This window comes from Paraburkholderia sp. BR14374, from assembly GCF_040948685.1.
Taxonomy (GTDB): Bacteria; Pseudomonadota; Gammaproteobacteria; order Burkholderiales; family Burkholderiaceae; genus Paraburkholderia; species Paraburkholderia youngii.
In genome coordinates, this window is sequence record NZ_JBFPKF010000008.1 from 55,611 (window position 1) to 167,091 (window position 111,481).

Below are 111,481 nucleotides of genomic sequence, written 5' to 3' on the forward strand. Positions count from 1 at the left end.
TCATGTCGTTCTCCTTCGATGTCGCGCGTCGTCCGTAGACACGCGGCTGTGTGCACGACTCACTAGTAGCAGACTGTGTTCCGGGGCCGCTGCGGGCGCGCACGCCTGCATCCGCCGATGAAACTTGCTACGATGAATTGACCATTCCGACGGAGACGGCCATGTCGAAGTCCTTGAGTCCCGAAGCGGTCGAAGCGTTGCGGCGTCTGAACGACGTCGGCGTCGGACAGACGGCGCCCGAAGTGGCGCAGTCCGTCGCGGCGGAGTTGCTGGCATGCGACCTCGTCGCCGAAGCGGGCAGCGGTGGGGTCGAAATCAACTGCAACGGCCGGCAGTATCTTTCCGGCGACTGCAATTGATCCGCTGATCGGCGGCCGGCCGCGCGGCCGGGGTGAAGGGCGAGGCGGCGCGTCGCGGGTGAGTCGCGCGCGTTCGTTTGCCCGCGATCAGCGAAACCACGGAGACGAACATGGAGCCGAAGGGCGTCGACATGGGCGACTATCAGGCGCGCTATGGCGACTATGACATCGAGGTGGCGGTCGAACAGGTGCTGACCGGCGTCAAGGCGCATTTCCGGGTGCTGCGCGACGATTCAACGGTGGTCGACTGGCAGTTCGTGCATATCGATAGCTTGTGGTCCACCGAGCATGCGGCCGCCGAGGCGGCTTTCAGTGCGGCGCGCGAGTTGATCGACGCGGGGCTGGCAAGCTAATGGCGGATAGCCTCGTCGCGACGCAACGGTGCTGGGCGCACTACAGCCGGCGTAAACGCAACTGGGCGCCGGCATCGATACTGCATGCGCGGCGCCCAGTTTGATCGCTGCCTGCAGAGGCAGCGGATCCGACGGTACTGCTACTGCTGGCGGCTTAGTGGCCGAAGTACACCGATTGCGGGCCCGACTTGGACTCGCCGCGCGAGCCCGATTGGGTCGACACGCTATTCACGCCACCGTACGCATTCGATTGCGCGTTGGCGCTTTCAGCAGCGACGGTCTGCGCGTTCTGGCCTTGTTGCGAAGCCGGCGCGCCAACCGACGGACGATAGTACGGCGCCGGACCATAGCCGCTTGCGAAAGCGGGAGCGGCGATCGAGGCGGAAGCGGCAACCAGCAGGGCGGCGATAAACTTGGTCTTCATGGTAGGACTCCGATAACGTTTCGACTGCATTTCAGGAAGATGTTGCAGGAGCCAGTGAACCAGGTGTCTGCAACGTCGATGGAAGGCAGTGTATACCCCTACTATCGAGAATTTGTGCCGATAATCTGAAATTACTATTCCCGACGAAGAAACAATCGTTCAGACCTAAGCGCGGCAAGGCAGAGCGGTGATCCGGCCCCGCTGGCCAAGCGGTTTTCGAGGATAGAGAGGAGGCGGGAAGGGGTGATGCGGGCCGGAAGACCGCACGTTCATCATGGAAAACGCAGAAGGCTGCCAGCAAAACGAAAACGGCGTTGTGATTGCTCACAACGCCGTTTGCTTGAATTCTCTGGGGTGGCTGATGGGACTCGAACCCACGACGACAGGAATCACAATCCTGGACTCTACCAACTGAGCTACAGCCACCACTAACATCTGCTTGACTTGCTTTAAAAACCTGTCTCGCCGACGAAGAAACGAGATTATAGGGACTAGATCTGGCTTTGCCTAGTCCTTTATTCAAAAATTTCGAGGGGCTCGCGCAGATGCTGTCTCGCTTCGTCGAAGATGGTCAGATCGCGGGCTGCAAGCCGCTTGCTGTCGGACAAAACTCGACGCCAACCGCGCGCGCCAGCTTCGCCGCGATACAGCCCGAGCGCATGGCGTGTGATCGCGCCGAGATAGGTTCCGCGCGCCATTTCGGTCGCGCAATACTCGATCAGTTTCGCTTCGACCTGATCGCGCGTCAGCGGCGCCTGCGTTGCCCCATAGAAGCGCGCGTCGACATCGGCGAGCACGTACGGGTTGTGATACGCCTCGCGCCCGAGCATCACGCCGTCGACGTGCTGAAGATGCGTGTCGACTTCGTCGAGCGTCTTGATACCGCCATTGATGATGATCTCCAACTGCGGAAAATCGCGCTTCAACTGATATGCGTAGTCGTACTTGAGCGGCGGAATTTCGCGGTTTTCCTTCGGGCTCAAGCCCTTCAGGATCGCGTTGCGCGCATGAACGATGAACACGTCGCAGCCGGCTTGCGCGATCGTGCCGACGAAATCGCGGACGAAGCCGTATTCCTGAACCGTATCGACGCCGATGCGGTGCTTGACCGTGACCGGCACCGATACGACGTCGCGCATCGCCTTCACGCAATCGGCGACGAGTTGCGGCTCGTTCATCAGGCATGCGCCGAACGCGCCGCGTTGCACGCGCTCGGACGGGCAGCCGCAATTCAGGTTGATTTCGTCATAGCCCCATTGCTCGCCGAGCTTTGCCGAACGCGCGAGATCGTCGGGCTCGCTGCCGCCGAGTTGCAGCGCGACCGGCGCTTCGTCGGGCGTGAACGCGAGATGACGCGGCACGTCGCCGTGCAGCAGCGCACCGGTCGTCACCATTTCCGTGTAAAGCCACGTATGGCGCGAAATCATTCGATGCAGCGAGCGGCAATGACGATCCGTCCAGTCCATCATCGGGGCGACGGACACGCGGCGGGGGCTGGGAGTGCGGGGTAAAGACATGGAACGGCCGAGCGGGCTTGAATCAAAACGATAATTTTACCGCAAGGCCAGAAAGCGCCGGGCGCGCTGAAGTCGTGTCACTGTCGCGACGGAGGCGGGCACCGGTTCGTCGATGCATCAAGGCCTCAATGCCTGAATGCCTCAGTGTCCATGTCCCCCCATCCCGCCACCACCGGTCCACGCGCTGCCGCCGCCGTGCATGCCGCCGAAGCCGCCGCCGTGCCATCCGCCGGCCCCCCCATGCCATCCGCCGTGCCCGCCGTGCCAACCACCGCCATGCCATCCGCCGCGACCGTGCCAATAGCCATGGCCGTAATAGCAGCACGGCCCGCCAAAACCGCCGTAGAAACCAATCGAGCCGTACACCGGCCCGTAGTAAGGCGGTCCGTACGCGTAGGGATAATAGGGTTGCGCATAGCCGTAGTCCGCTGGCGGCGCGACGGCGCATCCAGTGATGCTCGCTGCCACGGCCGCTAGCAGCGTCATCGATGCAATGAGCCTGGTCACGGTTTTCTCCTTCACGTAAACCTCAGAAAAACCGCGCGCAATGGAGTTCGGCCGCGTTTGTGTCCGAGCGTTACCGGCGTCGGCGGTCCCGCTGTGCGCTTGGGGCTTCGACCATGCGAGCCGTTGCCGCGATGGTCGACCTTTCCGCCAATCTTCCCGCGTCTTACCGAACGGCGCTGCGGTAACACTTCGTTAACCATTCGAAACGCTACTCAAGGGCATCGCTGCTAACTTCCGTCGGACGATTCGTCTTTTGAGTCGCAAGCGATGCGATGCAGACGATCCGCTGCGGATCGACGTCGAGACGTTGAACAAAGCGGGCGCGGCGCAGTGGAGTGCTCTCGGCGCGGACTATCTGTCACCGCGCCTACGATCAGTTGATGGCCCACTAACGGCGCGTTCTTCCCCCGGGACTTGAGGCTCGAGATCGAATTCGAGGAACTGGCCGACGATCTCGAGCCGAACGTGCGTCGCATGCTCGCGCATCGCGGACTCGAGTGGGACGAACGTTGCCTCCTATTTCACGAGACGACGCGGCCTGTGAGCGCCGCGAGTTCGGCGCAGGTGCGCCGGCCGTTGTATCGCACGTCGATGCGGCGCTGGCGGCCGCGACGCGAATTGCTCGAACCGCTATGGGAAGGCTTCGGCCCCGAGCTGGCGGCGGCCGGCGCTCAATGCGCGATCACCGACACGTGATGCAGCCAAGGGTACACGCCGGCAATGAACGCCGCATAGATCGCCGCCATCGTCACGCCGGCAGCCGTGCCCCACACGTCACGCGAGGCCGCACCCTGGCGGAAATGCACGGGTAGTCCGACCACGACGTAGCCGATCACGAAGAACAGGATGACCGCACGCACCGGCGACAGATCGTGACCGATGAAGTCGAGCAACGCGGACAGGTTGAATTGCGACATGGACATACAGGCAGTCACGAAGGCGGGGGATCGCACGGCGCCGGAACACAAGGAAACAGTGGAGTGAACGATGACTGAACCACTTCACTATCGACGTTCCACAGCGCGACGACCTAAGCCGATTAAAGGCCATGCAATCGCGATCCGCAAGGAAAAAACCTGTCTGAATTCGGACTGCCCGACATTGCTTGCGGCCTGCCTGCGCCGCGACTTTCGGCGGGCTTGGCAACGCTTTCACGGAGACGCTCTCAACGCTCGTTGGGCTTCGGTTTGCGCAAGGGATCGAGCAGCGGTTTCAAACCGTTGTGATCGATCTCGTGCATCAACGCGAGCAGCCGGCCGATCTCGCCGGGCGGAAAGCCCTGGCTCGCGAACCAGTTCAAATAGTGGCCGGGCAGGTCGGCGATCACGCGGCCTTTATATTTCCCGTAGGGCATCATGCGCGTGACCAGCAATTCGAGGTGTTCCTGATTCATGGCAACGAAGTCATGATGAAGCGCGCCTCATGAGCGCAAAGCGTGTACTACGCAAATCGCAGGCGGCGCGCAGCAACGCATGGCCCCGCATTCTAGCCTTGCTGCAGGCAATGCGCCGGCGTGGTAACGTCTGCGCTTTCCGTTCACCTCTTCAACAGGACAAGTTAGATGGAATACCGCAGACTCGGCGACTCCGACGTGCAGGTCAGCCTGATTGGTCTCGGCACGATGACGTGGGGCGAGCAGAACACCGAGCAGGAAGCACACGCGCAGATCGACTACGCGCTCGATCACGGCGTGAACCTGATCGACACCGCCGAAATGTATCCGGTGCCGCCGCGCGCCGAAACTCAAGGTTCGACGGAGCGCTACATCGGCACGTGGCTCGCGCAGCACAAGTCCGCGCGCGAGAAGATCGTGCTCGCCACCAAGATCGCGGGTCCCGCGCGTCAGCCGCACAATCCGCGCCATATTCGCGGCGAAGGCAACCAGTTCGACCGCAAGAACCTGACCGAGGCGCTCAACGACAGCCTCAAACGTCTGCAAACGGACTACGTCGATCTGTATCAGCTGCATTGGCCCGATCGCAGCACGATGACCTTCGGCCGTCCGTCATATCCGTGGGTCGACGACGCGTACACGGTGCCGATCGAGGAAACGCTGACTGTGCTCGCCGAATTCGTGAAGGCTGGCAAGGTGCGCCATGTCGGCGTGTCGAACGAAACGCCGTGGGGCGTCGCGCAGTTTCTGCGCGCGGCCGAAAAGCTCGGCTTGCCGCGCATCGTCAGCATCCAGAATCCGTACAGCCTGTTGAACCGCACGTACGAAGCGGGTCTGTCCGAGTACGCGCATCGCGACAACATCGGTCTGCTCGCGTACTCGCCGCTCGCGTTCGGCTGGCTGTCAGGCAAGTACGAAGGCGGCGCAGGTCCGGCCGGCGCACGCATCACGCTGTTCGAGCGCTTCGCGCGCTACAGCAAGCCGCAAGCCGTGCAGGCGACCACCCGTTATGTCGAGCTCGCGAAGCGCCACGGCATGTCGCCCGCGCAATTCGCGCTCGCGTTCGTCAATAGCCGGCCGTTCGTGACCAGCAATCTGATCGGCGCGACGTCGCTCGAGCAGTTGAAGGAAAACATCGCGAGCGCGGACGTCAAGCTGTCGCCGGAATTGCTTGCGGAAATCGACAAGCTGCACGAGCTGCAGCCGAATCCGGCGCCTTGATGTCGGTGCCGAGGTAAGCGCGACGCGCTTGCCTCGGTCGCCCCAGCAGAATGCCGGGGCGGCCGCGGCAGGCACCGCGAATCAATCGGCGCGAGCCGAACTCAAGTCGCGGCCTTTGCCGCATCCACTTCCTCGCGCTTTGCCGCAAGCGGCGAATTCTCGCCGAGATCCCAGAACAGTCCCGCCATCATCTGCAGGCCCTCACGCACCACCGGGCCTAGAAGGTGCTCGTTCGGCGCATGCTGCGAGCAGGCCGGATAAGAATGCGGCACCCAGATCGTCGGCAGACCGAGCGTGTCGGCGAATACCTCGTTCGGCAGCGTGCCGCCGAGATTCGGCAGCAGCGCGGTCTTCTTGCCGGTGGTCGCTTCGAGCGACGCTAGCGCCCATGTGACCCACGGATCGTCGGGATCGAGCCGTGTGGCCGGTGCGCCGCGTTCGACGTCGATTTCGACCAGCTGAAAGCCGTGCGCATCGAGATGCGCGCGCAGATGCTTGCCGAGATTTTCCCAATCCGTGCCGACCACGAAACGCAACTGGCAGACCGCGAACGCCGACGGCGGAATCGCGTTGACCGGGTTCTCCGGATTGCCCGCCTTGAAGGCCAGCACTTCGAAGCTGTTCCAGCCGAACACGCGCTCGGGCGCGGAAAGCCCCGGCTCGCCCCAGTTGTCGTCGACGGTGGGGTCGCCAGGACCGTCGCCCACCGTGATGTCGGCAAGCGCGCGGCGCACGGCCTCCGGGATCGGCGGCGGACGCAGGCCGTCGACTGTGATCACGCCGCGCGCATCGACGAGACTCGCGAGCGCGTTGGCGAGCACCGTCGCCGGATTGCGCAACAGGCCGCCCCAGTTGCCCGAGTGATGCGCGCCGTCGCGCAGGTTCAGCGACAGCTTGAAATTGACCGCGCCGCGCGAGCCGAGAAACACGGTCGGACGACGCGCGGCGAGACGCGGGCCGTCGGAGGCGATCAGCACGTCGGCGGCGAGTTCGTCGCGGTGCGCGCGGCAGACCGCATCGAGCCCCGGCGAGCCGGTTTCCTCGCCCATTTCGATCAGCAGCTTGGTGTTGAAGCCGAGTTTGCCGTCGCGCGCGGCGAGCGTGCACGCGAGCGCGGCGAGGTTGATCGAGTGCTGGCCTTTGTTGTCGGCGGTGCCGCGACCGAACCAGCGCTCGCCTTCGATGGTCACCGCCCACGGCGTCAGCGGCGCGCGCCACTGGCTGTCGTAGCCGCGCACGACGTCGCCGTGGCCGTAGATCAGCACGGTCGGCAGATGATCGCCTTCGTGACGGTTCGCGATCAGGAACGGACCGAAACCGTCGACCGGGTTATCGACGATGCGCGCGCTGAAGCCGAGGCGCTTCGCTTGGGGTTGGATTTCGTTGGTCAGATAAGACCGCAGCAGCGCGCCGCGATCGCTTTCCTGGCTTTCGGTGCGAATACCGACGCGGCGGTTCAGGTCGGCGAGAAAAGCGCCGGATTCGAAGTGCCGGGTGGCAAGCTCGATGGCCTGGTGGCGGCTCATGTCGGTGTCTCCAATGCGGGTGATGGGCGAGGCGGGCAGAGGGCCGCGGCCCGATGGCAGGGCCTTCGGGCGATTTGTCCGCGATCTCATTGCGATCGATTCTAGAAGCGCGTCATTTTTGTCACAATGATCATGTTTCGAAGCTTGCATTGCCGGAAAGGCAAAGCGTCATCGCACCGTTGCAACCGATTCGATCGAGGCGTCCCGGATGGCACGTTCACTGCATGGCATCGCGTTGCGTTATTTCGTCGAAGTCGCGCGCAGCGGTTCGCTGAGCGACGCGTCCGAACGGCTGCATGTCGCGGTATCGGCGCTCAGCCGGCAGATCGCGCGGCTCGAGAGCGAACTCGGCGTCACGCTATTCGAGCGGCGTCCGCGCGGCATGGCGCTGTCCGAGGCGGGCGAGCGGCTGCTCGCGTACGCACAACGCAGCCTGCTGGAAGCCGAGCACGTGATGAAGGAGCTCAGCGGTCTCGCTAGCCTGCACGGCAGCCGGATCAAGATCGCGACCGCCGAGGGCTTCGCGGTCGACTTCCTGCCCGCCGCGATCGCGGAGTTCCGCGCCGAGCATCCCGGCATCGATTTCACGTTGACTGTGATGTCGCCGGCCGACGCGACCCGGCATGTGCGCGACGGTGACGTCGACATCGCGTTGTCGTTCAGCCTCGCGCCGGAGAAGGGCGTCAAGGTCGAGCACACCGAACGCGCGCCGGTGTTCGTGCTGGTGCGCGCCGATCATCCGCTCGCGGCGCGCGCGAAGCTGTCGCTCGCCGAGGTGAGCCGTTATCCGCTGGTGTTGTCGGAGACCGGCACCACGCTTCGCCAGTTGATCGACATCACCTGCGCGCTCGAAGGCATCCTGCTCGAGCCGGATCTGATCTGCAACAACAGTGGCGCGAGTTATCGCTATGCGCAGAAGTCCGGCGCGATCATGTTCACGGGGCTGCTGTCGGTGCGCGACCGCTATGCGGCCGACGGCTTCGTCGTGATTCCGCTGACCGACCCGCAGATGCGCCAGCGCAGTATCCAGGTGCAGACGATGGCGGGGCGCGAGTTGCCGCCGTCGGTGCGGGCGTTTCGCGACCATCTGATCGCACGGATCGCGGATCCGAAGCCGGCCGGGGCTCAGGCCTCGAAGGCGGACCGAGGGCGCGGCAAGCGCACGCCGCGTCGCCGGCGAGCCGATGCATGAAATGCGACACATGCCACGCACTAAGCGGCAAATGTTCGCCCGGAATCCGAATCACGACCTAAACTGTGGTGGACGGCAAGGACGGCCCTGAGAAAACGACCCTGACGGTGCGCGCCACGATCAGGGGAAACGGCAGAACAACGGCAGTCGAAGCGCGGACCGGCCGCTCAGCCCGCGATGCTGCGATGCACACAAACGGCAACAGATGCACCCCAAAAAGAAACGCGGCGCGTCGTCCCGATGGCGCGTTGCCCACAACAGAGCGATAGGACCAACACATCCATGGCGCAACAGAAAACCAATCCGAAACTCGAGCAGGCGCTCACGCGCGGTGATCTCGCGATCCGCCAGGCAAATTCGGCGAGAGCGACCGCGCTGTTGCGTGCGCTCGCCAAGATGATCGTCGATGCGTCGGCGACCATCGGCGTGGAAGCCTTCACATTGATTCACGACGGCGACAAGATTTACGATCCCGCAGATGGTTTATGGCCGCAGGCGCTGCTGATCTCGCTCGACGGTCCGGTCGAGGATGCCGATCCCGACGAATTGCGCACGGTGCGGCTGATCGCGGACGATCCGGCCACCGTGTTCCGGGTCGAATGGCAGCGCGCCGATGGCAAGATCGGGCGTCACGAGGGCGGCCCGTTCGCGACGGTCGCGTTCATCTCCGACGTCGACATTCCGTGGACCGATGACGAGGACTGAGCGCGCGACGATAGCAAACGCGCACAGCGACGACCGGCGCGCTCGGCTTACTTCATCATGCGGTGTCGAAACAGGATCGCCGACACGATAAAGCCGCCGACTGCATAAGCGGCCAGTATGCTCACATGCAGCGCCGCGTGCTCCATCGGCCGGCCGAGCATCGCCGGGCGCATCAGATCGACCGCATTGGCGAGCGGCAGCGCGGCGGTCACCGCTTGAGCGGGGCCGGGCAGCTGCGAGATCGGAAAGAACACGCCGGAGAGCAGCAGCATCGGCGTGAGCACGAGCGTCTGATAGAACATGAAAAAGTCGTACGACGGCGCGAGCGCCGTCACGATCATCGCGAGGCTGGCGAACGCGAGACCGGCCAGCACGATGACCGGCAGCGCGAGCAGCATCGACGGAAAACTCGCATAGCCGAGCGCGCCCGCCACCAGCATGATCGCCACTCCCGACAACACCGATTTGCTGGCGGCCCACACTACCTCGCCGAGCACGATATCGCCGAGCGTGAGCGGCGTATGCATGATCGCCTCCCACGTTCGCTGCACGTGCATGCGCGAAAAGCCCGAATACATCGACTCGAAGCTCGCCGACATCATCACGCTCGACGCCACCGTGCCCGCCGCGAGGAACGAGATATACGACACGCCGTCGACGTGCCCGACCATCAGCCCGAGCCCCAAGCCGAGACCGAACAGATAGATCATCGGATCGGCGAGGTTGCCGAACATCGACGCAATCGCGAGCTTCTTCCACACCAGATAGTTGCGGCGCCACACCGCGATCCAGTTCGTGGCATTGGCGGGGAAGGCGCCGAACGGCTCTTGTGCCGATGGCGTGCCGTCGTGGGTTTCGTAGGTGCGTGCGTCCATCAAGTGTCTCGCTGCGGGTTCAGTCCTGCATTTCGCGGCCGGTGAGCCGTAGAAACACATCTTCGAGATTCGCCGGCCGATGCAGATAGCGCAAATCCGCGCGCTGCTTCAGGCGCATATGCACGGGCTGCGCGTCGTTCACGTAACAGAACAGGGTCTCGCCGCTGATCTCGGTGCGCTCGGCGAGCGGTGCGAGTTCGTCGCGCAATGCAAACGGATCGGGACCATAGATCTCGATCACGTCGCAGCCGATCTCGGACTCGATCAGCTCCCGCGGCGCGCCTTCTGCGATCTTGCGGCCTTCCTCGATCACGCACAGTCGATGACAGAGCCGTTCGGCTTCTTCCATGAAGTGCGTGGTCAGCAGGATGGTCTTGCCGCGCGCGAGCAGCGATCTCAGTCGCTCCCAGATCAGATGGCGCGCTTGCGGGTCGAGACCGGTGGTCGGTTCGTCCATGATCAGCACGTCGGGATCGTTGATCAGCGCGCGCGCCAGCGTAAGGCGCCGCTTCATGCCGCCCGACAGTTCGCTCACGCGTGCGTCCGCCTTGTTCTCGAGGCGGGCGAATTCGAGCAGACCCGGCACCGCCGCGCGACACTGCGCGGCGCTCAGACCGAAGTAGCGGCCGAACACGAGCAGATTTTCACGCACGGTGAAATCGGGATCGAGGTTGTCGAACTGCGGGACGACGCCCACGCGCGAGCGCGCGAGGCGCGCGCGGCCAGGGATCGGTTCGCCGCACAGGCGGATCGCGCCGGCGTCGGGCGCCGCGATGCCGAGCAGCATGCGCAGCGTCGTGGTCTTGCCGGCGCCGTTGGGGCCGAGGAGCCCGAAGCATTCGCCGGTGTTCACATGAAACGACAATCCGTCGACGACCGTTTTTTCGCCGTAGTTTTTCCTGACCTGATGGAATTCGATGGGGGCTGCGGGCATGACTCGAGCGAGGCTCCGGAAGAACACATAACGTACGCGCAAGACACACAACATACCTGCGACCCACGCATTGCGCACAGGCCGCTTATTCTAGGGTATCGGCCACTGACGCGAGCGGGTGTCCGGGAACGAGTAATGCATGGGATGCGATGCGTTCACATACGAACTTTTGCGGTGCCGCAAACGTGTGCGAACACTGCTCCAGGTGGCCCAACGCTTGTGCAGACGGCTTCAGCACGCACCGATTATGCACTTAGCGTTTTCCATCTCTTGCAAGGCGAATTGCGGCGCACCATGATTGATTCAGACCGCGCTTTCCGCGCGAATGGGAGAAGACAGATGGCGAGCTACCGGAAAATCCTGTTGTGCTACGACGGCTCGCGCGAAGGCCGCAAAGCCCTGCGTTGCGGCGCCGATCTGGCGTTGGACCTGAAGGCGGAAACGCATCTGCTGTCGGTAGTAGACATGCGCTCCAGCATCGCGCAAAGCGCGGGCTTATTGACCGATGTGGCCTGCGGAAGCTTCGAAAAAACGGCCCGCGAAATTCTGCAGGAGGGCGTGAACTGGCTGACCGAGCGAGGCGTGAACGCGCAGGGGCATTTCGCATTCGGTCATCCGATCGACGAGATCGCCAACCTTGCCAACGAGTTGCACGTCGACCTCGTGGTGGTCGGACATCGCTGCCGGACCGGTTTGTCGAGGTGGTGGATGGGGGCGGGCAACACGCCGCTGCTCGACCGCGTGTCGTGCAGCATTCTGGTGGCGTGCTCGTCCGCGCAGGAGCAGCAGCAGGCGGCCGCGGCGTAATACGAACAAACCTGACACGCGGCTGGCTCCGATGGCCAGCCCGCGCATCTCCGCAGTTCACGGCTTGAACCTCACTCGTTCAGATTGATCGCCGCGAGCTTCCACGTGACCAGACCTTCGCGACGGAAGATAGCCGAATAGTTCGCGTTGCCTTCGCCGCGGCGGTACGTGACCACAAACTCGTTGAGACTCCGATAGCCGGCCGTGCTTTGACGCCCGGGCGGCGGCGCGCTTGCGTGCGTGGTGGTGTCGCCCGCGGCCGATGCGGCCGGCGCTTCTCCGCCCGCGGCTGGCGGTGCTGACGGTTGCTCGCCCGGTGTGCCGCGCGGCGGCATGCCGTTCAGCAGTGCCGCGACGCCGTCGGGTGTCGCATAGGCATCGACGAGCGGGCCGATCAGTGTCACGCCGATCACCGCGCCGATCGTGGCCATCTTGTTGCCGGCATCCGCTTCGAGGCGGCGCGTCAGCATGGCGCCCACCTGCTGCTTCAGGCTATCGCGCAGCGCGGGGAAGTCGACGTACTGATTGACGGTTTGCACGTCACGCGCGTCAGCCGCGCGTTTGAGATTGTTCACCGCGAGATACGGTGACGCGTAAATAAACCCCAGCGCGGCAATCACGATCACCACGATCAGCGTGATCAGCAGCGGCCGGGTGGCGCTGCCCGGTGTGCGTTTCGGAATGGTCATCGAATGGGACTCCACGTCAGTGATGATCTAACGTCGACCACGGCGAGGTCGAAACGATCCCATCCCGCGCGAATCTCTGAACATCCGAAGTGCTTATTGCATGCGTGCTCAGAATTCGCTCAGGCTTCGAACACCGCGCCGTGCACGTTGGCTTCGTCGGCTATGCAACGATCGATCATACGGCATACGGCGTCCACCGTGCCGACCATGATCAGTCGCGACGGTCCATGATAGACCCGCACCGGAGCGCGGCGCGCGGGCTCCGCGATATTCAGCGCCGAATTCAGCGATACGCGCGCAAACGCCGGCAACGACGACGGCAGACCGCAAGCTTCGGCAGGTACGTCGAACAGCGACGGCGTGCGCGCCGCGGGCGCCTCGATCGGCGCGCAAGGCGTGAGCTTGCGCAGATGGCGCAGACGACCGAACTGGCGAAAAGGCAGCAGGCGGGCAAGGCGTTCCATGAGTCTCTCCAGACGATGCGGCTTGAATGCGCGGCGTAATGCGGGCGCGTAATGCGGGCGTTAATGCGGGCGTTAATGCGGCTTGGTTCGGACAAACCGGCGCGAGCGTTCCGGCAACAAAGATCAGAACTCGCTGGGGCGAATCAGCCCGACCGCGATCCCTTCGAGCGCGAAATCCGCGCTGCCGCTTTCCACGAAGATGTTGTCGTAGTCGGGGTTTTCGGCGATCAGTTCGAGGCCGTTCGGCCGGCGCTTCAGACGCTTGACCGTCACGTCGTCGCCAAGCCGCGCAATGATGATCTGGCCGTCTTTCGCTTCGCTGCGCTTTTGCACCGCGAGCAGGTCGCCGTCGAGAATGCCGGCGTCGCGCATCGACAGGCCGCGCACCTTCAGCAGGTAGTCGGGCTTGCTCGAGAACAGCGCCGGGTCGCACGCGTAGTGCTGCGAGATATGTTCCTGCGCGAGGATCGGGCTACCCGCCGCGACCCGGCCGATCAGCGGCAATGACAACTGCATCAGGCCCGCATGCGGCAGCGTGAACTGGTGCGGCGCATCCTCCTGCCCGGACAGCAGGCGGATGCCGCGCGACGCGCCGGCCGCGAGTTCGATCACGCCCTTGCGCGCCAGCGCGCGCAGATGCTCTTCCGCGGAATTGGCCGAGCTGAAACCGAGTTCGGCGGCAATTTCCGCGCGAGTGGGCGGAAAGCCGGTGCGTTCGATCGCGCGGCGGATCAGATCGAAAACCTGCTGCTGTCGTGCGGTGAGTTTGGTCATGGCCACTGTATGTATGAACAGGTGACTGTATTTTTATACAGTATTCGGCGCATTTCAAGCTTTACTTTAGGTTCGGCGCAAGGGGCGCGCTGGGGCGTCGTTTATCGGCGACATGGTGACGATTTCGACGTCTGAACAGCCGGCGCGTCTGCCGTTACCACTTTTGAGCATTAAAAAATGAAGAAACATTATTTTTAATGATGAAAGCCCTTCGATAGACTGGCTTCCGGGTTAGCGCTCATGTGCACGTGACCGCGACGCAAAACAACACCAGACGCTCAACAGCGGACATCACGCGGAGAAATATTGAAATGGACCATCGGCATACGGGGCTCGCGGCTCGAACCAGAAAACTGATCACGGCGCTTGCCGTCGGCGCGGCGGGTACGCTCGGCATGTTGGGCGCAAGCGGCGTCGCGCACGCCGACACCACGCTGCTGAACGTGTCCTACGATCCGACGCGCGAGCTGTATCAGGACATCAATCAGGCATTCGGCAAAGAATGGAAGGCCAAGACCGGCGAAGCCGTCACCTTCAAGCAGTCGCACGGCGGCTCGGGCGCGCAGGCTCGCTCGGTGGTCGACGGTCTGCAGGCCGACGTCGTGACGCTCGCGCTCGCTTACGACATCGACGCCATCGCGAACAAGGGGCTGGTCGACAAGAACTGGCAGAAGCGTCTGCCGGACAACGCCTCGCCGTACACGTCGACGATCGTGTTTCTGGTGCGCAAGGGCAACCCGAAGCACATCAAGGATTGGGACGATCTGGTGAAGCCGGGCGTGTCGATCGTGACGCCGAATCCGAAGACCTCGGGCGGCGCGCGCTGGAACTACCTGGCCGCGTGGGCGTACGCCGAGCATCAGCCGGGCGGCAACGACCAGAAGGCCAAGGAGTTCGTCAGCAAGCTGTACAAGAACGCCGGCGTGCTCGATTCGGGCGCGCGCGGCGCGACCACCAGCTTCGTGCAGCGCGGTATCGGCGATGTGCTGATCGCGTGGGAAAACGAGGCGTTTCTGTCGGTGAAGGAGTTCGGTCCGGACAAGTTCGAGATCGTGGTGCCGACGGTGAGCATCCTGGCCGAGCCGCCGGTCGCGGTGGTCGACAAGGTCGTCGACAAACACGGCACGCGCAAGCTGGCCGACGCGTATCTGAACTTCCTGTATAGCGAGGAAGGGCAGGAGATCGCCGCGCGCAATTTCTATCGTCCGCGTTCGAACAAGGTGCCGGCCGATCTGACCGCGAAGTTTCCGAAGCTGAAGCTGTACACGATCGACGATTCGTTCGGCGGCTGGACCAACGCGCAGAAGACTCATTTCGCGGACGGCGGCGTATTCGATTCGATTTATCAGCCGCAGTAACAACCATCGCCTGAAGCACGGGCACAGGCAGCAAGGGCGCGCCCAATGGGCGCGCTTTCGGCTAACCGGGAGCCGGTGGCCAGCAGGGCGGTAGTACCGCAACACCGCAACACGAACAACCGCGCGAGCATCAACCATGAACGAGTATCCAGCATGACCACGTTGACCTTCCGCAAGCCGAGCGCATTGCCCGGCTTTGGCCTGACACTCGGCATCACGGTGGCTTATTTGAGCCTCGTGGTGCTGATTCCATTGGCTGCGACCTTTCTGAAAACCGCGACGCTCGACTGGGACCAGTTCGTGCGCGCGGTGACGTCGCCGCGCGTGCTCGCGTCGTATCGGCTGACGTTCTTCTCGGCGCTCGGCGGCGCGCTGATCAACGCGGTGTTCGGCTTTCTCGTCGCGTGGGTGCTGGTGCGCTACACGTTTCCGTTCAAGCGCATCGTCGATGCGGTCGTCGATCTGCCGTTCGCGCTGCCCACCTCGGTCGCGGGCATTTCGCTCGCGGCCGTGTATGCGGGTAACGGCTGGATCGGCCAGTTCCTCGCGCCGCTCGGCATCAAGATCGCGTTCACGCCGGTCGGCGTGCTGGTCGCGCTGACGTTCATCGGCCTGCCGTTCGTCGTGCGCACGGTGCAGCCGGTGCTCGAGGAGTTCGAGCGCGAGCAGGAAGAGGCGGCCGCGTGCCTCGGCGCGTCGCGCTGGCTCACGTTTCGCCGCGTCGTGCTGCCGGCCGTGTTCCCGGCGCTCTTGACCGGTTTCGCGCTCGCCTTCGCGCGCGCGCTCGGCGAATACGGCTCGGTGATCTTCATCGCCGGCAATGTGCCGATGAAGTCGGAGATCACGTCGCTCCTGATCATCACGAAGCTCGAGCAATACGACTATGCGGGCGCGACGGCGCTCGCGGTCGTGATGCTGGTCGTGTCGTTCCTGATGCTGCTGCTGATCAACACGCTGCAGTGGTGGCTGCAGCGGCGCACGAGCCGCGGCAATGCGGGGCCGGCGCCAGTGGCCACGAGCGTCGCGGCAATCGGTGGAGGTGTGCAATGAGCCGCGTTCCGACCAACCCGGCGAGCGTCGCGCGCCGCCCCGATCCGGTCAGCGAACCGCCCGTCGTGCGCTGGCTGCTGATCGGCGTCGCACTGCTGTTTCTCGCGCTGTTTCTGGTCGTGCCGCTCGCCGCGGTGTTCTATCAGGCGCTGAATAAGGGGCTGCGTTTTTACTTCGAAGCGCTCGCCGATCCGGATGCGCTGTCGGCGATCAAGCTCACGTTGCTCACCGCGTCGATCGCTGTGCCGCTGAACCTCGTGTTCGGCCTCGCGGCCTCGTGGTGTATCGCGAAGTTCGACTTCCGCGGCAAGGCACTGCTGACCACGCTGATCGATCTGCCGTTTTCGGTGTCGCCGGTGATCTCCGGTCTGATCTACGTGCTGATGTTCGGCGCGCAGGGCTGGTTCGGCCCGTGGCTTGAAGATCACAACGTGCAGATCATCTTCGCGGTGCCGGGCATCGTGCTCGCGACGATCTTCGTCACGTTCCCGTTCGTCGCGCGCGAACTGATTCCGCTGATGCAGGCGCAGGGCAACGACGAGGAAGAAGCCGCGCACGTGCTCGGCGCATCGGGCTGGCAGACGTTCCGTCGTGTGACGCTGCCGAACGTCAAGTGGGGCCTGCTGTACGGCGTGATTCTGTGCAATGCGCGCGCGATGGGCGAGTTCGGTGCGGTGTCGGTGGTGTCCGGCCATATTCGCGGGCAGACCGACACGATGCCGCTGCACGTCGAAATCCTCTACAACGAGTACAACTTCTCGGCCGCGTTCGCCGTGGCCTCGCTGCTCGCGCTGCTGGCACTGGTCACGTTGGGTCTCAAGCTGCTGGCCGAGCGTCATATGTCGGCGGAACTGTCGGCGGCGCGTGAGCTGCCCGCGCATGCGGGGCCGGCGCCGGCCGGTGCGTCACAGGCCAATAGCGCGCAGTCGGCTTCCCATTCGTTTTTCGTCAACGCCACGCCTGCGTCGCAGCGACATCCGCTCAAGCAAGGAGAGCTGTAAATGGGTATCACCGTTCGTAACCTGCAAAAGCGCTTCGGCGATTTCGTCGCGCTCGACAATGTGTCGCTCGACTTTCCGCCGGGCGAACTCGTCGCGCTGCTCGGGCCGTCGGGTTGCGGCAAGACGACCCTGCTGCGCGTGATCGCCGGCCTCGAATACGCGGACGGCGGCCAGGTCGAGCTGCAAGGTCAGGACGTCGCGGCGGTCGGCGCACGCGAGCGCGAGGTGGGCTTCGTGTTTCAGCATTACGCGCTGTTCCGTCATATGACGGTATTCGAGAACGTCGCGTTCGGCCTGCGTGTGAAGCCTCGCAGGGAACGTCCGTCGGAGAAGGTGATTCGCGAGAAGGTGCATGAACTGCTGAAGCTCGTGCAACTCGATTGGCTCGCGCAACGCTATCCGTCGGAGCTGTCCGGTGGTCAGCGGCAACGCATCGCGCTTGCGCGCGCGTTGGCCGTCGAGCCGAAGGTGCTGCTGCTCGACGAGCCGTTCGGCGCGCTCGACGCGAAGGTGCGCAAGGAACTGCGCAGCTGGCTGCGGCGCCTGCACGACGATCTGCATATCTCGACGATCTTCGTCACGCACGATCAGGAAGAGGCGCTCGAAGTGGCCGATCGCATCGTCGTGCTCAATCGCGGCCATGTCGAGCAGGTGGGCAGCCCGCAGGACGTGTACGACCATCCGCAGACGCCGTTCGTCTACGAGTTTCTCGGCGCGGCGAACCGTCTGCACGGCAATGTCGATGGGCAAGGCTTCGTCGTCGATGGCGCCGCGCTGCCGGTCGCGATCACGGCGGGTTTCAGCGGTCCGGCGTTCGCCTATGTGCGGCCGCATGACCTGCAGCTGTATCCGCAGGCGGCCGGGCATCGCGACGGCATCGTCGTCGACGTGCGGCGCGTGGTGACGCTCGGCGGCTCGGTGCGCGTCGAGCTCGCCGGTCGCGCGGGCAATCTGCTCGAAGCCGAACTCGATCGCGAAACGTGGCGTGATCTGCAACTCGCGGTCGGCGATGGCGTGACCGCGGTGCCGCGCGCGCTGCGGGTGTTTCCGGCGCAGTGAGATGGCAGCGCCGCCGTGCGGCGCTCGAAGCAGGAGAGAAACGTATCGGCCGTACCGAGTGGTTCCATTTGGCATTTGGCGGCTCTAATAACTCAACTCTGGCAGAACCGGAGACATATCGATGAATTTCCAGCAATTGCGCTTCGTGCGCGAGGCCGTGCGGCAGAACATGAATCTGACCGAAGTGGCGAACGTGCTGTACACGTCGCAGTCGGGCGTGTCCAAGCAGATCAAGGATCTCGAGGACGAACTGGGCGTCGACATTTTCATTCGCCGCGGCAAGCGGCTGACGGGCCTCACCGAACCGGGCAAGGCCGTGCATCAGCTGATCGAGCGGATGCTGCTCGATGCGGAGAATCTGCGCCGCGTCGCGCGTCAGTACGCGGATCAGGACAGCGGCCACCTCGTCGTCGCGACCACCCACACGCAGGCCCGCTACGCACTGCCGAAGGTGGTTCGACAGTTCACGTCGGTGTTCCCGAAAGTGCATCTGGCGCTGCGTCAGGGCAGCCCGCAGCAGATCGCGCAGATGATCATCAACGGCGAGGCCGATATCGGCATCTCGACCGAGGCGCTCGACCGCTTCCCCGACATCGTCACGTTCCCGTGCTATTCGTGGCATCACGTGGTGGTGGTGCCGAAGGATCATCCGCTGGTCGGCCGCGAAAACCTGACGCTCGACGAGATCGCCGAATTCCCGATCGTCACGTACGACCAGGACTTCACGGGCCGCTCGCATATCGACCAGGCATTCGCGAAAGCAGGCGCATTGCCCGACGTCGTGCTGACCGCGATCGACGCCGACGTGATCAAGACCTACGTCGAGCTCGGCATGGGCATCGGCGTGGTCGCGGCGATGGCCTACGACCCGAAGCGCGACACCGAACTCGTCGCGCTCGATACGCAGCATCTGTTCGAGGCGAGCACGACGCGCGTCGGCTTGCGCAAGGGCGCGTTCCTGCGCGCGTACGCGTATCGGCTGATCGAGATGTTCGCGCCGCAATTGAGCGAGACCGATATCGCGGCGCAGTTGCGCGAGGCCGCTTAAGCTTCGCGCTTTCACGCATGGCGGCGCGCGGCGCATCGCTTACAATCGCCGCCATGAATACCTCGACTTCCTCTCTCCCGACTCCTCCCAGCACGCCGGGCGCCACTTCCTCGTTGCCATGCATCGCCGTGCTCGCGACCGGCGGCACGATCGCCGGCGCGGCAGCGGATGCCGCCAACACGTCCGGCTATCAAGCGGGCGTCGTCGGCGTCGATCAGTTGCTCGCGGCGGTGCCGGCGCTGTCGACGGTTGCGCGGATCGCGCCGGAGCAGATCGCCAGCGTCGACAGCAAGGACATGGCGCTGCCGCTGTGGACCACGCTTGCGCAACGTATCAACGCGCTGCTCGCGAGCGACGACGTCGACGGCGTGGTCGTCACGCACGGCACCGACACGCTCGAAGAAACCGCCTACCTGCTGCATCTGACCGTCAAGTCGGACAAGCCAGTCGTGCTGACCGCGGCGATGCGGCCGGCGTCGGCGCTATCGGCCGATGGTCCGTTGAATCTGCTGAACGCGGTGACGGTCGCGGCGCAGGCGGCTTCCCGCGGGCAGGGCGTACTGGTCGCATTCAACAACCGCATTCATAGCGCGCGCGACGTCGTGAAGACGAGCACCTATGCGGTCGACGCGTTCCAGTCGCCGGAAATCGGTGCGCTCGGCTGGGTGCAGGATGGCCGCGTCGAGTTTCAGCGCGGCGTGGTGCGCGCGCATACGCTTGCAAGCGAGTTCGCGATCGATACGGCGTGGCCGCACGTGGAGATCGTCGCGAGCTATGCGGGCGTGTCGCGCATTGCCGTCGATGCGCTCGTCGCCGCGGGCGTGCGCGGCATCGTCGTCGCGGGCACGGGCAATGGCTCGATTCATCAGGCGCTGCAGCAGGCGCTCGCCGAGGCGGTGTCGCGCGGTATCGCGGTGGTGCGCTCGTCGCGTGTCGGCTCAGGGCATGTGATGCGCAACGGCGCCGCCGCCGACGACGCGCTCGGCTTCGTCAGCGCGGGTACGCTGAATCCGTACAAGGCGCGCGTGCTGTTGATGCTGGCGCTGGCAGCGGGCCATACAGCGCCGGCTGCGTTGCAGAAGGTATTCGATACATACTGATTGACGAATCCGACAGCCGGACACCCGACGACGACGTCTGACCGACCAAGGCTTCCTCGGCGTCGCCGGGTGCCGCTGCGGACCCCACTTGCCGCTCTCAGCCCAGAGCGGCGCGATTTGCCCGTTCCACCGCGCCAGCAGCCGAAGCCGCCGGGCGACGAACGGGCGCCCCACCTGTGCTCATCATTACCGCGCGGATGCCGAAGCGGCCATCGGCGCAATCGACGACGAGCTCAATCACACAGGAACCGCGAAGGGAGACCTCAGGCCGCCTTCGCCTCCTTGCTATCCGGCGTTTGCGCGACCTCATGATTCGCCATGATCTCGAGCGCGCGCACCATCGCCGAGTGATCCCATGCTTTGCCGCCGTTTGCCGCGCACACGCTGAACAACTGCTGCGCGCTCGCGGTATGCGGCAGCGCGATGCCAAGCTTGCGCGCGCCATCGAGCGCGAGATTCAGGTCCTTCTGATGCAGCTCGATCCGAAAACCCGGATTGAAGGTGCGCTTCGTCATGCGCTCGCCATGCACTTCGAGAATCCGCGATGACGCGAAGCCGCCCATCAACGCGCGGCGCACGCGCTCCGGATCGGCGCCCGAGCGCGACGCGAACAGCAGCGCTTCCGCGACCGCTTCGATGTTCAGCGCGACGATGATCTGGTTCGCGACCTTGCAGGTCTGACCCGCGCCGTTCTCGCCGATCAGCGAGATGTTCCTGCCCATCAGCTCGAACAGCGGCTTGGCTAAAGCAAAGGCTTTCTCGGGACCGCCGACCATGATCGTCAGCGACGCGTCGCGTGCGCCGATTTCGCCGCCGGACACCGGCGCATCGAGATAGTCGACGCCGAGCGCGTTGATCTTCTTCGCGAACGCCTGGGTGTCGAGCGGCGAGATCGAGCTCATGTCGATCACGAGCTTGCCTCTGCTGAGGCCGGCGGCAACGCCGTCGTCGGCGAACAGCACGTTGGCGACGTCAGGCGTGTCCGGCACCATGATGATGACGATGTCGGCGGCCTGCGCGACCGCGGTCGAACTGGCCACCACGCTCGCGCTCTTCGCGACGTCGTCCGGCACTGGATACGCGCCGTTCACGAACAGCGAGTGACCGCCCTTGATGAGGTTGCGCGCCATGTGCGCGCCCATGATGCCGAGCCCGATGAAGCCGATCTTTGCCATGTGTGAATCTCCAGGGTTATAGGGGGCGTGCGTTGAGCGTGACGAGTCTCAAGCCGCCGCATGTGCCGCGCCGCGTGCCTGACCAGCGACGCTTTGCACCCAGCCGAGGCCGGCCTCGGTCGTCGTGCGCGGCTTGTATTCGCAACCCACGTAGCCGTCGTAGCCAAGCGAGTCGAGCAGCGCGAACAGATACGGATAGTTGATCTCGCCGGTGCCCGGTTCATGCCGTCCGGGGTTGTCCGCAAGCTGGATATGCGCGATCTGCGCGAGGTTCTTTTCGATCGTCGCCGCGAGTTCGCCTTCCATCCGTTGCATGTGATAGATGTCGTATTGCAGGAACAGATTGTCCGAGCCGACTTCGCGAATCACGTCGAGTCCATCGCGCGAGCGGTTCAGCGCGAAGCCCGGAATGTCGTACGAGTTGCACGGTTCGACGAGCAGCCGGATGCCGGCCTTCTTCAACTCGCGCGCGGCAAAGCGCAGGTTCTCGACGATCGTCGCGCGGGCGGTGTCGGCGGAGACGTTCGCGCCCGGAATACCGACGAGGCAATTCAGTTGCGGCACCTTCAACGCGGCTGCGTAGTCGATCGCACGGCCGACGCCTTCCTGGAACTCGGCGACCCGATCGGGCAGACACGCGATGCCGCGTTCGCCGGCTTCCCAGTTGCCCGCCGGCAGGTTGTGCAGCACCAGCTTCAGGCGGTTCTGCCGCAGACGTTCGCTCAACTCGGCGATCGAATACGGATACGGAAACAGGAATTCGACCGCGTGAAAGCCGGCATTGGCTGCTGCCGCGAAACGGTCGAGGAACGGCACTTCGTTGAACAGCATCGTCAGGTTCGCTGCGAATTTCGGCATGGTGCTTTTGTCTCTCAGGTCGGTCAGGGAATGGCGCTGGGCGTGATGAGGCGAGGGCGCGGAGCAAGAGCCCGGCCCTCGCGCATCGTGCGCGCTGAATGCTGCGGGTACCGCGAACGCGTGACGCTCAGTCGAGCAGGCTGATCGCGGTCGGCGCGTCCTCGCGCTTTTCAGCGAGTTCCTCGAACTCGTTGATCGCGTCGATCTCGGTGCCCATCGAGATGTTGGTCACGCGTTCGAGAATCACTTCGACGATCACCGGCACGTTGAACTCGGCGAGCATCGACTGCGCTTTTTGCAGCGCCGGCTTCAGCTCTTCCGGCTTGAACACGCGAATCGCCTTGCAGCCGAGACCTTCGGCGACCGCGACGTGATCGACGCCATAGCCGTTGGTCTCCGGCGAGTTGATGTTTTCGAAGCCGAGCTGCACGCAGTAGTCCATTTCGAACGCGCGCTGCGCCTGGCGGATCAGCCCGAGATACGAGTTGTTCACGACGACGTGCACGTACGGCAGCTTGAATTGCGCGCCCGCCGCGAGCTCTTCGATCATGAACTGGAAGTCGTAGTCGCCGGACAGCGCGACGATCGGCCGTTGCGGATCGGCCGCGCGCACGCCGAGCGCCGCCGGAATCGTCCAGCCGAGCGGGCCGGCCTGGCCGCAGTTGATCCAGTTGCGTGCCTTGTACACGTGCAGGAATTGCGCGGCGGCAATCTGCGACAAGCCGATCGTGCTCACGTAGCAGGTGTCGCGGCCGAACACCTGATTCATCTCTTCATAGACGCGCTGCGGCTTCATCGGCACGTTGTCGAAGTGCGTCTTGCGCAGCATCGTGCGCTTGCGTTGCTGGCAATCGGCAACCCACGCGCTGCGATCCTTGAGCTTGCCCGCGGCCTTCCATTCGCCGGCGACTTCGACGAACAGTTCGAGCGCGGCCTTCGCGTCCGACACGATGCCGAGATCCGGGCCGAACACGCGGCCGATCTGCGTCGGTTCGATATCGACGTGCACGAACTTGCGGCCCTTCGTATACACATCGACGCTGCCGGTGTGACGATTGGCCCAGCGGTTGCCGATGCCGAGCACGAAGTCGGATGCGAGCATCGTCGCGTTGCCATAGCGATGCGAGGTCTGCAGACCGACCATGCCGGCCATCAGCGGATGGTCGTCGGGAATCGCGCCCCAGGACATCAGCGTCGGGATCACCGGCACGCCGACCGTTTCGGCGAACTTCACGAGCAGGTCTTCGGCCACCGCGTTCAACACGCCGCCGCCCGATACGATCAACGGCTTGTCGGCATCGTTGAGCAGCGTCAGCGCCGCTTCGATCTGCTTGCGAGTCGCCTTCGGCTTGTAGACCGGCAGCGGTTCGTACGTGTCGATATCGAATTCGATTTGGGCGAGCTGCACGTCGATCGGCAAGTCGACCAGCACCGGGCCCGGGCGGCCCGAGCGCATCAGATGGAACGCCTGCTGGAACACCCGCGGCACCAGCGCGGGCTCGCGCACGGTCACGGCCCACTTGGTCACGGGCTTCGCAATCGCTTCGATATCGACGGCCTGGAAGTCTTCCTTGTACAGACGCGCGCGCGGCGCCTGGCCTGTGATAGCCAGAATAGGAATCGAGTCGGCCTGGGCGGAGTACAAACCGGTGATCATGTCGGTGCCGGCGGGGCCCGACGTGCCGATGCACACGCCGATGTTGCCCGGCTGGGCACGCGTATAGCCCTCGGCCATGTGCGACGCGCCCTCGACGTGACGCGCGAGCACGTGGCTGATGCCGCCGGCTTTGCGCATCGCCGAGTAGAACGGGTTGATCGCGGCGCCCGGCACGCCGAACGCGGTATCGATGCCTTCTTTTTCGAGCACCAGAACGGCGGCGTCGACGGCTCTCATCTTGGCCATGGATGTCTCCTCAATGTCGGTAATTACGTCGGTTGAGGGACACTGTAGGCCTGCGCCAAAGGTTTGATAAGATCAGTCCGGGTCGCTTATTCCGAAACAAAAAGTATGGAATGTCGTGACGCCCGGCGCACGGCCGGCATCAGCCCGGCAAGAGACAGGTGGGAGACGAGCATGGACCGCTTCAAACAGATCGAAACCTTTGTGCGGGTCGCCGATGCGGGCAGTCTCGCGGCGGCGGCGCTGGAGGAGGGCGTGTCGCCGGTGATTCTCGGGCGGCGCATCGACGCGCTGGAGAAGCGCCTCGGCGTGAAGCTGATGTATCGCACGACGCGGCGGCTGGTGGTCAGCGAGGACGGCGCGGCGTTTCTCGAACGCTGCCGCGGGCTCCTCAGCGAGTGGGATCAGGCGGAAAACGAACTGAGCGCGGGGCGCCGCGCGGTGAATGGCCATCTGATCGTGTCGGCGCCGGCCGCGTTCGGCCGCAAGCATGTCGCGCCGCTCGCGCCCGCATTTCTGCGCGACAAACCCGGGTTGCAGATGTCGTTCAATCTGACCGACCGGGTCGTCGATCTGGTGCGCGAGGGGTACGACCTGTCGATTCGCATCGGCGGCACGGTCGATCCGAACTTCGTCGCGGTGAAGCTCGCGTCGAACCGGCGCGTGGTGTGCGGTACGCCCGAGTATTTCCGTCGTCACGGCAAGCCGAAGACGCTCGAGGATCTGCCGGCTCACAACTGCCTGGCGTTCAATCTGCAAGGCGGCCAGAACCGCGGCTGGTATTTTCGCCGCAACGGCAAGCTCGCGACGGTGCGGGTGGGGGGCTCGCTCGACTGCAACGATGGCGAACTGCTGCATCGCTGGGTTTCGGAAGGGCTCGGACTCGGCTGGCGCTCGACATGGGAAATCCAGCAGCAGCTTGCGCGCGGTGAGCTGGAAACCGTGCTCGACGAGTATGCGCTGCCCGATTACGACATCCTCGCGGTCTATCCGCAGCAGCGCTACGTGCCGGCGCGGGTGCGCTATTTCATCGACTATCTGAAAGACGTGTACGCAAGCGACGACTACTGGAACCGGCCGTCGTACTAGCGGGCGTATTAGTTGGCGAGAGGCCCGCGGGCGAGCCCGAACTTTTGGCGATTGCTGGCGGAAGTCGGGAATAAACTGGGTCTATGGCCAGTTCTGCTGTGAAAGACACGTCAGCACACGACGCGGGGCGCGCGACAGCAGCGACCCGCACGACGCAGCCGCCATGCCCTTGGAGGGACCCACGTGGTCCAGACCGACTCAGACGCCGCCCGCGCGCGGGGCGAGCCTAGTGCCCGCCCCGCTGCCGATGCCGATTCCGATGCCGCGAAAAGCCGCCGCTTCCAGCAGCTGGCGTTGCCGCATCTGGACGCCGCGTACAACCTCGCGCGCTGGCTGTGCGGCAATCCGAACGATGCCGAGGACGTCGTGCAGGAAGCGTTCATGCGCGCGTTCCGCTTCTTCGATACGTTTCGGGGCGACTCCGCACGGCCGTGGCTGCTCGCGATCGTGCGCCGGACCTGGTACACGGAATGGCGGCGGCGCGCGCCGGCGCACGACATGCTCGAATTCGACGAAACGATGGACGACGCGACCCTCGACGGCTGGAGCGCAGGCGGTGACGATCCGCAGACACTGCTGATCCGCGACGAGGATGTGCGACTGGTGCACGATGCGCTGGCGCGTTTGCCGGTCGAGTATCGCGAGGTGCTGATCTTGCGTGAGCTCGAAGAGATGGGATATCGGGAGATCGCGGTGGTGGCCGATGTGCCGATCGGTACGGTGATGTCGCGGCTCGCGCGTGGGCGGCGCAAGCTGGCGGAGGTGTTGATGGCGCAGCAGCGAGGCGGTGGGGAGCCGGTAGGCAACGGGCGTAAAGGCGGGCAGGGTGGCCGGCAGGAGGCGCCGTCGGATCGGGACGCGCCGTCCGGGCGACTCGCGAGGTCGGCGGCCACCGCGCCCCCCGCCCCCTGCGCCCAGCCGGCAAAAAGTTCCGGCGACGGTCGCCCGGCATCGTCGGCGGGCATGCCCGCCACCGCAACAGTGACACAGCTCCGGGCGTTTGCCGACGGCCGGCCTCTCAACATTCCCGGCGCTGCCGCCGACCCCGCTCAGGAGACGCCGGATGGACTGTAACGAAGCACGGCCGCTCCTCGATGCGAATGCCGATCACGAATTGCCGGCGCCCGATGCGCGCCGGGTCCAGCAGCATATCGAGAACTGCGACGATTGCCGGCGCGCGAGCGACAACGTGCGCGCGCTGAGCGGCGCGCTGCGCGCGGCGCCGTATCATCGGGCGCCGCAGTCGTTGCGGGCGCGGATCGTGGCGGGCTTGCCCGGCGTCGTCGACGAAGGGGCCGCGACGGCGGCGACGGCGGCGCCCGACGATCTACCGAAGAAGTCCGCCGCCGGGATGACGCAGCCGGTGACGCAGCAACCTGGGCGTCAGCGTCGCGGGGCGTGGTGGCCCGCGTGGCTCGACGGATGGCTCGGGGGCTTCGGCGGCCCGCTCGGCGCGGGCGGTGCAAACCGCGCGGCCGCGCACGGCGGTCTTGCGGCACTGGTGATCGCGTTGTGCGCGGCCGCCGCGGTCCTGACGCTGACGCTGCATCGTCCGGCCGACTTCTCGCCGTTCACCGACGAACTCGTCGAAAGCCATGTGCGCGCGCAGGTCTCCGGCCGCGACATCGACGTGATTTCGACGGACCGTCACACCGTGAAGCCGTGGTTCAACGGCAGGCTCGACTATTCGCCGCCGGTCGAGGACCTCGCGGCGGCCGGCTTCGCGCTTCAGGGCGGCCGGCTCGACTACCTCGCGCATCAGCGGGTCGCGGTGCTCGTGTACCGCTACGGCAAGCACGTGATCGACGTGTACGTGTTTCCGCAGTCCACGGCGGAGGGCGCGGCGCCGGCGGCGCTCGGTCGCGACGGCTATTCGATCGCGCACTGGGACGCGGCGGGCATGACCTGGTGGGCGATCACGGACGCCGCGCCCAATGCGCTCACAGGCTTCGAAGCGGCGCTCAGAGCGCGGTTGCAGAGCGGCAGTCAACGCACGGAAGCGGGTTGAGGGGCTGCCGCGGCCCGATTTCCCCGGTTCTGTAACGCCTAAGCTGTTGAAAATACGTCCAATTCCGCCGTCTAATCGGCGGAATGCCTTGCAACCCGTCCCCATTCGGGTTACACTTTTGGGCTTCTCACTTGCCGCACCGGTTCCGACGCCCGGGCGGCTTTAATCCACAAGGAGTGTGTAATGCGTCATTACGAAATCGTCTTTATCGTGCATCCCGATCAAAGCGAGCAAGTGCCCGCCATGATCGAGCGTTACAAGAGCACGATCACGTCGCACGGTGGTCAGATCCACCGCGTCGAAGACTGGGGCCGTCGCCAACTGGCCTACATGATCGAGAAACTCGCGAAGGCTCACTACGTCTGCATGAACATCGAATGCGACCAGACCACGCTCGACGAGCTGGAACACGCGTTCAAGTTCAACGACGCCGTTCTGCGTCACCTGATCGTCAAGATGAAGAAGGCCGAAACCGGCCCGTCGCCGATGATGAAGGAAGTGCAGCGCGAAGAAGCCAAGAAGTCGGCAGCCGCTCAGCCGACCGAAGCGCAGGCTTAAGACACACTATTTAAGCTACCAGACACGCAGCGTCGCTCCGCTCACGTACACGAAGGCATCTCAAGTACATGAACCGGCTGCAACTCACGGCGAGCGTCGTCGAACGCGAAGCGGTGCGGTACACGCCCGCCGGCGTTCCGATTGCAAGCTGCACGTTGCACCACCGCACGGAAGTCGTCGAGGCGGGCATTGCCCGTCAGGTCGAACTGACCATGCAGGCGGTCGCCGCGGGCGAAGCGAGCGGCAAGCTCGAAAACTGTCAGATGGGCGTCGAAACGCTCTTCACAGGTTTTCTGGCTAAAAAGCACCGAAACGCGCGAACTCTGGTATTTCACATCACAGCATTGCAGGACATTGGAAAGGACTAATCATGCCCCGCCCGACTGGTAAGAAATTCGACAAGCGTCGTCAGCAACAGAACCCGCTCTTCAAGCGCAAGAAGTTCTGCCGTTTCACGGCCGCTGGCGTCGAGTACATCGACTACAAAGACATCGAAACGCTGAAGGACTTCATCGGCGAGAACGGCAAGATCACGCCGGCACGTCTCACGGGTACCAAGGCGCACTATCAACGCCAACTGGACACGGCTATCAAGCGCGCGCGTTTCCTCGCGCTGATGCCGTACACCGACCAGCACAAGGCCTAACCCGACGACGCGATAAGGAGCATCCGAATGCAAATCATTCTTCTGGAAAAAGTCGTCAATCTGGGTAACCTGGGCGACATCGTGAAGGTCAAGGACGGTTACGCACGTAACTTCCTGATCCCGAACAAGCAAGCTCGCCGTGCAACGAAAGAAGCCCTGGCTGAATTCGAAGTGCGCCGCGCAGAACTCGAAAAGGTCGCCGCTGAAAAGCTGGCAGCCGCTCAGGCTCAAGGCGAAAAGCTGGCAGGCCAGACGGTTCAGATCAATCAGAAGGCTGGCGTCGACGGCCGTCTGTTCGGTTCGGTGACGAATGCCGACATCGCTGAAGCACTGGGCAAGCAAGGCTTCGCGGTGGAAAAGGCGCAAGTGCGTCTGCCGGAAGGCCCGCTGAAGATGGTTGGCGAGCACCCGGTTCAAGTTTCGCTGCACACCGACGTTCTCGTCGATGTGACGGTGGCGGTGATCGGCGAGCACGTCTAAGTCGACCGCTGAGCATTACGCAGGATCAGCCAGCACTTCGCTGGTGAAGGGCAGGGGCCGGGTAACCGGCCCCTGCTTTTTTTGTGCCCAACTATCCGTCGAGTATCCCCGAGTTGGCGTTTTTTCCGCTCGCAGCCGTCGTCGGATTGCCCGATAATTCCTCCCCATGAACGCACCGTCCAAAGATCCCCAACTCGAGTCGCTGAAAGTCCCCCCGCATTCGATCGAAGCCGAGCAATCGGTGCTGGGCGGCCTGCTGCTCGACAACGCGGCATGGGACCGCATTGCCGACTTCCTCGCGCAGAGCGACTTCTACCGTTACGACCACCGCATCATCTTCGAGCACATCGGCAAGCTGATCGCGGCCACGCGTCCGGCCGACGTGGTCACCGTCTACGAAGCGCTCGGCACTTCGGGCAAGGCGGAAGAGGTCGGTGGCCTCGCTTACCTGAACGCGCTCGCGCAGAACACGCCGAGCGCGGCCAATATCCGCCGCTACGCGGAAATCGTGCGCGACCGCGCGGTGCTGCGCCGGCTTGTGTCGGTCGCCGATGAAATCTCCGCCGACGCGTTCAACCCTCAAGGCAAGGAAGTCCGGCAATTGCTGGACGAAGCGGAATCGAAGGTGTTTTCGATCGCCGAAGACGGCGCGCGCGGCACCCAGGGCTTTCTCGAGATCGGGCCGCTGCTGACCCAGGTGGTCGAACGGATCGATACGCTCTATCACACCGCCAATCCGAGCGACGTGACCGGCACGCCAACCGGCTTCGTCGATCTGGACCGCATGACCTCGGGCATGCACGGCGGCGAGTTGATCATCGTCGCGGGCCGTCCGTCGATGGGTAAGACGGCGTTTTCGATGAACATCGGCGAGTACGTCGCGGTCGAGTACGGACTGCCCGTCGCGGTGTTCTCGATGGAAATGCCGGGCACGCAGCTCACGATGCGTATGCTCGGCTCGGTCGGCCGGCTCGATCAGCATCGCATGCGTACCGGGCGTCTGACCGACGAGGATTGGCCGAAGCTCACGCACGCGGTGCAGAAAATGAGCGAGGCGCAGATCTTCATCGACGAAACCGGCGGTCTGAACCCGATGGAACTGCGCTCGCGCGCGCGCCGGCTGTCGCGCCAGTGCGGCAAGCTCGGGCTGATCATCATCGACTATCTGCAACTGATGAGCGGCTCGTCGGCGGGCGAAAACCGCGCGACCGAAATCTCGGAAATCTCGCGTTCGCTGAAGGGCCTCGCGAAGGAGCTCGACGTGCCGGTGATCGCATTGTCGCAGCTGAATCGCGGCCTCGAGCAGCGGCCGAACAAACGGCCGATCATGTCGGACCTGCGCGAATCGGGCGCTATCGAACAGGACGCCGACGTGATCCTGTTCATCTACCGCGACGAAGTGTACAACCCGGACAGCCCCGACAAGGGCACCGCGGAGATCATCATCGGCAAGCAACGGAATGGTCCGATCGGCCCGGTTCGCCTCACGTTCCATGGTCAATACACGAAATTCGACAATTTTGCGGGTGCGCAGAACTTCTACGGCGGCGAGTGACACGACGCGCCGGGGGCTGTTGTAACGGCGCTGTAGCGGGTGCGGCAATGATGGCGGAACGGTACAATATGGCGGTTTTATGTCAGCCATTACGTGACCCATTTCCAGGATCCCAATGTTCGGTCGATTCATGCCCACCGAGGGCAAGTTCTTTGAAATCTTCAATTCGCACGCAACGTGCATCATCTCGGCAAGCCGCGAACTCGAGCTCCTGATCGACAATCTGCAGGACGCCGAAATCCACAAGCAAAACGTGCAAAAGGCCGAGAAAGCGGCCGACAAGCTCACGCACGAAGCCATCGACCTGCTGCACAAGACTTTCATCACGCCGCTCGACCGTGACGAGATCCACAAGCTGATCACGACGATGGACGACATCCTCGACCTGATGGAGGACGTCGCCACCGCGATCTCGCTGTACGACGTGCAAGCGGTCACGTCGGAGGCGAGCCAGCTCGCGCATATCTGCACGGCGACCTGCGAGCGCGTGCAGTTCGCGGTCAGCCTGCTGTCGGACATGAAGCAGGCGCGCCAGATCCTGAAGGCCTGCGAGGAAATCGACCGGCTCGAATCGGAAGCCGACCGCGTGCTGCGCGCGGCGATGTCCAAGCTGTTCCGCGAGGAAGACGACGTCAAGGTCCTGATCAAGCTGAAGGCGATCTACGAGCTGCTCGAAACGATCACGGACAAGTGTGAGGATGTGGCGAACATCATCGAAGGCATCGTGCTGGAAAACGCATAATGCAATCGATACAACTCGCTATCTGGGTCGTAACCGGCCTGGTTGCCATTGCGCTGGTGTTCGACTTCATGAACGGCTTTCACGACGCGGCGAATTCGATCGCCACGGTCGTATCGACCGGCGTGCTGAAGCCGCAGCAGGCGGTGGCGTTCGCGGCGGCGTTCAACGTCATCGCGTATTTCGTGTTTCACCTGAAGGTGGCCGCAACCGTCGGCAAGGGCACGATCGATCCGGACATCGTCGATCACTACGTGATCTTCGGCGCGCTGGCCGGCGCGATCGCGTGGAACGTGATCACCTGGGTCTACGGCATTCCGTCGAGTTCGTCGCACGCGCTGATCGGCGGGCTCGTGGGCGCGGCGCTCGCCAAGTCGGGCTGGGGGGCGCTGAACTGGGACGGTCTGATGAAGACCGTCGCGTTCATCTTCGTTTCGCCGCTGCTGGGCTTCGTGCTCGGCTCGTTCTTCATGCTGCTGGTGTCGTGGCTGTACTTCCGCACGCCGCCGAGCAAGGTCGACCGGCGCTTCCGCCGTCTACAACTGCTCTCCGCTGGCCTGTACAGCCTTGGTCACGGTGGCAACGACGCGCAGAAGACCATCGGCATCATCTGGATGCTGCTGATCGCAACCGGCTTTGCGTCGATGAAGGCGAATGCGCCGCCGCTGTGGGTGATTGGCGGCTGCTATCTGTCAATGGGTCTTGGCACGCTGTTCGGCGGCTGGCGAATCGTGCGCACGATGGGGCAGAAAATCACGAAGCTGAAGCCGGTCGGCGGCTTCTGTGCGGAGGCGGGCGGAGCGCTCACGCTGTTCACCGCGTCGGCGCTCGGTATCCCCGTCTCCACCACGCATACGATCACCGGCGCGATCGTCGGGGTCGGCGCGACACAGAAGTTGAGCGCGGTGCGCTGGGGCGTCGCCGGCAACATCGTGTGGGCGTGGATTCTGACCATCCCGGCGTCCGCGCTGCTGTCCGGCGGAGCATGGTGGCTGGGTCACCACTTCCTGTAATCACCTTGCGATGCAGGCCTGCGCTGCTCGATTTGGCTGAGTCTGGCTAAACAGCACGCGCGGGCTTCGGCTTGATGCCGCCCGTTGCATCGCATCGGTTTCCCTACGCAGTTCGATTGAAAGCGCGCTTGCGTCGTCCTGAGGACCGTCGCGTCGCTCGATCCGTTCAGATCAGCGGTGCGTTTGCGCCGTCCATCGGGATGATCGCGCCCGTCACATAGCTTGCACGGCGGCTCGCGAGGAACAGCGCCACGTCGGCGATTTCCTCAGGCTTTGCGTAGCGGCCGAGCGGCATCCGGGCCTGGCCGCGCGCGAGCGCCTCGTCGTTGCCGATGCCTTGCTGCGCCGCCTCCAGCTGGACCGCTTCCTCGACCCGCTCGGTCAGCGTCGCACCCGGATTGATCGCGTTGATGCGGATGCCATAGCGCGCGTAGTAGTGCGCGAGGCCGACGGTTGCGAGCATCAGCGCCGCGTTGGCCGCGCCGCCCGCGATATGGATGTCGCTCGCGACCTTGCCGCCCATGCCGATGATATTGACGATCGTGCCCGGCTCGACGCCGCCGTTGGCCTTCGCGCGCTGGGCCATACGGCGCAGCACCTCCTGCTGCGGATAGATATACGGGAAATACTTCGCTTCCATCGTCGCGCGGAATGCGTCGGCATCGAGTGTCTCGGGGTCGTATCGGCGCGCGGCGCCGGCGCTATTGATCAGCACGTCGATCGGGCCTACCGCGGCGCTGACTTCTTCGACGATATCGGCGGCACTATGCGGTTCGTGCAGGTCGGCACGCGTGCGATGCACGTGGAATCCTTCCTGTTTCAGCTGTTCGTAGGCGCGCGCGAGGTTGGCGGGGTCGCGCGACACGATCGCGACCTTCGCGCCTTCCTGTGCGAAGGCCCGCGCGCATGCGAAACCGATGCCTTTGCTGCCGCCGGTAATGAGCACCACCTTATTTTTGAGTCCGAGTTCCATGGTCGTTACCCGCCGTCGAAAGAATATCGATGACGATAGCAGATCACGGCCTCAGAAGTTGCCGTTCGCGAAACGGGCGATCGGGTCGTCGCTGCTTTGCGTGGGTGCGGGCGCGCCGTGGGAAGCAGTCGACGCGCGCATCAGCTGGACGGCGCCAGCGCCGTCGGTCGGCTGTGCCCGACGGGCCTGGCGTTCCGCGATGGAAGCGGGCGGCGGTGGTTCGAATGCATCGGCGGCGGCGTCGATCGCGTCGGTTGCGGTTGGCGGGAGGACGCGGGCAGTCGTGGCGGTCTGCATCGGTTGAGCGGGTGAAGGAGCACCGCTTTCGTACATGCGTGTCTGAGCCGCCGGGACCAGCGGCGGTGCCACGGCGCCCGCCGAGCGCGCCTGCAGTTGCGCGTCGCTGAGGCCCGACGGCGGCGGCTCGAATTGATCGGTTTGCGCGACGGGCGTGCTGCCACCTGCACCGGTCGCGGGGATCGCGCCGGTAGAGGTCGATGCTGGCCGAATCGCCACCGTCGCCGCGGCGCCCGCGGCAGCGCGCTCCGTTTGCGGCGCCGCCGCCTGATAGCTCGGCGTATCGAATGGCGCGGGCGTCGCGGCCGGTCCCGCCATCCGGCGGATGCCGTCGAAACGCTTCGCCCAGTAGGGATTGGTCAGATAGTCGAGCCGCACCGTGCCGCCAGTCGATGGTGCGTTGACGAAGCGCAGTTTGCCTACGTAGATGCCGACGTGTGAATGCGCGCGTCCCGTCGTATTGAAAAAGATCAGATCGCCGGGCGCGATTTCCTCGGGCTCGACGGATTCGCCGCGCCCGCTCATCTCGGCAGTCGTGCGCGGCAGGTTCACCGACGCCGCGCGCAGCACCACGTAGCGCACGAGCCCGCTGCAGTCGAAGCCGCTGTCGGGCGTGTTGCCGCCCCAGCGGTAGGGCACGCCGACGAGGCTCATCGCCTGAATCGAGATTTCCTCGCGGCCGATGCTGTGATCGACGAAATTGGGGAAGCCGGGCGGCGGCGCGTGATAGGCGCCGTTCGCGACGACGGTGCCGCCAGACCCGCGCGAGCTCTTCTGCGGCGCGCCGGCGCAGGCGGCGAGCAGCAGGACGGGCAGCAGCGATAGGGCGAGTCGGCGCATGAAGACGGCACGGGCGGTAAGCGCCCATTTACTCACTGACGATGTCGGGATGGTAGCCGCCCAACAAGGCTGCCGCAAGAATTGTTGATAAATTACTTGAAGTTTGTGCGCTAAGTGTTGCCTGCGGAGAACGTCGGCGCAATAAAAAAGCCGCGCCCGGAACGAACCGGACGCGGCTTGCGATGAAAAGCCGGAAAGGGACCTCCGAACGCCTAGAGAATCTCCGACGCGTAGTCAGCGAGGCGCGAGCGCTCGCCGCGCGCGAGCGTCACGTGTCCGCTGTGCGCCCAGCCCTTGAAGCGATCGACCACATAGGTCAGGCCGGAACTGCCCTCGGTCAGGTAAGGCGTGTCGATCTGCGCGATGTTGCCGAGGCAGATGATCTTCGTGCCCGGACCCGCGCGCGTGACGAGCGTCTTCATCTGCTTCGGCGTCAGGTTCTGCGCCTCGTCGATGATCAGATACTTGTCGACGAAGGTCCGGCCGCGCATGAAGTTCATGCTCTTGATTTTCAGGCGCGAACGGATCAGCTCCTGGGTCGCGGCGCGGCCCCATTCGCCGGCGGCGTCGTCGGTTTTTTGCAGCACTTCGAGGTTGTCGTCGAACGCGCCCATCCACGGTTGCATCTTTTCCTCTTCAGTGCCCGGCAGGAAGCCGATGTCTTCACCGACCGGCACCGTCGCGCGCGTCACGATGATCTCGTTGTAGCGCTTGTCGTCGAGCACCTGCGCGAGGCCCGCCGCGAGCGCGACCAGCGTCTTGCCGGTGCCGGCCTGGCCGAGCAGCGTGACGAAGTCGATTTCCGGATTCATCAGCAGGTTCAGCGCGAAGTTCTGCTCGCGATTGCGCGCCGTGATGCCCCACACGTTGTTCTTGTGGTGGCCATAGTCACGCAGCGTTTGCAGCAGCGCGGTCTTGCCGTTCAGCTCGCGCACCAGCGCATGAAACGCGGGCTCGCCGTTTTGCGGCTCCAGATAAACGAACTCGTTGACCAGCATCGAAGCGCACAGCGGACCTGTCACACGGTAGTAGGTGGTGCCGGTTTTGGTGTCCTGCCAGCTTTCCATGCCCTTCGCGTGCCGGGTCCAGAAGTCTTGCGGCAGCGCGCGGATGCCCGTGTACAGCAGGTCGCTGTCCTCGAGCACCTGGTCGTTGAAGTAATCTTCGGCGGGCAGGCCGAGCGCATGCGCCTTGATGCGCATGTTGATGTCTTTCGACACCAGCACGACCTGGCGATCCGCGCGATCGCGCTGCAGCGCGCGCACGACGCCGAGGATCTGGTTGTCGGCCTTGCCTTCGGGCAGCCCTTCGACGGGCTCGATCGCGGTCAGCCGGGTCTGGAAGAACAGGCGTCCGGATGCCTCGCGGCTGCCCAGCCGCGCGAGCGAAATGCCGCCGGTGATGTCGCCCGCGTTCGCGACGAGCGCGTCGAGCGTGCGGCTCACCTGACGCGCGTTGCGCGCGACTTCCGACATCCCCTTCTTGTGGTTGTCGAGCTCTTCCAACGTCATCATCGGCAGATAGACGTCGTGCTCCTCGAAACGGAACAGGCAGCTCGGATCGTGCATCAGCACGTTGGTGTCGAGCACGAAAAGCTTCTGCACTTCGACTGGCGCGGCGCTGGTGCCGCGTTTCTTGCGGGTGGCGGCCGGGGTCGCCGCGGCGGGTGCGGCGGCTGTTTCGGCCGTGGGGTGCTTCGCGCGTGCGACGACCGGCTGCGTTGCGGCCTCGTCTTCCCCGAGCTGCGAGCGCCCGGATGGAACCGGCTGCAACAGCGCGGCGGTCTGTTTGGTCTTGCGGCCACGCGCCGGCGCGGGTTGCGCGGCGGGCGGCGATTCGACGGCGGGCACGGGCCACAACGTGGTGGCGGCGTTGGCGGCGTGCGCCATCGGGGTGGCAACATTGGCGCGGCCGTAATCGGCCGACTCTGCGGATTCCCCTTCACGCGCCTGTTTTTTCGCAGTGGAGCGCGCGGGCGCGACGGCTTTGGCCTTGTATTCGTCAGGCGACAAAAGATTGCCGAGCTTGCTGGGGGGAGTAGGCAAAGGCATGGTTTCCCTCGAAATGATCGGGTCGCATATCGTGCGCCGCCCGTCGCATTCTGACGATGTCCTCATGGAACACCCAGTCTGCGCGAGGAGGCGCGCATTCGGTCTAGAGATGCCGGTTCGCCTGGTCTTCGATAGGCTCCTTGACGGAAGCGCGCGAACCAGTGAACGAGCGGTCGCGCGCAATTAAAAAAGCCGCCGCCCCGGCATTCGGGGCTAGCGGCTCGACGATGATGCTCGCATTGCGCCTCACGCTCGGAACGGCACCGGTGGACCCGGTCAAGCGGCCGTCAGAGCTGGCGCAGCGGAGAAAAATATGGGGTGGGCAGGCACTCATTGCGGCCCAATATAACGCGCATCAAAGCGCTTGTACAGCCTCCAGAATTTCGTCGACGTGACCTGGCACCTTGACGCCGCGCCACTCCTGGCGCAGCACGCCAGCGGCGTCGATGAGGAACGTGGAGCGCTCGATTCCCCGTACCTCTTTGCCATACATTTTCTTCATTTTGATGACGGAGAAGAGCGCGCAGACGGTTTCTTCCGGATCGGAAATCAGCGGGAAGGGTAGTTCGAGCTTGGCCTTGAAGTTGTCATGCGAACGCAAGCTGTCGCGCGACACGCCGATCACTTCCGCGCCGGCCTTCTTGAACTTCGGATACAGATCGCGGAACTGCAGACCTTCGGTCGTGCAGCCCGGCGTGTTGTCCTTCGGATAGAAATACAGCACCACCTTCTTGCCCCGCAGCTTTGACAGCGTGATTTCGCCGCCCGTCGCGGCGGCGGTGAAGTCGGGGATGGGTTGGTCGACTGCGATGGACACGAGGTTCTCCGGTGGTTGGGGCCGGCGTCGCTAGGTGCCGCGGCGTCGGCCGGTCTGTCGTCGAGGTTGTTGTTGTTCGGGGATTCGGTCGGCGTGCGGCCATGCGGTTGCCTTGCGCTGCCAGATCGGCAGGCCACGCGGCGAAGGGGCAGGCAGCAAGCGGCGTGCTTACCGACGACGACTTTCGCACCGCGCCGCGGCCCTTCAGGGCTGGACGATCAGTTCGCCGGAGCGCCCCGGAATCTCACCCCACGTAACAGGGTACGATGGCAGCGTGTCGCGGTCTAGCGTGGCGTAGTAATCGCCCATCGTGGCGAACGTGTGGCCCTGCGCGCGCCAGCCTTCCAGCAGTTGTTCGAATACCGGCGCGAGCTTCTGTCCTTCGAGTTCCGCGTGCAGCGTGAACACCTGGTCGTGCGGATTTTTTTCGGTTTGTTTCAGCATCCACGCGGCGACGTTGTGCGTGTCGACACCATCGACACCCAGCACTTCGTCGAGCGTCGGCAGCGTGGTCGGCATCTGCACGTGCTTGAGCGTCTTGCCGTCGACCACCGGCAGATAAGGCGAGTGGCCGCGACCATCAGACGCGTAGTGCATGCCCCACGCGTCGATCTGCTCGAACGCGTGGCCGTTCATCTGCCAGCCCGCCGCGCCGTGCGTGACGGGCGGCGTGCCGAATACCTCGATGAAGCGCGCGTGGCTCTGCTGCATTTGCGCGGCGGTCCACGCGCGATCTTTGGCGCGCACGTTGTCCTGCCAGTACACGTGATCCCAGGTATGGATGCCGCACTCGAAGCCGGCTTCGTGGATCGCGCGCATCTCGGCCGCCGCCTTCGCGCCGATGTCCGGACCGGGCAGCAGCACGCCGTACATCAGCTGTTTGACGCCGTAATGCTCGACCACCGACGTGCGCGACACCTTCTTCAGAAAACCCGGCCGCAGCACGCGGCGCATCGCCCAACCGGTGTGGTCCGGCCCGAGGCTGAACAGGAAGGTGGCGCGCGCCTTGAAACGGTCGAAGATGCGCGCGAGATTCGGCACGCCTTCGCGGGTGCCGCGCAGCGTGTCGACGTCGATCTTCAGGACGATGCGAGCCAAGGATGCGCCCTTATTGCTGTTCGACGAGTGCGCGGGCGTCCGCGACGTGGCCGCGATACGCTTCGAAAATCTTGCGCAGCGCTTCGTCGAAAGTCGACGTGGGTGCCCAGCCGAGTTCCTGCTTCGTGTTGTCGATCTTCGGCACGCGGTTCTGCACGTCCTGATAGCCGTTGCCGTAGTACGCGCCCGACGACGTTTCGACCAGTTGCACTTTCTTGGCCGAGTCCGCGTATTCGGGGAATTCGGCCGCAAGTGCCAGCATCTTGTGCGCGAGCTCGCGCACCGAGAAGTTGTTGGTCGGATTGCCGATGTTGTAGATCTTGCCGGTGGCGACGCCGTTCTTGTTCTCGATGATCTTCATCAGCGCGCTGATGCCGTCGTCGATATCCGTGAAAGCGCGCTTTTGCGCGCCGCCGTCGACGAGGCTGATGTTCTCGCCACGCACGATGTGGCCGAGGAACTGCGTGACCACGCGCGAGCTACCTTCCTTCGGCGTGTAGATCGAGTCGAGGCCCGGGCCGATCCAGTTGAACGGACGGAACAGCGTGAAATTCAGGCCTTCCATGCCGTAACCCCAGATCACGCGGTCCATCAGCTGCTTCGAGCACGCGTAGATCCAGCGCGGCTTGTTGATCGGGCCGTACGACAGCTGCGATTCTTCCGGATCGAACTGCTCGTCCGTGCACATGCCGTAGACCTCGGAGGTCGACGGAAACACGAGGTGCTTGCCGTACTTGACGGCCGAACGCACGATCGGCAGGTTCGCCTCGAAGTCGAGTTCGAACACGCGCAGCGGCTGCTTCACATAGGTTGCGGGCGTGGCGATCGCGACGAGCGGCAGGATCACATCGCACTTCTTGATGTGATATTCGACCCACTCCTTGTTGATCGTGATGTCGCCTTCGAAGAAGTGCATCCGCTCATGATTGACGAGGTCGCCGAGACGTTCGGTCTGCATGTCCATCCCGAAAACTTCCCAGTCGGTCGTTTCGAGAATGCGTTTGGACAGGTGATGGCCGATAAAGCCATTCACACCCAGAATCAGGACTTTTTTCATGAATGAGATTGGATGAGCTGGGCGAATTTCGCCGGACTGACGGCAGTCTCGCCGCCATCGTGCTGGTGCCGCAATTCGCGGATGTTGATTGCGCGGCCGTCGCCGCAAATTGCGAAAACGGCATTATCGCTTACGTGCAGGCCCGGGGGCAAATCCGAGCGGAGCGCGCCGGGCACGGCCAGACGCGCGCGTGCGACGATGAAACGATGGCCGTTCAGATCCGTGAAAGCGCCCGGATACGGCGGTGCGACCGCGCGGATCAGGTTGTAGACCTGCTGCGCGGACCGGCTCCAGTCGATGCGGCCGTCTTCCGGTTTGCGGCCGCCGTAGTAGCTGCCGTGCGCGAGATCGTTCGGCAGATGCGGCGCCTCGCCTGCGAGCAGCGCCGGCAGCACGCGCCAGAGCGTTTGCTCCGCGGCGACCGTGACCTTGTCGAAGACCTGCGCGGCGGTGTCGTCGGGGAGGATCGGCACCGGTGTTTGCGCAATGATCGCGCCGGCGTCGGGTTTCGCGGCCATTTCGTGCAGCGTCGCGCCGGTTTCGCTCTCGCCGTTGAGCACCGCCCAGTTGGTCGGCACGCGGCCGCGATACTTCGGCAGCAGCGAGCCGTGCATGTTGTAAGCGCCCCGCGCGGCGATCGCGAGCAGATCGGGCGGCAGCATGTGGCGGTAGTAGAACGAGAAGATGAAGTCCGGCCGCGCGGCGCTCACCGCGGCGCGCAGTTCCGGGCTCTTCGGATCGGCCGGCGTGACGACGGCAATGCCGTGCTCGGCCGCCACCGATGCCACGCTGCCGAACCAGATGTTCTCGCTCGGGTTGTCTTCGTGCGTGACGACGAGCGCGACGTCGACGCCGCGCGCGAGCAGCACCTGCAGGCAGCGCACGCCGACGTTGTGATACGCGAATACGACGGCGCGCGGCTTCATGGCTGGTGCCCCTGATCGGCGACCGGCACCGGCTGCACGCCTTGCGCGACGGTCTGACGCGGCGTTTCGGCGACGGCGCCGCCGTCGCGTTCTTCGAGAATGGTCTGCACCAGATAACGCGGCCGCGCTCGCACCTGCTGATAGATCCGGCCGATGTATTCACCGAGCAGGCCGAGCGCGAAGATGATCACGCCGAGCAGGAAGAAGGTGATAGCGAACAGCGTGAACACACCTTGAACTTCCGCGCCGATGATGAAGCGCCGAATCAGCAGCAGGACGAACAGCGCCGCGGAGCCTAGCGACAGGATCACGCCGATGAACGACAGCCATTGCAACGGCACCACCGAGAAGCCGGTGACGAGGTCGAAATTCAGACGGATCAGCGAGTACAGCGAGTACTTCGATTCACCGGCGAAGCGTTCTTCGTGCGCGACCTCGACTTCCACTGGATTCTGCGCGAACGTGTACGCGAGCGCGGGGATGAACGTGTTGATTTCGCCGCAGCGGTTGATCGTATCGATGATGTGACGGCTGTACGCGCGCAGCATGCAGCCCTGGTCGGTCATCTTGATGCGCGTGATGCGCTCGCGCAGATGATTCATCGCGCGCGACGCCTTGCGGCGCCACAGGCTGTCCTGACGCTGCCGACGGATCGTGCCCACGTAGTCGAAGCCCTCGCGCATCTTTGCGACGAGCTTGCCGATTTCCTCGGGCGGATTCTGCAGGTCGGCGTCGAGCGTGATCACGATCTCGCCGCGCGACTGCTCGAAGCCCGCGAGAATTGCCATGTGCTGGCCGTAGTTGCCGTTCAGCAGGATCACGCGCGTCGTGTCGGGCCGCGCGCGGAACTGCCCGGCGAGCAGCGCCGCGGATTTGTCGCGGCTGCCGTCGTTGATGAAGATCACTTCATAACCGGTGCCGAGCGCATCGAGCGCCGGATAGAGGCGCGCGAACAGCGCGGCCAGTCCGGCTTCCTCGTTGTACACCGGAATGATGATCGACACTTCCGGTGCGACGGCGCGATGTTCCGAATAAGTCATGTCCGCTTACTTTCCGTAGTGTTCGCAAATTTCGTTGACCGCGCGGCACACGCGCTCGACGTCGCCTTCGTTCATCAGGGTGAAGAGCGGCAGCGTGACGGTGGTGGCGCCGAAGCGTTCGGCGTGCGGGAACATGCCTTCCTTGAAGCCGCGCGCGCGGTACAGGGAAAACAGGTGCAGCGCAGGGTAGTGCACGCCCGAGCCGATGCCGCGCTCCTTCAGTTCGCTCATGAAGCCGGCGCGGTCGATCGACAGCTTTTCGAGCGGCAGCGTGATCTGGAACATGTGCCAGTTGCTGTTTTGGAAGTCCGCGACGGGCAGGCCGACGCCGAGCTTCACGGCCGCGCCGCCTTCGAGCTGCGCGAAGTACGCGCGCACGAGCTTCTTGCGCTGTGCGATGAAGCGCTCCAGATGCGGCAGCTGGCCGAGGCCGACGCGCGCGGCGACGTCGGTCAGGTTGTACTTGCCGCCGAGCACGTCGCAGTCCATGCCGTCGAAGCCGGTGCGCGTGATGCCCTGCAGCCGGTATTTTTGAGCGAGCACCGCTTCTTCCTCGTTGTTCAGCACGAGCGCGCCGCCTTCGACCGAGGTCAGGTTCTTGTTCGCGTGGAAGCTGAACGACACGATGTCGCCGAGCTTGCCGATGCGCTCGCCGTTCCAGGTCGAGCCGAACGCCTGGGCGGCGTCTTCGATCACGCGCAGCTTGTGCTCGCGGGCGATCGCGTACAGACGGTCCATGTCGACCGGCAGGCCGGACAGGAACACCGGCAACAGTGCCTTGGTGCGCGGCGTGATGGCTTTTTCGAGCAGATCCAGATCGATGTTGCGCGTGACCGGGTCGATGTCGGCGAATACCGGCGTCGCGCCGGTTTCGAGGATCACGTTGCAGGTCGACACCCAGGTGGCCGGCGTCGTGATGACTTCGTCGCCGGGACCGACGCCGGCGATGCGCAGGCCGATTTCGAGCGTCGCCGTGCCGGAATTGAACGTGCGCACCGGGCGGCCGCCGCAGAACTCGGACAGCGCGGCCTCGAACTTCTGGTTCTGCGGGCCGGTGGTGATCCAGCCGGAACGCAGCACGTCGGCGACGCCCTGGATCGTTTCCTCGTCGATCTCGGGTTTGACAAACGGCAAAAACGGGACTTGTGACTGGCTCATGAATGCATCGCTCGATTGAAAGGGGCGCGGCCCGACGGGCGCGAAGTAAACCACAAACTACGCGCAAACCCAAGGCCGCGGCGGAAAAAACGCAACCGTGCAGCTTACCGCGCCCTACCTTACGTCAGGCTTAGGCGGCTCGTGTGCCGCGCGGGTTCCTGCGCGAGGCCCGGCGGCTAGCTGCGCGCGAGCACGACCACGCCGACCAGAATGATGCCGATGCCGACCAGCTTCTGCACCGACATCACTTCGCCGAACAGATACCACGCGGCGATCGCGTTGACCACGTAGCCAAGCGACAGCATCGGATACGCGATCGACACGTCCACACGCGAGAGCCCGATGATCCATACCGCCACGCTGATCACGTAGCAGGCGAGCCCGCCGATGATCGGCGGCTGGGTTGCCAGCTTGAAGCCGATGGGCAGGATGTTCGCACGGGTGAATTCGAAGTGTCCAACGGCATTCGTGCCGGCCTTGAGCAGCAGCTGCGCGCCGGCGTTCAGCGTGACGCCGGCGAGGATGCAGAAGAGGGAAATCGGGTTCATCGAACGGTCTGGTTCTCGAGAGGATTAGGGCTTTGTCGCGGGCGTGGTGGCGGGGGCAGCGGCGGCGGGAGCCCCGTCGGCGAGCGGCTTCATCACCACCACGCGACGCGGATCGCGCGCGATCACCTGCATCGGCACGCCTTGCTTGACGAGGCGCTCGTAGGTCGGCGGCGGGATCAGCGCGAGCGCGTAGCGATCGGCCTTCCAGCGTTCGATCCACGCTTGTTCCGTCGGCACCCATTTTTGCGGCTCGACGGACACGCCGAACGCGAGCTCGTCCGGGTGCGCGACCATGATCATCGTGTGGCCGATGTAGAACGGCAGCGTGTGGTCGAGCACGCCGACCGAGTAGAACGGCGTGTCGGGCGGCAGCTGCGCGAGTTTTGCCTTGATCGCGGGAGCGAGCGGCGCGCCGGAGCTCAGGCGTCCGAACACGTCGTGGCCGGTGCCCGCGATCGTGGCGAGCAGCAGCCAGCCCGCGCCGAACGCGGCAAGGCTGCCGAGGCCGACCCGCGCGTTGGCGCCCACACCATCCTCGCCGCGGCGGTTCAGCCACAACGCGACCAGCGTGAGCACGAAAGCCACGCCCAGCCCGGCGAGCACCCACACGCGGAATTCGGCGTACAGCGCGGCCGGATTACGCTGGGAGCCGAGGCGCGGCAGGAACAGCGCGGCAAACGCGGCGACCACGAAAAACAGCGCGTAGCCCGCCAGATGCCGGCGCAGCTGCTCGCGCGTGACGAGCGGCAGGTACATGCCGATCAACATCGCGATCGGCGGCGCGATCGGCAGCGTGTAGGACAGCAGCTTCGAGTGCGACGCGCTGAAGAACAGGAAGATGAAGACGATCCACGTGAGCATCAGCGTGACCGGCGCGAAGCCGTTCGGCTGGCGCGGCTGACGCCACGCGTGGCGCACGCTTTGCACGGTTACCGACAGCCACGGCAGGAAGCCCACCAGCAGCACCGGCACGAAGTAGTAGAACGCGCCGGGGCGATTCTGCTCGGGCGTCAGATAGCGCTTGAACTGCTGGACGACGAAGAAGAAGTTCAGGAATTCCGGATTGCGCTGCTGCACGAGGACGAACCACGGCGCGACGATCGCGAAAAAGACGATCAGGCCGCTCACCAGGTGAAGCCGCTTCCACAGCGCCCAGTCGCGCGCGATCAGCGTGTAGAGCACCAGCACCGCGCCCGGCAGGATCAGCCCGACGAGGCCTTTGGAGAGCACCGCCAGCGCCATCGACGCCCAGCACACCAACATCCAGCCGCGCACGCACGGGAGGCGCAGGTTCGGGCGCTGCGCGAGCAGCAGCGCGCAAAGCGTGAGGGTCATCCAGAACGACAGGCCCATGTCGAGCGTGTTGAAGTGGCCCATCAGGTTCCAGTACGGCGCGCAGGCGAGCACGAGCGCCGCGAACACGCCGGTCGCCGCGTTGAACACGCGCGCGCCGGTGAAGCCGATCAGCAGCACGCCGGCGAAGCCCGTCAGCGCGGTATAGAGGCGCGCCTGCCATTCGCCGATGCCGAACCACGCGAACGTCAGCGCGTTCGCCCAGGTTTGCAGCGGCGGCTTCTCGAAGTACTTGTAGGCGTTGTAGCGCGGCGTGATCCAGTCGCCGGTCAGGAACATTTCGCGCGCCATTTCGGCGTAGCGGCCTTCGTCGCTCGGCAGCAGATGGCGCCAGCCGAGCGGCACGAACCAGATCACGGCGAGAACCAGCACCAGCAACAGGATTGCGGTGCGGTTGAGCGGTAGCCTCGACGGCGTATCGTTCATGAAATATCAACCCTTCTTGTTATCGACGACGCGCGCACGGGCGCGGCGCGGGGGCCAGAACGGGGCCGACGCCGGCGCGGGCTCGCGCGGGATGCGGTGGCGCCGGGCCCGCTCAGGCTTCGATCAGCAACGCGGCCGCGACCTTGCGGCCCTCGGCCATCAGAATGTTGTAGGTGCGGCAGGCGGCCTTGAAGTCCATCGTTTCGACGCCGATGCGTTTCGCGGTGAGCGCGGCGGTCAGCCGCGGGTGCGGAAAGCGCAGCCGCTCGCCGCTGCCGAACACGACCACTTCGGGCGCGGCGTCGACCAGCATCGCGAAATGCTCGGCGCTCAGTTGCTCGAACGACGAGACGGGCCAGGGAATGACCGGCGCGCCCGGCAGCACGAGAATACTGCCCGCGTGACGCACCAGATTGATTTCGACGTAGTCGGCGCCGTAGCCGGTAACGGTATTCAGCGCGCCGCTGGAATCCTGATGTAATTTCAAATTCGTTTTCCGAAGTCGTCGTGAGACGTCATGCGTATTACCGGCCTGGATGCACGTGGCACAGGCCGTGCGGTTCGACGCGTGTGACACACGAGAAGGCCGAAAAGGCTTGCCGTTGCGGGTGGTGCATTGCGGAAGTCGGCCAAAATCCGCTAAATTATAACTTTTTAGCCGCCTTGCGGCGCCCCTCGCTCAAGTGCCGCCACAAGCCGCGCTGGGCGCATCCGCGTGGCCCACCGGCTACCTGTGCTGGCATCGCCCGCTTTCGCTGCGTGTTTTCCCCGCGCCGGAACCCGGAAAGCCGCGGCCGCTCGACAGTTCGACCCCATTTCGCAGTTGACCGCCTTCGGTGGCGCCGCCGCGTCCGAATTCCCGTATCGGTGAATCCGAGCGGCCCGGTGACGTCAGCCGGGCGTCGTTTGCCCAAGGTTTGCCCCAGCCATCAACCAGGATGAAGTGCCCGCCGTGAAACCGATTCTCAAATCCAACAAATTGTTGAATGTCTGCTACGACATTCGCGGGCCCGTCCTCGAACACGCGAAGCGGCTCGAAGAAGAGGGCCACCGCATCATCAAGCTGAACATCGGCAATCTGGCGCCGTTTGGTTTCGAGGCACCCGATGAAATCATTCAGGACATGATTCTGAACCTGCCCAGCTCGTCGGGCTACTCCGATTCGAAGGGCGTGTTCGCCGCGCGCAAGGCGATCATGCACTACACGCAGCAAAAGGGCGTGCACGGCGTCGAGCTCGACGACATCTACATCGGCAACGGCGCGTCCGAGCTTATCGTGATGGCGCTGCAGGGCCTCGTCAACGACGGCGACGAAGTGCTGCTGCCCGCGCCCGACTACCCGCTGTGGACCGCCGGCGTGAGCCTCGCGGGCGGCACGCCGGTGCACTACATCTGCGACGAGTCGAATAGCTGGATGCCCGACCTCGACGACATCCGCGCGAAAATCACGCCGAGCACGCGCGCGCTCGTCGTGATCAACCCGAACAACCCGACCGGCGCGCTGTATTCGGACGAACTGCTGCTCGGCCTGATCGAGATCGCGCGCCAGCACGGCCTCGTGATCTTCGCCGACGAGGTGTACGACAAGATCATCTACGACGGCAAGAAGCACACGTCGATGGCGTCGCTGTCCGAAGACGTGCTGACCGTTACGTTCAACAGCCTGTCGAAGAGCTACCGCTCGTGCGGCTACCGCGCCGGCTGGATGGCCATTTCGGGCCTGACCGGCGAGAACCGCCGGCTCGCGAAAGACTATCTGGAAGGGCTCGGCATCCTCGCATCGATGCGGCTGTGCCCGAACGTGCCCGGCCAGTATGCGATCCAGACCGCGCTCGGCGGCTATCAGAGCATCAACGACCTGATCGTGCCGAGCGGGCGCCTGTACAAGCAGCGCGAGCTCGCGTATGAGATGCTCACGGCGATCCCCGGTGTAAGCTGCGTGAAACCGGAAGCGGCGCTGTACATGTTCCCGCGCCTCGACCCGAAGGTGTATCCGATCCAGAACGACCAGCAGTTCATCCTCGACCTGCTGCTCGAAGAGCGCGTGCTGCTCGTGCAGGGCACCGGCTTCAACTGGAAGACGCCGGATCACTTCCGCGTCGTGTTCCTGCCGAACGTCGACGACCTCGCCGATTCGATCAACCGGATCGCGCGCTTCCTCGATGGCTACCGCAAGCGTCACACAGCCTGAGCCGGCCTCGCGTACGATGTGGCGCGTGACGCGGCGCATCAGGCGCGCCGCTCGTGCCACCCCAGACACCCTTTTCAAACCTCTATTAGAAACACACGCTGCATGGAACCGATCAAAGTTGGACTGCTGGGCTTCGGCACGGTAGGCAGCGGCACCTTCACGGTACTGCGCCGCAATCAGGAAGAAATCAAACGTCGCGCGGGTCGCGGTATCGAGATTGCGCGTATCGCCGTGCGCAACCCGGCCAAGGCGACCGCGGCGGTCGGCGGCGAAGCCGGCAGCGTGGCGCTGACCGATGACTTCAACGCGGTCGTCGACGACCCGTCGATCGCGATCGTCGCGGAAATGATCGGCGGCACCGGCATTGCGCGCGACCTCGTGCTGCGCGCGATCAACAACGGCAAGCACGTGGTCACCGCCAACAAGGCGCTGCTCGCCGTACATGGCACGGAGATTTTCGAGGCGGCGCGCGCGAACGGCGTGATGGTCGCGTTCGAAGCGGCGGTGGCGGGCGGCATTCCGATCATCAAGGCGCTGCGCGAAGGCCTGACGGCGAACCGTATCCAGTACATCGCCGGCATCATCAACGGTACGACGAACTACATCCTGTCGGAGATGCGCGACCGCGGGCTCGATTTCGCCACCGCGCTGAAGGCCGCGCAGAAACTCGGCTACGCGGAAGCGGACCCGACCTTCGACATCGAAGGCGTCGACGCCGCGCACAAGGCGACGATCATGAGCGCGATCGCGTTCGGCGTGCCGGTGCAGTTCGACCGCGCGTACGTCGAGGGCATCAGCAAGCTCGCCGCGATCGACATCAAATACGCCGAGGAACTCGGCTATCGCATCAAGCTGCTCGGCATCACGCGGCGCACCGACAAGGGCATCGAACTGCGCGTGCATCCCACCCTGATTCCGGAAAAGCGCCTGCTCGCGAACGTGGAAGGCGCGATGAACGCGGTCGTCGTGCACGGCGACGCAGTCGGCACGACGCTGTACTACGGCAAGGGCGCAGGCGCAGAGCCGACGGCGTCCGCGGTGGTTGCCGATCTGGTCGACGTGACGCGTCTGCACACGGCCGACCCCGAGCACCGCGTGCCGCATCTGGCGTTCCAGCCGGACAGCCTGTCGAACACGCCGATCCTGCCGATCGAAGAAGTCACGAGCGGCTACTACCTGCGCCTGCGCGTCGCCGACGTGACCGGCGTGCTCGCCGACATCACGCGCATTCTGGCGGACAGCGGCATTTCGATCGACGCACTCTTACAGAAGGAATCGGAGCTCGTCGACGCGAACGGCAAGGGCGAAACCGACATCCTGCTGATCACGCATGAGACGGTCGAAAAGCAGGTCAACGCCGCGATCAAGTCGATCGAGGCGCTGCAGACCGTCGTCTCGCAAGTCACGAAGCTGCGCATGGAAGCGCTGAACTAGGCCGAACTATGAACTACCTCTCCACGCGCGGCGCCGGAGCCGGCGAGCGCCATACCTTCTCCGACATCCTGCTCGGCGGTCTCGCGAAAGACGGCGGCCTGTATCTGCCGGCCGAATATCCGCGCGTCACCGCTGATGAACTCACGCGCTGGCGCACACTGCCGTATGCGGATCTCGCGTTCGAGATCCTGTCGAAGTTCTGCGACGACATCCCCGCCGACGATCTGCGCGGGCTGACCCGCAAGACCTACACGGCCGCGACCTACTGCAACGTGCGCGACGACGAAAGCGCCGCGCAGATCACGCCGCTGAAGACGCTCGGCGTCGAAGACGGCGCGCCGCTGTCGCTGCTCGAACTGTCGAACGGGCCGACGCTCGCGTTCAAGGACATGGCGATGCAGCTGATCGGCAACCTGTTCGAGTACGCGCTCGCGAAGCACGGCGAAACGCTGAACATTCTCGGCGCGACCTCGGGCGATACCGGCAGCGCCGCCGAATACGCGATGCGCGGCAAGCAGGGCATCCGCGTGTTCATGCTGTCGCCGCACAAAAAGATGAGCGCGTTCCAGACCGCGCAGATGTACAGCCTGCAAGACCCGAACATCTTCAACCTCGCGGTGGAAGGCGTGTTCGACGACGCGCAGGACATCGTGAAGGCGGTGTCGAACGATCACGCGTTCAAGGCGAAGTACAAGATCGGGACGGTCAATTCGATCAACTGGGCGCGGGTCGTCGCGCAGGTGGTCTATTACTTCAAGGGCTACTTTGCCGCGACGAAGTCGAATGACGAGCGCGTGTCGTTCACGGTGCCGTCTGGCAACTTCGGCAACGTCTGCGCGGGTCACATCGCGCGCATGATGGGCCTGCCGATCGAAAAGCTCGTCGTCGCGACCAACGAAAACGACGTGCTCGACGAGTTCTTCCGCACCGGTATCTACCGCGTACGCAAGGCAGCCGAGACGTATCACACGAGCAGCCCGAGCATGGACATCTCGAAGGCGTCGAACTTCGAGCGTTTCGTGTACGACCTGCTCGGCCGCGATCCGGCGCGTGTGCTGCAACTGTTCCGCGACGTCGAGGAGAAGGGCGGTTTCGACCTCGCGGCGAGCGGCGACTTCGCGCGCGTGAGGGAGTTCGGTTTCGTGTCCGGCAGCAGCAACCACGACACCCGCGTCGAGACGATCCGCGACGTGTTCCAGCGCTACGACACGATGATCGACACGCACACGGCCGACGGCGTGAAGGTCGCGCGCGAGCATTTGCAAGCGGGCATTCCGATGATCGTGCTCGAGACCGCGCAGCCCATCAAGTTCGGCGAGACGATCCGCGAAGCGCTGCTGCGCGAACCGGAGCGGCCGGCGGCGTTCTCGGGGCTCGAATCGCTGCCGCAGCGCTTCGAGGTCGTGCCGGCGGATGCGCAGCGGGTGAAGGACTTCATCGTCGCGAATACCGGCGAATAAGGGCGACCGGCGAGGGCAAGCGGGCCGTGTGGGCTGTTTCGGCTCACGCGGCATCCCGACGCCCACGCCCGCACTACGAAAAAACGCTGGCCGCACCCCTCGCCGCCACGCAGCGAAAATCACAAAAAACTCTCCATGACGCCCGGCCGCCCAGGCTAACGGCATCGGCCGCTACAATGTTCTTTTAACCTGCGGCTTCGACACTCCAGATGTCCACACCCACGCCCCGCGCTCCGATGCTCGCCACTGCCGATGCGTTGGCGATCCTGCTCGACGCCGCCCGAGCGATCGACGGTATCGAAACGCTGCCGACGCTCGACGCGCTGAATCGCGTGCTCGCCACCGACGTCACGTCGCCGCTCGACGTGCCGCCGATGCACACGAGCGCGATGGACGGCTACGCAGTCCGTATCGCTGATCTCGCGCACGGCAGCCGCCTGCCGGTCTCGCAACGGATTCCGGCCGGCCATGCGCCGGCGCCGCTCGCGCCCAATAGCGCGGCACGCATCTTCACCGGCGCGACGGTGCCCGCTGGCGCGGACGCGGTCGTGATGCAGGAGCAGACCGAGGTGGCCGGCGACGAGGTGACGATCGTGCATCGTCCGCAGGCGGGCGAGTGGATCACCGCGCAGGGCGCCGATATTCGCGCGGGCTCGGTGATCCTGCCGGCCGGCACGCGGCTCACGCCGCAGGCGTTGGGGCTTGCCGCGTCGGTCGGATGCGCGCAGCTCGAGGTGCGCCGGCGCGTGAAGGTCGCCGTGTTTTTCACCGGCGACGAATTGACGATGCCCGGCGAGCCGCTGAAGCCCGGCGCGATCTACAACTCGAATCGCTTCACGCTGCGCGGACTGCTCGAAAAGCTCGGCTGTGACGTGACCGACTACGGCATCGTCGCCGATGAGCTCAACGCGACCCGTGCAACGCTGCGCGAGGCCGCTGAGGCGCACGATCTGATTCTCACCTGCGGCGGCGTGTCGGTCGGCGAGGAGGATCATGTGAAGCCGGCGGTCGAGGCCGAAGGGCGTCTGTCGATGTGGCAGATCGCAATGAAGCCGGGCAAGCCGCTCGCATTCGGCGCGGTGCGCCGTGGCGCGGCGGGCACGGCCGAAACGTTTTTCATCGGCCTGCCGGGCAATCCGGTGTCGAGCTTCGTCACGTTCCTTCTGTTCGTGCGTCCGTTCGTGCTGCGGCTGGCCGGCGTGCAGGCGGTCGCGCCGCGCGCGCTGTCGCTGCGCGCGGACTTCACGCAGGGCAAGGCGGATCGCCGCAACGAATTCCTGCGCGCGCGCGTCAACGCGGCCGGCGGGCTCGAACTGTTTGCCAATCAGAGCTCGGCCGTGTTGACGTCGACCGTGTGGAGCGACGGCCTGATCGACAATCCGCCGAACCATGCGATCAGCGCCGGCGAAACCGTGCGCTTCATTCCGTTTTCCGAACTGCTGAACTGAGGCCGGCTATCCGCGGCATGCGCGGCATGCGCGGCACAAACTGGCGGTATCCCGATGAAGATTGAACTCCGATACTTTGCGAGCGTACGTGAAGCGCTCAATACCTCCGACGAAACCGTCGAGGTGCCCGACGGCATCGCGACCGTCGGCGACGTGCGCGCGTGGCTGCGCGTGCGTGGCGGCATCTGGGCCGAGACGCTCGCCGAAGGCCGCGCGCTGCGCATGGCCTGCAACCACGTGATGACCGACGCGAGCACGCGTATTACCGAGGGCTGCGAGGTCGCGTTCTTTCCGCCCGTCACCGGCGGCTGAGCCGCGCTCGGGCCCATCATCACGTTCACGTCAGCGACAAAAGCCCTCAGGAGTCACCCATGCCCGTTCGCGTCCAGACCGAAGACTTCGACCTCAGCGCCGAGGTGGCCGCGCTGCGCGCTCGCAATCCGAGGATCGGCGCGGTCGCGTGCTTCGTCGGCACCGTGCGCGACCTGAACGAAGGCAGCGCGGTCGAGACGATGGAACTCGAACACTATCCGGGCATGACGGAGAAGTCGCTCGAGGCGATCGTCGAGCGTGCGCGCGAACGCTGGCCGGGCATCGAGGTGCTGATCGTGCATCGTGTCGGCAAGCTGTATCCGCTCGATCAGATCGTGCTCGTGGCGACGACGGCCGCGCATCGCGGTGACGCGTTTGCGTCGTGCGAATTCGTGATGGACTATCTGAAGACCGAAGCGCCGTTCTGGAAGAAAGAGAAAACCGACGCGGGCGAGCGCTGGGTCGACGCGCGCGTGACCGACGATGCCGCGCTCGCGCGCTGGGGCATCGCATCGGGAAACCAGACGGCGGAGTAGCCGAACCGTGGGCCACGGCGCTGCGGTGGCGCACGCGGCGCGTCTGTGTCAGGCGGGTCGGCGCCGACCGACGTTCACTGGTCCCGTGAGCGTCCGATGATCGGCACCGGAAACGGCTCCCCGACCGGCCGCGACGGCTGCTCGCCATCGTCGTCAGCATCGCGGGGCCGACGCTTCGGCGCCACCCGCTCGAGCAGCGCCTGCTGCTCCGCCGGAATCTTGTAATCCCAGCCGTAACGGCTCAGCTGCAGGCTCTGCGCAATCCGTAGCGCCGGCTCCATTAAACGGATCGCCGCGGCCGGTTGATAGCGCGATTCGACCGTATCCAGGAACAGGTACAGCCAGCGGCTGAAGTGCTGCGGCTCGATGCCTTCGAGCGGCTGATGCACCTGCTGCACGTTGCCGCGATACTGCTTCGCGCCGAGCACGAGGCTGTTCCAGAACGTGCACATCTTCGGCAGATGGTCGTCCCAGCGGCCCTCGAGCTTCGCGTCGAAGACCGGACCGAGCAGCGGATCGGCGCGCACACGATCGTAAAAGCCGTAGACGAGTTCGCGGATATTGGCCTCGGTGGGTTCGGCCGCGCGCTCGACCAATGGCGCGGCGGGGAAAGATGGATTCATGCGGATTCCAGAAAAATACGTTTACCGATGGCGGTTGACTGAACTTCGAACCCCCCGTTTTTCTAACAAACGGTTGATGCGGAAAAAGCTACTATTGCTATCCAACACAGTTTTGCAACGCGATTCGAGGAACGACGCCGCCAGCCAATGATGTTAGGGCGCGGCGCAGGTCGACCGCAACCCTTGCGTCGACGCGGTTATCGGGCACGTTCAATGCGCGTGCTCGCAGCTTTTCAAAGCTATATCGGGACTTATGAGACTTACCGACTATACGGATTACGCACTGCGCGTACTGCTGTACCTCGCGGTGCGGGGCGACGGATTATCGACGATCCAGGACATTTCGGAAGCTTACGGCATCTCGAAGAACCATCTGATGAAGGTCGTGCAGCAACTGGGCGAACTGGGCTGGGTCGAAACCGTGCGCGGCCGCAACGGCGGGTTGCGGCTCGCCGCACAATCGCTGTCGCTGACCGTCGGCGACGTGGTGCGGGTCACGGAAAGCGACTTTGCGCTGGTCGGCTGTCTGCCGGACCGGCAAGGCCAACAGCGGCCTTGCGTGATCACGCCGCACTGCCGGCTGCGCGGCGCGCTGCAGGCGGCGAACCTCGCTTTTCTCGCCGAACTCGATCGCTTTACCATCGGCGAAGTCGCAGAACCGAAAGGTGCGCTCGCGGCATTGCTCGGGTTAGGACTCAACGTTCAGAGGGTGCCGCTGCCGATTCCGGTGGCATCGGATGGCACGCGTGGCGGCAGTTCGGCGACGTTGGGCCACAAGAGCTAGCACATCGGGGCGGCTCCAGGGTGCGCAAACCCGTCCGGCCGCCTCACCGGGGAAGGATCGCGGCAGTTCTTGCGCTCAAATGTTAAATAGTTGCGACCGAGGCCAAAAAAGCGCTTGAAACCCTAATAAATCGCCTCATTTTGGTGGTAATCGAAATTGGAGGTCTCTTGATGAGAATCGACAAACTCACCACTAAATTCCAGGAAGCACTCGCTGACGCCCAGAGTCTGGCGGTCGGCCACGACAATCAGTACATCGAACCCGTTCACGTGCTGGCGGCACTCGTCGCGCAGCAGGACGGCTCCGCTCGCTCGCTGCTATCGCGCGCCGGCGTGCATGTACAACCTCTACAGACCGCACTGAACGACGCGATCACGCGGCTGCCCCAGGTGCAAGGCACTGACGGCAACGTGCAGATCGGCCGTGAACTGACCGGTCTGTTGAACCAGGCCGACAAGGAAGCGCAGAAGCTCAACGACACGTTCATCGCGAGCGAAATGTTCCTGCTCGCGGTCGCCGACGACAAGGGCGACGTGGGCCGTCTCGCGCGCGAGCACGGCTTGTCGCGCAAGGCGCTCGAAACCGCGATCGCCGCGGTGCGCGGCGGCTCGCAGGTGCATAGCCAGGACGCCGAAAGCCAGCGCGAAGCGCTGAAGAAATACACGATCGACCTGACCGAGCGCGCCCGCGCCGGCAAGCTCGATCCGGTGATCGGCCGCGACGACGAAATCCGCCGTTCCATCCAGATCCTGCAGCGCCGCACCAAGAACAACCCGGTGCTGATCGGCGAGCCGGGCGTTGGCAAGACCGCGATCGTCGAAGGACTCGCGCAGCGCATCGTCAACGGCGAAGTGCCGGAAACGCTGAAGAATAAGCGCGTGCTGTCGCTCGACATGGCCGCGCTGCTCGCGGGCGCGAAATATCGCGGCGAGTTCGAAGAGCGCCTGAAGGCCGTGCTCAACGACATCGCGAAGGACGAAGGCCAAACCATCGTCTTCATCGACGAGATTCACACGATGGTCGGTGCCGGCAAGGCCGAGGGCGCGATGGACGCGGGCAACATGCTGAAGCCGGCGCTCTCGCGCGGCGAACTGCATTGCGTCGGCGCGACCACGCTCGACGAATACCGCAAGTACATCGAGAAGGATGCCGCGCTCGAGCGCCGTTTCCAGAAGGTGCTGGTGGACGAACCGTCGGTCGAGGCGACCATCGCGATCCTGCGCGGTCTTCAGGAGCGCTATGAGCTGCACCACGGCGTCGACATCACCGACCCGGCGATCGTCGCGGCGGCGGAACTGTCGCATCGCTACATCACGGACCGCTTCCTGCCGGACAAGGCGATCGACCTGATCGACGAAGCCGCGTCGAAGATCAAGATGGAAATCGACTCGAAGCCGGAGGAGATGGACCGGCTCGACCGTCGTCTGATCCAGCTGAAGATCGAACGCGAAGCGGTGAAGAAGGAGAAGGACGAAGCGTCGCAGAAGCGTCTGCAACTGATCGAAGAGGAAATCGAACGCCTGAACCGTGAATATTCGGACCTCGAAGAAATCTGGACCGCCGAAAAAGCAGCGGTGCAGGGCAGCGCGCAGTTGAAGGAAGAGATCGAGAAGACGCGCGCGGAAATCGTGCGTCTGCAGCGCGAGGGCAAGCTCGAGAAGGTCGCCGAACTTCAGTACGGCAAGCTGCCGGGGCTCGAAGCGCAGTTGAAGGAAGTCACGCGCGCCGAAGCCGAGGAGCAGAACAGTCCGAAGCGTCCGCGTCTGTTGCGCACGCAGGTCGGCGCGGAAGAGATCGCCGAAGTGGTGTCGCGGGCCACCGGTATTCCGGTGTCGCGCATGATGCAAGGCGAGCGCGAAAAGCTGCTGCAGATCGAGTCGAAGCTGCACGAGCGCGTGGTCGGCCAGGACGAGGCGATCAGCGCGGTCGCCGATGCGATCCGCCGCTCGCGGGCGGGTCTGGCGGACCCGAACCGGCCGTACGGCTCGTTCCTGTTCCTGGGGCCGACCGGCGTCGGCAAGACCGAGCTTTGCAAGGCGTTGGCGTCGTTCCTGTTCGATTCGGAAGATCACCTGATCCGTATCGACATGAGCGAATTCATGGAGAAGCACAGCGTCGCGCGTCTGATCGGCGCGCCGCCGGGATACGTCGGCTACGAGGAGGGCGGCTATCTGACCGAGGCCGTGCGCCGCAAGCCGTATAGCGTGATCCTGCTCGACGAAATCGAGAAGGCGCATCCGGACGTGTTCAACGTGCTGCTGCAGGTGCTCGACGATGGCCGCATGACCGATGGCCAGGGCCGCACCGTCGACTTCAAGAACACGGTGATCGTGATGACCTCGAACCTCGGCTCGCAGGTGATCCAGGCGATGGTCGGCGAGCCGCAGGAAGCGGTGAAGGACGCGGTGTGGGAAGAGGTGAAGCTGCACTTCCGGCCCGAGTTCCTGAACCGGATCGACGACGTCGTGGTGTTCCATGCGCTCGATCGCTCGAACATCCAGTCGATCGCGCGGATCCAGTTGCAGCGTCTGCACGAGCGGCTCGCGAAGCTCGACATGCAGCTGGTGGTATCGGACGCGGCGCTCGAGCACATCGGCAAGGTCGGCTACGACCCGTTGTTCGGTGCGCGGCCGCTGAAGCGCGCGATCCAGCAGGAGATCGAGAACCCGATCGCGAAGCTGATTCTGGCCGGCAAGTTCGGTCCGAAGGATGTCATTCCGGTCGAAGTGGACGACGGTGAGCTGCGGTTCGAACGCGTCGTGCACTGAGCGCGATGGCCTGATGACGCGACGGGGCGGCGGTAGTCGAGTCGCTTCCACCAACGTTAAGAAACCGGCAACGAAGGCGACTTCGTTGCCGGTTTTTTTGCCCGCCGTTTTCAAACCGGGCGTCGACCTCGACCGGCAGCATAAGCCGCCGTCAGCGCATCGCGCACTGCGTGCTCAAGCGTTGCCCTTGTTGCCGAGCAGCGCCGACAGGCCGCCGAGCGCGCCGAGCACCGTGGTCGCGTTCAGCTTGCCATCGGCCGGCACTTCGCCTTCCGGCGTGGCCGCGTTGACGACGTGCGGCAGGATCTGCGACAGCAGACCCGTCACCTGATCCGGCTGGACGCCGGCCTTGGCGGCGAGGCCGCTCACGGCCTCGGAGCCGAGCACGTTATGCAGCGCGTCGGGCGCGATCGGCTGGTTTTCGCCGTTGCCGACCCAAGACGACACGACCTCGCCGAGGCCCTTTTCCTGGAAGCGCTGGATCAGGCCGTTCAGGCCACCAGGCTGGTTATTGACGAATTCGAGCGCGGCTGCGATCAGCGCTTGCTGGCCGCCGCCTTCTGGCGATTTGCCAAGCAGGGAACCGATGGTGTCGAGTAGGCTCATGACGGTCTCTCTTGAATGCCGGCGCGTGCATGACGGCCGGGCGGGTGACGACGACGCGCGGTTGCGCGTCGCGGTGAAACGCAAGGGCGGCAGCCCCGCCGGCCTCAAGCGCCGGACGCGGCCGCGGCGGATGCCGCCTTGCTCTTCTTCGCTTTCTTCTTCGAAGCGTTGGTGCCGGATGCTTCGGCCGGTGCGCTAGCTGCCGCGGCGGCCGGCGCCGCAGCGGCTGTCGCGTCGGATGCAGCCGCCTTCTTCTTCGACTTCGACGGCTTCGCGGCCGACGCGGGAGCAGCCGCGGCCGGCGCTGCCGTCGTGGCAGCGGGCGCGGCGGCGGTGGTTGCCGCGGGAGCCGCTGGCGTCGTCTTCGTGGCCGACCTGGCCGACGTCTTCGCGCCGGTCGGCGGCGCCGACGAGCCGTTGATCGTCAGTCCGGCCGCTTCGAGGTTTTCGACCGATTTCTGGCCGAGGCCCTTCACGCGCGCGGCGAGATCGTCGGCATTCTTGAACGGACCGTTTTTGGCGCGTTCGTCGAGGATCGCTTTCGCATGCACGGGGCCGATGCCCTTGACCGATTCGAGCGCGGCCTGATCGGCGGTATTCACTTCCACGGCCGCGGCAAATCCGGCCGACAGCGACAAAGCCACAGCGATGCAAAGCATGAAAAGCTTCTTCAGCATGGCAAGCACTCCATTGAGGGCAAAAAGTTAGCCGGGAACGGACGACCTATCCTGTCAGCGGGCGCTGCGTTTAAGCATAGAACAAATCGCAGACCCGATTTGAGATAGCGGTCGATTTATACCGATCGATCGATGACAAGTAAATCCAGCCATACAATCTTTAAAACTTTTAGCCGCATGCAATTCCGGTAAATTTATCGGTCGATACCGGTCGCGATAAAGCGCTTGCGATAAAGAATGGGTAACGCCGGCGGATGACACCGTCCGACGCTTGACTTAGAGTGCACTCGAAGTCCTAACCTGAGTCCGTCATGTCGAAACACTCAACCGCGCTCACCATCGGTCAGGTCGCCGAAACGATCGGCGTATCCACGCACACGCTGCGCTATTACGAGCAGGCCGGCCTGATCCGGCCGGTCGGGCGCACGCAGGCGGGGCACCGGCTGTACTCGCCAGCCGATCTCGACTGGTTACGCTTCGTGATGCGTCTGAAGACGACGGGCATGTCGATTTCCGGCATGCAGCAGATCGCCGCGCTGCGCGCGCAAGGCCATCCGACGATGCGCGAGCGCCGCGACCTGCTGGTCGCGCATCGCACCGCGCTGCTCGCGCGGATCGCCGAACTGCAGAGCAACCTCGGCGCGATCGACGACAAGATCGCGTACTACGAGGCGGCCACGAGCGGCGCGCTTGAGCCCGATCCGGCACGACAGGACGACGAAGCCTCGTCGTCCTCACACGCCAATGAGGACTTGCAATGGACTACGCAGACAACGACCGCTACACGCGCGGATGGGACAAGCTCAGGGAAATCGACGGTTCGGCGGGCGAGCAGGTAATCGCCGCGCTTGCACCGATCGCGCCGGAATTTGGGCGCCTGCTGATCGAATTCGGCTTCGGCGACATCTACAGCCGGCCGCAGCTCGATCTGCGCACGCGTGAGATTGCGACGATCGCGTCGCTCGCAACCCTCGGCTGTGCGCAGCCGCAGTTGAAAGTGCATATCGAGGCGGCGCTGAACGTCGGCTGCACGCGCGAGCAGATCGTCGAGGTGTTCATGCAGATGGCGCTTTATGCGGGTTTTCCGGCCGCGCTCAATGCGTTGTTCGCGGCGCGCGAAATATTCGAGGCCAGGGATCGGCAGGGGGAGGCCGCGTACGCGGCGCGAGAGGGCTGATCTGCACGGGGAGGGGGATGGCGGATGCAGGACAGCTAGAGTCTCACCCCCGGCTTTGGGGTGCAACTAACGGTCCCATCACTTCGATTCGAGGCCTTCCTGAGCCCCCATCGCCTCATACAGCCGAATCAACCCGCACTGCAGCGGTCTTGCGCAAATAGCGCTGGCTCACGATCCGCCAATACACGAGCAAGCCGGCCCCGGCAATCGCGAGACTGGCGGTATTCGCGACCCAGAATCCGCGCGCGCCTGTGAGCCAGGGCGGCGTGAGGCCGGTTGTATCGAAGCCGAGCGCATAGCCGCCGCCGAGCCCGACACCCCACAGCGCGACCGCATAGATGACGGTCGGCACGACCGCGACCTTGTAGGCGCGCAGCACGAACGCGGTCGTGATCTGCAAAGCGTCGAACAGGTGGTAGCAGGCGACGATCAGCACCAGCGGCAACGCCTTCGCCGCGACCTGCACGTTGGTCGTATAGCCGTCGACGATATACGGCCGCAGCACCAGCACGAGCGCGCCATAGCAGCACGCGAGCGCGACCGCCATCGCGATGCCGTGACGTGACAGCGTGCGCGCCGCTTGCGGCCGATGCGCGCCGAGCGCCTGCGCGACCAGCGTCGACGATGCGATGCCGATCGACAGCGGGGTCATATACAGCACCGCGCCGATATTGCCGGCGATCTGATGCCCGGCGAGCGTCGTCGTGCCGAAGCGCGCGATGAAGAGCGCCATGAACGTGTACGACGTGACCTCGATCAGATACGACAACCCCATCGGAATACCGAGCCGCAATTGTGCGGCCTGGCGCTTCCAGACCGGCCAGCAGAACTGCGTGAAGATACCGAGCGCCTTGAAATCGTCGACGCGCGCGAGCAGCAGCATGCCAAGCGCCGCGAGCGCCCAGTTGAGCAGCGTGCTCGCGAGCGCGCAGCCCGGGCCGCCCAGCGCCGGCACGCCGAGGCCGCCGAAAATGAACCAGGTATTGAGCGGAATCTTCAGCAGCAGCGCGGCAATCTGCAGGAACATCACGAGCCGCGGTTTGCCGAGCGCGTTGGCAACCGAACTGTAGACCCGGAACGCGAGGCCGGCGGGCAGCCCGAACGCGAGAATCCGCAGATACGCGAGCGTTCGCTCGTGCAGCGCGTCGGGCACGTGCGACAACGACAACAGCGGCCCGGGGAAGAACAGGATCAGAAAGCCGATCACGGTCAGCGCGGCGGCGAGCCACCATGACTGGCGCACCTCTTCGCCGATCTCGCCGTAGCGGCGCGCGCCGTACAGTTGCGCGGCGATCGGCTGCAGCGCGGTCAGGATGCCGGTCAGGCCGATATAGACCGAGACGTAGATCGACGAGCCGAGACCGAGGGCGGCCAGATCGACGGCCGAGTAGCGCCCGACCATCGCCGTATCGATCACGCCGAACGCGATGATGGCCAGTTGGCCGATCAATACGGGCCACGCGAGCGCGGCGATTTTCCGTACGTCGGCGAACATGGTCAGTCGGGCTTTTTGTGCCAGTTGCGGCGCTTGCCGGGCGGCGGCTTCGGACGGTCGATGCGCACGTACAGGCGGAAGCGCTCGTCGCGGTCGGCCGCGCGGCGGCCTTCCCACACGAGCTTCCAGATGTAGTCGGGCAGCGCGCTCGGGTCGCCGTAGTCCTGTGAGTCCTGACGCAGGATCACGTCGCAGTCCTGGTCGAACGAGAAATGCATGTCGCCGAAATACGCGAACGTCGCGATCTGCGCATTGCCGAGGCGCACCGGCGAGATGCAGGTGTAGTCATCGGGCAAGTGGTTGGCGATCTGCTGCGCGACGTCGCGATACGTCCGGCTGTAGTTGACCACCGGCAGCCACAGCGTCATCAGCAGCACCCACATCAGCGTCGTGCCGGCGCTCGACAGCACCACGCTGCGCCACAACACCTTCGGATGACGCGCGAGACGCCAGCGCACCAGCAGGAACCAGCAGACGGTCACCGCGATCGCGCAGATAAACGACAGAATCTTGAACTGCGGCACGAAGCCGGGCGCGAGCCGCGCGAGATTGCGCGCCAGCGGGTGCGGAAAACCGGTCAGACTCGCCACATACACGGCCCACACGAAGCTGCCGAGGATCGTGAAGCTCAGCAGCGCGAACCAGTCGATCGCGTTGATCGCGCCGCGCTTGAGCGTCGGCAGCGCGAAAGTGGCGAGCACCGCGAGCGGCGGCAGCAGCAGCATGTAGAGTCGATTCGATTGATGGCTTTGCAGCACCACGAGCACGAACAGCGGCCCGATCACCGACAGCGGAATCGCCACATGCGGCGCGCGCCGCAGGCCCTTCCAGCTGAACCACGACCACAGCGCGAGCGGCCAGGCGGGCCATGTGAAGAGCGGCAGGTTTTTCAGCGCATAGGCGGCGACCGAGCCGGGGGGGCCCGCGAACGAACTCAGGCTCACATGCAGCCATTGGTTCAGATACCAGACGGCGTCGTCGGGGAATGCGGCAAGCGCGATGATCGGCCACGATACCGCGAGCACCAGTGCGACGGGCAGACCCGCGAGCAGCAGCCAGCGCGAACGCGTTTCGCGCACGATCAGCGCCATCGCGAGCGTGCCGAGCAGCAGCGCGCCGACCAGCACTGGGCTGCTCGCGAGCGTGACGAGGCCGATCGCGAGGCCCCAGATCAGCGCGCCCTGGATCGGCTTGTCGATCATGCGCACGAGGCCGTAGACGAGCATCGCGATGCAGACGAACTGGACGAGCTGCGGCGTGGTTTCGTGGCCGCGCTCGGCGAGGCCGAAGCACGCGAGCAGGATAAGCAGTGCGCCATCGGCGAGCGTGCGGCCATAGTCGCGCGGTTCGGGCTCGCCGCCAAACGCGTATTTGAACGGCTGCACTTCGGCGCGCCGGCCGAGCAGATACGCCGCGTACCAGACGAACGCGCAGCCCGCGCAGAACAGCAGGCCGGTGAACACGCGCGACGCGTTGCTCGAGTCGACCCACGGTGCGAGGACGCGGATCGCGCTCGCTCCGAGCCAGTAGCCGAGCGGGCCGTCCTCGGTCAGATATTTGCCGACGAGATTCGGCAGCAGCCAGTCGTGCGCGCCGCCATTCGCCATCGTCCACATGACGCCGAAGCCAGCCGCGTCCTCGTTCTTCCACGGATCGCGGCCGAACAAGCCGAACGAGGCGTAGAGGATACAGATGGCCAGCAGCAGCCAGCGCGGCAACGCACTGGTCGCAGAGGCGGTGAGGCGGACGACAGGTCTCATGCGGTGTGTGGAGTCTGGATAAACGATGCAGCCGGAGCGGTCCGGCAAGTCAGGGCGGGAGGGCCCGTTTCGAGCATCCGGCATTGTAGTCGTGCGGTGCGATGCACGTCACGGCCGGTAACGCCCGGCAACGTCGATGGACAACCTGTAACAGGTGTCGTGAAAGCGCGGTGTGCTGGTTCCGGGTTATGCCATCGCAGGTATGCGACCCAGCGGCCGCCCAAGCGCAGGCGACAAAAAAGGGCAGCTCGCGCTGCCCTTTCTGTTTGCTCCGTTGCCGGCCGGAAGCCGGCACCGTTGCGGTATTACTTTGCTGCCTTGCCGGAAGCGCGGGCGCCGAACTTCTTGTTGAACTTCTCGACGCGGCCGGCCGTGTCCATGATCTTTTGCTGGCCGGTGTAGAACGGGTGCGATTCCGACGACACTTCGATCTTTGCGAGCGGGTAGGTCTTGCCGTTGAATTCCGCGGTTTCACGCGTCTGGATGGTCGAGCGCGTCACGAACTTGAAGTCGTTCGACATATCGATGAACAGGACTTCGCGGTAATCCGGGTGAATGCCTTCTTTCATGGTCTTTCCTTTAATCTGGCGGTAGCCAACCCGCGTGCAGCCTTAAATTAGACTGCCTTCAGGCGCGAGCCACTTGCCTACGGTCGAAAAACCGCGATTATGCCAGAAAATCAGTCGCTTGGCGATTTTTCTGCCACTAGATTCTATTGCGGCGCAAGCGGCGCCCGTTTGCAGCGTCTCAAACCGGCGTGAACGTCAATCCGACGCGCGCTGGGTCTTGCCGGTAGTAGCGCGCGAGCAGCCGGTAGAGCTCCGGATACTCCGCCTCGAATGCTTGTGGCTTCACGAACAGCGCCTCGCTGCACACGGCGAAGAATTCCGACGGATGGTCCGCCGCATACGGATCGATCAGCGACTCGCGTTCGAAACGCGTCCAACGTCGCTCGGGCACAGCGTCGACTTTCGCGCAGAAATGATCGTATGCGTGGTCGAACACGTCGGCCCATGCCTGCGCATCGAGCGGCGCGTGCCAGCGGCGCATCAGCGGCGGGTGGCCATCCGCTTCGCCGTTCAGCATGTCGATCTTGTGCGCGAACTCGTGGATCACGACGTTGTATGCGTCGCTGCCGTCGGTCATCTGCGCGTCTTCCCACGACAGCACCACCGGGCCGCCTTCCCACGCCTCGCCACTGGCGTCGTGTTCGATCTCGTGCACGATGCCGTCTTCGTCCTCGACGGTCTTGCGGATCACGAACTCGCCCGGATAGACGATTACGCCAACCCAGCCGCGATATAGATCGAGGCTCAGGTTCAGCACCGGCAGGCACGCCTGAGCGGCGATGCCGACCGTCATCGCATCGGTCAGTTCGAGCTCGTGCGCGGTCGAGAATTCCTTCTGCGCGAGGAAGAGACTCGTCAGCTCGCGTAGCCGCGCGAGATCCGGGGCTTTCAGATGTGTGAGAAAGGGCAGGCCGGCGAGTGTCGCCTGCCATAAGGAATCGTCGATCGCGTAATCGCGCAGCGCGCGCTCGCGACGCCGTGTGCCCAGCCAGTTCGTGAGTTTCGACAGCATGCTTGAGCCCACCTTCAGTCGATCTGTTTTTGCCACGCGGCGAACAGGCCGCCGCATATCGTGACGCCGATCAGAAAATGGAAGCCGTCGAGCGACGCGAGGAAATTGGCGTGCTGCGCGACCGACCGGCTGATCGTCGCGATTCGCGAGCGTGTTCTGATAGACCGAATTGTACGGATTCACGGACTCCGCGAGGCGACTTTGATGCAGCGCGAGCCGGTGCTGTTCGATGATGATCACCGAGGCGGTCGCGAAGGAGATGGTCAACTGCCACACGATGTTTTCAACCGGTAGCCGTACGTGGAACTCTTCGATCGCGAAGATGCGGAAAGTCAGATTCGCGACTAGCTGCGCGATGAACAGCAACACGAGCGCATAGCCGCTCGACGCCCACGCGAGCTCATCCGGCGGTGCATTGACGCCACCCGCGATATAGCTGGCGAAAAAAAACCGCTCGCAATCTGCGAGCGGTTTTTCATGCTGTACAGTTGCCGGCCGCTACGGCCAGCACGAACGTTGCGCGTTAGCTGCCGCCACCACGACGCATCATGTCGAAGAACTCGGAGTTGCTCTTCGTCTGGCGGATCTTGTCGAGCAGGAATTCCATCGACTCGACTTCGTCCATGTCGTGAATGAACTTGCGCAGCACCCAGATCTTTTGCAGCACTTCGGGCTTGATCAGCAACTCTTCGCGGCGCGTGCCCGACTTGTTCAGATTGATCGACGGGTAGACGCGCTTCTCGGCGAGACGGCGCTCGAGGTGCACTTCCATGTTGCCGGTGCCCTTGAACTCTTCGTAGATCACGTCGTCCATGCGGCTGCCGGTTTCGATCAGCGCCGTGCCGATGATGGTCAGCGATCCGCCTTCCTCGATGTTGCGCGCCGCGCCGAAGAAGCGCTTGGGACGCTGCAGCGCGTTCGCGTCGACACCACCCGTGAGCACCTTGCCGGAGGCCGGTACCACCGTGTTGTAAGCGCGCGCGAGACGGGTGATCGAATCGAGCAGAATCACGACGTCGTTCTTCATTTCGACGAGGCGCTTGGCCTTCTCGATCACCATTTCGGCGACCTGCACGTGACGCGCGGCGGGTTCGTCGAACGTGGAGGCGATCACTTCGCCTGCCACCGAACGCTGCATTTCCGTCACTTCTTCCGGGCGCTCGTCGATCAGCAGCACGAACAGCACGACGTCGGGATGGTTCTGTTTGATCGCGTGCGCGATGTGCTGAAGCATCACGGTCTTGCCCGACTTCGGCGAGGCGACGAGCAGGCCGCGCTGGCCCTTGCCGATCGGCGCGATCATGTCGATGATGCGGCCCGTCACGTTCTCTTCGCCACGCATTTCACGTTCGAGCAGCAGCACCTTGTTCGGGTGCAGCGGCGTCAGGTTTTCGAACATGATCTTGTGCTTCGAGGCCTCCGGCGGCTGGCCGTTGACCTTGTCGACCTTCACCAGCGCGAAATAGCGCTCGCCGTCTTTCGGCGTGCGCACTTCGCCTTCGATCGTGTCGCCCGTATGCAGATTGAAGCGGCGGATTTGCGATGGGCTGATGTAGATATCATCCGTGCTGGCGAGGTAGGAGGTTTCCGGCGAACGCAAGAAGCCGAAACCGTCCGGCAGCACTTCGAGGGTGCCGTCGCCGAAGATCGTGTCGCCCGCTTTGGCTCGTTTTTTTAGAATGGCGAACATCAATTCCTGCTTGCGCAGGCGGTTCGCGCTTTCGATCTCGAGGCCATTGGCCATCTCGATCAATTGGGACACGTGCAGAGTCTTAAGCTCGGATAAATGCATACGGAGAACCCGCAGGAGAAGGTGCGACGAAATGAAATCTGGGAGGAGGGTGAGCGGAACCGCTCAAAGACTTACACGTCTTTTCGACGTTTTCTGGATTCTAGCATAGCACACGCCAATTTCCGCCAGTGCGGCGGAGTGGCATCTTTGTCGTAAAGCGTGTTGCCGGTTGACAACACGCTTGACCGGCGGGCGCGGTGGTTTGCATCCACCGATGCGCCCGATTCTCGACTGCTCGCGGCGCGCGATCAACCCGCGAGCGCCGCGACGTGCTTCCGTATGTCTTACAGGTTGCCGTCGAGGAACGCGGTGAGTTGCGACTTCGACAGAGCGCCGACCTTCTGAGCGGCGACGGCGCCATTCTTGAACAGGATCAGCGTGGGGATGCCGCGCACGCCGAACTTGACCGGCGTGGACTGATGCTCGTCGACATTGATCTTCGCGACTTGCAGACGATCGGCGTAGTCCTTCGCGACTTCGTCGAGGATCGGCGCGATCATCTTGCAGGGACCGCACCATTCGGCCCAGAAATCGAGCAGCACGGGTTTATCGGATTTCACGACGTCCTGTTCGAACGATGCGTCGCTAATATGCTTAATTTGTTCGCTCATTTATGAATACCTCTGTCGGTTCGAGGCCCGCCTGAATTGCTCGCCACGATACGTCAAAAACCGGGAAAATTTCCGTTCGCTTTGCCGCATCCGGGAACCCGCCGCGCATGCCTATGAAAATCAGAAAAACCGTCTGAAAAAATGCCGGATTTTCACGGAATGCGCGGAAAGAGTCGCGTATGCGGGTCTTTCAACTGGCAGTGTAGCTTAATTCGCTATGCGTTGCCGATGGCGATAGTACTCATTAGGTCAGTGGGGCTAATAGGTCGCCGCCGCGGCGTCGGCCGGTGTCTGCGGCACACGGATACCGCGTTGCAATCTAAATGGTGGCGGGCCCGGCGAACTCAAGTGCCTTGCGTGGCGGGTGTCGTCGCGGCGGCTGGGATGACGTCGGGCGGCGTGCAGCAAGCGGACGTTATCAGTATGCGAAGCGTAGCGTCGTTCGCGTTTTGCGCATATCAACAGTCGCACAATGCGCGCGGCAATGATAGAATCTTTCGTGACGGGCCTCCTCGCATGGAGGGATGGTCAACCTGGTCAGGTCGGGAACGAAGCAGCCACAGCCGTTTTCCACCAGTGCCGAGGGTCGGGCTCGTCACCTTCCTTTGCTTCTTTCTCCGCGGCCGTTTTCACGGATTCTCCGCAGGCTGTCCTTCATAGTATTCCCCGCTTCAATATTGATCGTTCGCCGTGTTCGTACTGAGCATCGTCGTGGCCGTGTCGCGCGTTCGCGCGTCTTGCCGAATCGGTTTTGCGCGCCATTGTTACTGATACAATTTCCGGATGACCTATCAAGTTCTCGCACGCAAATGGCGGCCGAAGGATTTCGCTTCGCTCGTCGGACAGGAGCACGTGGTGCGCGCGCTCACCCATGCGCTCGACGGCGGCCGTCTGCACCATGCCTATTTGTTTACAGGTACGCGCGGCGTCGGCAAGACCACGCTGTCGCGCATCTTCGCGAAGGCACTCAATTGCGAGACCGGCGTGACGTCGACGCCGTGCGGCGTGTGCCGTGCGTGTCGCGAGATCGATGAAGGGCGCTTCGTCGATTACGTCGAGATGGACGCGGCGAGCAATCGCGGCGTCGATGAAATGGCCGCGCTGCTCGAGCGCGCGGTGTATGCGCCCGTCGATGCGCGCTTCAAGGTCTACATGATCGACGAAGTGCACATGCTGACGAACCACGCGTTCAACGCGATGCTGAAGACGCTCGAAGAGCCGCCGCCGCACGTCAAGTTCATCCTCGCGACCACCGACCCGCAGAAGATTCCTGTCACCGTGCTGTCGCGCTGCCTGCAGTTCAATCTGAAGCAGATGCCGGCCGGCCATATCGTGTCGCATCTCGAACGCATTCTCGGCGAAGAGAACGTGCCTCACGAGGCGCAGGCGTTGCGCCTGCTCGCGCGCGCGGCCGACGGTTCGATGCGCGACGCGCTATCGTTGACCGATCAGGCGATCGCCTATTCGGCGAACCAGGTCAGCGAAGACGCGGTGCGCGGCATGCTCGGCGCGCTCGACCAAAGCTATCTGATCCGCCTGCTCGACGCGCTCGCGCAGGGCGACGGCGCGGCGGTGCTCGCGGTCGCCGATGAAATGGCCTTGCGCAGCCTGTCGTTTTCGACGGCGCTGCAGGATCTGGCGAGCCTGCTGCACCGGATCGCGTGGGCGCAGTTCGCGCCTTCGTCGGTGCTCGACGAATGGCCGGAGGCGGCCGACTTGCGCCGCTTCGCCGACACATTGAGCGCCGAGCAGGTGCAACTGTTTTATCAGATCGCAACGATCGGCCGAAGCGAGCTGGGCCTCGCGCCCGACGAATATGCGGGCTTCACGATGACGCTGCTGCGCATGCTCGCGTTCGAGCCGGCGCCGACAGGCGGCGGAGGTGGGGCGGCGGGAGCCGCTGGCGCGCAGACCGGTGCGGCCGGCGCCGGTGCGAAGCGTTCTGGTGCACCGACGGTTGCGGCGCTGCGCGCGCTGTCGCCTTCGTCCGCGACGGCCATGGCAGCCGCTGCGCCGACTCGCGGACCACAGGTGGGCGTCGCCGGCGAGGAACCGGGCGATGCGATGAAATCGACCGCGCCGGTTGCAAAGCCGATCGCGAAGCCCGCAGCCGACACCGCGCAAGCTGAAGCAGCGCGCGTGACGGACGCACTGGCTATATCGGCACGTCCGCTGGCACCTTGGGAAGACTCGCCCCCGAATGATGGCGCCGCGATCGCCGGTTCGACTGCGCCGGTCTCGAACCAGGCTTCCGACATCGCACCTGCGTCCGCGCCGAGCGCGCTGGCCCGCGCGGAAGAGGCCACGGCACCGGAGCCGGAAGCGCGCCAGGAGTTGACTGCACCCGCTTCAACGCCGGCACCGGCGGCCTCGGCCGAGTCCGCGCCGCGTCGCGCGGGCGGCGCGAGCGCCGCGCTCGACGTGCTGCGCAACGCCGGCATGAAAGTATCGTCCGACCGTGGCCGCCCCAACACGCCCGCGGCCGCGAAGCCGGCCGCGCCGGTCGCCCCGAAACCCGCCGCGCCGCGCGTGGTCGTGCCGGTGCCGACCCCCGGTGCGCCACGCCGCGCGTCGCAAGACAGCGCCGCGCAGGCTGCGCCCATCCGAGACGCCCACACCGGCGCAAGCGGCAACGCGCAACAGACCAGCCCGTCGAGCCCACCTTGGGACGACATGCCGCCCGACGACTACATGCCGCTGTCGGCCGCGGACGACGCGTACTTCATTCCGCCAGACGACAACTTCGTGCCGGTGTTCGACCACGGCCCCGACGACGTCCGCATGGGCGGCCCGGCCGCGCAGGCCGCCGCACCGGCGCCGGTCGTCGACACACGCCCGCTGCCGCCCGCGGTGCCGCTCGATCCGCTCGGTTTCACCGGCGACTGGCCCGCGCTCGCGGTCGATCTGCCGCTGAAGGGCATCTCGTATCAGCTTGCGTTCAACAGCGAACTGATGGCGCTCGAAGGCAGCACGCTGAAGCTCAACGTGCCGGTGCCGCAATACGCGGAAGCGTCGCAGGTCGCTAAACTGAAAGCAGCGCTCGTCGAGCGGCTCGGCCAGAACGTCGACGTGCAGGTCGAAGTCGGCCCGGCGCGCCGTACCGCTGCAGCGCACGACGCGAAGCTGCGCGCGCAGCGCCAGCAGGAGGCCGAGCGCGAAATCAGCGCCGATCCGTTCGTGCAGTCGCTGATTCGCGAATTCGGCGCGAGCATCGTGCCGGGCTCGATCCGCCCGATTACCCCGGACGCCGCTCCGAACGGCGCGGCGCCGGCCCACTGATTCATCGTTCGCGGCGGCGTCGCAGCGCGGCGCCGGAATGCCAGATTTCACGCTATCTAGAAGGAGCACGTCCATGATGAAAGGCCAACTCGCCGGGCTGATGAAACAAGCCCAGCAGATGCAGGAAAACATGAAGAAGATGCAGGAGCAACTCGCGCAGATCGAAGTCGAGGGGCAGTCGGGTGCCGGTCTCGTCAAAGTGACGATGACCTGCAAGAACGACGTGCGCCGCGTGTCGATCGACCCGAGCCTGCTCGCGGACGACAAGGACATGCTGGAAGATCTCGTCGCCGCCGCGTTCAACGACGCCGTGCGCAAGGCCGAGGCGACCGCGCAGGAAAAGATGGGCGGCATGACCGCCGGCCTGCCGCTGCCGCCGGGCTTCAAGCTGCCGTTCTAAACCTGCTCTAATTGAGAGCAGGCTGAAGCGGGTGAGCGCCGCGGCGGTTCATTGCCGCGGTGCGAAAGCGCGCCCCGGTCCCCGAGCACCACGCCGCATCCCGATTCGCCCACTCGAGCACCACCCACGTCGACGCCGATCCGCATGAAACAACCTTCCGCCCTGTCGGCGCTCGTCGAAGCGCTGCGCGCGCTGCCCGGTGTCGGGCCGAAGTCCGCGCAACGCATGGCGTATCACCTGATGCAGCACGATCGCGAAGGCGCCGAAAAGCTCGGCCGCTCGCTGTTGTTCGCGACCGAGCATCTGCGTCACTGCGAAAAGTGCAACACGTTTACCGAAGCGCAGATCTGCGAGGTCTGCCTCGATGAGGAGCGCGATCCGTCGCTGCTGTGCGTCGTCGAAACGCCGGCCGACCAGATCATGCTCGAACAGACGATGACCTATCGCGGCCTCTATTTCGTGCTGATGGGGCGGTTGAGTCCACTCGACGGCATCGGCCCGAAGGAGATCCATTTCGACCGGCTCGTGAAGCGCGCGTCGGATGGCGTCGTCAAGGAAGTCGTGCTGGCCACCAATTTCACCAACGAAGGCGAGGCCACCGCGCATTACCTCGGACAGACACTGAAGGCGCGCGGCCTTGCCGTCACGCGTCTCGCGCGCGGCGTGCCGGTGGGCGGCGAGCTCGAATATGTCGACGCGGGCACGATCGCGCGCGCGATGCTCGACCGTCGTTCGATGTAGCCACGCGGCTTGCATTGGCCGGCGTGGTACCCGTGAAGACACGCGTCGTCGCTAGCCGTGCGGACCGTGCGCATGGCGATACGAAACCATGCAACCTACTTGCAGGGCATCAGAGTAAGCGCTGTGCACAAACTCTGGCCGACAAAGGAGACTCATGAGCGCCACCCCCGATTCAGGCGCGAGCACCGCACCGCATGACGCACGCGGTCCGCTCGCCGGCGTCAAGGTGCTGGAACTCGGCACGCTGATCGCCGGGCCGTTCGCCGCGCGTTTTCTCGGCGAATTCGGCGCCGACGTCATCAAGATCGAAGACCCCCAGGGTGGCGACCCGCTGCGCAAATGGCGCAAGCTGTATCCGGAAGTGGGCGGTACGTCGCTGTGGTGGGCCGTGCAGGCGCGCAACAAGAAGTCCGTCACGATCAACCTGAAAGCCGAAGAGGGCAAAGAGATCGTGCGGCGGCTCGCGAAACAGGCCGATATCGTCGTCGAGAATTTCCGGCCGGGGCTGCTCGAAAAACTCGGGCTTGGCTACGACGTGCTGTCCGCCGAGAACCCCGGTCTGGTAATGGTGCGTCTGTCGGGCTACGGCCAGACGGGTCCGTATCGCGACCGGCCCGGCTTCGGTGCGATCGCCGAATCGATGGGCGGTCTGCGCCATATCACCGGCTATCCGGATCTGCCGCCGCCGCGCATCGGCATTTCGATCGGCGATTCGATCGCCGCGCTGCACGGCGTGATCGGCGCGCTCATGGCGCTGCATCACAAGCAGGTGAACGGCGGCAGGGGGCAGGTCGTCGACGTCGCGCTGTACGAGGCCGTCTTCAACATGATGGAAAGCGTGGTGCCCGAATACGGCGTCTACGGAATGGTGCGCGAGCGTACCGGCGCGTCGCTGCCGGGCATCGTGCCGTCCAATACTTATCCGTGCAGCGACGGCAGCATCGTGATCGGCGGCAATAGCGATCCGATCTTCAAGCGGCTGATGATCGCGATCGAACGCGACGATCTCGCGAACGATCCGGCGCTCGCGCATAACGACGGCCGCGTGCCGCGCACCCAGGAAATCGACGCCGCGATCGCCGCGTGGCTGTCCACGCGCACGATCGACGAAGCGCTCGCGGTGCTGAACGCGGCGGATGTACCGGTGGGCCGCATCTACAGCGTCGCCGATATGTTCACCGATCCGCAGTTCATCGCGCGGCAAATGATCCAGCGTTTCAAGTGGCAGGACGGCAAGGAAATCACGCTGCCCACGGTCACGCCGAAGCTGTCGGCGACGCCCGGCGAGACGCGCTGGCTAGGGCCGGAACTGGGTGAACATACCGATGAAGTCCTTCAATCACTGGGTTATGATGCTGACGGCATCGCGCGGTTGCGGGCGCAACAGATCGTCTGATGCGCACAGTGCAACGCATTGAGACGAGCGCTTAAAGCGCGGCGCTGACGCACGATCGGCTCCGCGCGACCGGCAAGCCACACACCGTGCCAAGCGCGTGCGCAACGCGCACCCGGGCGGTCAAAAGCCGGACTAAAAAAATCTGGAGACAACGGACCATGCAACGCAGAACCTTCCTCGCCGGCGGTGCGGCGCTCGCGGGCGCCTCGCTCGCGGCCACACCGTTCGCTTTCGCTCAGGCCAAACCCGAGACCACCAGGGTCGCCATCGCGGTCGGCGGCAAGAACCTGTTCTACTACCTGCCGCTGACGATCGCCGAGCGCCGCAACTACTTCAAGGACGAAGGGCTCGAAGTCGAGATTTCCGACTTCGCGGGCGGCTCGCAGGCGCTGAAGGCGGCAGTCGGCGGTAGCGCCGACGTGGTCTCCGGCGCGTTCGAACACACGCTGCTGTTGCAGGCGCAAAAGCAGATGTTCCGTGAGTTCGTGCTGCAAGGCCGCGCGCCGCAGATCGTGCTCGCGGTGTCGAAGAAGACGATGCCGAACTTCAAGTCGATCGCCGATCTGAAGGGCAAGAAGATCGGTGTGACCGCGCCGGGTTCGTCGACGTCGATCATGGCGAGCTTCGTGCTCGCGAAAGCCGGGCTCAGTCCGAAAGACGTCGCGTTCATCGGCGTGGGCGCGGGTGCCGGTGCGATCGCCGCGCTGCAGTCCGGCCAGATCGACGCGATCGCCAATCTCGATCCGGTCGTCACGCGCCTCGAGCGCGCCGGCGAAGTGCGCGTCGTATCCGATACGCGCACGCTCGCCGACACGCACACCGTGTTCGGCGGCGACATGCCGGCGGGCTGCCTCTACGCGTCGCAGTCGTTCATCACGAAGAACCCGAACACCACGCAGGCGCTGACCCATGCGATGGTGCGCGCGCTCAAGTGGCTGCAGAACGCGAGCGGCAGCGAACTGATCAATACGGTGCCGGAGAGCTATCTGCTCGGCGACCGCGCACTCTATCTCGACGCGTGGCAGCATGTGCGCGAAGCGATGTCGCCCGACGGCCTGATGCCCGCCGACGGCCCCGCGACGTCGCTGAAGACGCTGAAAGCGTTCGATCCGATGATCCAGAACGCGCAGATCGATCTGTCGAAGACGTGGACCAACGACTTCGTGAAGAAGGCGCTGACGACCGTCAAGGCATAAACGACGCGGCGCGCGCGGTCTCCAGCGTCGCCGCGACATCTCCCCGCAAACCCGATCCCTGAAGCGAGCCGTACGATGACCGTTGCTGCCCTGGCGCTCGAAAACATCACCTGCACGTTCGCCGCACGCGACAACCGCGCGCAGCGCTACACAGCGGTCAAAGACACGACGCTGCGTATCGAGCCGGGCGAGTTCGTGTCGGTGGTCGGGCCGACCGGCTGCGGCAAGTCCACGCTGCTGAACATCGGCGCGGGGCTGCTGCAGCCGTCCACGGGCGCGGTCAGCGTGTTCGGCGAAAAGCTCGATGGCCTGAATCGCCGCGCGGGCTACATGTTTCAGGCCGATGCGCTGATGCCGTGGCGCTCGGCGCTCGACAACGTGATGGCCGGCCTGTCGTTTCGCGGCATGTCGGCCGCAGACGCGCGCGCAAAGGCCGAAGAGTGGTTGAAGCGCGTTGGACTCGGCGGCTTCGGCGACCGCTATCCGCATCAGCTGTCGGGCGGCATGCGCAAGCGCGTCGCGATGGCGCAAACGCTGATCCTCGATCCCGACATCATCCTGATGGACGAGCCGTTTTCCGCGCTGGACATTCAAACTCGGCAGCTGATGGAAAACGAACTGCTCGACCTCTGGGCCGCGAAGCGCAAGGCGGTGCTGTTCATCACGCACGATCTCGACGAAGCGATCGCGATGTCGGATCGCGTGGTCGTGCTGTCGGCCGGCCCCGCCACGCATCCGATCGGCGAGTTCCGGATCGATCTGCCACGGCCGCGCGATGTCGCCGAAATCCGTTCGCATCCGCGCTTCGTCGAATTGCATGCGCAGATCTGGGGCGTGCTGCGCGATGAAGTGCTCAAGGGGTATCAGCAGCAACTGACCGCTGTTTGAGTGTGCCGCGCATCCCTGCATGCGCATCAATAGAGAAGACGCATTCGACAATCGTCCGAGGCAATCCAAGTCATGTGGAAGACGTTGCGCCCAAACCGGGCGAATCTGGTGATCTGGCAGTGGCTGCTGCTCGTGCTGTGCTTCGTGCTGTGGTACGTGCTGACGAGCCCGACGCTGGTGCCGCCGTTCTATTTCGACGATCCGAACAAGGCGGCGTTCTTCTTCGGCGAGCCGCAGAAAGTGCTGCAGCGGATCTGGGAGTGGTTCACGAGCGGCGAGATTTATCTGCACCTGTGGATCACGCTCGTAGAGACCGTGCTCGCGTTCGTGTTCGGCACCGCGATCGGGCTCGGCGTCGGCCTGTGGCTCGCGCTCGCGCCGACCGCGAGCGCGCTGTTCGATCCGTACGTTAAGGCCGCGAACTCGATGCCGCGCGTGATTCTCGCGCCGATCTTCGGCGTGTGGTTCGGCCTCGGCATCTGGTCGAAGGTCGCGCTCGGCGTCACGCTGGTGTTCTTCATCGTGTTCTTCAACGTCTACCAGGGCGTGAAGGAAGTGAGCCCGGTCGTGCTCGCGAACGCGCGCATGCTCGGCGCGAACCGCAAACAGCTGCTGCGCTTCGTCTATCTGCCGAGCGCGATGAGCTGGGTGTTTTCGAGCCTGCATACGTCGGTGGGGCTGGCGTTCGTCGGCTCGGTGGTGGGCGAGTATCTGGGCTCGGCGCGCGGCGTCGGCTATCTGATCCTGCAGGCCGAAGGCACCTTCGATATCAACACCGTGTTCGCGGGCATTCTGGTGCTCACCGCGTTCGCGCTGATTCTCGACGCGATCGTCGGGATCGCGGAGCGGCGTTTGATGAAGTGGCAGCCGCGCACCGGCGATACCGAGAAGCTGTGAGTGTGGATCGCAAGCAGCGCGGCGTCCGAAATCGCCTTCGGGCGCCGCGCCGTTTTTCATGCTGCCTGATTGCTTGCGCTACGGCGTGATGACCACCTTGCCGATCACGCGACGCTCGGCCATGTCGCGCAACGCGCGGCCGGTGTCGTCGAGCGAATAGCGGGCGGACACATAGGGCTTGAGCTTGCCTTCGCGAATCCAGCCGGTCATCTGCTCGAATGCCGCGCGGTTGCGCTGCGGCTCACGCCTCGCGAAATCGCCCCAGAATACGCCGACTACGCTTGCGCCCTTGAGCAACATCAGGTTCAGCGGCAGCTTCGGGATCTCGCCGTTGGCAAAGCCGACCACCAGATAACGCCCCCTCCAGCCGATGCTGCGAAACGCCGGCTCCGCATACACGCCGCCGACCGGGTCGTAGATCACGTCCGGGCCTTTGCCGTCGGTGAGTGCCTTGATGCGCTCGCGCAGATCCTCGCTGCTGTAGTTGATCGTCGCGTCCGCGCCGTGCTCGACGCAGGTCGCGAGCTTTTCGTCGCTCGATGCCGCCGCGATCACGCGCGCGCCGAGCGCCTTGCCGATTTCGACCGCAGCCAGCCCGACGCCGCCAGCCGCGCCGAGCACGAGCATCGTCTCACGAGGCTGCAGCGCGCCGCGATCGACCACCGCGTGATGCGAGGTGCCATACGCGAGCGTGAACGCGGCCGCGAGTTCGAACGACACATCGTCGTCGAGCGGCACGCAGGCTGCGGCGGGTGCGAGCGCCTGTTCGGCGAAACCGCCGGAGCCGGTGAACGCGGCCACGCGCGAACCGGGCCTGAACTGCGTGACGCCTTCGCCTACCGCGCGCACGATGCCCGCGGCTTCCGAGCCCGGCGTGAACGGCAGCGGCGGTTTGAACTGGTATTTGTTCTCGATGATCAGCACGTCGGGAAAATTGACGGCTGCGGACTTCACGTCGATCACGACGTGGCCTGGCGGCGGTTCGAGATCCGGCAGGTTATCGACGACCAGGCTCTCGGGCGGCCCGTATTGCTTGCAGCGAATCGCGCGCATCGTGGCTCCATATCGTTCAGGGTTCGCAACGGTTTCGAGTGTAAAGCAAAGCGCACGACCGTACGATTCATTGCGCTGCGGATTGCGACTCAAAGCAGCATTTTTGCGTTCGGCACAAGCCTCCGCGCACCTGAATAAACCCGGCTAGCACGACGCTCGTGCGCGCCATGCAGAGACGCCGACCATGTCGTTCGCGTGCCATCTTTCCTCGGTTACAATCGGCGCATGCGAATCCTACTCAGCAACGACGACGGTTATCTGGCGCCGGGCCTCGCCGCGCTTTACGAAGCGCTGAAGCCGATCGCCGACGTCACCGTGATGGCTCCCGAACAGAACTGCAGCGCCGCGTCGAATTCCCTGACGCTGTGGCGGCCGCTCTCGGTCCTGCGTTCGGCGAATGGCTTCTACTACGTGAACGGCACACCGACCGACTCGGTGCACATCGCACTGACCGGCATGCTCGACCATACGCCGGACCTCGTCGTGTCGGGTATCAACAACGGCCAGAACATGGGCGACGACACGCTGTATTCCGGCACCGTCGCGGCCGCCACCGAAGGCATCATGTTCGGCGTGCCGGCCATCGCGTTTTCGCTGGTCGACAAAGACTGGGTGCATCTCGAAGACGCGGCGCGCGTTGCCGCCGAAATCGTCGCGCATTATCTCGAGCGGCCGTTGCCGGGACATCCGCTGCTGAACGTCAATATTCCTAACCTGCCGTATGACCAACTGCGCGGCCGGGAGATCACCCGACTCGGCAAACGTCATCCGTCGCAGCCGGTCATCCGCCAAACCAATCCGCGCGGCGAACCGATCTACTGGATCGGCGCCTCGGGCCAGGCGCGCGACGCGAGCGAAGGCACGGACTTCCACGCGGTCGCGAACGGCGCCGTGTCGATCACGCCTCTGCAGCTCGATCTGACCTACACGCAAATGCTGCCCGCGGCGCGCGACTGGCTACGCGCCGGGAGCGGCAGTTCATGACTGGCGAGCGCGCGAAGCGCTTTCCGCTAGGTCTCGAGGACCTGGTGCGCGAACCGCGCCGGCCCGAGGGACGTCCGGGGGAGATGCGCGCGGCGGCGCTCGCGGCGAGCGCGGCGTTGAATGCGCGGCAGCAGTCGGCGAAACCGACGCAGGGCGGCGCGGCCGCACGAGCGCAAGCGAGGACCTCCGCTGCGGCGCAAACAACGTCAACGCCGGCGACGCGACCCCAGGTGATTCCCCAGGCGAAGACGCAGATTGCTACGTTGGGCACGCCAACCGGAACCACCGGGGCGATGCCGCCGAAGCCGCAGGCCGCGCCTGTTGCAAAGACTACGGCGAACTCGTTGTCCGGTGCATTGGCAGGGCAGCCTGTCAAGCAAGCACCGAAGTCGTCGGTCAAGCCAGGCAAAACCTCGACGCGTGCGTCTGCACACAGCGCACGTCCGACACCACCACTTCAGCCGCAATCGCAGCAAGGCGCGAAACCCGCGTCGAACGCCGCGCTAGCCGGTGCGATGAGCGGTGCATTCGGCGGCGCAAGCAGCAGCGCGATGAACAACGCACTCGCGCTGACCTCGGAACGGGTTCGCGAACGGATGGTCGAACGCCTGCGAGCCAATGGCGTCAGCGACCAGCGTGTGCTGAACGCGATGGCGGCGGTGCCGCGCCACATGTTCGTCGATCCGGGTCTTGCGGCTCAGGCGTACGAAGATGCCGCGCTGCCGATCGGTCATCACCAGACCATCTCGAAGCCGTCCGTGGTTGCGCGGATGATCGAACTCGCGGCGGCCGGGCGCGCGCCGAATACGGTGCTCGAAATCGGCACCGGTTGCGGCTATCAGGCAGCGGTGCTGAGCCAGGTCGCGCGCGAGGTTTATTCGATTGAACGCATCAAGCCGCTGTCCGAGCGCGCGAAGACGAATCTGCGTCCGCTGCGCATTCCGAATATCCGGCTGCATTACGGCGACGGGCGGCTCGGTTTGCCGTCGGCGGCGCCGTTCGACGCGATCGTGATCGCGGCTGCCGGGCTCGACGTTCCGCAGGCGCTGCTCGAGCAGCTTGCGATCGGCGGACGTCTGGTTGCGCCGGTCGGCTCGCAGGAAGGACAGAGCCAGGTGCTGACGCTGGTCGAGCGCCTCGGGCCCGCGCAATGGCGCGAGTCGCGGCTTGATCGCGTTTTCTTTGTACCCTTAAAATCCGGAGTGATTTGACACCGATGAGTATGTTGCGCGCGATGCAGAGAACCACCCCGAATCCCCCCCTGACCGTAACCCAGCGCAGCGTGTGCGTGCTCGCCTTGTCCCTGTTGATGACGGCCTGTGCATCCCGGCTCGACCAGGCGCCCGTCGTCGACCGCTCCGGCGGCGGCGTGCTCTCCACCGCGCAGGGCGCGGCGCAACCGGCGGTGCCGCTCGGTCCGCCGCCGCCCGGTTACTATCGCGTGAAGCCGGGCGATACGCTGTACCGCATTGCGCTCGAAAACGGCCAGAATTACCGCGACATCTCGACGTGGAACAACCTGACCAATCCGAATCAGATCGAAGTCGACCAGCTGCTGCGCGTCGTGCCGCCGGGTGCGAATACCGCGGCCATCACGCCGGGCGTGTCGACCGCGCCGATCGGCAGCACGGGCGCGGTGCAAAGCGCGCCGCTGAACAGCAGCGCGCCGGCCGCGGTCGGCGCCGCGATGCCGCCGCTCTACGGCGGCGCGACGAACGGTACGCCCGCGAACGGCGCGGTAGCTGCGCCTCCGGCCAATTCCTCTGCGGCGAACGCCGAGCTCGGCAGCGCGGCGGCGGGCAACGTAGCATTTGCATGGCCGGTGCGCGGTCCGCTTCTCAACACCTTCAACGACTCGACCAACAAAGGCGTCAATATCGGCGGCTCCGCGGGCGAGCCGGTTAAAGCGTCGGCCGATGGTCGCGTCGTCTATGCAGGAAATGGGCTGCGTGGTTACGGCAATCTCATTATCATCAAGCATGATGCAACTTATCTCACCGCGTATGCACACAACCGCGCTTTGATGGTAAAAGAGGGGGACGCGGTAACGAAGGGGCAGAAGATCGCTGAGATGGGCAATAGCGATTCCGACCGCGTGATGTTGCATTTCGAAGTTCGCCGACAGGGTAAACCAGTCGACCCACTGAAGTATTTGCCGCCGCAATAAGCGATACGACCATGCCGAAATCGAAGCGCCGCCCGCCGCAAGCCGAGTCTGAGACGATCAGCGAAGTCACGTCCGCCGCAGTGGACGAAAGCGGCGCTTCGGAAGTGGAAGAGGAGATCGTCGAGGAGCGCGATCTCGACGAACGCCAGAGCGGCCTCGACGACAGCGAGGGCGCCGACGCGCGCGAAAGCACCGGCGACGCCGTGCCCGACGCCGACGATTTCCGCGCACTGCTGCAGGCCGAACTCACGGCCGACACGATCCAGCATTATCTAAACCGCATCAGCGTGAAGCCGCTGCTCACCGTCGAGGAAGAGCAGAAATATTCGCGCCTTGCCAAGGCCGGCGAGTTCGAAGCGCGGCAGGTGATGATCGAGCGCAATCTGCGGCTGGTCGTCAGCATTGCCAAGGGTTATCTGAATCGCGGCGTGCCGCTGCTCGATCTGATCGAGGAGGGCAATCTCGGCCTGATGCACGCAATCGAAAAATTCGATCCGACGCGCGGCTTCCGTTTTTCGACTTACGCAACATGGTGGATTCGCCAGAGCATCGAGCGCGCAATCATGAACCAGGCGCGCACCGTGCGCTTACCGGTGCATGTGATTCGTGAGCTCAACCAGGTGTTACGCGCGAAGCGCCATCTGGAAAAGAACTCGATGAATTCGGGCGAAGCCGCCGAGCGCCGTGACGCGAGCATCGATGACATCGCCTATCTGACCGGCAAGACCACCGACGAAGTCACCGACATCCTCGCGCTGAACGAGCACACCGCGTCGCTCGACGCGCCGCTCGACCTCGATCCGGCGAGCAGCCTGCTCGATTTGCTGTCGGACGACCAGAGCCAGTCGCCAGACGCCGAGGTGCAGCATCGCGAGCTCGAAACGCTGACACGCGCATGGCTCGCGCGTTTGTCGGACAAGCACCGCCATGTAATCGAGCGGCGCTTCGGTCTGAATCATATCGAGCCCGCCACGCTCGAGGAGCTGGCCGACGAAATGGGCCTTACGCGCGAGCGTGTGCGCCAGATCCAACAGGAAGCGCTGGTGCGGCTCAAGCGCTTCTTCGCCTCAAACGGTGTCCGCAAAGACGCCGTTCTCTGACCTGATGACACCGATTCTTGTTTTCGACATCGAGACGATTCCCGATGTCGCCGGCATCCGCCGTCTTGAAGATTTGCCCGCGTCGATGAGCGACGCCGATGTCGCCGAGCACGCGTTCGCCGCGCGACGCGAAAAAACCGGCAGCGATTTTCTGCCGCATCACCTGCAACGGGTCGCGGCGATTTCCTGCGTGTTCCGCGACAACAACGGTTTTCGCGTGCGCTCGCTCGGCACGCCCGAGGACGGCGAGGCGACGCTCGTGCAGTCGTTCTATCGCGTGATCGAAAAGTACACGCCGCAGCTCGTGTCGTGGAACGGCGGCGGATTCGATCTGCCGGTGCTCAACTATCGCGCGCTCGTCAACGGCATCCCGGCGTACCGGTTCTGGGATCTCGGCGAGGACGACCGCGACTTCAAGTGGAACAACTACATCAGCCGCTACCACGCGCGCCACACCGACCTGATGGACGTGCTCGCGATGTACCAGGCGCGCGCGAACGCGCCGCTCGACGCGCTCGCGAAGATGTGCGGCTTTCCGGGCAAGATGGGCATGGACGGCAGTCAGGTGTGGCAGGCGTTCCAGCAAGGGCGCATCGAGGAAATCCGCAATTACTGCGAGACCGACGTCGTCAATACGTATCTGCTGTATTGCCGCTTCCAGTTGATGCGCGGCGGCTTTTCGCCGTCGGAGTATGCTGATGAGATCAACCTCGTGAAGAATGCGCTGGCGCTGGAAACCGCGCCACAGTGGGCCGAGTATCTGGCGGCGTTCGAGCCGTAACGGCGCGCGAGTAGCGCGTCCGCCGGGGTCCCGCGCCGCAATCCGGGCCGCGATCTCCGCGCGCTCCGGGCGTGGTCCAGACCACGCCACTGGCAAGCCCGGCGCTTCGTCTACAATCTCGCCTTTCCCCATAGTTTGTCAGGAAGTCCGCAGGTGTCCCGAACTGCCCCCCAACGTCGCTCGCCGCGGCGCTCATCGAAGCATGCGAAGGCGCACGCCCCGGCGCCGGCGCCCGTTATTACCGGCAACGAACCGGTCATCGAAATCGTTTCGCTCGATATGGAAGCGCGCGGCGTGGGCCGCACCGCGAGTGAAGACGGCACGCCAGGCAAGGTTGTGTTCGTCGAAGGCGCACTGCCGGGCGAACTCGTCAGTTATTCGACGCATCGCAGCAAGCCGAAATTCGAGCAGGCCGAAGTCGTCCAGGTGTTCCGCGAAAGCGTGATCCGCACGACGCCGAAATGCACGTACTTCAACATCTGCGGCGGCTGTTCGATGCAGCATCTGGACATGCGCGCGCAAGTGGCGGTCAAGCAGCGCGTGCTCGAGGACAACCTGCAGCATCTGGCGAAGCTGCGCCCCGAAACGGTGTTCCGGCCGATTCACGGGCCGTCCTGGGGTTATCGCTATCGCGCGCGGCTCGCGGTGCGCTATCTGCCGGAGCGCGGCGGCATGCGCATCGGCTTTCACGAGAAGAAGAGCAGCTATATCGCCGATATGAAGACCTGCGAGGTGCTGCCGCCGCATGTGTCGGCGATGCTGATGCCGCTGCGCTTCATGGTCCGCAAGCTGTCGATCTACGACCGTATGCCGCAGCTCGAGCTCGCAGTCGGCTCCTCGGTCACGGCGCTCGTCGTGCGCAACCTCGAACCGCTGACAGCCGCGGACGAGCAGGTGCTGCGCGAGTTCGCGGACGAGCACAAGGTGCAGTTCTGGGTCCAGCCGGGTGGTCCCGACACAGTCACGCCGCTCTATCCGCTCGATGTGCAGCTCGACTACACGCTGCCGGAATACGGCATCCGCATGCCGTTCAAGCCGACCGATTTCACCCAGGTCAATCACGCGATCAACCGTGTGCTGGTGAGCCGCGCGTTGCGCCTGCTGGCACCGGCGCGCACGGACCGCGTGCTCGACCTTTTCTGCGGGATCGGCAATTTCACGCTGCCGCTCGCGCGAATTTCGCGGGAAGTGGTCGGCATCGAAGGCAGCGAAGTGCTGACGCAGCGCGCGCTCGCGAACGCGGAGCTCAATGGCGTCGGCGGGCATACGTCGTTCGCGTGCCGCAATCTGTTCGAAGTCACCGCCGACGACCTGCGCGCGCTCGGCCACTTCGACAAGTTCCTGATCGATCCCCCGCGCGAAGGCGCGCTCGCGATCGCGAAGGCGCTCGCGGAGATCGCGCAGAGCGGCAACGGACCGCTGCCGAAGCGCATCGTCTACGTGTCGTGCGCGCCGGGCACGCTCGCGCGCGATGCCGGGCTGCTCGTGCATGAGGCCGGCTATCGGCTGGTCGGCGCGGGCGTCGTCAATATGTTCCCGCATACGTCGCACGTGGAATCGATTGCGCTGTTCGAGCGCGATTGAGTCTCGCCGCGCGCACAAACGAAAACGCCACGACCTCGGTCGTGGCGTTTTTGTTTTCAGACGACGGTCAGTGTGCCGTCGGCGCGTGGGGAATCAGAACTGCCACCACGACTTCGCCGTGCCGGGCCGTGCGTGGCCGGTCACGTATGGGCTGTCGGGGAAAGTGCCGGCCAGCACGCGGCGCGTGTCGTCAGCGAGTTGCTGGTTGTTCAGCTTCTCGTACGACAGAATCATGAGGTGCAGTGCGTCTTCGATGGCCGGCGCGTTCTTGTACTCGCGCAAGGCGAGCTGCGCGCGGTTGATCGCGGCGACATAGGCGCCGCGGCGGTAGTAGTAGTCCGCCGCGTGGACTTCGTGCGATGCCAGCGCATTCACGATGTAGCGCATGCGCTGCGCGGCGTCCGGCGCGTACTTGCTGTTCGGGAAGCGGTCCACCACGACCTTGAACGCGTCGTACGACTCGCGCAGCGACTTCGGATCGCGCTCGCTCATATCCTGGCCCGAGAAGCGGCCGAACAGACCGAGGTCGTCATTGAAGTGGATCATGCCCTTCAGGTAATACGCGTAGGCGATGTCCGGGTGATCCGGGTGCAGCTGGATGAAGCGGTCGATGGCCTGGTCGGCGGCGGCGTTTTCGTTGTCTTTCCAGTTGCAGTACGCGACGTTGATCTGCGCCTGCTGGGCGAAGTGGCCGAACGGGTCGCGGCCCTCGAGAAGCTCGAAATACTTCGCGCACTTGCCCCAGTCACCACCGGTCAGGGCGTCGTTCGCCTCCGTATATAATTTGTTGTTGTTCCACGTTGCCGTTTCGTCGGTCTTCTCCGGCAGGCCGTGGCAAGCCGCAACAGCGACGACGGCCGCGGCGCACGCAATGTATCCGGCCACTTTCCGGGCCGCCTTCTTGATGGCCGCCAAATTGATCGCCGCTTCAGTGATGGTGTTCAAGGCTCGCATTTTCCAGTCTAGCTTTACGTCCAGGTGACCCAGATTCAATGACCCGCTCAAATACTCCAGGCACCGCAGGCGCCGGGAATAGCAACAAAGATTATAGCGTAAGCGCCGACCCGGCCGACGCGTTGGGCGTCGATTCCCTCGATGACGATTTCGCCGGCGACGCGCTCGCCGAAAGCGGTCGGCAAGGCTCCGCGGCCACGGCGGCGCCCGTACCCGTGCGCGCGGCCGACGAAGCGCCGCGTAGCGTCGTGGTGCCCGACGAACTGGCCGGCGAGCGCCTCGACAAGGTGCTCGCCAAAGTATTCCCGGAGTTCTCGCGCAGCCGTCTGCAAAGCTGGATCGAGGCCGAGCGGGTGCGCGTCGACGGCAAGCCGGCGAAGATTCGCCAGTCGGTGCCGCTCGGTGCCACGATCGAGCTCGTGCCCGATCTGCTGCCCGAGCAGCTCGCCTTCACGCCCGAGCCGGTGCCGCTCGAGATCGTCTACGAGGACGACACGCTGGTCGTCATCAACAAGACGGCCGGCATGGTCGTGCATCCGGCGGCCGGCAATTGGAGCGGCACCGTGCTGAACGGACTGCTCCACCGCTATGGCGAGGCCGCGGCGGGTCTGCCGCGCGCGGGCATCGTGCATCGGCTCGACAAGGAGACTTCGGGACTGATGGTGGTCGCGCGCACGCTCGAGGCGCAGACCGACCTCGTGCGTCAGTTGCAGGCGCGCACGGTCAAGCGCCGCTACCTCGCGCTCGTGTGGGGCAGCATGCCCGACGAAGGCACGATCGACGCGCCGATCGGCCGCGACCCGCGCGAGCGCACGCGCATGGCCGTGGTGACGAGCGCGGCCGGCAAGCCGGCGCGCACGCATTTTCGGCGCGTGGCCGCGGCGATCTGGCAGCGTCAGCCGGTCACGGCGATCCACTGCGATCTGGAGACCGGGCGCACGCATCAGATTCGCGTGCATTGCGCGCATATCGGTCATCCGCTGCTCGGAGACCCCGTCTACGGACGCGCGCGCGGCAAGCGCTCGGTCACGCCGCTGCCGGACGGCTTCGCGCGCCAGGCGCTGCACGCATGGCGGCTCGGCCTGATCCATCCGAAGACCGGCCGCTCGATGCAATGGCGCGCCGACGTGCCGGCCGACATCGAGGCATTGTCGGCCGCGCTCGGCCTCGGTCGCGACGACGCGGGGGAGTTCGACGACGCGTATGACGAGGACTACGATGCATCGTTCGACGATGGCGCGTACGATGAAGACGGCGACCACGACGAGGACGATCACGCATGAGCGCCAATCTGCCGGAGCTGGGTTTTGCCGACGTCGTGCAGCCCGCATGGAACGTCTCGCCGCGCGTGCGCGCGCTCGTGACCACGCGCGACGGCGGCGTCAGCGACGCGCCGTTCGGCCGCTGGCGCGACGGCGCCGACCAGCCCGGCGGGCTGAACCTGGGCATGAAGACCGGCGACGATCCGGCCGCGGTCGCGAGCAATCGCGCACGGCTCGTCGCGCTGACCGGCGTTCGCGAAACCGCGTGGCTCGAACAGATTCACGGCGCCGGCATCATGCGCGCCGAGGATGCAGTCGCGCACGCGCGCGAGCATGGCGCGCCGGCGCGCGCTGACGCGAGCGTCACCGATCGCGCGGGCATCGCGTGCGTCGTGATGGTGGCCGATTGCATGCCGGTGCTGTTGTGCGACGAAGCGGGGCGCGCGGTCGGCGCCGCGCATGCCGGCTGGCGCGGACTCGCGGCGGGCATCGTCGAGCAGACCGCCGCGCGGGTCGCGGCGCTGGCGGGCGTGCCGGCCACCGAGTTGCATGCGTACCTCGGACCGTCGATCGGGCCCAACGCGTTCGAAGTCGGTGCAGACGTCCGTGACGCCTTCATGACTGATGTCGACGGCGCACAATGCGATGCGACCGCGAAGGCGTTCGTCGCGCATCCCGCGAATGCCGGCAAATATCTCGCCAATCTGCCGGCGCTGGCGCGCTTGCGCCTGCAGCGGCTCGGCGTTACGCGTATCAGCGGCGGCGACCTGTGCACGGCCACGCTGCGCGAGCGCTTTTATTCGTATCGCCGTGACCGCGAAACCGGCCGTATGGCCGCGTTGATCTGGATCGACGAACAGGCGCAATCAATTGCCGATTAATTCTGGGTAGCGCGCGCATCTCGTCATATTTTTACAATCGAACGGTGGTTTCATTCTGCGTGAACGCGCACCGGTTCGAGATTCGCGAATGGCACGGCAGGTCCGTCACTGAAGGCCTTTCACCGGCCTTCAAGCACATTTTTTGTTGCACTGCCGGAAGGATTGCCTATAGCGCGAATCCCCCGCCGGCTCTGTGGGCGAGCGAACGGATAAATACGCTTAAGTGCCATGCGCCGTTGGACTTTTTTGAGTTGCGTGCGGCATGGGACATTTCTTCGCAAAAGCGCGATTTGCCATACAGGGAAAACGATAATTAAAAAAATATCGCACCGCGGCAAAATCGGGAGCAAGCATTGACATGCCTTGTGATGGGGAGCAAGAATGTTCCTTCTAAGCTCCTCCTCGTTCATGAGACAGGGTGTGACGAAGTCGCGAGCAATCGCTCCGTGCGCACGAACCTGCCTCTCAACCCGTCCGCAAGGACTTACCGGTCAAAAGCAGGCATGGCAGCATCTCATTCCTCAGCTTCCCCCAGCACGGACTCCTCGAAGGAGCAGACGCAGCAGGCCGGTACGAGCGGTGCATCGTCAGCCGCAGGCATGCAGCAATTTCTCGACGCCTGGATGAACGCCTGGCGTTCGTTCGGCGCTCAGCCCAATGGCGCGGCATTCCAGATGCCTTCAATGCCGCAGATGCCGGACCTCGCGCAGATCACGGCGGGCTTTCCGCAAATCCCGGCATTTCCCGGCATGCCCGACTTCAGCAAGCTGGCCGCCGGCGCGCTGCCGGGGCTCAGCATTCCCACCGCCGCGATTCCGCCCGAGCGTTTGCAGAAGCTGCAAACCGACTATTCGCGCGAGGCGATGGAACTGATCCAGCAGGCCACCACATCGGCGATCAAGGCGCCCGAGCTCAAGGACCGGCGCTTTAGCGCCGACGCCTGGAGCCAGTCGCCGGCCTACGCGTTCACCGCCGCGTGGTATCTGCTGAACGCGCGCTATTTGCAGCAGATGGTCGACGCGCTCGATACCCAGCCGAAAACCCGCGAGCGCATTCGCTTCGCGGTCCAGCAGTGGACCGCGGCGGCCTCGCCGAGCAACTTCTTCGCGCTGAATCCCGAAGCGCAGAAAACGCTGCTCGACAGCAAGGGCGAGAGCCTGCGCCAGGGTGTGATGAACCTGCTCGGCGACATGCAGCGCGGCAAGATTTCTCAAACCGACGAATCGCGTTTCGCGGTCGGCGAGAACCTCGCGAACACCGAAGGCTCGGTCGTGTTCGAGAACGATCTGCTGCAGCTGATCCAGTACAAGCCGCGCACGGCGACCGTGCGCGAGCGGCCGCTCCTGATCGTGCCGCCGTGCATCAACAAGTACTACATCCTCGACCTGCAGCCCGAAAACTCGCTCGTCGCGCACGGGCTCGATTCGGGCCACCAGGTATTCCTGATTTCGTGGCGCAACGCCGATCAGTCGATCGCGCACAAGACGTGGGACGACTACATCGCCGAGGGCGTGCTGACTTCGATCGACACCGTGCGCCAGATCAGCGGCCGCGAGCAGATCAATACGCTCGGTTTCTGCATCGGCGGCACGTTGCTCGCCACCGCGCTCGCGGTGGCCGCGGCGCGCGGCGAACATCCGGCCGCGTCGATGACGCTGCTCACCGCGATGCTCGACTTCTCCGACACGGGCGTGCTCGACGTGTTCGTCGACGAGGCGCACGTGCAGATGCGCGAGCAGACCATCGGCGGCAAGAACGGTGCGCCGCCGGGGCTGATGCGCGGCATCGAATTCGCGAACACGTTCTCGTTCCTGCGCCCGAACGACCTCGTATGGAACTACGTCGTCGACAACTACCTGAAGGGCCGCACGCCGGTGCCGTTCGACCTGCTGTACTGGAACAGCGACTCGACCAGTGTGCCGGGGCCGATGTACGTCTGGTATCTGCGCAACACCTATCTCGAGAACAAGCTGCGCGAGCCGGGTGCGCTGAGCAGCTGCGGCGAGCCGATCGATCTGTCGAAGATCGACGTGCCGACCTTCATTTACGGTTCGCGAGAAGACCATATCGTGCCGTGGCAAACCGCGTACGCGTCCGTGCCGCTGCTTACCGGACCGCTGAAGTTCGTGCTCGGCGCGTCGGGTCATATCGCCGGCGTGATCAATCCGCCCGCGAAGAAAAAGCGCAGTTTCTGGAGGCTCGAGAGCGACGCGAAGACGCTGCCCGCAAGCGCGGACGAATGGTTCGAAGCGGCGACAGAAGTGCCCGGCAGCTGGTGGCCCGAATGGACCGACTGGCTCGATCAGTACGGCGGCAAAAAGGTGAAGCCGCGCGCCACGCTGGGCTCCGACGAATTCCCGGTCATCGAGCCGGCGCCGGGCCGCTACGTGCGGCAGCGGGAGTAGGTTTCACGCACGGGCCGACGCGCGCGTCCGAAGTTGCTGCGCAGTCGGCCGGTGCATAGGTGTTTGGCAGGTGAATGAGCGTCTGGTTGATGAAGGCGTGAGAGCAACGCAAGTTGCGACGCAATTTTTAACGTAACGGGCTGCGGCGCAGTTTGCCGGGATGCCCTGAGGATATGGAAATGACTGATGTTGTGATCGTATCGGCCGCTCGTACTGCAGTGGGCAAGTTTGGCGGGTCGCTGGCGAAGGTTGCCGCACCTGAACTCGGAGCGGTCGCGGTTCGCGCCGTACTCGAACGGGCCGGCGTGAAGCCGGAACAGGTGAGCGAAGTTATCCTGGGCCAGGTGCTGACGGCGGGCTCCGGTCAGAACCCCGCGCGTCAGGCGCTGATCAAGGCGGGTTTGCCGTCGGCCGTGCCCGGCATGACGATCAACAAGGTTTGCGGCTCGGGTCTGAAGGCCGTGATGCTCGCGGCCAACGCGATCATCGCCGGCGATGCGGACATCGTCGTCGCAGGCGGCCAGGAAAACATGAGCGCCGCGCCGCACGTGCTGCCGGGTTCGCGCGATGGTTTCCGCATGGGCGACGCGAAGCTGATCGATTCGATGATCGTCGACGGCCTGTGGGACGTCTACAACCAGTACCACATGGGCGTGACGGCTGAGAACGTCGCGAAGGAACACGGCATCACGCGCGAACAGCAGGACGCGTTCGCGGCGCTGTCGCAGAACAAGGCGGAAGCCGCGCAGAAGGCAGGGCGCTTCAACGACGAAATCGTGCCGGTCGAGATTCCGCAACGCAAGGGCGAGCCGCTGCGCTTCGTCACCGACGAATTCGTGCGTCACGGCGTGACGGCCGAATCGCTCGCGGGCCTGAAGCCGGCGTTCTCGAAGGAAGGCACGGTCACGGCGGCGAATGCGTCGGGCCTGAACGACGGCGCGGCCGCGGTGCTCGTGATGTCGCTGAAGAAAGCGGAAGCGCTCGGCCTCACGCCGCTCGCGCGCATCAAGGCGTACGCGAACGCGGGTGTCGATCCGAAGGTGATGGGCATGGGCCCGGTGCCGGCTTCGCGCCGCTGCCTCGAGCGCGCGGGCTGGACGCCGGCCGACCTCGACCTGATGGAAATCAACGAAGCGTTTGCCGCGCAGGCGCTCGCCGTGCACAAGCAGATGGGCTGGGACACGTCGAAGATCAACGTGAACGGCGGCGCGATCGCGATCGGCCACCCGATCGGCGCGTCCGGCTGCCGGATTCTCGTTACGCTGCTGCACGAAATGCAGAAGCGCGATGCGAAGAAGGGTCTGGCGTCGTTGTGTATCGGCGGCGGCATGGGTGTCGCGCTCGCGGTCGAGCGAGTTTAAAGTACGCTGGGTACGCCGCGCGCGACCGCGACCGTTCGCGCGCGGCCTTCGCCGGCACAGCCATCTGGCCGCGCCGCACGCCAACTGGCGGTGCGGCGCGCTGCGCTGCAACAGGTGACTCGGGCCGGCAGCGCGCGTTGCCAGACGGTCGCCCGGCGGCAACGTGAACCAGCATCAGGCGAGGCACGAGGCCGCCGGCAGGCGCCTCGAAAACGATAACGGAGTGTGGTTTATGACACAGCGAATTGCGTACGTAACGGGCGGCATGGGCGGCATCGGCACCAGCATCTGCCAGCGTCTGCACAAGGAAGGCTTCAAGGTGATCGCGGGCTGCGGCCCGAATTCGCCGCGCCGTGCAAAGTGGCTCGACGAGCAGAAGGCGCTTGGCTTCGACTTCGTCGCCTCCGAGGGTAACGTCGGCGACTGGGAATCGACCAAGGCCGCGTTCGACAAGGTCAAGGCCGAAGTCGGCGAGATCGACGTGCTGGTCAACAATGCCGGCATCACGCGCGACGTTGTGTTCCGCAAGATGACGCACGAAGACTGGACCGCGGTGATCGACACCAACCTGACGAGCCTGTTCAACGTCACCAAGCAGGTGATCGACGGCATGGTCGAGCGTGGCTTTGGCCGCGTAATCAACATTTCGTCGGTGAACGGCCAGAAGGGCCAGTTCGGCCAAACCAATTATTCGACTGCGAAGGCGGGCATCCACGGCTTTACGATGTCGCTCGCGCAGGAAGTCGCGACCAAGGGCGTGACGGTCAACACCGTGTCGCCGGGCTACATCGGCACCGACATGGTCAAGGCCATCCGCCCGGACGTGCTGGAAAAAATCGTCGCGACGATTCCGGTGCGCCGCCTCGGTCAGCCGGACGAAATCGGCTCGATCGTCGCATGGCTCGCGTCGGACGAATCGGGCTTCGCCACCGGCGCAGATTTTTCGCTGAACGGCGGCTTGCATATGGGCTGAGCCATCGGCGCGCCGGACCGGATGGCGGCGCGCTCCGGCTCAGACGGTTTCCCCGGCGTCCCGGCTGCGCAATCGATTCGATCGCACAGCCCGGACGCCGTTTCCGCGTTTGCTTAACTCGAGCTTAAAGGCGTTACATGACTACTACTACAAAGAAAACGGCCGAACGACTGATCAAGAAATATCCGAATCGTCGGCTCTACGATACGGAGACGAGCACCTACATCACGCTGACTGATGTGAAGCAGCTCGTGCTCGATCAGGAAGATTTCAAGGTGATCGATGCCAAGAGCAACGAGGACCTGACGCGTTCGATCCTGCTGCAGATCATTCTCGAAGAGGAGAGCGGCGGCCTGCCGATGTTCTCGTCGTCGATGCTGTCGCAGATCATCCGGTTCTACGGTCATGCGATGCAGGGCATGATGGGCACGTATCTGGAGAAGAACATCCAGGCCTTCATCGACATTCAGGCGAAGCTCGCAGACCAGTCGAAGAATCTCTATGAAGGCAAGGCGATGAACCCCGAGGTCTGGTCGCAGTTCATGAACATGCAGGCGCCGATGATGCAGGGCATGATGACCAGCTATATCGAGCAGTCGAAGAACATGTTCGTGCAAATGCAGGAGCAGATGCAGAACCAGGCGAAGACCATGTTCGCCACGTTCCCGTTCACGCCGGGCGGCGCTGTCAATGCGAACAACGCGAGCAATGCGCCGGCTACGCCACAGGGCAATCCGGAGCCGGAGAAGAAGTGAACGAGTGAATGGCGGCGAGGTCCGCTCGGGTCGACGAGGGCTTCGGGGTAGCCCGCGGACGCGAAGCCGACCTTCATGGCTGCAACGGGATCGCGACCTGGCTGAGCCAGCTCCTGGCCGTCGGCGTAGCGTTGGCATCCAGCCGCTCCGTTGCCAATCTCCCATATGGCTCGCACGATTGCGCAGCCACCGACGCGCTACAATACCGGCCCGCGCGTGGGGACGCTTTTCCGTCGGAACCGGATTCAGGCCGCGGTTCAAGGTCCGTTGCGTCCCTCTGCCGGCACATCGCTGCTAGCGCCGTTATCGTTTTCCTTCCGCTGGACCCGCCTTATGTTTCAGACCGTCTCCCTGATCGCGTCCGTGTGTTCCGTTGCGAAGGCCGCACGGATCATTCTTCGCTGATCCGCCGTTCACCCACATCCTCATGAGCCGGCTGTTTCTCGCCCCGATGGAAGGGCTTGCGGACTACGTGCTGCGCGACGTGCTGACGAGCGCGGGCGCTTTCGACGGCTGCGTGTCCGAGTTCATCCGCATCACGGGCTCGATGCTGCCGACGCGCGTCTATGAGCGCGAGGCGCCCGAGATCCTGCACGCGAGCGTGACGGCCAGCGGCACGCCGATGGTGATCCAACTGCTCGGCAGCGATCCCGAGTGGATGGCGCGCAACGCCGCGTACGCGGCCACGCTGTCGCCGTACGGTATCGACCTGAACTTCGGCTGTCCCGCCAAAGTGGTCAATCAGCATGGCGGCGGCGCGATGCTGCTCGCGAACCCGAAGCTGCTGAACCAGATCGTCGCGGCCGTGCGCGCCGCGGTGCCGGCCGATATCGCGGTGACCGCAAAAATGCGCCTCGGCGTGTCCGACACGTCGCGGGCGATCGAATGCGCGCAGGCGCTCGTGGACGGCGGCGCGGCCTCGCTCGTCGTGCATGCGCGCACGCGCGACGACCGCTACCGGCCGCCTGCGCACTGGGAGTGGGTCGCGCATATCGACGACGCCGTCGATGTACCCGTCATCGCGAACGGCGAGGTCTGGACAGCCGCGGACTGGCAGCGCTGCCGCTCGGTCAGCGGCTGCACGGACGTGATGATTGGCCGCGGCGCCGTGTCGGACCCATTCCTCGCGCAGCGAATCCGCGGGCTCATGGACCCGTGTGCGTCGGCCGACGAATGGCCGCAGGTGCTGGGTTCGATCGTCGGCTACCTGAACAAGCTGCGGGCGCACGGCTCGCTGACCCATGAGCACGGCCGCGTCAAGCAGTGGCTCAGCTACCTGCAGCGGACCTGGCCGCAAGCGGCCGAACTGCATGCGGCGATCCGGCGAGTGCAGGACTCTGACGAAATTCTTACGGTGATCGGCCAGGCGCTGGCGGCCGCAGGCGCGTCGGCGCCAACGCGTGAGCACGTTTTCAGCGACGAAAATAGCGAGCTGAATCAACCCGAACCGGCTGAAGCGATCCCCGTTTGAAGACTAGAATTCAAAGACTTACGAGCGGTGGCGGTGGCGAACCGCTACAATTCAGGGTTTAACGTCTTCAAGCGGTTCCCCATGTCTTCCACCCCCTCGAACGCTCCGGCCGCGCCGGGCGCCACGCCGAAAGTCGGCTTCGTTTCCCTCGGCTGCCCCAAGGCCCTCGTCGATTCCGAGCAGATCATCACCCAGCTGCGTGCCGAAGGCTACGAAATCTCCGGCACCTATGACGGCGCGGACCTCGTGGTCGTCAACACCTGCGGCTTCATCGACGAAGCCGTGCAGGAAAGCCTCGACGCGATCGGCGAAGCGCTCAACGAAAACGGCAAGGTGATCGTCACCGGCTGCCTCGGCGCAAAGAAGAGCGCGAGCGGCTCGGGGCTGATCGAGGAAGTGCATCCGAAGGTGCTCGCCGTGACCGGCCCGCACGCGGTCGGCGAGGTGATGCAGGCGGTGCACAGCCATCTGCCGAAGCCGCACGATCCGTTCGTCGACCTGGTGCCTGCAGCGGGCGTCAAGCTCACGCCGCGCCACTACGCGTACCTGAAGATTTCCGAAGGCTGCAATCATCGCTGCACGTTCTGCATCATCCCGTCGATGCGCGGCGATCTGGTGTCGCGCCCGGTCGCCGAGGTGATGCTTGAAGCCGAGAACCTGTTCAAGTCCGGCGTGAAGGAACTGCTCGTGATTTCGCAGGACACGAGCGCCTACGGCGTCGATGTCAAATACCGCACTGGTTTCTGGAACGGCAAGCCGATCAAGACGCGCATGACGGATCTGGTCGGCGCGCTCGGCGAACTCGCCGCGCAATACGGCGCGTGGGTGCGGCTGCATTACGTGTATCCGTATCCGAGCGTCGACGAAGTGATTCCGATGATGGCCGCGGGTCCGTACAAGGGCCACGTGCTGCCGTATCTCGACGTGCCGTTCCAGCACGCGCATCCGGAAGTGCTCAAGCGCATGAAGCGCCCGGCCAACGCCGAGAAGGTGATGGAGCGCGTGAAGGCGTGGCGCGAGATCTGCCCGGATCTGACGATCCGCAGCACGTTCATCGCCGGCTTCCCGGGCGAGACTGAAGAGCAGTTCGAGACGCTGCTCGATTTCATCCGCGAGGCGGAGCTCGATCGCGTCGGCTGTTTCGCGTATTCGCCGGTCGAAGGCGCGAGCGCGAACGAACTCGACGGCGCGCTGCCCGACGAGGTGCGTGAAGAACGCCGGGCGCGCTTCATGGAAGTGGCCGAGCAGGTGTCGGCGAAGCGCATCGCGAAGAAGGTTGGCAAGACGCTGAAGGTGCTGGTCGACGAGATCAACGCGGACGGCGGCATCGGCCGCACCGCGGCGGACGCGCCGGAGATCGACGGCGTCGTCTATATCGCGCCGTCTACCAAAGCATCGAAGCGCTACAAGGTCGGCGATTTCGTGTCGGTGAAGATCACCGGCGCGGACGGCCACGATTTGTGGGGCGAGGTCTAAGCGATGGCGCTCGGCGCGGCCGCACGGCCTGAAGCTCAAACACCGGACATCCTCGCGCTCGGCGAGGCGATGATCGAATTCAACCAGTCGGCGAAGGATCAGCCGAACTACCTGCAAGGCTTCGGCGGCGACACGTCGAACTTCTGCATCGCGGCCGCGCGCCAGGGTGCGAGGACCGGCTTCGTATCGGCGGTCGGCGCCGATCATTTCGGACGCCTGCTGGTCGATCTGTGGGAGCGCGAACAGGTCGACACGTCGTTCGTGCGCATCGATGCGCAAGCGTCGACCGGCGTCTATTTCGTGTCTCACGGCCCCAACGGCCACGCGTTCGACTATCTGCGCGCGGGCTCGGCGGCGAGCCGCTATGCGCCCGCCGATCTGCCGCGCGACGCGCTCGCGGCGGCGAAGGTCGTTCATCTGTCCGGCATCAGTCTCGCGATCAGCGTCAGCGCTTGCGATGCCGCGCTCGAAGCGATCGCGCATGCGCGCGCGAATGGCGTGCGCGTGAGCTTCGATACCAATCTGCGTCTGAAGCTGTGGCCGCTCGCGCGGGCGCGTGCGGTGATGCTCGAGGCGATCCGCCAGACCGACATCTGCTTGCCGAGCTGGGACGACGTCACCGAACTAACGGGGCTGACCGGCCGCGACGAGATCGTCGATTTTCTGCTGTCGCACGGGCCGAGCGTGGTCGCGCTGAAGCTCGGCAAGGACGGCTCATATATCGCGACGCCTAACGAGCGACGCGTCGTGCCGGGTCACGTCGTCGATGCGGTCGATGCGACCGGCGCCGGCGACTGCTTCGGCGGCGCATTCATCGCGCGCATCGTTGCGGGCGACGATCCATTTGCGGCGGCACGCTACGCGAACGTCGCCGCCGCGCTGTCGACGAAAGGTTATGGCGCGGTCGCGCCGATCCCGTCGCGCGAGACCGTCGAGCGGCTGCTGGCGGGCTAGATATTACGTAAGCCGCGCGCGGCGCAGCATGGCCCGCGTTGGCGCAATCATCCAGGCGAAGTGGAGACAACAGGAGGGGCAAGCGATGCAACGGGACGTAGTGGTGGTAAGCGGTGTGCGCACGGCAATCGGCACGTTCGGCGGTAGCCTGAAGGATTTCGCCCCGACCGATCTCGGCGCGCGCGTCGTGCGCGAAGTGCTCGAGCGCGCGAGCGTGTCGGGCGATGAAGTCGGGCACGTCGTGTTCGGCAACGTCGTGCACACCGAGCCGAAAGACATGTATCTCGCGCGCGTCGCGGCGATCAACGGCGGGGTCGCGCAGCATACCCCCGCGCTGACGGTGAACCGGCTGTGCGGCTCGGGCTTGCAGGCCATCGTGTCGGCCGCGCAAAGCGTGCTGCTCGGCGACGCCGATATCGCGATCGGCGGCGGCGCTGAAAACATGAGCCGCGCGCCGTACTCGATGCCGGCCGCGCGCTTCGGTCAGCGCATGGGCGATGCGCGTCTGGTCGACATGATGGTCGGCGCGCTCAACGATCCGTTCCAGTCGATCCATATGGGCGTGACCGCCGAGAACGTCGCGCGCAAGTACGACATCTCGCGCGACGCGCAGGACGCGCTCGCGCTCGAGTCGCACCGTCGCGCGGCTCACGCGATCACGAGCGGCTATTTCAAGGAACAGATTCTGCCGATCACGCTCGCGTCGAAGAAGGGCGACGTCGTATTCGACACCGACGAGCACGCGCGGCTGAACGCAACCGCCGACGATTTCGCGAAGCTGAAGCCGGTGTTCGTGAAGGACAACGGCACGGTGACGGCGGGCAACGCGTCGGGCATCAACGACGCGGCCGCGGCCGTCGTGCTGATGGAGCGCAGCGTCGCCGAGCGGCGCGGCGTGAAGCCGTTGGCGCGGCTCGTGTCGTACGCGCATGCGGGCGTCGATCCGGCGTATATGGGCATTGGGCCGGTGCCGGCAAGCCGCAAGGCGCTCGAGCGGGCGGGTCTGACGGTCGCCGATCTCGACGTGATCGAGGCCAACGAGGCCTTCGCCGCGCAGGCCTGTGCGGTCAGCAAGGAGCTCGGTTTCGATCCGGCCAAGGTCAATCCGAATGGCTCGGGCATTTCGCTCGGCCATCCGATTGGCGCGACCGGCGCGCTGATCACCGTGAAGGCGCTGTACGAGCTGCAGCGCATCGGCGGGCGTTATGCGCTCGTCACGATGTGCATCGGCGGCGGCCAGGGGATCGCGGCGGTTTTCGAGCGTCTGTGACCGCGCACTGCAGGCCGGCCGGCATAGGTAGCAAGCAGGAACCAGCAACAAGGATCGACAGGATGCGGGAAGCGAAAGTGACGAAGGGTTCGGTAATGCAGACGTTGCGTCAGCGCGCCGGCGCGGTGGCAAGCGCCGCCGCGCTGCTGTGTGCCGGCACGGTGCTGTGGATGCCGTCGCAGGCGTGGGCGGAAAGCGATGCAGTCAAGGAGCTGGCCGCGCCGCCGCCGATTCAGCTGCCGCTGAAACCGAGCCCCGAGTTCGCGAAGTTTCCGCGCTACGTGGGCACGCTCGGCGCGCGGCCGATCGTGCTGCGGCTCGGGCCCAAGACCGACGATCCTTCCGGCGTACACGGCGAGTATCAGTACACCGATAACGGCGAGGTGATCCTGATCGCCGGCGATCGCGTCGGCGATACGCTCGAAGTCGAAGAATCGAACGACGGCACGCATATCACCGGCAACTGGGTCGGCAAGTTCGCAGCGGACGGCTCGCTCGAAGGCGACCGCATGAACGTCGACGATTCGAACCCTCAGGAATTCAACCTGAAGCCTCTGGCGGCGGGGCAGGCGGCACCTGCGGCCGGCGCGGCGGCCGCCAAGGCGGCCACCCCAACTGCGCAGCCGGCTGCCGTGAACGGCGCAGTGGCGGCTCCCGCGCCGGCATCCGCTGCCGGCGGGCACCCGGTGGGCGGCGTCAGCAACCTGCAAACCGGCGACTGATGCGTACGCACGCCGGGCATCTTGAGTCGCGCGGCGCGGCGCTTGCTCCAAGCCCGCTTCCCTGTGTATTTCATCGAACTCCACATGACTGAATCCAAACTCAAACACCGCCTGCAGACCCGCATCGTGCGTGCCGAGGACGACATCACGCCGGGCTTCGAATCGTTCTCGACGCCGGTCACGCGGGCGTCGACGGTGGTGTTTCCCGATCTCGCCGCGATGCGCGCGCTCGACTGGAAAAACGACGCGCAATGGCGCTACGGCCTGCATGCGACGCCGACGCAGATCGCGCTCGCGCAGCGCCTCGCCGCGATCGAGGGCGGCAAGCATGCGCTGCTGCAGCCGTCGGGGCTGTCGTCGATCTCGAACGTCTACTTCGGCCTCGTGAAGGCCGGCGACGACGTGCTGATCCCCGATAACGTCTATTCGCCGAACCGCGACCACGGCGACTGGCTCGCGCGCGATTTCGGCATCACGGCGCGCTACTACGATCCGCTGATCGGTGCGGACATTGCCAAGCTGATCCAGCCGAACACGCGCCTGATCTGGATCGAAGCGCCCGGCTCGGTGACGATGGAAGTGCCGGACGTGCCGGCCATCACGGCGGCGGCGCGCGCGCGCAACGTCTTCACCGCGATCGACAACACGTGGTCCGCCGGCCTCGCGTTCCGGCCGTTCGACCACGGCGTCGACATCTCGGTGCAGGCGCTGACCAAGTACCAGTCGGGCGGCGGCGACGTGCTGATGGGCGCAACGATCACGGTCGACCGCGACGTGCATGTGAGGCTGAAAGCGGCGCGCATGCGCATGGGCATCGGCGTGTCCTCGGACGACTGCTCGCTGATCCTGCGCAGCCTGCCGAGCATGCAACTGCGGTTCGCGCAGCACGATCGCGCGGCGCTGTCGCTCGCGGCGTGGTTGAAGAGCCGGCCGGAAATCGTCGCGGTGCTGCATCCGGCGCTGGCCGATTGTCCGGGGCACGAAGTGTACAAGCGTGATTTCACCGGCGCGGGCGGCCTTTTCTCGGTCGTGTTCGACGAGCGATACAGCGCGGCGCAGATCGACATGTTCTGCGAATCGCTCGAACTATTTTCGCTCGGCTGGAGCTGGGGCGGTGCGCATAGCCTCGCGATGCCGTACGACATCGCGTCGATGCGCACGGCGGCACAGTGGCCGCACCGCGGCACGCTGGTGCGTTTCTATATCGGTCTCGAAGACGAGGCTGATCTGCGCGCGGATATCGAGCAGAGCCTGGCTAAGCTGGCTTAATACGCGTTAGCCCGTTCGACACGTTGTTCGAGAAGCCCGTCGGGATGCGTTCCCGGCGGGCTTTTTGTTGCCTTGAGTATCGAGCACACCTGACCATTTGGCCGAATGGTCGATACGGGTGCGCGACGCTACGATCGTGTCCTTGCCGAATAACGTTGCCGCGCTCGGGGAGGGGCTTCGATGAATCTTTTCTTCTGGCTGTTGCTGAATCTCGCGGTGCCGATTGCCGGGCCGATTCTTACGCTTGCGCTTGTCGCGCCCGCGTATGGCTGGCGCGTTGCCCGGACGATGATCGAGGCGTCAGTGAAAGACGGGCAATTGTTCTGGTGTGCGATCGGACTTTGTGCCGCCGCGATTTATGAGGCGGTGATGGCGTTGGAGCAGGGCAGCGGGGAGTCCTCGATGCTTGCGTTGGGGATTGTCGGGTTTTGCGGGCTGGCATTCGCCTGTTCCATAGCCGTGATGGCATGCTTGCTCAAGGTGCGGCAGGATGGCTTCGTCGCCGCTCGCGATGACAGGCAGACCGAGTCCATGGTTGGCACGCTATCACGGGGGGCGATAGGCGCGTCGATTTTCACGATCTGCCTGGCGGCGTTTCTATTCGCGGCCCTACACATTTACCTCAATTAGATTTATGGGATAGTGCAGCGCTTATACTTGCTCCGTCTTGTGGAGGAGCTTATGAAACAATTTATTCTATCGTTGGAAATAGGCAAAAATCACGACCGCATCATGAAGGGCGTGTTGATCTTCAACATCCTGATTTCCATCGGCATGTGCGCGCTGTTCCTGCCGGCCATTTTCAACAGATAACAACACAGTTCGCGCATTTCGTTATCGCGTCGGTCGTTGTGCCGACGCGATAACGAACCCCTCGAGCAACAGCCTCAGAACAACCGCAGCAACCCGTCCAGTCCAACGAAATTGAACGACACGCTGGCTGCTTCGCGCACCACCGGCTTCGCGCGGAAGGCAACGGAAAGTCCGGCTTCGGCCATCATTTTCAGATCGTTCGAGCCGTCACCCATCGCAATTGCGCGCGAAGGCTCGATGCCGAGCGTCGCGCAGGCTTCGCGCAGCGTGCGCGCTTTCACATCCGCATTGACGATCTCGCCAATCACGTTGCCGGTCAGCCTGCCGTCGACAATTTCGAGCGTGTTCGCACGCGTGAAATCGAGGCCGAGGCGCGCCGTCAGCTTCGCGGTGAAGAACGTGAAGCCGCCCGACACGAGCAGCGTTTTCAGGCCCGCCTGTTTCGCGCCGGTCAGCATGCGTTCAGCACCCGGCGACAACTGCAGCCGCTCTTCGTACACGCGCTCGAGCGCGCTGGCGTCGAGCCCCTTCAGTAGCGCGACGCGGCGCGTCAGGCTTTCGTTGAAGTCCTTGATCTCGCCGCGCATCGCAGCCTCGGTGATCGCCGCGACTTCGGCTTTGAGCCCGCAGAAATCGGCGATTTCATCGATGCACTCGATCGTGATCAGCGTCGAATCCATGTCCATCGCGACGAGCCCGAAGTCGCGCAACTGGCGGCCGGCTTCGACAAACGCGTAGTCGAGTTGATGCGTATAGCAATACGCCTCGACGTCGGCGCGTTGCGCGAGGTTTGCGTCGGCGATGCGAATCGCGTTCTCGTCGATGACGGTGGCGTGCGAGCCGCGCGCGAGCGCGACGAGCGTTTTGTGATGATCGGCGGAAAGGGGGGCGACGCTTTGAATGACGAGGTTCATGGACGACCAGTGACGCGGGAAGAAAGAGGCGCGTGGCGCGCGGAAAATCCCGCTATTGTATCGGTTCTGTGCACCGCGCCGTCGCGGGCGGCTGTAGCGGGCGGGTTTGCCGTGCGCTCCGACAGTGCGCGGTTCATACTGACGCATCGAATCGTGTGGCGCGCTCGTCGTCGGATTGGCTGAAGTCGGCGTTTCGCGTATCGCCGTAACGGAACAGACCGGACAAATGCGGTCACACGAACCCGCCACATCACAAGCGCAACAAGACGCCCCACGGAGACAACGCATGACCCCGGCAACCGCCAGCGACCCTTCCTCCCTTGCCCGCGACTTCGATCTGCGTCATCTGAGTCCCGCGTTCTACGCCGATCCCTATCCGGTCTATCGCGCACTGCGCACCTATGACCCGATCCGGCGCATGCCCGACGGCTCACTGTTCCTGACGCGCTTTCGCGACGTGCAGGCGGTCTACCGCGACCCGAAGACCTTCAGTTCCGACAAGACCGTCGAGTTCCGCCCGAAATACGGCGACTCACCGCTCTACGCGCATCACACCACGAGCCTCGTGTTCAACGATCCGCCGCGCCATACGCGTGTGCGCAAGCTGATCGCCGGCGCGCTGACCGCGCGCGCGATCGCGGCGATGGAGCCCGCGTTGATCCGGCTCGTCGACGGTCTGCTCGACGCGGCCAAGCAGCGCCGACGGATCGATCTGATCGGCGAGTTCGCGGCGGCGATTCCGGTCGAGGTCATCGGTAATCTGCTCGACGTGCCGCACGACGAGCGTGCGCCGTTGCGCGACTGGTCGCTCGCGATACTCGGCGCGCTCGAACCGTCGCTGAGTGACGCGCAGTTCGAGCGCGGCAATCGCGCGGTCAGCGAATTCGTCGACTATCTGCGCGGCCTCGTCGCACGACGACGCCGCGAGCCCGGCGATCCGCAGCACGACGTGCTGACGCGGCTGATTCAGGGCGAGGGCCCGCACGAGCAGCTATCGGAAGCCGAGCTGCTGCAGAACTGCATTTTCATCCTGAACGCGGGGCACGAAACGACCACCAACCTGATCGGCAACGGGCTCGTCACGCTGAGCCAATGGCCTGACGAGCGCGCCGCGCTGCTGCGCGAGCCCGAGTTGATCGGCACCGCGGTCGAGGAGTGTTTGCGCTTCGAGAGTTCGAACCAACTCGGCAACCGCATGACCACCGTCGATACCGAGATCGGCGGCGTCGCGCTCGCGCGCGGCACGCCGGTCACGCTGTGCATCGGCGCGGCCAATCGCGATCCCGAGCAGTTTGCCGAGCCGGACCGCTTCGATATCCGCCGCGATCCGAACCGGCATCTCGCGTTCGGCTTCGGGATTCATCAATGCGCGGGCCTGTCGCTGGCGCGGCTAGAGGCGCGGATTGCGATCGAGCGCTTCGTGCAGCGCTTCCCGGCGTATCGCGTGGATGGCGAGCCGACGCGGGGCGGGCGCGTGCGGTTTCGCGGATTTGCGTCCGTGCCGGTCCTGCTCGATCCTTGATGCACCCCCTGATAGCGCGCGCACTAAGACAGCCGTAGCTTTTGCCGCTTCATCGCAAAACTTACAGCCTGATGACAGCAGGCCGCCGAGCGGACCGGCTCATGCTTTAAGCGTGGCAGCAGCGTAAAACCCGCCAAAACGCGGGCACGCTTGCTGCTTCGCCTGATATTTCAGGGCCATGGGACAGGGGAGCGCGCGATGGCACACATGATCTGGAAGGGCGCAATCAGTTTCGGGCTGGTGCACGTACCGGTGCAGCTCTATCCGGCGACGCAATCGGAGAAGGTCGGTTTCAATCTGCTCGACAAGCGCACGATCGACCCGATCGGCTACAAGCAGATCAACAAGCGCACCGGCAAGGACGTGACCCGCGAGAACATCGTGCGCGGCTTCGAATACGAGAAGGATCACTACGTCGTACTGTCGGACGACGAAATCCGCTCGGCGAATCCCGAGTCGACGCAGACGGTCGACATCCTCGCGTTCGTCGACGCCGCCGACATCTCGTTTCTCTATCTCGACACGCCGTATTACCTGACGCCCGACCGCAAGGGGGAAAAAGTCTATGCATTGTTGCGCGAGGCGATGACGGCCTCGGGCAAGATCGGCGTCGCGAGCGTCGTGCTGCACAACAAGCAGCATCTGGCCGCGCTGATTCCGCTCGGTCCGATGCTCGCGCTGAACACGCTGCGCTGGGCCGACGAGGTGCGCGGTCTCGACGAGTTCAAGGTGCCGCCCGAAGGCATGAAGGCCGCCGGCGTGTCAGCCAAAGAACTCGACATGGCGAAAAAGCTGATCGACGACATGAGCGAGACGTGGGACCCGATGCAGTATCACGATACGTTTCGCGACGACATCATGGCGCTCGTCGAGCGCAAGATCCAGGCGGGCAAGACCGAGGAGGTCACCGAGGTCGAAACGCCGCACGAACCGCGCAAGTCCGCCGACATTCTCGACCTGTCCGATCTGCTCAAACGCAGCCTCGGCCGCGGCAAGGGCAAGCAGGCGGCCACCGGCCGCAAGCGCACCGCCGGCGAGGACGAGGATCAGGCCGATAGCGAAGCCGGGTCCGATGAAGAGACGGCCGCGCCCGCGCGCAAAAAGGCTCGCGCGACAAGCACCGCGCGCAGTCGCAGCGGTAGCGGCAGCAGCGCCCGCGCCGCATCGAAAACCACCGCAACGTCGCGCAAACGGCGCGCGGCGGCCTGAACGCGCGGCCGCCGCGCCGCTCGCGCTTAACGCACCGGAGTCATCGCCATGAACGACCGACTCGAGGTCTATCACCGCAAGCGCCGCTTCGAAGACACGCCGGAGCCATCCGGCGTGCCGACCCGCAAGCGCGCGGCAAGCAAGACGGGCAGGAGCGCGACGCGTGCCGCGCCCGACACACTGTCCTACGTGATCCAGGAGCACGACGCGCGGCGTCTGCACTACGACTTCCGGCTCGAACTGAACGGCTCGCTGCTGTCGTGGGCGGTTCCGAAAGGGCCGAGCCTCGACCCGTCGGTCAAGCGGCTCGCGGTGCACGTCGAAGACCATCCGGTCGAATACGGTACGTTCGAGGGCGAGATTCCGCCCGGCAACTACGGTGCGGGAACGGTGATCGTGTGGGATCGCGGCACGTGGGAGCCGGCGGGCGGCGTGGCCGAAGCCGCGCGGTCGTACGCGGCCGGCAAGCTCAAGTTTCATTTGTACGGCGAGAAGCTGCACGGCGGCTGGACGCTGGTACGCAGCCATATGCGCGGCAGCGGCGACAAGGAACAATGGCTGCTGATCAAGGAGCGCGACGAGGAAGCGCGCGACGAGAGCGACTACGACGTGCTCAAAGAACTGCCGGGCAGCGTGCTGGCCGACGGCGCTTCGAAAGGCAGGAAAACGAAGCAAGCGAAAGCGCAGACGAAAACGTCGGGCGACGGCAAAGCCACGGGCACAGGCAAGCCAGCGAAGTCCGCCTCGTTGCGCCGCGCAGCCGATCCCAAGCGCCCCGACATCGTCGCGACGCGTACCGCGCAGTCGTTACGCGAACTCGCCGCATCGCCATCGATTGAAGGCGCGGTCAAAGCCGCGTTGCCCGCGAGCCTGACGCCGGAGCTGGCGACGCTCGTCGACACTGCGCCGCCTGGCGACGACTGGCTGTACGAAATCAAGTTCGATGGCTACCGCGTGCTCGCGCGCATCGACCACGCGTCAAAGAAGAAGGCTGGTGCGGTCAGCGTTTTCACGCGCAACGGCAACGACTGGACCACCAGATTCAGCAAGCAGATCGAGGCCATCGCCGGGCTCGACCTGCAAAGCGCGTGGCTCGACGGCGAAGCCGTCGTGCTCGATGAACGCGACGTGCCGAGCTTCCAGTTGCTGCAAAACGCGTTCGATGCGCACCGCCCGCAGGACATCGTGATCTATCTGTTCGATCTGCCGTTCCTGAATGGCTACGACCTGCGCGGCGTACCGCTCGAACAGCGCCGCGCGATTCTGCGCGCGCTGCTCGAAGGCGTCGACGATCGCGTGCTGCGCTTTTCGAACGACTTCGCGTTCAGCGCCGGCGAGCTGCTCAGTAGCGCGTGCGACATGGGGCTCGAAGGCATCATCGGCAAGCGGCGCGACAGCCGCTATGTGTCGGGCCGCGCGCCGTCGTGGATCAAGCTGAAGTGCCGGCGCCGCCAGGAGTTCGTGATCGGCGGCTATTCGGAGCCGGCCGGCAGCCGCGAGGCGTTCGGCGCGCTGCTGCTCGGCGTCTACGACGCCGACGGCCAACTGCAGTACGCGGGGCGCGTCGGCACCGGCTTCGACGCCGCGTTGCTGCGCTCGGTCAAACAGGCGCTCGACGCGCACGCGAGCAAGCGCATGCCGTTCGCGAGCGCGCCGCGTGAGCGCAGCCGTACGCCCGTGCATTGGGTCGAGCCGGTGCTGGTCGCCGAATGCAACTTCGCCGAATGGACCAGCGACGGCATCGTGCGCCAGGCGTCGTTCGTCAGTCTGCGCGACGACAAACCGGCGCGCCAGATCGTCAAGGAAACCGCCCGACAAGGAGCCGACGTGCAACAGCAAACCGAAACCGCCGCCGACGATACGCGGCAAACAGGCGCGCCGAAAAAGCGCGCAGCCACGAAAACCGCCAGGACCGCAAGGACCGCCGCGCCCGCCGCGACTGAAAGCGCGCCCGCCCGAACCACGGCAACACGCTCGCGCGCGCAAAGCGAAGTCGCCGGCGTGCGCATCTCGCATCCCGATCGCGTGATCGACAAGAGCAGCGGCGCAAGCAAGCTCGAACTGGTGCAGTACTACGAATCAATCGCCGAATGGATGCTGCCGCATCTGCGCGAGCGGCCCGTCGCGCTGGTGCGCGCGCCCGAGGATATCGGCGGCGAGCTGTTCTTCCAGAAGCACAGCCAGAAGCTGTCGATTCCGCACGTCACGCAGCACGAGGGACTCGACCCGGGCCATCCTGCGCTGATCACGATCGACACGCTTGCCGCGCTGGTCGGCGCCGCGCAGATGGGTACCGTCGAATTTCATACGTGGAATGCGCTCGCGTCGAATATCGAAAAGCCCGACCGGATGGTGTTCGATCTCGACCCGGACCCGTCGCTCGGCTGGGAACGGATGGTCGAGGCCGCGCAACTGACCCGCTCGCTGCTCGACGAACTGGGCCTGAAGTCGTTCGTCAAGACGAGCGGCGGCAAGGGCTTGCACGTGGTCGTGCCGCTCGCGAAGCAGGCCGGCTGGGACGAAGTGAAGGACTTCTCGCAGGCGGTCGCGCAGCATATGGCGACGACGCTGCCGCAGTACTTCAGCGCGAAGATGGGCGCGCAGAATCGCAAGAAGAAAATCTTCATCGACTATCTGCGCAACAACCGCGGCTCCAGCACGGTGGCCGCATTCTCGGCGCGGGCGCGGCCGGGGCTCGGCGTGTCCGTGCCGCTCGCGTGGGACGAACTCGACAGCACGACGGGCGGCGATCAATGGGGCATCCGCAACGTCCACGAGCGCGTGGACGGCCTCGCAAGCGACCCATGGGCCGACTATGCGAAGACGCGTCAGCGCATCACCGCGGCGATGAAAAAACGTCTGGGCGTCGCGTCATGAGTGCTCGTCCAGGTGGCTGAACAACCCGCGAATTCGCCATGCGCACTCAGTGCGCGAACGCGCTTCGCGAAGGAGCAATGCAATGAAAACCCTGCCGCAATCGACTGAGGGCGACTCGCAAGCCGACCCGCACGCGAACAAGGACCCGAAGTCGTTGCAGGAAGCCGCGGCGCCGCTGCCGCATGAAACCGACCAGCATCCGGAGTCACAGCACGAGGACGATCCGCGCCATGTCGGCAAGCAGGCGCATGAGGATATCGAGCATGGCTTGCAGGATACCGACCGCCGCGGCGGCGGCGAGTATCAGCAGCGCACGCAGAACGACTCGCATGCCGATGTGAACTCGGATCGCAAGCAGGGCGGCGCGAAGGGCGGCAAGCGCTGACGCCGCGTACCGGGCGTGACGCCTACGCGCCCGCCAGTCCAACCGGCTCCCGGTCCCAATACGGCGGATCGTCGAAATGCGCGGCGACGAAGTCGATGAATGCGACCGTCTTCGGCGGCACGAACGCGCGGCTCGGGTACACGGCCCAGATCGCGACGTCGTCCGCGAGCGGATAGCTGTCGAGCACACTGACGAGTTCGCCGCTGCGCAGATGAGGCGCCACGTCCCATGTCGATTTCAGCGCGATGCCGAAGCCCGCGAGCAGCGCGTCGCGAATCACCTCGCCATTGTCGGTGACGAGGCGGCCGTTCACGCGCACGTCGAGCGGGCCAGTGGGCGTCACGAAGCGCCAGTCGCGCTGCTCCGACAGGATGATGCACTCGTGCCGCGCGAGATCCGACGGATGATGCGGCGTGCCGTGCGCGGCCAGATAGGCGGGGGCCGCGCACAGCACGCGGCGATTGACCGCGAGCCGCCGCGCGACCAGCGACGAATCCTTCAGCACGCCGACGCGGATCGCGACATCGATGCCCGCGTCGACCAGATCGACCACCTGATCCGTCAGCCGCAGATCGACGCTGACGCCCGGATAGCGGCGCAAAAACTCGCTGATCACCGGCGACACATGCTGGCGCCCGAACGACGACGGCATCGTCACGCGCAGCCGTCCCTGCGGCTCGGCCTGCGCGCGGCCGACCGCTGCGCGTGCGGCGGCGGCCGCGTCGAGCAGCGCCTCGGCACGCGTCATGAACACTTCACCGTCCTGGGTGAGGCTGATGCGGCGCGTGGTCCGATGCAACAAACGCGCGCCGAGCAGCTTTTCGAGTTGGGCGATCCGAGCGCTCGCGACCGCCGCCGACAAACCGAACTCGCGCCCGGCCGCCGACACGTTGGCGAGCAGCGCGGCGCGCACGAACAGCCCGACATCGAGCAGATCGAGCCGTTCGCGCTCGCTGGGCAGGGACCGGCCAGCCGGAGTTGAATCGTTCACTATTCCGAAAAACCAAAAAATGTTTCAGTGATTATGACTGTTTTAGCAGAATAAGAACCGTCTTACGATTCGGGTCATGCTTGCACATCAACCGAACTCACAAGGAGCAGCCATGAAAGCCGTCGGACTCTACCGTTATCTGCCAATCGATCACGCCGAAGCGCTCGTCGACGTTGAGATCCCCAAACCCGAAGCGAGCGGCCGCGATCTGCTGGTCAAGGTCGAAGCCATTTCCGTGAACCCGGTCGACACCAAGGTGCGCGCGCCGAAGGATAGCGTCGAGAAGACGCCGCGCGTGCTCGGCTGGGATGCAGCCGGCACCGTCGTCGCGGCCGGACCCGAGGTCACGCTATTCAAGGTCGGCGATCCCGTCTTTTATGCGGGCAGCATTACGCGGCCGGGCGCCAACAGCGAGTTTCATCTGGTGGACGAACGGATCGTCGGACACAAGCCGGCGTCGCTCGATTTCACGCACGCGGCCGCCTTGCCGCTGACCGCGATCACTGCATGGGAAGCATTGTTCGACCGCCTCGGCGTGTCGCCGCAGGGCGCCGACGCAGGCCGCACGGTGCTGATTTTCGGCGGCGCGGGCGGGGTCGGCTCGATCGGCATCCAGCTCGCCAAGCAGCTCGCCAAGCTGAAGGTGATAGCGACCGCGTCTCGGCCCGAATCGGCGAAATGGGCACGGGAGCTCGGCGCGGATCACGTCGTCGATCACTTCGGCGATCTGTCCGCGCAGATGAAAGAGCTCGGCATCGAACAGGTCGACTACGTGCTGATCTTCAACGACACCGATCGCAATTTCCCGGCCGCGGCCGAACTGATCAAACCGCAAGGCGGTATCTGCACGATCGTCGAGAACAGCGCCGCGGTGCCGGTCGAATTGCTGAAGGCGAAGAGCGCCGCGTTTCACTGGGAATTCATGTTCACGCGCTCGATGTTCGGCACGCCCGACATGATCGAGCAGCACAAGCTGCTGACCGAGGTCGCGCGCCTCGTCGACGCGGGCACGTTGCGCACGACGCTCGGCGAGGACTTGGGCCGCATCAACGCGGAGAATCTGCGCCGCGCGCATCGGTTGCTGGAAGCAGGACGCGCGATCGGCAAGCTGGTGCTGACCGGCTTCTGAGATGAAATCGACGCGCAGAAAGCGCGTCGCCGCAAGCGGGTTAACACCCGAGCCGACACGACACGCGCGGCAGCGCGCTTGGCGTTAGACTGACGACGCAGCATGCCAAAACGGTTGCGTGTCTTGCGGCGAGGCAAGGCGGTGTGAACCGGCCGGGCCTCGGCAGTGCGCGAACAGTGCACGGGCAATCGCGTCGACGCGAGCGCGCAGCGGCACAACAACGAGGTGACAGTATGAGCTTCAGCTTCAAACTCTCCGCCGTTTCGATTGTCGCTTCTCTCGCCTGCGCGCTCGAGCCGGCTGCTCACGCAGCCACGCCGATCACGGTGACCAACAAGGCCGCGCTCGACGGTCCGATCCGCTACACCGTTCGCGTCACGTCGAAACAGTTCGGCAATTCCCAGGAGACCCGCACGATCCGCTCGGGCGAAACGGACGACTTCACGTGGAAGACCGTGCCGCCCGGCGGTCCGGTGCCCGCTACCGACGCATGCCCGGACTATGCGTCCCTGCCGGTCGACGAGAACGGCGCGATGATCCGCCAGACGCAGATCCGTCTCGCACCGGTGGTGGCGAGCGACGGCACCGCGACCGTACAGCTTAGCTTCCAGGCGCAGACGCCGCATGGTGTCAAAACCGTGACGAGCGGAGGCAAGCCGCTCAAGTGTCCGAACGATGTGCGCATGAGTCAGATCGTGCGTTTCACGATGCCGGTCAACGGCACGACGAAAACGCTGACGCTGAACGATGGCACTGAGGTCGCCGTCACCGCGAAGCGTTGAATGGTCCAGCGCGCGCCGTGACGGCCGCGTGCGCGAACCGTCACATGCGTTAGCGTGCCATCCGGGTGAGTCATCCTTTGCGTGCCTCACGCTCGACGAGCCGCGCCGGCAAGAACTGATGCTCGGCCGAAAACAGTCGCCGGTACGTGAGCAGCACTGCGCCCACCGTCCCCAGCGCCGACGCCGCCGCGATCAGAAACATGATGACGATCTGATAGCGCACCGCCTGCAATGGCGACTGCCCGGCCAGCACCTGCCCGGTCATCATGCCCGGCAAACTGACGACGCCGACCACCGCCATCTGATTCAACGTCGGCATCATGCCCGCGCGCACCGCCTGGCGCGCCGGCGCCTGCGCGGCCTCCCAGCGTGTCGCGCCGAGCGCGAGCGCCATGTCGACGCGGTCGCGCCGCGCGGTCAGTTCCTCGGTCATCCGCTCGATGCCGAGCGATACACCGGTCAGCGTGTTGCCGAGGATCATGCCGAGAATCGGAATCGCATATTGCGGCTCGTACCACGGATGGATGCGGATCACGACGAACAGTCCCACCGCGGCCACGAGCCACGAGCTGACCCAGATCGACAGCACGCTGTCGGCGCGTTGTCCGGCATAGGTGTGGCTGCCGCGCTGCGCGCCGGCGAAACCCGCGATCAGCGTCATCACGATCATCAGCGGCAGCACCACGTACCAGCGAGCGAAACTGAACACCCAGCCGAGCACATAGCCGATCGCGAGCAACTGGACCACGGTGCGCACCGCCGCCCATGCGAGCTTGCGTTCGAGATCGAGTTTCAACGCGACCGACACCGCGCCATTCACGACGATCAGCAGCGTCGCGATTGCGACGTCCCACAAGCTCAGATTCTGCAGGCTCATGGGCGGGACTCCCGACGCAGGTCCGCAACATCGCGTTGGTCCGCGTCGCGCCGCACCGTGGTGTGTTCGGCCAGCACGCCGGCGCGCATCGTCAAATGCCGTTCGCTCATGCGTGCCGCCTGCTCGGGGTCGTGCGATACCCATATCGATGCGTGAGCGCGAGGCGCGGCATCGAACCATGCCTGCACCAGCGCTTCGATCGCGCGCGACGACGCCGGGTCGAGCGACGCGGTCGGCTCGTCGAGCAACAACACTTCGGGCGCGAGTTGCAGCACCCGGATCAGCGCGGCGATCTGCGCTTCGCCGCCCGACAATTCGCTTGCGCGCTTGCCGAGAAAGTCCTCGCCGCGGCCGGCCTGCATCACAAGCCTGGCTGCTCGCGCGCGATCGAAGCGCGCGTCGCGATACGCGCGCAGATCGAACGGATAGCGCAGATTGTCTTCGACGCTGCCGTCGATCAGCGCGGGCCGCTGCCGGATATACGCGACGCCGCGCCGATAGCGCGGAATCGCCGCTCGCACGAGCGGCGCACCATGCCACAAGATGCGCCCTGCATCGATCGGATCGAGCAGCGCGAGCGCGCGCAGGAACACGCTCTTGCCGGAGCCGGACGGTCCGGTGATCGCGACGCGCTCGCCGGCGCGCAGCACGAAAGTGGTCTGCTGCAACAGCGTCTGGCCGCGCTGCGCATCACGCCGCACGATGCCGTCGGCGAAAAGGAGAGGAACATCGGTCGTCATGGTTGGAACGTCGTGGGGAGGGTGTCGCTTCGATGCCGGCGCGACGGCGTCAATGCTCCGGTCGGTCTGTCGGCAAAGCGTGCGCCATGATAAAACGACGAGGCGCGAATAGCGCACACAACCCACAACCGGCGCGACGATTCATTGCCACGCGCCAGGCACGATAACTGCTGCACGGTGCACAACGTAGAACAACACGCGGAGCCTTTCAATGGCAGTGTCGAGCAGTATCGGACGACGGGTCGGAAAGATCCTTGCATGGCTGCTGGCCGTGCTCGTCATCCTGATCGTTGCGCTCGTCATCTTCATCCTGACCTTCGACTGGAACCGCGCGCGACCTTACATCGACGACAAGGTCAGCCAGGCGATCGGCCGGCCGTTCGCGATCAACGGCGATCTGAAGGTGGGCTGGCGTCATGCGGTCGGCGAAACCGGCTGGCGCGGCTGGGTGCCCTGGCCGCGCTTTTCGGCCGCCAACATCACGATCGGCAATCCCGACTGGGCCAAACAGCCGCAGTTCGCGACGCTCGACGAAATCGACTTCGAAGTGGAGGTGCTGCCGCTGCTCGCGCACGACATCGTGATTCCGGCGATCAATCTCGTGAATCCATCGGTCGATCTCGAACGTCTTGTAGACGGCCGCAATAACTGGACCTTCAAACTGCCTTCATCGACCGGGCCATCCGAGTGGAAGCTCGATCTGCACGATATCGCGTTCGCGAAGGGCAATATCGCGCTGTCGGATCAGCAGAAGAAGGTCGAGGTGCAGATGGTCGTCGATACGCTCGGGCAGCCGATCCCGATCGG

The 111,481-nt window shown here is 64.7% G+C and carries 109 protein-coding genes, 1 tRNA gene, 1 other RNA gene and 1 pseudogene (2 of these 112 only partly in view); 68 read left to right on the forward strand and 44 right to left on the reverse strand.

Annotation, left to right across the window (positions count from 1 at the left end):
• On the reverse strand, nucleotides 1-4 hold the start of the coding sequence (locus tag AB3X86_RS19935; RefSeq protein WP_368597335.1) for a hypothetical protein. 257 nt of this gene lie to the left of the window's left edge; only the first 4 of its 261 coding nucleotides appear in the window; the start codon lies at nucleotides 2-4; its stop codon lies beyond the left edge, outside the window.
• Nucleotides 5-161: 157 nt separating this feature from the next.
• Here AB3X86_RS19935 and AB3X86_RS19940 point away from each other — a divergent pair, with 157 nt between their 5' ends.
• Nucleotides 162-359, forward strand: coding sequence for a hypothetical protein (locus AB3X86_RS19940; protein ID WP_013089281.1), 198 nt, complete (start codon nucleotides 162-164; stop codon nucleotides 357-359).
• Nucleotides 360-469: 110 nt separating this feature from the next.
• Complete coding sequence (locus AB3X86_RS19945; RefSeq protein WP_368597336.1) at nucleotides 470-712, forward strand: DUF6566 family protein; 243 nt, start codon at nucleotides 470-472, stop codon at nucleotides 710-712.
• Nucleotides 713-866: 154 nt separating this feature from the next.
• Here the strand turns inward: AB3X86_RS19945 and AB3X86_RS19950 are convergent, their stop codons facing one another.
• The 4 genes from AB3X86_RS19950 to AB3X86_RS19965 form a co-directional block, all read right to left on the reverse strand.
• Entirely contained in the window at nucleotides 867-1,136 is a 270-nt protein-coding gene (locus AB3X86_RS19950; protein WP_368597337.1) for a hypothetical protein, read from the reverse strand.
• A 350-nt stretch (nucleotides 1,137-1,486) separates the two neighbouring features.
• Nucleotides 1,487-1,562: transfer RNA gene (locus tag AB3X86_RS19955), tRNA-His, on the reverse strand.
• 89 nt (nucleotides 1,563-1,651) lie between these two features.
• Nucleotides 1,652-2,653 carry a tRNA dihydrouridine(20/20a) synthase DusA gene (gene dusA, locus AB3X86_RS19960; protein WP_368597338.1) on the reverse strand — a complete coding sequence of 334 codons (1,002 nt, stop codon included), beginning with the start codon at nucleotides 2,651-2,653 and terminating at the stop codon, nucleotides 1,652-1,654.
• 141 nt (nucleotides 2,654-2,794) lie between these two features.
• The gene (locus AB3X86_RS19965) at nucleotides 2,795-3,160 is read right to left on the reverse strand and encodes a hypothetical protein (protein ID WP_176377903.1); all 366 of its coding nucleotides are present in this window, start codon (nucleotides 3,158-3,160) and stop codon (nucleotides 2,795-2,797) included.
• Between the two features lie 414 nt (nucleotides 3,161-3,574).
• On the opposite strand from AB3X86_RS19965, the gene AB3X86_RS19970 reads away from it, so the two are divergent.
• Nucleotides 3,575-3,856: a hypothetical protein gene (locus tag AB3X86_RS19970; protein WP_368597339.1), complete on the forward strand. Its 282-nt coding sequence runs from the start codon at nucleotides 3,575-3,577 to the stop codon at nucleotides 3,854-3,856.
• Here AB3X86_RS19970 and AB3X86_RS19975 read toward each other — a convergent pair.
• Nucleotides 3,832-4,077 (reverse strand): hypothetical protein, encoded by a 246-nt coding sequence (locus AB3X86_RS19975; protein ID WP_176367880.1) that lies wholly within the window; start codon nucleotides 4,075-4,077, stop codon nucleotides 3,832-3,834. The genes AB3X86_RS19970 and AB3X86_RS19975 overlap by 25 nt on opposite strands.
• 248 nt (nucleotides 4,078-4,325) lie before the next feature.
• Entirely contained in the window at nucleotides 4,326-4,553 is a 228-nt protein-coding gene (locus AB3X86_RS19980; RefSeq protein WP_368597340.1) for a DUF3820 family protein, read from the reverse strand.
• 168 nt (nucleotides 4,554-4,721) lie between these two features.
• On the opposite strand from AB3X86_RS19980, the gene AB3X86_RS19985 reads away from it, so the two are divergent.
• A complete protein-coding gene (locus AB3X86_RS19985) occupies nucleotides 4,722-5,774 on the forward strand; it encodes an NADP(H)-dependent aldo-keto reductase (RefSeq protein WP_368597341.1) in 1,053 nt (350 codons plus the stop codon).
• A gap of 101 nt (nucleotides 5,775-5,875) precedes the next feature.
• Here AB3X86_RS19985 and AB3X86_RS19990 read toward each other — a convergent pair whose 3' ends face one another.
• A complete protein-coding gene (locus AB3X86_RS19990; RefSeq protein WP_368597342.1) occupies nucleotides 5,876-7,300 on the reverse strand; it encodes a M20 family metallopeptidase in 1,425 nt (474 codons plus the stop codon).
• 208 nt (nucleotides 7,301-7,508) lie between these two features.
• Between AB3X86_RS19990 and AB3X86_RS19995 the strand changes: the two genes are divergently transcribed.
• Both AB3X86_RS19995 and AB3X86_RS20000 read left to right on the forward strand, forming a co-directional pair.
• Nucleotides 7,509-8,492 (forward strand): LysR family transcriptional regulator, encoded by a 984-nt coding sequence (locus tag AB3X86_RS19995; RefSeq protein WP_368597343.1) that lies wholly within the window; start codon nucleotides 7,509-7,511, stop codon nucleotides 8,490-8,492.
• Nucleotides 8,493-8,774: 282 nt separating this feature from the next.
• A complete protein-coding gene (locus AB3X86_RS20000; RefSeq protein WP_013089291.1) occupies nucleotides 8,775-9,197 on the forward strand; it encodes a hypothetical protein in 423 nt (140 codons plus the stop codon).
• Between the two features lie 47 nt (nucleotides 9,198-9,244).
• On the opposite strand, the gene AB3X86_RS20005 is transcribed toward AB3X86_RS20000, so the two are convergent.
• Nucleotides 9,245-10,072, reverse strand: coding sequence for an ABC transporter permease (locus AB3X86_RS20005; protein ID WP_368597344.1), 828 nt, complete (start codon nucleotides 10,070-10,072; stop codon nucleotides 9,245-9,247).
• Nucleotides 10,073-10,091: 19 nt separating this feature from the next.
• On the reverse strand, nucleotides 10,092-11,006 hold the full coding sequence (gene nodI / locus AB3X86_RS20010) for a nodulation factor ABC transporter ATP-binding protein NodI (RefSeq protein WP_176108698.1): 915 nt from the start codon (nucleotides 11,004-11,006) through the stop codon (nucleotides 10,092-10,094).
• Nucleotides 11,007-11,345: 339 nt separating this feature from the next.
• Between nodI and AB3X86_RS20015 the strand changes: the two genes are divergently transcribed.
• Complete coding sequence (locus AB3X86_RS20015; RefSeq protein WP_368597345.1) at nucleotides 11,346-11,813, forward strand: universal stress protein; 468 nt, start codon at nucleotides 11,346-11,348, stop codon at nucleotides 11,811-11,813.
• 71 nt (nucleotides 11,814-11,884) lie between these two features.
• Here the strand turns inward: AB3X86_RS20015 and AB3X86_RS20020 are convergent, their stop codons facing one another.
• The 3 genes from AB3X86_RS20020 to lexA form a co-directional block, all read right to left on the reverse strand.
• A complete protein-coding gene (locus tag AB3X86_RS20020) occupies nucleotides 11,885-12,502 on the reverse strand; it encodes a DUF2939 domain-containing protein (protein ID WP_368597346.1) in 618 nt (205 codons plus the stop codon).
• Nucleotides 12,503-12,621: 119 nt separating this feature from the next.
• A complete protein-coding gene (locus AB3X86_RS20025) occupies nucleotides 12,622-12,966 on the reverse strand; it encodes a hypothetical protein (protein WP_176367783.1) in 345 nt (114 codons plus the stop codon).
• 123 nt (nucleotides 12,967-13,089) lie between these two features.
• Nucleotides 13,090-13,740, reverse strand: coding sequence for a transcriptional repressor LexA (gene lexA / locus AB3X86_RS20030; protein WP_368597347.1), 651 nt, complete (start codon nucleotides 13,738-13,740; stop codon nucleotides 13,090-13,092).
• Nucleotides 13,741-14,051: 311 nt separating this feature from the next.
• Between lexA and AB3X86_RS20035 the strand changes: the two genes are divergently transcribed.
• From AB3X86_RS20035 to AB3X86_RS20060, 6 genes are all read left to right on the forward strand, one after another.
• Complete coding sequence (locus AB3X86_RS20035; RefSeq protein ID WP_176119926.1) at nucleotides 14,052-15,098, forward strand: sulfate ABC transporter substrate-binding protein; 1,047 nt, start codon at nucleotides 14,052-14,054, stop codon at nucleotides 15,096-15,098.
• 153 nt (nucleotides 15,099-15,251) lie between these two features.
• Entirely contained in the window at nucleotides 15,252-16,148 is an 897-nt protein-coding gene (gene cysT, locus AB3X86_RS20040; RefSeq protein ID WP_176108694.1) for a sulfate ABC transporter permease subunit CysT, read from the forward strand.
• Complete coding sequence (gene cysW / locus AB3X86_RS20045; protein WP_368597348.1) at nucleotides 16,145-17,149, forward strand: sulfate ABC transporter permease subunit CysW; 1,005 nt, start codon at nucleotides 16,145-16,147, stop codon at nucleotides 17,147-17,149. The genes cysT and cysW overlap by 4 nt, the downstream gene beginning before the upstream one ends.
• Complete coding sequence (locus AB3X86_RS20050) at nucleotides 17,150-18,208, forward strand: sulfate/molybdate ABC transporter ATP-binding protein (RefSeq protein ID WP_368597349.1); 1,059 nt, start codon at nucleotides 17,150-17,152, stop codon at nucleotides 18,206-18,208. It begins immediately after the preceding gene.
• A gap of 121 nt (nucleotides 18,209-18,329) precedes the next feature.
• Nucleotides 18,330-19,256, forward strand: a complete 927-nt coding sequence (locus AB3X86_RS20055; protein WP_013089301.1) for a CysB family HTH-type transcriptional regulator — start codon at nucleotides 18,330-18,332, stop codon at nucleotides 19,254-19,256.
• Between the two features lie 53 nt (nucleotides 19,257-19,309).
• Nucleotides 19,310-20,356: an asparaginase gene (locus AB3X86_RS20060; RefSeq protein WP_368597350.1), complete on the forward strand. Its 1,047-nt coding sequence runs from the start codon at nucleotides 19,310-19,312 to the stop codon at nucleotides 20,354-20,356.
• Between the two features lie 263 nt (nucleotides 20,357-20,619).
• Here the strand turns inward: AB3X86_RS20060 and AB3X86_RS20065 are convergent, their stop codons facing one another.
• The 3 genes from AB3X86_RS20065 to gcl all read right to left on the reverse strand — a co-directional run bounded on the left by AB3X86_RS20065 (nucleotide 20,620) and on the right by gcl (nucleotide 24,292).
• A complete protein-coding gene (locus tag AB3X86_RS20065) occupies nucleotides 20,620-21,531 on the reverse strand; it encodes a 2-hydroxy-3-oxopropionate reductase (RefSeq protein WP_176119921.1) in 912 nt (303 codons plus the stop codon).
• A 48-nt stretch (nucleotides 21,532-21,579) separates the two neighbouring features.
• Nucleotides 21,580-22,389 carry a hydroxypyruvate isomerase gene (gene hyi, locus AB3X86_RS20070; protein ID WP_368597351.1) on the reverse strand — a complete coding sequence of 270 codons (810 nt, stop codon included), beginning with the start codon at nucleotides 22,387-22,389 and terminating at the stop codon, nucleotides 21,580-21,582.
• A gap of 127 nt (nucleotides 22,390-22,516) precedes the next feature.
• Nucleotides 22,517-24,292, reverse strand: a complete 1,776-nt coding sequence (gcl, locus tag AB3X86_RS20075) for a glyoxylate carboligase (protein WP_368597352.1) — start codon at nucleotides 24,290-24,292, stop codon at nucleotides 22,517-22,519.
• Nucleotides 24,293-24,463: 171 nt separating this feature from the next.
• Between gcl and AB3X86_RS20080 the strand changes: the two genes are divergently transcribed.
• From AB3X86_RS20080 to AB3X86_RS20125, 10 genes are all read left to right on the forward strand, one after another.
• Nucleotides 24,464-25,378, forward strand: coding sequence for a LysR family transcriptional regulator (locus AB3X86_RS20080; protein WP_018432103.1), 915 nt, complete (start codon nucleotides 24,464-24,466; stop codon nucleotides 25,376-25,378).
• 183 nt (nucleotides 25,379-25,561) lie between these two features.
• Nucleotides 25,562-26,452 (forward strand): RNA polymerase sigma factor, encoded by an 891-nt coding sequence (locus AB3X86_RS20085; RefSeq protein ID WP_368597353.1) that lies wholly within the window; start codon nucleotides 25,562-25,564, stop codon nucleotides 26,450-26,452.
• Nucleotides 26,442-27,386 (forward strand): anti-sigma factor, encoded by a 945-nt coding sequence (locus tag AB3X86_RS20090; RefSeq protein ID WP_368597354.1) that lies wholly within the window; start codon nucleotides 26,442-26,444, stop codon nucleotides 27,384-27,386. The genes AB3X86_RS20085 and AB3X86_RS20090 overlap by 11 nt, the downstream gene beginning before the upstream one ends.
• A 183-nt stretch (nucleotides 27,387-27,569) precedes the next feature.
• On the forward strand, nucleotides 27,570-27,944 hold the full coding sequence (gene rpsF / locus AB3X86_RS20095; protein ID WP_013089311.1) for a 30S ribosomal protein S6: 375 nt from the start codon (nucleotides 27,570-27,572) through the stop codon (nucleotides 27,942-27,944).
• Between the two features lie 68 nt (nucleotides 27,945-28,012).
• Nucleotides 28,013-28,312 carry a primosomal replication protein N gene (gene priB / locus AB3X86_RS20100; RefSeq protein ID WP_176108684.1) on the forward strand — a complete coding sequence of 100 codons (300 nt, stop codon included), beginning with the start codon at nucleotides 28,013-28,015 and terminating at the stop codon, nucleotides 28,310-28,312.
• A gap of 2 nt (nucleotides 28,313-28,314) precedes the next feature.
• Entirely contained in the window at nucleotides 28,315-28,590 is a 276-nt protein-coding gene (rpsR, locus tag AB3X86_RS20105) for a 30S ribosomal protein S18 (protein ID WP_008922421.1), read from the forward strand.
• A gap of 27 nt (nucleotides 28,591-28,617) precedes the next feature.
• Nucleotides 28,618-29,070: a 50S ribosomal protein L9 gene (gene rplI, locus AB3X86_RS20110; protein ID WP_013089313.1), complete on the forward strand. Its 453-nt coding sequence runs from the start codon at nucleotides 28,618-28,620 to the stop codon at nucleotides 29,068-29,070.
• A 166-nt stretch (nucleotides 29,071-29,236) separates the two neighbouring features.
• On the forward strand, nucleotides 29,237-30,625 hold the full coding sequence (locus AB3X86_RS20115) for a replicative DNA helicase (RefSeq protein WP_176108683.1): 1,389 nt from the start codon (nucleotides 29,237-29,239) through the stop codon (nucleotides 30,623-30,625).
• A gap of 115 nt (nucleotides 30,626-30,740) precedes the next feature.
• The gene (locus AB3X86_RS20120; RefSeq protein WP_013089315.1) at nucleotides 30,741-31,367 is read left to right on the forward strand and encodes a DUF47 domain-containing protein; all 627 of its coding nucleotides are present in this window, start codon (nucleotides 30,741-30,743) and stop codon (nucleotides 31,365-31,367) included.
• Entirely contained in the window at nucleotides 31,367-32,377 is a 1,011-nt protein-coding gene (locus AB3X86_RS20125; RefSeq protein WP_176377886.1) for an inorganic phosphate transporter, read from the forward strand. Before AB3X86_RS20120 ends, AB3X86_RS20125 begins: the two co-directional genes overlap by 1 nt.
• A 166-nt stretch (nucleotides 32,378-32,543) precedes the next feature.
• Here the strand turns inward: AB3X86_RS20125 and AB3X86_RS20130 are convergent, their stop codons facing one another.
• From AB3X86_RS20130 to AB3X86_RS20185, 12 genes are all read right to left on the reverse strand, one after another.
• Nucleotides 32,544-33,350 carry an SDR family NAD(P)-dependent oxidoreductase gene (locus AB3X86_RS20130; protein WP_368597355.1) on the reverse strand — a complete coding sequence of 269 codons (807 nt, stop codon included), beginning with the start codon at nucleotides 33,348-33,350 and terminating at the stop codon, nucleotides 32,544-32,546.
• A 51-nt stretch (nucleotides 33,351-33,401) separates the two neighbouring features.
• The gene (locus AB3X86_RS20135) at nucleotides 33,402-34,487 is read right to left on the reverse strand and encodes an NlpC/P60 family protein (RefSeq protein WP_368597356.1); all 1,086 of its coding nucleotides are present in this window, start codon (nucleotides 34,485-34,487) and stop codon (nucleotides 33,402-33,404) included.
• 212 nt (nucleotides 34,488-34,699) lie between these two features.
• Nucleotides 34,700-36,538, reverse strand: coding sequence for a PhoH family protein (locus tag AB3X86_RS20140; protein ID WP_368597357.1), 1,839 nt, complete (start codon nucleotides 36,536-36,538; stop codon nucleotides 34,700-34,702).
• Between the two features lie 355 nt (nucleotides 36,539-36,893).
• Nucleotides 36,894-37,355: a peroxiredoxin gene (locus AB3X86_RS20145; RefSeq protein ID WP_176377882.1), complete on the reverse strand. Its 462-nt coding sequence runs from the start codon at nucleotides 37,353-37,355 to the stop codon at nucleotides 36,894-36,896.
• Between the two features lie 204 nt (nucleotides 37,356-37,559).
• Entirely contained in the window at nucleotides 37,560-38,453 is an 894-nt protein-coding gene (locus tag AB3X86_RS20150; protein ID WP_368597358.1) for a polysaccharide deacetylase family protein, read from the reverse strand.
• A 10-nt stretch (nucleotides 38,454-38,463) separates the two neighbouring features.
• Nucleotides 38,464-39,510: a bifunctional UDP-4-keto-pentose/UDP-xylose synthase gene (locus AB3X86_RS20155; RefSeq protein ID WP_176108676.1), complete on the reverse strand. Its 1,047-nt coding sequence runs from the start codon at nucleotides 39,508-39,510 to the stop codon at nucleotides 38,464-38,466.
• Entirely contained in the window at nucleotides 39,507-40,436 is a 930-nt protein-coding gene (locus AB3X86_RS20160) for a formyltransferase (RefSeq protein WP_368597359.1), read from the reverse strand. The genes AB3X86_RS20155 and AB3X86_RS20160 overlap by 4 nt, the downstream gene beginning before the upstream one ends.
• Entirely contained in the window at nucleotides 40,433-41,476 is a 1,044-nt protein-coding gene (locus AB3X86_RS20165) for a glycosyltransferase (RefSeq protein WP_368597360.1), read from the reverse strand. Before AB3X86_RS20165 ends, AB3X86_RS20160 begins: the two co-directional genes overlap by 4 nt.
• A gap of 6 nt (nucleotides 41,477-41,482) precedes the next feature.
• Nucleotides 41,483-42,634 carry a DegT/DnrJ/EryC1/StrS family aminotransferase gene (locus AB3X86_RS20170; RefSeq protein ID WP_368597361.1) on the reverse strand — a complete coding sequence of 384 codons (1,152 nt, stop codon included), beginning with the start codon at nucleotides 42,632-42,634 and terminating at the stop codon, nucleotides 41,483-41,485.
• Nucleotides 42,635-42,810: 176 nt separating this feature from the next.
• Nucleotides 42,811-43,182: an SMR family transporter gene (locus tag AB3X86_RS20175; protein WP_013089326.1), complete on the reverse strand. Its 372-nt coding sequence runs from the start codon at nucleotides 43,180-43,182 to the stop codon at nucleotides 42,811-42,813.
• Between the two features lie 24 nt (nucleotides 43,183-43,206).
• Nucleotides 43,207-44,961 carry a glycosyltransferase family 39 protein gene (locus AB3X86_RS20180; RefSeq protein WP_368597362.1) on the reverse strand — a complete coding sequence of 585 codons (1,755 nt, stop codon included), beginning with the start codon at nucleotides 44,959-44,961 and terminating at the stop codon, nucleotides 43,207-43,209.
• 112 nt (nucleotides 44,962-45,073) lie between these two features.
• Nucleotides 45,074-45,448 (reverse strand): Mth938-like domain-containing protein, encoded by a 375-nt coding sequence (locus AB3X86_RS20185; RefSeq protein ID WP_368597363.1) that lies wholly within the window; start codon nucleotides 45,446-45,448, stop codon nucleotides 45,074-45,076.
• Nucleotides 45,449-45,904: 456 nt separating this feature from the next.
• Between AB3X86_RS20185 and AB3X86_RS20190 the strand changes: the two genes are divergently transcribed.
• The 6 genes from AB3X86_RS20190 to moaE all read left to right on the forward strand — a co-directional run bounded on the left by AB3X86_RS20190 (nucleotide 45,905) and on the right by moaE (nucleotide 52,342).
• Nucleotides 45,905-47,152 (forward strand): pyridoxal phosphate-dependent aminotransferase, encoded by a 1,248-nt coding sequence (locus tag AB3X86_RS20190; RefSeq protein WP_368597364.1) that lies wholly within the window; start codon nucleotides 45,905-45,907, stop codon nucleotides 47,150-47,152.
• Between the two features lie 102 nt (nucleotides 47,153-47,254).
• A complete protein-coding gene (locus tag AB3X86_RS20195; protein WP_368597365.1) occupies nucleotides 47,255-48,586 on the forward strand; it encodes a homoserine dehydrogenase in 1,332 nt (443 codons plus the stop codon).
• 8 nt (nucleotides 48,587-48,594) lie between these two features.
• On the forward strand, nucleotides 48,595-50,046 hold the full coding sequence (thrC, locus tag AB3X86_RS20200; protein WP_368597366.1) for a threonine synthase: 1,452 nt from the start codon (nucleotides 48,595-48,597) through the stop codon (nucleotides 50,044-50,046).
• A 236-nt stretch (nucleotides 50,047-50,282) separates the two neighbouring features.
• A complete protein-coding gene (gene glp, locus AB3X86_RS20205; protein ID WP_368597531.1) occupies nucleotides 50,283-51,494 on the forward strand; it encodes a gephyrin-like molybdotransferase Glp in 1,212 nt (403 codons plus the stop codon).
• A 54-nt stretch (nucleotides 51,495-51,548) separates the two neighbouring features.
• A complete protein-coding gene (gene moaD / locus AB3X86_RS20210; protein WP_176108666.1) occupies nucleotides 51,549-51,806 on the forward strand; it encodes a molybdopterin converting factor subunit 1 in 258 nt (85 codons plus the stop codon).
• 59 nt (nucleotides 51,807-51,865) lie between these two features.
• Nucleotides 51,866-52,342, forward strand: a complete 477-nt coding sequence (gene moaE, locus AB3X86_RS20215) for a molybdopterin synthase catalytic subunit MoaE (protein ID WP_368597367.1) — start codon at nucleotides 51,866-51,868, stop codon at nucleotides 52,340-52,342.
• A 74-nt stretch (nucleotides 52,343-52,416) separates the two neighbouring features.
• On the opposite strand, the gene AB3X86_RS20220 is transcribed toward moaE, so the two are convergent.
• Complete coding sequence (locus AB3X86_RS20220) at nucleotides 52,417-52,965, reverse strand: group III truncated hemoglobin (RefSeq protein ID WP_368597368.1); 549 nt, start codon at nucleotides 52,963-52,965, stop codon at nucleotides 52,417-52,419.
• 253 nt (nucleotides 52,966-53,218) lie between these two features.
• On the opposite strand from AB3X86_RS20220, the gene AB3X86_RS20225 reads away from it, so the two are divergent.
• Complete coding sequence (locus AB3X86_RS20225; RefSeq protein WP_368597369.1) at nucleotides 53,219-53,749, forward strand: Rrf2 family transcriptional regulator; 531 nt, start codon at nucleotides 53,219-53,221, stop codon at nucleotides 53,747-53,749.
• Nucleotides 53,750-53,919: 170 nt separating this feature from the next.
• Complete coding sequence (gene clpB / locus AB3X86_RS20230; protein ID WP_176108662.1) at nucleotides 53,920-56,517, forward strand: ATP-dependent chaperone ClpB; 2,598 nt, start codon at nucleotides 53,920-53,922, stop codon at nucleotides 56,515-56,517.
• A 174-nt stretch (nucleotides 56,518-56,691) separates the two neighbouring features.
• On the opposite strand, the gene AB3X86_RS20235 is transcribed toward clpB, so the two are convergent.
• Together AB3X86_RS20235 and AB3X86_RS20240 are read right to left on the reverse strand one after the other, a co-directional pair.
• The gene (locus tag AB3X86_RS20235) at nucleotides 56,692-57,123 is read right to left on the reverse strand and encodes a YidB family protein (protein WP_368597370.1); all 432 of its coding nucleotides are present in this window, start codon (nucleotides 57,121-57,123) and stop codon (nucleotides 56,692-56,694) included.
• 104 nt (nucleotides 57,124-57,227) lie between these two features.
• A complete protein-coding gene (locus AB3X86_RS20240) occupies nucleotides 57,228-57,800 on the reverse strand; it encodes a ComEA family DNA-binding protein (RefSeq protein WP_368597371.1) in 573 nt (190 codons plus the stop codon).
• 311 nt (nucleotides 57,801-58,111) lie between these two features.
• On the opposite strand from AB3X86_RS20240, the gene AB3X86_RS20245 reads away from it, so the two are divergent.
• Nucleotides 58,112-58,639 carry a MerR family transcriptional regulator gene (locus tag AB3X86_RS20245; protein WP_176119896.1) on the forward strand — a complete coding sequence of 176 codons (528 nt, stop codon included), beginning with the start codon at nucleotides 58,112-58,114 and terminating at the stop codon, nucleotides 58,637-58,639.
• Entirely contained in the window at nucleotides 58,558-58,977 is a 420-nt protein-coding gene (locus AB3X86_RS20250; protein ID WP_368597372.1) for a carboxymuconolactone decarboxylase family protein, read from the forward strand. Before AB3X86_RS20245 ends, AB3X86_RS20250 begins: the two co-directional genes overlap by 82 nt.
• Nucleotides 58,978-59,092: 115 nt before the next feature.
• On the opposite strand, the gene AB3X86_RS20255 is transcribed toward AB3X86_RS20250, so the two are convergent.
• From AB3X86_RS20255 to trxA, 7 genes and pseudogenes are all read right to left on the reverse strand, one after another.
• Nucleotides 59,093-60,472 (reverse strand): MATE family efflux transporter, encoded by a 1,380-nt coding sequence (locus AB3X86_RS20255; protein ID WP_368597373.1) that lies wholly within the window; start codon nucleotides 60,470-60,472, stop codon nucleotides 59,093-59,095.
• A gap of 2 nt (nucleotides 60,473-60,474) precedes the next feature.
• Nucleotides 60,475-62,232 carry an ArnT family glycosyltransferase gene (locus AB3X86_RS20260; protein WP_368597374.1) on the reverse strand — a complete coding sequence of 586 codons (1,758 nt, stop codon included), beginning with the start codon at nucleotides 62,230-62,232 and terminating at the stop codon, nucleotides 60,475-60,477.
• 305 nt (nucleotides 62,233-62,537) lie between these two features.
• Nucleotides 62,538-62,801 carry a type B 50S ribosomal protein L31 gene (locus AB3X86_RS20265; protein ID WP_012400355.1) on the reverse strand — a complete coding sequence of 88 codons (264 nt, stop codon included), beginning with the start codon at nucleotides 62,799-62,801 and terminating at the stop codon, nucleotides 62,538-62,540.
• A 178-nt stretch (nucleotides 62,802-62,979) separates the two neighbouring features.
• Nucleotides 62,980-63,813, reverse strand: coding sequence for a zinc-dependent peptidase (locus AB3X86_RS20270; protein WP_368597375.1), 834 nt, complete (start codon nucleotides 63,811-63,813; stop codon nucleotides 62,980-62,982).
• A gap of 14 nt (nucleotides 63,814-63,827) precedes the next feature.
• Nucleotides 63,828-64,185 (reverse strand): annotated as a pseudogene (locus AB3X86_RS20275) (MFS transporter); the annotation flags it as partial.
• A gap of 151 nt (nucleotides 64,186-64,336) precedes the next feature.
• Nucleotides 64,337-65,605 (reverse strand): transcription termination factor Rho, encoded by a 1,269-nt coding sequence (gene rho / locus AB3X86_RS20280; RefSeq protein WP_008921615.1) that lies wholly within the window; start codon nucleotides 65,603-65,605, stop codon nucleotides 64,337-64,339.
• A 284-nt stretch (nucleotides 65,606-65,889) separates the two neighbouring features.
• Complete coding sequence (gene trxA / locus AB3X86_RS20285) at nucleotides 65,890-66,216, reverse strand: thioredoxin TrxA (protein WP_013089343.1); 327 nt, start codon at nucleotides 66,214-66,216, stop codon at nucleotides 65,890-65,892.
• A 501-nt stretch (nucleotides 66,217-66,717) separates the two neighbouring features.
• Here trxA and ffs point away from each other — a divergent pair.
• The 8 genes from ffs to AB3X86_RS20325 all read left to right on the forward strand — a co-directional run bounded on the left by ffs (nucleotide 66,718) and on the right by AB3X86_RS20325 (nucleotide 75,013).
• Nucleotides 66,718-66,816: signal recognition particle sRNA small type (ffs, locus tag AB3X86_RS20290), an RNA gene on the forward strand.
• 183 nt (nucleotides 66,817-66,999) lie between these two features.
• On the forward strand, nucleotides 67,000-69,495 hold the full coding sequence (locus tag AB3X86_RS20295) for a DNA polymerase III subunit gamma/tau (protein ID WP_368597376.1): 2,496 nt from the start codon (nucleotides 67,000-67,002) through the stop codon (nucleotides 69,493-69,495).
• Nucleotides 69,496-69,568: 73 nt separating this feature from the next.
• Entirely contained in the window at nucleotides 69,569-69,895 is a 327-nt protein-coding gene (locus AB3X86_RS20300) for a YbaB/EbfC family nucleoid-associated protein (RefSeq protein WP_008923976.1), read from the forward strand.
• Nucleotides 69,896-70,039: 144 nt separating this feature from the next.
• Nucleotides 70,040-70,636: a recombination mediator RecR gene (gene recR, locus AB3X86_RS20305; protein ID WP_018418135.1), complete on the forward strand. Its 597-nt coding sequence runs from the start codon at nucleotides 70,040-70,042 to the stop codon at nucleotides 70,634-70,636.
• 154 nt (nucleotides 70,637-70,790) lie between these two features.
• Nucleotides 70,791-72,032, forward strand: coding sequence for a CaiB/BaiF CoA transferase family protein (locus AB3X86_RS20310; RefSeq protein WP_368597377.1), 1,242 nt, complete (start codon nucleotides 70,791-70,793; stop codon nucleotides 72,030-72,032).
• 158 nt (nucleotides 72,033-72,190) lie between these two features.
• Nucleotides 72,191-73,228 (forward strand): ABC transporter substrate-binding protein, encoded by a 1,038-nt coding sequence (locus AB3X86_RS20315; RefSeq protein ID WP_368597378.1) that lies wholly within the window; start codon nucleotides 72,191-72,193, stop codon nucleotides 73,226-73,228.
• A 75-nt stretch (nucleotides 73,229-73,303) separates the two neighbouring features.
• The gene (locus AB3X86_RS20320) at nucleotides 73,304-74,116 is read left to right on the forward strand and encodes an ABC transporter ATP-binding protein (RefSeq protein ID WP_176108651.1); all 813 of its coding nucleotides are present in this window, start codon (nucleotides 73,304-73,306) and stop codon (nucleotides 74,114-74,116) included.
• A gap of 72 nt (nucleotides 74,117-74,188) precedes the next feature.
• The gene (locus AB3X86_RS20325; RefSeq protein ID WP_176108650.1) at nucleotides 74,189-75,013 is read left to right on the forward strand and encodes an ABC transporter permease; all 825 of its coding nucleotides are present in this window, start codon (nucleotides 74,189-74,191) and stop codon (nucleotides 75,011-75,013) included.
• Between the two features lie 78 nt (nucleotides 75,014-75,091).
• Here the strand turns inward: AB3X86_RS20325 and AB3X86_RS20330 are convergent, their stop codons facing one another.
• On the reverse strand, nucleotides 75,092-76,066 hold the full coding sequence (locus AB3X86_RS20330; RefSeq protein ID WP_368597379.1) for an NADPH:quinone oxidoreductase family protein: 975 nt from the start codon (nucleotides 76,064-76,066) through the stop codon (nucleotides 75,092-75,094).
• 225 nt (nucleotides 76,067-76,291) lie between these two features.
• Here AB3X86_RS20330 and surE point away from each other — a divergent pair, with 225 nt between their 5' ends.
• The 6 genes from surE to rlmD all read left to right on the forward strand — a co-directional run bounded on the left by surE (nucleotide 76,292) and on the right by rlmD (nucleotide 82,682).
• Entirely contained in the window at nucleotides 76,292-77,050 is a 759-nt protein-coding gene (gene surE, locus AB3X86_RS20335) for a 5'/3'-nucleotidase SurE (RefSeq protein ID WP_368597380.1), read from the forward strand.
• Nucleotides 77,047-78,261 carry a protein-L-isoaspartate(D-aspartate) O-methyltransferase gene (locus AB3X86_RS20340; protein WP_368597381.1) on the forward strand — a complete coding sequence of 405 codons (1,215 nt, stop codon included), beginning with the start codon at nucleotides 77,047-77,049 and terminating at the stop codon, nucleotides 78,259-78,261. The genes surE and AB3X86_RS20340 overlap by 4 nt, the downstream gene beginning before the upstream one ends.
• A gap of 5 nt (nucleotides 78,262-78,266) precedes the next feature.
• Entirely contained in the window at nucleotides 78,267-79,217 is a 951-nt protein-coding gene (locus tag AB3X86_RS20345; protein WP_368597382.1) for a peptidoglycan DD-metalloendopeptidase family protein, read from the forward strand.
• Between the two features lie 11 nt (nucleotides 79,218-79,228).
• Complete coding sequence (rpoS, locus tag AB3X86_RS20350) at nucleotides 79,229-80,317, forward strand: RNA polymerase sigma factor RpoS (RefSeq protein ID WP_176119886.1); 1,089 nt, start codon at nucleotides 79,229-79,231, stop codon at nucleotides 80,315-80,317.
• Between the two features lie 4 nt (nucleotides 80,318-80,321).
• A complete protein-coding gene (locus tag AB3X86_RS20355; RefSeq protein ID WP_176108645.1) occupies nucleotides 80,322-81,098 on the forward strand; it encodes a 3'-5' exonuclease in 777 nt (258 codons plus the stop codon).
• A gap of 153 nt (nucleotides 81,099-81,251) precedes the next feature.
• Entirely contained in the window at nucleotides 81,252-82,682 is a 1,431-nt protein-coding gene (gene rlmD / locus AB3X86_RS20360; RefSeq protein WP_368597383.1) for a 23S rRNA (uracil(1939)-C(5))-methyltransferase RlmD, read from the forward strand.
• A gap of 93 nt (nucleotides 82,683-82,775) precedes the next feature.
• Here rlmD and AB3X86_RS20365 read toward each other — a convergent pair whose 3' ends face one another.
• Entirely contained in the window at nucleotides 82,776-83,636 is an 861-nt protein-coding gene (locus AB3X86_RS20365) for an outer membrane protein assembly factor BamD (RefSeq protein WP_368597384.1), read from the reverse strand.
• A gap of 38 nt (nucleotides 83,637-83,674) precedes the next feature.
• Between AB3X86_RS20365 and AB3X86_RS20370 the strand changes: the two genes are divergently transcribed.
• From AB3X86_RS20370 to AB3X86_RS20435, 14 genes are all read left to right on the forward strand, one after another.
• Nucleotides 83,675-84,919 (forward strand): RluA family pseudouridine synthase, encoded by a 1,245-nt coding sequence (locus AB3X86_RS20370; protein WP_368597385.1) that lies wholly within the window; start codon nucleotides 83,675-83,677, stop codon nucleotides 84,917-84,919.
• Nucleotides 84,916-85,779, forward strand: a complete 864-nt coding sequence (gene pgeF / locus AB3X86_RS20375) for a peptidoglycan editing factor PgeF (protein ID WP_368597386.1) — start codon at nucleotides 84,916-84,918, stop codon at nucleotides 85,777-85,779. Before AB3X86_RS20370 ends, pgeF begins: the two co-directional genes overlap by 4 nt.
• Before the next feature lie 599 nt (nucleotides 85,780-86,378).
• Nucleotides 86,379-88,184: a class I poly(R)-hydroxyalkanoic acid synthase gene (phaC, locus tag AB3X86_RS20380; protein ID WP_368597532.1), complete on the forward strand. Its 1,806-nt coding sequence runs from the start codon at nucleotides 86,379-86,381 to the stop codon at nucleotides 88,182-88,184.
• A gap of 179 nt (nucleotides 88,185-88,363) precedes the next feature.
• Nucleotides 88,364-89,545: an acetyl-CoA C-acetyltransferase gene (locus AB3X86_RS20385; protein WP_368597387.1), complete on the forward strand. Its 1,182-nt coding sequence runs from the start codon at nucleotides 88,364-88,366 to the stop codon at nucleotides 89,543-89,545.
• A gap of 232 nt (nucleotides 89,546-89,777) precedes the next feature.
• A complete protein-coding gene (locus tag AB3X86_RS20390) occupies nucleotides 89,778-90,518 on the forward strand; it encodes a 3-ketoacyl-ACP reductase (RefSeq protein WP_176108639.1) in 741 nt (246 codons plus the stop codon).
• A 137-nt stretch (nucleotides 90,519-90,655) separates the two neighbouring features.
• Nucleotides 90,656-91,273, forward strand: a complete 618-nt coding sequence (gene phaR / locus AB3X86_RS20395; RefSeq protein WP_176108638.1) for a polyhydroxyalkanoate synthesis repressor PhaR — start codon at nucleotides 90,656-90,658, stop codon at nucleotides 91,271-91,273.
• 427 nt (nucleotides 91,274-91,700) lie between these two features.
• Nucleotides 91,701-92,744 (forward strand): tRNA dihydrouridine synthase, encoded by a 1,044-nt coding sequence (locus AB3X86_RS20400; RefSeq protein WP_368597388.1) that lies wholly within the window; start codon nucleotides 91,701-91,703, stop codon nucleotides 92,742-92,744.
• 81 nt (nucleotides 92,745-92,825) lie between these two features.
• The gene (gene rimO, locus AB3X86_RS20405) at nucleotides 92,826-94,220 is read left to right on the forward strand and encodes a 30S ribosomal protein S12 methylthiotransferase RimO (RefSeq protein WP_368597389.1); all 1,395 of its coding nucleotides are present in this window, start codon (nucleotides 92,826-92,828) and stop codon (nucleotides 94,218-94,220) included.
• Between the two features lie 3 nt (nucleotides 94,221-94,223).
• On the forward strand, nucleotides 94,224-95,174 hold the full coding sequence (locus AB3X86_RS20410; protein ID WP_368597390.1) for a sugar kinase: 951 nt from the start codon (nucleotides 94,224-94,226) through the stop codon (nucleotides 95,172-95,174).
• Nucleotides 95,175-95,259: 85 nt separating this feature from the next.
• The gene (bktB, locus tag AB3X86_RS20415; protein ID WP_176108634.1) at nucleotides 95,260-96,444 is read left to right on the forward strand and encodes a beta-ketothiolase BktB; all 1,185 of its coding nucleotides are present in this window, start codon (nucleotides 95,260-95,262) and stop codon (nucleotides 96,442-96,444) included.
• A 62-nt stretch (nucleotides 96,445-96,506) separates the two neighbouring features.
• Nucleotides 96,507-97,166: a hypothetical protein gene (locus AB3X86_RS20420; RefSeq protein ID WP_368597391.1), complete on the forward strand. Its 660-nt coding sequence runs from the start codon at nucleotides 96,507-96,509 to the stop codon at nucleotides 97,164-97,166.
• Between the two features lie 84 nt (nucleotides 97,167-97,250).
• Complete coding sequence (locus AB3X86_RS20425; RefSeq protein WP_368597392.1) at nucleotides 97,251-98,435, forward strand: cystathionine beta-lyase; 1,185 nt, start codon at nucleotides 97,251-97,253, stop codon at nucleotides 98,433-98,435.
• Between the two features lie 180 nt (nucleotides 98,436-98,615).
• The gene (locus AB3X86_RS20430; protein WP_368597393.1) at nucleotides 98,616-99,065 is read left to right on the forward strand and encodes a hypothetical protein; all 450 of its coding nucleotides are present in this window, start codon (nucleotides 98,616-98,618) and stop codon (nucleotides 99,063-99,065) included.
• 51 nt (nucleotides 99,066-99,116) lie between these two features.
• Nucleotides 99,117-99,248 carry a hypothetical protein gene (locus AB3X86_RS20435; protein ID WP_018432050.1) on the forward strand — a complete coding sequence of 44 codons (132 nt, stop codon included), beginning with the start codon at nucleotides 99,117-99,119 and terminating at the stop codon, nucleotides 99,246-99,248.
• A gap of 74 nt (nucleotides 99,249-99,322) precedes the next feature.
• On the opposite strand, the gene serB is transcribed toward AB3X86_RS20435, so the two are convergent.
• Entirely contained in the window at nucleotides 99,323-100,162 is an 840-nt protein-coding gene (serB, locus tag AB3X86_RS20440; RefSeq protein ID WP_368597394.1) for a phosphoserine phosphatase SerB, read from the reverse strand.
• Nucleotides 100,163-100,448: 286 nt separating this feature from the next.
• On the opposite strand from serB, the gene AB3X86_RS20445 reads away from it, so the two are divergent.
• From AB3X86_RS20445 to AB3X86_RS20460, 4 genes are all read left to right on the forward strand, one after another.
• Nucleotides 100,449-101,684, forward strand: coding sequence for a cytochrome P450 (locus AB3X86_RS20445; protein ID WP_368597395.1), 1,236 nt, complete (start codon nucleotides 100,449-100,451; stop codon nucleotides 101,682-101,684).
• A gap of 198 nt (nucleotides 101,685-101,882) precedes the next feature.
• Complete coding sequence (locus AB3X86_RS20450; protein ID WP_368597396.1) at nucleotides 101,883-102,893, forward strand: Ku protein; 1,011 nt, start codon at nucleotides 101,883-101,885, stop codon at nucleotides 102,891-102,893.
• A gap of 48 nt (nucleotides 102,894-102,941) precedes the next feature.
• Entirely contained in the window at nucleotides 102,942-105,770 is a 2,829-nt protein-coding gene (ligD, locus tag AB3X86_RS20455) for a DNA ligase D (protein WP_368597397.1), read from the forward strand.
• An 82-nt stretch (nucleotides 105,771-105,852) separates the two neighbouring features.
• Nucleotides 105,853-106,155, forward strand: coding sequence for a hypothetical protein (locus AB3X86_RS20460; RefSeq protein ID WP_368597398.1), 303 nt, complete (start codon nucleotides 105,853-105,855; stop codon nucleotides 106,153-106,155).
• 22 nt (nucleotides 106,156-106,177) lie between these two features.
• Here the strand turns inward: AB3X86_RS20460 and AB3X86_RS20465 are convergent, their stop codons facing one another.
• Nucleotides 106,178-107,146: a LysR family transcriptional regulator gene (locus tag AB3X86_RS20465; protein ID WP_368597399.1), complete on the reverse strand. Its 969-nt coding sequence runs from the start codon at nucleotides 107,144-107,146 to the stop codon at nucleotides 106,178-106,180.
• Between the two features lie 112 nt (nucleotides 107,147-107,258).
• Between AB3X86_RS20465 and AB3X86_RS20470 the strand changes: the two genes are divergently transcribed.
• Both AB3X86_RS20470 and AB3X86_RS20475 read left to right on the forward strand, forming a co-directional pair.
• The gene (locus AB3X86_RS20470) at nucleotides 107,259-108,275 is read left to right on the forward strand and encodes a zinc-binding alcohol dehydrogenase family protein (RefSeq protein WP_176108625.1); all 1,017 of its coding nucleotides are present in this window, start codon (nucleotides 107,259-107,261) and stop codon (nucleotides 108,273-108,275) included.
• A gap of 233 nt (nucleotides 108,276-108,508) precedes the next feature.
• Nucleotides 108,509-109,057: a DUF6013 family protein gene (locus AB3X86_RS20475; protein ID WP_368597400.1), complete on the forward strand. Its 549-nt coding sequence runs from the start codon at nucleotides 108,509-108,511 to the stop codon at nucleotides 109,055-109,057.
• 70 nt (nucleotides 109,058-109,127) lie between these two features.
• On the opposite strand, the gene fetB is transcribed toward AB3X86_RS20475, so the two are convergent.
• Both fetB and AB3X86_RS20485 read right to left on the reverse strand, forming a co-directional pair.
• Nucleotides 109,128-109,934 carry an iron export ABC transporter permease subunit FetB gene (fetB, locus tag AB3X86_RS20480; RefSeq protein WP_176119868.1) on the reverse strand — a complete coding sequence of 269 codons (807 nt, stop codon included), beginning with the start codon at nucleotides 109,932-109,934 and terminating at the stop codon, nucleotides 109,128-109,130.
• Nucleotides 109,931-110,674 (reverse strand): ATP-binding cassette domain-containing protein, encoded by a 744-nt coding sequence (locus tag AB3X86_RS20485; protein WP_368597401.1) that lies wholly within the window; start codon nucleotides 110,672-110,674, stop codon nucleotides 109,931-109,933. Before AB3X86_RS20485 ends, fetB begins: the two co-directional genes overlap by 4 nt.
• 211 nt (nucleotides 110,675-110,885) lie before the next feature.
• On the opposite strand from AB3X86_RS20485, the gene AB3X86_RS20490 reads away from it, so the two are divergent.
• Nucleotides 110,886-111,481 carry the 5' end (the start) of an AsmA family protein gene (locus tag AB3X86_RS20490; protein ID WP_368597402.1) on the forward strand. 1,903 nt of this gene lie beyond the right edge of the window, so only the first 596 of its 2,499 coding nucleotides appear in the window; it begins with the start codon at nucleotides 110,886-110,888; its stop codon lies beyond the right edge, outside the window.

What these genes read in the sequence shown, in the direction of transcription:
- AB3X86_RS19940 (WP_013089281.1), top strand. Translation starts at nt 162, where the DNA reads ATGTCGAAGTCCTTGAGTCCCGAAGCGGTCGAAGCGTTGCGGCGTCTG.
- AB3X86_RS19945 (WP_368597336.1), top strand. Translation starts at nt 470, where the DNA reads ATGGAGCCGAAGGGCGTCGACATGGGCGACTATCAGGCGCGCTATGGC.
- AB3X86_RS19950 (WP_368597337.1), bottom strand. Translation starts at nt 1,136, where the DNA reads ATGAAGACCAAGTTTATCGCCGCCCTGCTGGTTGCCGCTTCCGCCTCG.
- dusA (WP_368597338.1), bottom strand. Translation starts at nt 2,653, where the DNA reads ATGTCTTTACCCCGCACTCCCAGCCCCCGCCGCGTGTCCGTCGCCCCG.
- AB3X86_RS19975 (WP_176367880.1), bottom strand. Translation starts at nt 4,077, where the DNA reads ATGTCGCAATTCAACCTGTCCGCGTTGCTCGACTTCATCGGTCACGAT.
- AB3X86_RS19980 (WP_368597340.1), bottom strand. Translation starts at nt 4,553, where the DNA reads ATGAATCAGGAACACCTCGAATTGCTGGTCACGCGCATGATGCCCTAC.
- AB3X86_RS19985 (WP_368597341.1), top strand. Translation starts at nt 4,722, where the DNA reads ATGGAATACCGCAGACTCGGCGACTCCGACGTGCAGGTCAGCCTGATT.
- AB3X86_RS19990 (WP_368597342.1), bottom strand. Translation starts at nt 7,300, where the DNA reads ATGAGCCGCCACCAGGCCATCGAGCTTGCCACCCGGCACTTCGAATCC.
- AB3X86_RS19995 (WP_368597343.1), top strand. Translation starts at nt 7,509, where the DNA reads ATGGCACGTTCACTGCATGGCATCGCGTTGCGTTATTTCGTCGAAGTC.
- AB3X86_RS20000 (WP_013089291.1), top strand. Translation starts at nt 8,775, where the DNA reads ATGGCGCAACAGAAAACCAATCCGAAACTCGAGCAGGCGCTCACGCGC.
- AB3X86_RS20005 (WP_368597344.1), bottom strand. Translation starts at nt 10,072, where the DNA reads ATGGACGCACGCACCTACGAAACCCACGACGGCACGCCATCGGCACAA.
- nodI (WP_176108698.1), bottom strand. Translation starts at nt 11,006, where the DNA reads ATGCCCGCAGCCCCCATCGAATTCCATCAGGTCAGGAAAAACTACGGC.
- AB3X86_RS20015 (WP_368597345.1), top strand. Translation starts at nt 11,346, where the DNA reads ATGGCGAGCTACCGGAAAATCCTGTTGTGCTACGACGGCTCGCGCGAA.
- AB3X86_RS20020 (WP_368597346.1), bottom strand. Translation starts at nt 12,502, where the DNA reads ATGACCATTCCGAAACGCACACCGGGCAGCGCCACCCGGCCGCTGCTG.
- AB3X86_RS20025 (WP_176367783.1), bottom strand. Translation starts at nt 12,966, where the DNA reads ATGGAACGCCTTGCCCGCCTGCTGCCTTTTCGCCAGTTCGGTCGTCTG.
- lexA (WP_368597347.1), bottom strand. Translation starts at nt 13,740, where the DNA reads ATGACCAAACTCACCGCACGACAGCAGCAGGTTTTCGATCTGATCCGC.
- AB3X86_RS20035 (WP_176119926.1), top strand. Translation starts at nt 14,052, where the DNA reads ATGGACCATCGGCATACGGGGCTCGCGGCTCGAACCAGAAAACTGATC.
- cysT (WP_176108694.1), top strand. Translation starts at nt 15,252, where the DNA reads ATGACCACGTTGACCTTCCGCAAGCCGAGCGCATTGCCCGGCTTTGGC.
- cysW (WP_368597348.1), top strand. Translation starts at nt 16,145, where the DNA reads ATGAGCCGCGTTCCGACCAACCCGGCGAGCGTCGCGCGCCGCCCCGAT.
- AB3X86_RS20050 (WP_368597349.1), top strand. Translation starts at nt 17,150, where the DNA reads ATGGGTATCACCGTTCGTAACCTGCAAAAGCGCTTCGGCGATTTCGTC.
- AB3X86_RS20055 (WP_013089301.1), top strand. Translation starts at nt 18,330, where the DNA reads ATGAATTTCCAGCAATTGCGCTTCGTGCGCGAGGCCGTGCGGCAGAAC.
- AB3X86_RS20060 (WP_368597350.1), top strand. Translation starts at nt 19,310, where the DNA reads ATGAATACCTCGACTTCCTCTCTCCCGACTCCTCCCAGCACGCCGGGC.
- AB3X86_RS20065 (WP_176119921.1), bottom strand. Translation starts at nt 21,531, where the DNA reads ATGGCAAAGATCGGCTTCATCGGGCTCGGCATCATGGGCGCGCACATG.
- hyi (WP_368597351.1), bottom strand. Translation starts at nt 22,389, where the DNA reads ATGCCGAAATTCGCAGCGAACCTGACGATGCTGTTCAACGAAGTGCCG.
- gcl (WP_368597352.1), bottom strand. Translation starts at nt 24,292, where the DNA reads ATGGCCAAGATGAGAGCCGTCGACGCCGCCGTTCTGGTGCTCGAAAAA.
- AB3X86_RS20080 (WP_018432103.1), top strand. Translation starts at nt 24,464, where the DNA reads ATGGACCGCTTCAAACAGATCGAAACCTTTGTGCGGGTCGCCGATGCG.
- AB3X86_RS20090 (WP_368597354.1), top strand. Translation starts at nt 26,442, where the DNA reads ATGGACTGTAACGAAGCACGGCCGCTCCTCGATGCGAATGCCGATCAC.
- rpsF (WP_013089311.1), top strand. Translation starts at nt 27,570, where the DNA reads ATGCGTCATTACGAAATCGTCTTTATCGTGCATCCCGATCAAAGCGAG.
- priB (WP_176108684.1), top strand. Translation starts at nt 28,013, where the DNA reads ATGAACCGGCTGCAACTCACGGCGAGCGTCGTCGAACGCGAAGCGGTG.
- rpsR (WP_008922421.1), top strand. Translation starts at nt 28,315, where the DNA reads ATGCCCCGCCCGACTGGTAAGAAATTCGACAAGCGTCGTCAGCAACAG.
- rplI (WP_013089313.1), top strand. Translation starts at nt 28,618, where the DNA reads ATGCAAATCATTCTTCTGGAAAAAGTCGTCAATCTGGGTAACCTGGGC.
- AB3X86_RS20115 (WP_176108683.1), top strand. Translation starts at nt 29,237, where the DNA reads ATGAACGCACCGTCCAAAGATCCCCAACTCGAGTCGCTGAAAGTCCCC.
- AB3X86_RS20120 (WP_013089315.1), top strand. Translation starts at nt 30,741, where the DNA reads ATGTTCGGTCGATTCATGCCCACCGAGGGCAAGTTCTTTGAAATCTTC.
- AB3X86_RS20125 (WP_176377886.1), top strand. Translation starts at nt 31,367, where the DNA reads ATGCAATCGATACAACTCGCTATCTGGGTCGTAACCGGCCTGGTTGCC.
- AB3X86_RS20130 (WP_368597355.1), bottom strand. Translation starts at nt 33,350, where the DNA reads ATGGAACTCGGACTCAAAAATAAGGTGGTGCTCATTACCGGCGGCAGC.
- AB3X86_RS20135 (WP_368597356.1), bottom strand. Translation starts at nt 34,487, where the DNA reads ATGCGCCGACTCGCCCTATCGCTGCTGCCCGTCCTGCTGCTCGCCGCC.
- AB3X86_RS20140 (WP_368597357.1), bottom strand. Translation starts at nt 36,538, where the DNA reads ATGCCTTTGCCTACTCCCCCCAGCAAGCTCGGCAATCTTTTGTCGCCT.
- AB3X86_RS20155 (WP_176108676.1), bottom strand. Translation starts at nt 39,510, where the DNA reads ATGAAAAAAGTCCTGATTCTGGGTGTGAATGGCTTTATCGGCCATCAC.
- AB3X86_RS20160 (WP_368597359.1), bottom strand. Translation starts at nt 40,436, where the DNA reads ATGAAGCCGCGCGCCGTCGTATTCGCGTATCACAACGTCGGCGTGCGC.
- AB3X86_RS20165 (WP_368597360.1), bottom strand. Translation starts at nt 41,476, where the DNA reads ATGACTTATTCGGAACATCGCGCCGTCGCACCGGAAGTGTCGATCATC.
- AB3X86_RS20170 (WP_368597361.1), bottom strand. Translation starts at nt 42,634, where the DNA reads ATGAGCCAGTCACAAGTCCCGTTTTTGCCGTTTGTCAAACCCGAGATC.
- AB3X86_RS20175 (WP_013089326.1), bottom strand. Translation starts at nt 43,182, where the DNA reads ATGAACCCGATTTCCCTCTTCTGCATCCTCGCCGGCGTCACGCTGAAC.
- AB3X86_RS20180 (WP_368597362.1), bottom strand. Translation starts at nt 44,961, where the DNA reads ATGAACGATACGCCGTCGAGGCTACCGCTCAACCGCACCGCAATCCTG.
- AB3X86_RS20195 (WP_368597365.1), top strand. Translation starts at nt 47,255, where the DNA reads ATGGAACCGATCAAAGTTGGACTGCTGGGCTTCGGCACGGTAGGCAGC.
- thrC (WP_368597366.1), top strand. Translation starts at nt 48,595, where the DNA reads ATGAACTACCTCTCCACGCGCGGCGCCGGAGCCGGCGAGCGCCATACC.
- glp (WP_368597531.1), top strand. Translation starts at nt 50,283, where the DNA reads ATGCTCGCCACTGCCGATGCGTTGGCGATCCTGCTCGACGCCGCCCGA.
- moaD (WP_176108666.1), top strand. Translation starts at nt 51,549, where the DNA reads ATGAAGATTGAACTCCGATACTTTGCGAGCGTACGTGAAGCGCTCAAT.
- moaE (WP_368597367.1), top strand. Translation starts at nt 51,866, where the DNA reads ATGCCCGTTCGCGTCCAGACCGAAGACTTCGACCTCAGCGCCGAGGTG.
- AB3X86_RS20220 (WP_368597368.1), bottom strand. Translation starts at nt 52,965, where the DNA reads ATGAATCCATCTTTCCCCGCCGCGCCATTGGTCGAGCGCGCGGCCGAA.
- AB3X86_RS20225 (WP_368597369.1), top strand. Translation starts at nt 53,219, where the DNA reads ATGAGACTTACCGACTATACGGATTACGCACTGCGCGTACTGCTGTAC.
- clpB (WP_176108662.1), top strand. Translation starts at nt 53,920, where the DNA reads ATGAGAATCGACAAACTCACCACTAAATTCCAGGAAGCACTCGCTGAC.
- AB3X86_RS20235 (WP_368597370.1), bottom strand. Translation starts at nt 57,123, where the DNA reads ATGAGCCTACTCGACACCATCGGTTCCCTGCTTGGCAAATCGCCAGAA.
- AB3X86_RS20240 (WP_368597371.1), bottom strand. Translation starts at nt 57,800, where the DNA reads ATGCTGAAGAAGCTTTTCATGCTTTGCATCGCTGTGGCTTTGTCGCTG.
- AB3X86_RS20245 (WP_176119896.1), top strand. Translation starts at nt 58,112, where the DNA reads ATGTCGAAACACTCAACCGCGCTCACCATCGGTCAGGTCGCCGAAACG.
- AB3X86_RS20250 (WP_368597372.1), top strand. Translation starts at nt 58,558, where the DNA reads ATGGACTACGCAGACAACGACCGCTACACGCGCGGATGGGACAAGCTC.
- AB3X86_RS20255 (WP_368597373.1), bottom strand. Translation starts at nt 60,472, where the DNA reads ATGTTCGCCGACGTACGGAAAATCGCCGCGCTCGCGTGGCCCGTATTG.
- AB3X86_RS20260 (WP_368597374.1), bottom strand. Translation starts at nt 62,232, where the DNA reads ATGAGACCTGTCGTCCGCCTCACCGCCTCTGCGACCAGTGCGTTGCCG.
- AB3X86_RS20265 (WP_012400355.1), bottom strand. Translation starts at nt 62,801, where the DNA reads ATGAAAGAAGGCATTCACCCGGATTACCGCGAAGTCCTGTTCATCGAT.
- AB3X86_RS20270 (WP_368597375.1), bottom strand. Translation starts at nt 63,813, where the DNA reads ATGCTGTCGAAACTCACGAACTGGCTGGGCACACGGCGTCGCGAGCGC.
- rho (WP_008921615.1), bottom strand. Translation starts at nt 65,605, where the DNA reads ATGCATTTATCCGAGCTTAAGACTCTGCACGTGTCCCAATTGATCGAG.
- trxA (WP_013089343.1), bottom strand. Translation starts at nt 66,216, where the DNA reads ATGAGCGAACAAATTAAGCATATTAGCGACGCATCGTTCGAACAGGAC.
- AB3X86_RS20295 (WP_368597376.1), top strand. Translation starts at nt 67,000, where the DNA reads ATGACCTATCAAGTTCTCGCACGCAAATGGCGGCCGAAGGATTTCGCT.
- AB3X86_RS20300 (WP_008923976.1), top strand. Translation starts at nt 69,569, where the DNA reads ATGATGAAAGGCCAACTCGCCGGGCTGATGAAACAAGCCCAGCAGATG.
- recR (WP_018418135.1), top strand. Translation starts at nt 70,040, where the DNA reads ATGAAACAACCTTCCGCCCTGTCGGCGCTCGTCGAAGCGCTGCGCGCG.
- AB3X86_RS20310 (WP_368597377.1), top strand. Translation starts at nt 70,791, where the DNA reads ATGAGCGCCACCCCCGATTCAGGCGCGAGCACCGCACCGCATGACGCA.
- AB3X86_RS20315 (WP_368597378.1), top strand. Translation starts at nt 72,191, where the DNA reads ATGCAACGCAGAACCTTCCTCGCCGGCGGTGCGGCGCTCGCGGGCGCC.
- AB3X86_RS20320 (WP_176108651.1), top strand. Translation starts at nt 73,304, where the DNA reads ATGACCGTTGCTGCCCTGGCGCTCGAAAACATCACCTGCACGTTCGCC.
- AB3X86_RS20325 (WP_176108650.1), top strand. Translation starts at nt 74,189, where the DNA reads ATGTGGAAGACGTTGCGCCCAAACCGGGCGAATCTGGTGATCTGGCAG.
- AB3X86_RS20330 (WP_368597379.1), bottom strand. Translation starts at nt 76,066, where the DNA reads ATGCGCGCGATTCGCTGCAAGCAATACGGGCCGCCCGAGAGCCTGGTC.
- surE (WP_368597380.1), top strand. Translation starts at nt 76,292, where the DNA reads ATGCGAATCCTACTCAGCAACGACGACGGTTATCTGGCGCCGGGCCTC.
- AB3X86_RS20340 (WP_368597381.1), top strand. Translation starts at nt 77,047, where the DNA reads ATGACTGGCGAGCGCGCGAAGCGCTTTCCGCTAGGTCTCGAGGACCTG.
- AB3X86_RS20345 (WP_368597382.1), top strand. Translation starts at nt 78,267, where the DNA reads ATGAGTATGTTGCGCGCGATGCAGAGAACCACCCCGAATCCCCCCCTG.
- rpoS (WP_176119886.1), top strand. Translation starts at nt 79,229, where the DNA reads ATGCCGAAATCGAAGCGCCGCCCGCCGCAAGCCGAGTCTGAGACGATC.
- AB3X86_RS20355 (WP_176108645.1), top strand. Translation starts at nt 80,322, where the DNA reads ATGACACCGATTCTTGTTTTCGACATCGAGACGATTCCCGATGTCGCC.
- AB3X86_RS20365 (WP_368597384.1), bottom strand. Translation starts at nt 83,636, where the DNA reads ATGCGAGCCTTGAACACCATCACTGAAGCGGCGATCAATTTGGCGGCC.
- AB3X86_RS20370 (WP_368597385.1), top strand. Translation starts at nt 83,675, where the DNA reads ATGACCCGCTCAAATACTCCAGGCACCGCAGGCGCCGGGAATAGCAAC.
- pgeF (WP_368597386.1), top strand. Translation starts at nt 84,916, where the DNA reads ATGAGCGCCAATCTGCCGGAGCTGGGTTTTGCCGACGTCGTGCAGCCC.
- phaC (WP_368597532.1), top strand. Translation starts at nt 86,379, where the DNA reads ATGCAGCAATTTCTCGACGCCTGGATGAACGCCTGGCGTTCGTTCGGC.
- AB3X86_RS20385 (WP_368597387.1), top strand. Translation starts at nt 88,364, where the DNA reads ATGACTGATGTTGTGATCGTATCGGCCGCTCGTACTGCAGTGGGCAAG.
- AB3X86_RS20390 (WP_176108639.1), top strand. Translation starts at nt 89,778, where the DNA reads ATGACACAGCGAATTGCGTACGTAACGGGCGGCATGGGCGGCATCGGC.
- phaR (WP_176108638.1), top strand. Translation starts at nt 90,656, where the DNA reads ATGACTACTACTACAAAGAAAACGGCCGAACGACTGATCAAGAAATAT.
- AB3X86_RS20400 (WP_368597388.1), top strand. Translation starts at nt 91,701, where the DNA reads ATGAGCCGGCTGTTTCTCGCCCCGATGGAAGGGCTTGCGGACTACGTG.
- rimO (WP_368597389.1), top strand. Translation starts at nt 92,826, where the DNA reads ATGTCTTCCACCCCCTCGAACGCTCCGGCCGCGCCGGGCGCCACGCCG.
- AB3X86_RS20410 (WP_368597390.1), top strand. Translation starts at nt 94,224, where the DNA reads ATGGCGCTCGGCGCGGCCGCACGGCCTGAAGCTCAAACACCGGACATC.
- bktB (WP_176108634.1), top strand. Translation starts at nt 95,260, where the DNA reads ATGCAACGGGACGTAGTGGTGGTAAGCGGTGTGCGCACGGCAATCGGC.
- AB3X86_RS20420 (WP_368597391.1), top strand. Translation starts at nt 96,507, where the DNA reads ATGCGGGAAGCGAAAGTGACGAAGGGTTCGGTAATGCAGACGTTGCGT.
- AB3X86_RS20425 (WP_368597392.1), top strand. Translation starts at nt 97,251, where the DNA reads ATGACTGAATCCAAACTCAAACACCGCCTGCAGACCCGCATCGTGCGT.
- AB3X86_RS20430 (WP_368597393.1), top strand. Translation starts at nt 98,616, where the DNA reads ATGAATCTTTTCTTCTGGCTGTTGCTGAATCTCGCGGTGCCGATTGCC.
- AB3X86_RS20435 (WP_018432050.1), top strand. Translation starts at nt 99,117, where the DNA reads ATGAAACAATTTATTCTATCGTTGGAAATAGGCAAAAATCACGACCGC.
- serB (WP_368597394.1), bottom strand. Translation starts at nt 100,162, where the DNA reads ATGAACCTCGTCATTCAAAGCGTCGCCCCCCTTTCCGCCGATCATCAC.
- AB3X86_RS20445 (WP_368597395.1), top strand. Translation starts at nt 100,449, where the DNA reads ATGACCCCGGCAACCGCCAGCGACCCTTCCTCCCTTGCCCGCGACTTC.
- AB3X86_RS20450 (WP_368597396.1), top strand. Translation starts at nt 101,883, where the DNA reads ATGGCACACATGATCTGGAAGGGCGCAATCAGTTTCGGGCTGGTGCAC.
- ligD (WP_368597397.1), top strand. Translation starts at nt 102,942, where the DNA reads ATGAACGACCGACTCGAGGTCTATCACCGCAAGCGCCGCTTCGAAGAC.
- AB3X86_RS20460 (WP_368597398.1), top strand. Translation starts at nt 105,853, where the DNA reads ATGAAAACCCTGCCGCAATCGACTGAGGGCGACTCGCAAGCCGACCCG.
- AB3X86_RS20470 (WP_176108625.1), top strand. Translation starts at nt 107,259, where the DNA reads ATGAAAGCCGTCGGACTCTACCGTTATCTGCCAATCGATCACGCCGAA.
- AB3X86_RS20475 (WP_368597400.1), top strand. Translation starts at nt 108,509, where the DNA reads ATGAGCTTCAGCTTCAAACTCTCCGCCGTTTCGATTGTCGCTTCTCTC.
- fetB (WP_176119868.1), bottom strand. Translation starts at nt 109,934, where the DNA reads ATGAGCCTGCAGAATCTGAGCTTGTGGGACGTCGCAATCGCGACGCTG.
- AB3X86_RS20485 (WP_368597401.1), bottom strand. Translation starts at nt 110,674, where the DNA reads ATGACGACCGATGTTCCTCTCCTTTTCGCCGACGGCATCGTGCGGCGT.